95 protein-coding genes and 3 tRNA genes (2 of these 98 running past the window's edge) are annotated in these 115,343 nt (G+C 58.7%); 35 read left to right on the top strand and 63 right to left on the bottom strand.

Annotated elements, in window-relative coordinates; all coding sequences use genetic code 11:
* A protein-coding gene (gene yjgA, locus ACYZTY_RS02955) for a ribosome biogenesis factor YjgA (RefSeq protein ID WP_007901505.1) crosses the window boundary here: on the top strand, nt 1-279 show its 3' portion. Its footprint begins 246 nt before the window's first position; only the last 279 of its 525 coding nucleotides appear in the window; the start codon falls outside the window, past its left edge; its stop codon occupies nt 277-279.
* A 48-nt stretch (nt 280-327) separates the two neighbouring features.
* On the opposite strand, the gene tldD is transcribed toward yjgA, so the two are convergent.
* From tldD to mreB, 8 genes are all read right to left on the bottom strand, one after another.
* Nucleotides 328-1,770 (bottom strand): metalloprotease TldD, encoded by a 1,443-nt coding sequence (gene tldD, locus ACYZTY_RS02950; RefSeq protein ID WP_461957236.1) that lies wholly within the window; start codon nt 1,768-1,770, stop codon nt 328-330.
* A gap of 4 nt (nt 1,771-1,774) precedes the next feature.
* The gene (locus tag ACYZTY_RS02945; RefSeq protein ID WP_461957235.1) at nt 1,775-2,635 is read right to left on the bottom strand and encodes a carbon-nitrogen hydrolase family protein; all 861 of its coding nucleotides are present in this window, start codon (nt 2,633-2,635) and stop codon (nt 1,775-1,777) included.
* A 206-nt stretch (nt 2,636-2,841) separates the two neighbouring features.
* Entirely contained in the window at nt 2,842-6,645 is a 3,804-nt protein-coding gene (locus ACYZTY_RS02940) for a YhdP family protein (protein ID WP_461957234.1), read from the bottom strand.
* 75 nt (nt 6,646-6,720) lie between these two features.
* A complete protein-coding gene (gene rng, locus ACYZTY_RS02935; protein WP_131061223.1) occupies nt 6,721-8,178 on the bottom strand; it encodes a ribonuclease G in 1,458 nt (485 codons plus the stop codon).
* 57 nt (nt 8,179-8,235) lie between these two features.
* Nucleotides 8,236-8,832, bottom strand: a complete 597-nt coding sequence (locus ACYZTY_RS02930) for a Maf family protein (protein ID WP_461957233.1) — start codon at nt 8,830-8,832, stop codon at nt 8,236-8,238.
* 42 nt (nt 8,833-8,874) lie between these two features.
* Nucleotides 8,875-9,366: a rod shape-determining protein MreD gene (gene mreD / locus ACYZTY_RS02925; protein WP_461957232.1), complete on the bottom strand. Its 492-nt coding sequence runs from the start codon at nt 9,364-9,366 to the stop codon at nt 8,875-8,877.
* Nucleotides 9,366-10,475, bottom strand: a complete 1,110-nt coding sequence (gene mreC, locus ACYZTY_RS02920; RefSeq protein ID WP_461959243.1) for a rod shape-determining protein MreC — start codon at nt 10,473-10,475, stop codon at nt 9,366-9,368. Before mreC ends, mreD begins: the two co-directional genes overlap by 1 nt.
* Before the next feature lie 188 nt (nt 10,476-10,663).
* Nucleotides 10,664-11,701 (bottom strand): rod shape-determining protein MreB, encoded by a 1,038-nt coding sequence (gene mreB, locus ACYZTY_RS02915; RefSeq protein WP_002555108.1) that lies wholly within the window; start codon nt 11,699-11,701, stop codon nt 10,664-10,666.
* A 214-nt stretch (nt 11,702-11,915) separates the two neighbouring features.
* Here mreB and gatC point away from each other — a divergent pair, with 214 nt between their 5' ends.
* From gatC to ACYZTY_RS02885, 6 genes are all read left to right on the top strand, one after another.
* Nucleotides 11,916-12,203, top strand: coding sequence for an Asp-tRNA(Asn)/Glu-tRNA(Gln) amidotransferase subunit GatC (gatC, locus tag ACYZTY_RS02910; RefSeq protein ID WP_008026876.1), 288 nt, complete (start codon nt 11,916-11,918; stop codon nt 12,201-12,203).
* 16 nt (nt 12,204-12,219) lie between these two features.
* On the top strand, nt 12,220-13,671 hold the full coding sequence (gene gatA / locus ACYZTY_RS02905; protein WP_461957231.1) for an Asp-tRNA(Asn)/Glu-tRNA(Gln) amidotransferase subunit GatA: 1,452 nt from the start codon (nt 12,220-12,222) through the stop codon (nt 13,669-13,671).
* Nucleotides 13,672-13,681: 10 nt separating this feature from the next.
* Nucleotides 13,682-15,127: an Asp-tRNA(Asn)/Glu-tRNA(Gln) amidotransferase subunit GatB gene (gene gatB, locus ACYZTY_RS02900; protein WP_461957230.1), complete on the top strand. Its 1,446-nt coding sequence runs from the start codon at nt 13,682-13,684 to the stop codon at nt 15,125-15,127.
* 149 nt (nt 15,128-15,276) lie between these two features.
* Nucleotides 15,277-15,651: a septal ring lytic transglycosylase RlpA family protein gene (locus ACYZTY_RS02895; protein WP_461957229.1), complete on the top strand. Its 375-nt coding sequence runs from the start codon at nt 15,277-15,279 to the stop codon at nt 15,649-15,651.
* Between the two features lie 50 nt (nt 15,652-15,701).
* Entirely contained in the window at nt 15,702-16,760 is a 1,059-nt protein-coding gene (locus ACYZTY_RS02890) for a calcium/sodium antiporter (RefSeq protein WP_461957228.1), read from the top strand.
* On the top strand, nt 16,757-17,137 hold the full coding sequence (locus ACYZTY_RS02885; RefSeq protein WP_095129461.1) for a carboxymuconolactone decarboxylase family protein: 381 nt from the start codon (nt 16,757-16,759) through the stop codon (nt 17,135-17,137). The genes ACYZTY_RS02890 and ACYZTY_RS02885 overlap by 4 nt, the downstream gene beginning before the upstream one ends.
* A gap of 131 nt (nt 17,138-17,268) precedes the next feature.
* On the opposite strand, the gene ACYZTY_RS02880 is transcribed toward ACYZTY_RS02885, so the two are convergent.
* From ACYZTY_RS02880 to kdgD, 5 genes are all read right to left on the bottom strand, one after another.
* A complete protein-coding gene (locus tag ACYZTY_RS02880) occupies nt 17,269-18,210 on the bottom strand; it encodes an AEC family transporter (RefSeq protein WP_461957227.1) in 942 nt (313 codons plus the stop codon).
* A 195-nt stretch (nt 18,211-18,405) separates the two neighbouring features.
* Complete coding sequence (gene garD / locus ACYZTY_RS02875; RefSeq protein WP_461957226.1) at nt 18,406-19,959, bottom strand: galactarate dehydratase; 1,554 nt, start codon at nt 19,957-19,959, stop codon at nt 18,406-18,408.
* 11 nt (nt 19,960-19,970) lie between these two features.
* Nucleotides 19,971-21,341 (bottom strand): MFS transporter, encoded by a 1,371-nt coding sequence (locus tag ACYZTY_RS02870; RefSeq protein ID WP_461957225.1) that lies wholly within the window; start codon nt 21,339-21,341, stop codon nt 19,971-19,973.
* 183 nt (nt 21,342-21,524) lie between these two features.
* Nucleotides 21,525-22,970, bottom strand: coding sequence for an aldehyde dehydrogenase family protein (locus tag ACYZTY_RS02865; RefSeq protein ID WP_461957224.1), 1,446 nt, complete (start codon nt 22,968-22,970; stop codon nt 21,525-21,527).
* Nucleotides 22,971-23,027: 57 nt separating this feature from the next.
* Complete coding sequence (gene kdgD, locus ACYZTY_RS02860) at nt 23,028-23,939, bottom strand: 5-dehydro-4-deoxyglucarate dehydratase (RefSeq protein WP_461957223.1); 912 nt, start codon at nt 23,937-23,939, stop codon at nt 23,028-23,030.
* Nucleotides 23,940-24,175: 236 nt separating this feature from the next.
* Between kdgD and ACYZTY_RS02855 the strand changes: the two genes are divergently transcribed.
* From ACYZTY_RS02855 to ACYZTY_RS02845, 3 genes are all read left to right on the top strand, one after another.
* Entirely contained in the window at nt 24,176-25,471 is a 1,296-nt protein-coding gene (locus ACYZTY_RS02855; RefSeq protein ID WP_461957222.1) for a phospholipase, read from the top strand.
* Nucleotides 25,472-25,485: 14 nt separating this feature from the next.
* The gene (locus ACYZTY_RS02850; RefSeq protein ID WP_461957221.1) at nt 25,486-25,677 is read left to right on the top strand and encodes a hypothetical protein; all 192 of its coding nucleotides are present in this window, start codon (nt 25,486-25,488) and stop codon (nt 25,675-25,677) included.
* A gap of 242 nt (nt 25,678-25,919) precedes the next feature.
* Entirely contained in the window at nt 25,920-26,144 is a 225-nt protein-coding gene (locus ACYZTY_RS02845) for a hypothetical protein (protein ID WP_461957220.1), read from the top strand.
* Here the strand turns inward: ACYZTY_RS02845 and ACYZTY_RS02840 are convergent.
* From ACYZTY_RS02840 to ACYZTY_RS02825, 4 genes are all read right to left on the bottom strand, one after another.
* The gene (locus ACYZTY_RS02840) at nt 26,141-26,890 is read right to left on the bottom strand and encodes a FadR/GntR family transcriptional regulator (protein WP_309675998.1); all 750 of its coding nucleotides are present in this window, start codon (nt 26,888-26,890) and stop codon (nt 26,141-26,143) included. The two genes, ACYZTY_RS02845 and ACYZTY_RS02840, sit on opposite strands and share 4 nt — an antisense overlap.
* A gap of 207 nt (nt 26,891-27,097) precedes the next feature.
* A complete protein-coding gene (locus ACYZTY_RS02835) occupies nt 27,098-28,825 on the bottom strand; it encodes an ABC transporter ATP-binding protein/permease (RefSeq protein WP_461957219.1) in 1,728 nt (575 codons plus the stop codon).
* Nucleotides 28,826-28,921: 96 nt separating this feature from the next.
* Nucleotides 28,922-29,482, bottom strand: a complete 561-nt coding sequence (locus ACYZTY_RS02830; RefSeq protein ID WP_461957218.1) for a response regulator transcription factor — start codon at nt 29,480-29,482, stop codon at nt 28,922-28,924.
* Nucleotides 29,475-30,737, bottom strand: coding sequence for an ATP-binding protein (locus ACYZTY_RS02825; protein WP_131063121.1), 1,263 nt, complete (start codon nt 30,735-30,737; stop codon nt 29,475-29,477). Before ACYZTY_RS02825 ends, ACYZTY_RS02830 begins: the two co-directional genes overlap by 8 nt.
* A 345-nt stretch (nt 30,738-31,082) precedes the next feature.
* Here ACYZTY_RS02825 and ACYZTY_RS02820 point away from each other — a divergent pair, with 345 nt between their 5' ends.
* A complete protein-coding gene (locus ACYZTY_RS02820; RefSeq protein WP_461957217.1) occupies nt 31,083-31,799 on the top strand; it encodes an SIMPL domain-containing protein in 717 nt (238 codons plus the stop codon).
* A gap of 221 nt (nt 31,800-32,020) precedes the next feature.
* On the opposite strand, the gene ACYZTY_RS02815 is transcribed toward ACYZTY_RS02820, so the two are convergent.
* Entirely contained in the window at nt 32,021-32,389 is a 369-nt protein-coding gene (locus ACYZTY_RS02815; protein ID WP_461957216.1) for a DUF6124 family protein, read from the bottom strand.
* A gap of 1,479 nt (nt 32,390-33,868) precedes the next feature.
* On the opposite strand from ACYZTY_RS02815, the gene ACYZTY_RS02810 reads away from it, so the two are divergent.
* The 7 genes from ACYZTY_RS02810 (at nt 33,869) to ACYZTY_RS02780 (ending at nt 42,710) form a co-directional block, all read left to right on the top strand.
* Nucleotides 33,869-35,467 (top strand): ABC transporter substrate-binding protein, encoded by a 1,599-nt coding sequence (locus ACYZTY_RS02810; protein WP_461959242.1) that lies wholly within the window; start codon nt 33,869-33,871, stop codon nt 35,465-35,467.
* 171 nt (nt 35,468-35,638) lie between these two features.
* On the top strand, nt 35,639-37,057 hold the full coding sequence (locus ACYZTY_RS02805; protein WP_461957215.1) for an OprD family porin: 1,419 nt from the start codon (nt 35,639-35,641) through the stop codon (nt 37,055-37,057).
* A gap of 78 nt (nt 37,058-37,135) precedes the next feature.
* Nucleotides 37,136-38,731, top strand: a complete 1,596-nt coding sequence (locus ACYZTY_RS02800) for an ABC transporter substrate-binding protein (RefSeq protein WP_461957214.1) — start codon at nt 37,136-37,138, stop codon at nt 38,729-38,731.
* Between the two features lie 72 nt (nt 38,732-38,803).
* Nucleotides 38,804-39,814, top strand: a complete 1,011-nt coding sequence (locus ACYZTY_RS02795; protein WP_131063110.1) for an ABC transporter permease subunit — start codon at nt 38,804-38,806, stop codon at nt 39,812-39,814.
* A 13-nt stretch (nt 39,815-39,827) separates the two neighbouring features.
* Nucleotides 39,828-40,751, top strand: coding sequence for an ABC transporter permease subunit (locus tag ACYZTY_RS02790; protein ID WP_461959241.1), 924 nt, complete (start codon nt 39,828-39,830; stop codon nt 40,749-40,751).
* 10 nt (nt 40,752-40,761) lie between these two features.
* Nucleotides 40,762-41,730 (top strand): ABC transporter ATP-binding protein, encoded by a 969-nt coding sequence (locus ACYZTY_RS02785; protein WP_461957213.1) that lies wholly within the window; start codon nt 40,762-40,764, stop codon nt 41,728-41,730.
* Nucleotides 41,730-42,710 (top strand): peptide ABC transporter ATP-binding protein, encoded by a 981-nt coding sequence (locus ACYZTY_RS02780; protein ID WP_461957212.1) that lies wholly within the window; start codon nt 41,730-41,732, stop codon nt 42,708-42,710. Before ACYZTY_RS02785 ends, ACYZTY_RS02780 begins: the two co-directional genes overlap by 1 nt.
* 189 nt (nt 42,711-42,899) lie before the next feature.
* On the opposite strand, the gene ACYZTY_RS02775 is transcribed toward ACYZTY_RS02780, so the two are convergent.
* The 6 genes from ACYZTY_RS02775 to ACYZTY_RS02750 all read right to left on the bottom strand — a co-directional run bounded on the left by ACYZTY_RS02775 (nt 42,900) and on the right by ACYZTY_RS02750 (nt 50,263).
* Entirely contained in the window at nt 42,900-43,151 is a 252-nt protein-coding gene (locus ACYZTY_RS02775) for a hypothetical protein (protein WP_461957211.1), read from the bottom strand.
* A 156-nt stretch (nt 43,152-43,307) separates the two neighbouring features.
* Nucleotides 43,308-44,543, bottom strand: coding sequence for an MFS transporter (locus ACYZTY_RS02770; protein ID WP_461957210.1), 1,236 nt, complete (start codon nt 44,541-44,543; stop codon nt 43,308-43,310).
* Between the two features lie 233 nt (nt 44,544-44,776).
* Nucleotides 44,777-46,012, bottom strand: a complete 1,236-nt coding sequence (locus ACYZTY_RS02765) for an MFS transporter (protein WP_461957209.1) — start codon at nt 46,010-46,012, stop codon at nt 44,777-44,779.
* Nucleotides 46,005-47,057 (bottom strand): hypothetical protein, encoded by a 1,053-nt coding sequence (locus ACYZTY_RS02760; protein ID WP_461957208.1) that lies wholly within the window; start codon nt 47,055-47,057, stop codon nt 46,005-46,007. The genes ACYZTY_RS02765 and ACYZTY_RS02760 overlap by 8 nt, the downstream gene beginning before the upstream one ends.
* A complete protein-coding gene (locus tag ACYZTY_RS02755) occupies nt 47,054-48,439 on the bottom strand; it encodes a DUF6002 family protein (RefSeq protein ID WP_461957207.1) in 1,386 nt (461 codons plus the stop codon). The genes ACYZTY_RS02760 and ACYZTY_RS02755 overlap by 4 nt, the downstream gene beginning before the upstream one ends.
* A gap of 240 nt (nt 48,440-48,679) precedes the next feature.
* Nucleotides 48,680-50,263, bottom strand: coding sequence for a peptide chain release factor 3 (locus tag ACYZTY_RS02750; RefSeq protein ID WP_461957206.1), 1,584 nt, complete (start codon nt 50,261-50,263; stop codon nt 48,680-48,682).
* Nucleotides 50,264-50,751: 488 nt separating this feature from the next.
* Here ACYZTY_RS02750 and ACYZTY_RS02745 point away from each other — a divergent pair, with 488 nt between their 5' ends.
* The 7 genes from ACYZTY_RS02745 to ACYZTY_RS02715 all read left to right on the top strand — a co-directional run bounded on the left by ACYZTY_RS02745 (nt 50,752) and on the right by ACYZTY_RS02715 (nt 58,161).
* Nucleotides 50,752-51,468, top strand: a complete 717-nt coding sequence (locus ACYZTY_RS02745; protein WP_054049992.1) for an ABC transporter permease — start codon at nt 50,752-50,754, stop codon at nt 51,466-51,468.
* 20 nt (nt 51,469-51,488) lie between these two features.
* Nucleotides 51,489-52,397 (top strand): glycine betaine ABC transporter substrate-binding protein, encoded by a 909-nt coding sequence (locus ACYZTY_RS02740; protein WP_461957205.1) that lies wholly within the window; start codon nt 51,489-51,491, stop codon nt 52,395-52,397.
* Nucleotides 52,398-52,409: 12 nt separating this feature from the next.
* Nucleotides 52,410-53,063 (top strand): ABC transporter permease, encoded by a 654-nt coding sequence (locus ACYZTY_RS02735; protein WP_010463438.1) that lies wholly within the window; start codon nt 52,410-52,412, stop codon nt 53,061-53,063.
* Nucleotides 53,060-54,217, top strand: coding sequence for an osmoprotectant ABC transporter ATP-binding protein OsmV (locus ACYZTY_RS02730; RefSeq protein WP_121733608.1), 1,158 nt, complete (start codon nt 53,060-53,062; stop codon nt 54,215-54,217). Before ACYZTY_RS02735 ends, ACYZTY_RS02730 begins: the two co-directional genes overlap by 4 nt.
* A 471-nt stretch (nt 54,218-54,688) precedes the next feature.
* Complete coding sequence (locus tag ACYZTY_RS02725; protein WP_438658037.1) at nt 54,689-55,852, top strand: type III PLP-dependent enzyme; 1,164 nt, start codon at nt 54,689-54,691, stop codon at nt 55,850-55,852.
* Nucleotides 55,853-56,015: 163 nt separating this feature from the next.
* Nucleotides 56,016-57,125, top strand: coding sequence for an alpha-xenorhabdolysin family binary toxin subunit A (locus ACYZTY_RS02720; RefSeq protein ID WP_461957204.1), 1,110 nt, complete (start codon nt 56,016-56,018; stop codon nt 57,123-57,125).
* Nucleotides 57,126-57,189: 64 nt separating this feature from the next.
* Nucleotides 57,190-58,161, top strand: coding sequence for an alpha-xenorhabdolysin family binary toxin subunit B (locus tag ACYZTY_RS02715; protein WP_461957203.1), 972 nt, complete (start codon nt 57,190-57,192; stop codon nt 58,159-58,161).
* On the opposite strand, the gene ACYZTY_RS02710 is transcribed toward ACYZTY_RS02715, so the two are convergent.
* Together ACYZTY_RS02710 and ACYZTY_RS02705 are read right to left on the bottom strand one after the other, a co-directional pair.
* Nucleotides 58,158-58,919 carry a tetratricopeptide repeat protein gene (locus tag ACYZTY_RS02710; protein WP_461957202.1) on the bottom strand — a complete coding sequence of 254 codons (762 nt, stop codon included), beginning with the start codon at nt 58,917-58,919 and terminating at the stop codon, nt 58,158-58,160. The two genes, ACYZTY_RS02715 and ACYZTY_RS02710, sit on opposite strands and share 4 nt — an antisense overlap.
* Nucleotides 58,916-59,596 carry a Fe2+-dependent dioxygenase gene (locus ACYZTY_RS02705; RefSeq protein ID WP_461957201.1) on the bottom strand — a complete coding sequence of 227 codons (681 nt, stop codon included), beginning with the start codon at nt 59,594-59,596 and terminating at the stop codon, nt 58,916-58,918. The genes ACYZTY_RS02710 and ACYZTY_RS02705 overlap by 4 nt, the downstream gene beginning before the upstream one ends.
* A 206-nt stretch (nt 59,597-59,802) precedes the next feature.
* Between ACYZTY_RS02705 and ACYZTY_RS02700 the strand changes: the two genes are divergently transcribed.
* The 3 genes from ACYZTY_RS02700 (at nt 59,803) to ACYZTY_RS02690 (ending at nt 65,518) form a co-directional block, all read left to right on the top strand.
* Nucleotides 59,803-62,124, top strand: a complete 2,322-nt coding sequence (locus ACYZTY_RS02700) for a TonB-dependent receptor (protein WP_461957200.1) — start codon at nt 59,803-59,805, stop codon at nt 62,122-62,124.
* Between the two features lie 249 nt (nt 62,125-62,373).
* Nucleotides 62,374-64,902: a PepSY domain-containing protein gene (locus ACYZTY_RS02695; RefSeq protein ID WP_461957199.1), complete on the top strand. Its 2,529-nt coding sequence runs from the start codon at nt 62,374-62,376 to the stop codon at nt 64,900-64,902.
* 250 nt (nt 64,903-65,152) lie between these two features.
* Nucleotides 65,153-65,518: an endonuclease domain-containing protein gene (locus ACYZTY_RS02690; RefSeq protein ID WP_461957198.1), complete on the top strand. Its 366-nt coding sequence runs from the start codon at nt 65,153-65,155 to the stop codon at nt 65,516-65,518.
* Nucleotides 65,519-65,699: 181 nt separating this feature from the next.
* Here the strand turns inward: ACYZTY_RS02690 and ACYZTY_RS02685 are convergent, their stop codons facing one another.
* From ACYZTY_RS02685 to ptsP, 4 genes are all read right to left on the bottom strand, one after another.
* The gene (locus tag ACYZTY_RS02685) at nt 65,700-67,241 is read right to left on the bottom strand and encodes an alkaline phosphatase D family protein (RefSeq protein ID WP_461957197.1); all 1,542 of its coding nucleotides are present in this window, start codon (nt 67,239-67,241) and stop codon (nt 65,700-65,702) included.
* A gap of 166 nt (nt 67,242-67,407) precedes the next feature.
* Nucleotides 67,408-69,150, bottom strand: a complete 1,743-nt coding sequence (locus ACYZTY_RS02680; protein WP_461957196.1) for a PTS fructose-like transporter subunit IIB — start codon at nt 69,148-69,150, stop codon at nt 67,408-67,410.
* A gap of 11 nt (nt 69,151-69,161) precedes the next feature.
* Nucleotides 69,162-70,103 carry a 1-phosphofructokinase gene (gene pfkB, locus ACYZTY_RS02675; RefSeq protein WP_461957195.1) on the bottom strand — a complete coding sequence of 314 codons (942 nt, stop codon included), beginning with the start codon at nt 70,101-70,103 and terminating at the stop codon, nt 69,162-69,164.
* On the bottom strand, nt 70,103-72,964 hold the full coding sequence (gene ptsP / locus ACYZTY_RS02670; RefSeq protein WP_461957194.1) for a phosphoenolpyruvate--protein phosphotransferase: 2,862 nt from the start codon (nt 72,962-72,964) through the stop codon (nt 70,103-70,105). The genes pfkB and ptsP overlap by 1 nt, the downstream gene beginning before the upstream one ends.
* A 283-nt stretch (nt 72,965-73,247) precedes the next feature.
* Here ptsP and cra point away from each other — a divergent pair, with 283 nt between their 5' ends.
* On the top strand, nt 73,248-74,243 hold the full coding sequence (gene cra / locus ACYZTY_RS02665; protein WP_461959240.1) for a catabolite repressor/activator: 996 nt from the start codon (nt 73,248-73,250) through the stop codon (nt 74,241-74,243).
* Nucleotides 74,244-74,246: 3 nt separating this feature from the next.
* A complete protein-coding gene (locus ACYZTY_RS02660; protein WP_461957193.1) occupies nt 74,247-75,023 on the top strand; it encodes a TatD family hydrolase in 777 nt (258 codons plus the stop codon).
* Nucleotides 75,024-75,150: 127 nt separating this feature from the next.
* Here ACYZTY_RS02660 and ACYZTY_RS02655 read toward each other — a convergent pair whose 3' ends face one another.
* The 4 genes from ACYZTY_RS02655 to ACYZTY_RS02640 all read right to left on the bottom strand — a co-directional run bounded on the left by ACYZTY_RS02655 (nt 75,151) and on the right by ACYZTY_RS02640 (nt 81,174).
* Complete coding sequence (locus ACYZTY_RS02655) at nt 75,151-75,855, bottom strand: methyl-accepting chemotaxis protein (protein ID WP_403101462.1); 705 nt, start codon at nt 75,853-75,855, stop codon at nt 75,151-75,153.
* Nucleotides 75,856-77,493: 1,638 nt separating this feature from the next.
* A complete protein-coding gene (gene ampE, locus ACYZTY_RS02650; RefSeq protein ID WP_461957192.1) occupies nt 77,494-78,330 on the bottom strand; it encodes a regulatory signaling modulator protein AmpE in 837 nt (278 codons plus the stop codon).
* Nucleotides 78,327-78,902: a 1,6-anhydro-N-acetylmuramyl-L-alanine amidase AmpD gene (gene ampD, locus ACYZTY_RS02645; RefSeq protein WP_461957191.1), complete on the bottom strand. Its 576-nt coding sequence runs from the start codon at nt 78,900-78,902 to the stop codon at nt 78,327-78,329. The genes ampE and ampD overlap by 4 nt, the downstream gene beginning before the upstream one ends.
* Before the next feature lie 64 nt (nt 78,903-78,966).
* Entirely contained in the window at nt 78,967-81,174 is a 2,208-nt protein-coding gene (locus ACYZTY_RS02640) for a DUF1631 domain-containing protein (RefSeq protein WP_461957190.1), read from the bottom strand.
* Nucleotides 81,175-81,459: 285 nt separating this feature from the next.
* On the opposite strand from ACYZTY_RS02640, the gene nadC reads away from it, so the two are divergent.
* Nucleotides 81,460-82,308: a carboxylating nicotinate-nucleotide diphosphorylase gene (gene nadC / locus ACYZTY_RS02635; protein ID WP_461957189.1), complete on the top strand. Its 849-nt coding sequence runs from the start codon at nt 81,460-81,462 to the stop codon at nt 82,306-82,308.
* A gap of 40 nt (nt 82,309-82,348) precedes the next feature.
* Here the strand turns inward: nadC and ACYZTY_RS02630 are convergent, their stop codons facing one another.
* Entirely contained in the window at nt 82,349-82,654 is a 306-nt protein-coding gene (locus ACYZTY_RS02630) for a DUF6388 family protein (RefSeq protein WP_461957188.1), read from the bottom strand.
* A gap of 315 nt (nt 82,655-82,969) precedes the next feature.
* Here ACYZTY_RS02630 and ACYZTY_RS02625 point away from each other — a divergent pair, with 315 nt between their 5' ends.
* Nucleotides 82,970-83,878 carry a hypothetical protein gene (locus ACYZTY_RS02625; protein WP_461957187.1) on the top strand — a complete coding sequence of 303 codons (909 nt, stop codon included), beginning with the start codon at nt 82,970-82,972 and terminating at the stop codon, nt 83,876-83,878.
* A gap of 8 nt (nt 83,879-83,886) precedes the next feature.
* Here the strand turns inward: ACYZTY_RS02625 and ACYZTY_RS02620 are convergent.
* The 16 genes from ACYZTY_RS02620 to rlmE all read right to left on the bottom strand — a co-directional run bounded on the left by ACYZTY_RS02620 (nt 83,887) and on the right by rlmE (nt 99,425).
* Nucleotides 83,887-83,962: transfer RNA gene (locus tag ACYZTY_RS02620), tRNA-Thr, on the bottom strand.
* Between the two features lie 135 nt (nt 83,963-84,097).
* Entirely contained in the window at nt 84,098-86,203 is a 2,106-nt protein-coding gene (gene pnp, locus ACYZTY_RS02615) for a polyribonucleotide nucleotidyltransferase (RefSeq protein WP_461957186.1), read from the bottom strand.
* Nucleotides 86,204-86,398: 195 nt separating this feature from the next.
* Nucleotides 86,399-86,668 carry a 30S ribosomal protein S15 gene (gene rpsO / locus ACYZTY_RS02610; RefSeq protein WP_003176135.1) on the bottom strand — a complete coding sequence of 90 codons (270 nt, stop codon included), beginning with the start codon at nt 86,666-86,668 and terminating at the stop codon, nt 86,399-86,401.
* 142 nt (nt 86,669-86,810) lie between these two features.
* Entirely contained in the window at nt 86,811-87,728 is a 918-nt protein-coding gene (gene truB, locus ACYZTY_RS02605; protein ID WP_461957185.1) for a tRNA pseudouridine(55) synthase TruB, read from the bottom strand.
* 3 nt (nt 87,729-87,731) lie between these two features.
* On the bottom strand, nt 87,732-88,133 hold the full coding sequence (gene rbfA / locus ACYZTY_RS02600) for a 30S ribosome-binding factor RbfA (protein WP_007942872.1): 402 nt from the start codon (nt 88,131-88,133) through the stop codon (nt 87,732-87,734).
* Between the two features lie 159 nt (nt 88,134-88,292).
* Nucleotides 88,293-90,821, bottom strand: a complete 2,529-nt coding sequence (infB, locus tag ACYZTY_RS02595) for a translation initiation factor IF-2 (protein ID WP_461957184.1) — start codon at nt 90,819-90,821, stop codon at nt 88,293-88,295.
* Nucleotides 90,822-90,848: 27 nt separating this feature from the next.
* Nucleotides 90,849-92,330 carry a transcription termination factor NusA gene (nusA, locus tag ACYZTY_RS02590; RefSeq protein ID WP_008024459.1) on the bottom strand — a complete coding sequence of 494 codons (1,482 nt, stop codon included), beginning with the start codon at nt 92,328-92,330 and terminating at the stop codon, nt 90,849-90,851.
* A gap of 47 nt (nt 92,331-92,377) precedes the next feature.
* Entirely contained in the window at nt 92,378-92,836 is a 459-nt protein-coding gene (rimP, locus tag ACYZTY_RS02585) for a ribosome maturation factor RimP (RefSeq protein ID WP_010463487.1), read from the bottom strand.
* Between the two features lie 138 nt (nt 92,837-92,974).
* Nucleotides 92,975-93,051 (bottom strand) — tRNA-Met (locus ACYZTY_RS02580).
* A gap of 96 nt (nt 93,052-93,147) precedes the next feature.
* Nucleotides 93,148-93,233: transfer RNA gene (locus tag ACYZTY_RS02575), tRNA-Leu, on the bottom strand.
* Between the two features lie 22 nt (nt 93,234-93,255).
* A complete protein-coding gene (secG, locus tag ACYZTY_RS02570) occupies nt 93,256-93,639 on the bottom strand; it encodes a preprotein translocase subunit SecG (protein ID WP_017336473.1) in 384 nt (127 codons plus the stop codon).
* Between the two features lie 4 nt (nt 93,640-93,643).
* Complete coding sequence (gene tpiA, locus ACYZTY_RS02565; RefSeq protein ID WP_461957183.1) at nt 93,644-94,399, bottom strand: triose-phosphate isomerase; 756 nt, start codon at nt 94,397-94,399, stop codon at nt 93,644-93,646.
* A 66-nt stretch (nt 94,400-94,465) separates the two neighbouring features.
* Nucleotides 94,466-95,803, bottom strand: coding sequence for a phosphoglucosamine mutase (gene glmM / locus ACYZTY_RS02560; RefSeq protein ID WP_461957182.1), 1,338 nt, complete (start codon nt 95,801-95,803; stop codon nt 94,466-94,468).
* A 16-nt stretch (nt 95,804-95,819) separates the two neighbouring features.
* The gene (folP, locus tag ACYZTY_RS02555) at nt 95,820-96,671 is read right to left on the bottom strand and encodes a dihydropteroate synthase (RefSeq protein ID WP_461957181.1); all 852 of its coding nucleotides are present in this window, start codon (nt 96,669-96,671) and stop codon (nt 95,820-95,822) included.
* A gap of 8 nt (nt 96,672-96,679) precedes the next feature.
* Nucleotides 96,680-98,593, bottom strand: a complete 1,914-nt coding sequence (gene ftsH, locus ACYZTY_RS02550) for an ATP-dependent zinc metalloprotease FtsH (RefSeq protein ID WP_461957180.1) — start codon at nt 98,591-98,593, stop codon at nt 96,680-96,682.
* A 202-nt stretch (nt 98,594-98,795) separates the two neighbouring features.
* The gene (gene rlmE / locus ACYZTY_RS02545; RefSeq protein ID WP_008005470.1) at nt 98,796-99,425 is read right to left on the bottom strand and encodes a 23S rRNA (uridine(2552)-2'-O)-methyltransferase RlmE; all 630 of its coding nucleotides are present in this window, start codon (nt 99,423-99,425) and stop codon (nt 98,796-98,798) included.
* A gap of 105 nt (nt 99,426-99,530) precedes the next feature.
* Here rlmE and ACYZTY_RS02540 point away from each other — a divergent pair, with 105 nt between their 5' ends.
* Complete coding sequence (locus ACYZTY_RS02540) at nt 99,531-99,839, top strand: YhbY family RNA-binding protein (protein WP_008005472.1); 309 nt, start codon at nt 99,531-99,533, stop codon at nt 99,837-99,839.
* 9 nt (nt 99,840-99,848) lie between these two features.
* Here ACYZTY_RS02540 and ACYZTY_RS02535 read toward each other — a convergent pair whose 3' ends face one another.
* The 8 genes from ACYZTY_RS02535 to grpE form a co-directional block, all read right to left on the bottom strand.
* The gene (locus ACYZTY_RS02535; protein WP_461959239.1) at nt 99,849-100,253 is read right to left on the bottom strand and encodes an MFS transporter; all 405 of its coding nucleotides are present in this window, start codon (nt 100,251-100,253) and stop codon (nt 99,849-99,851) included.
* 28 nt (nt 100,254-100,281) lie between these two features.
* Entirely contained in the window at nt 100,282-100,758 is a 477-nt protein-coding gene (gene greA, locus ACYZTY_RS02530) for a transcription elongation factor GreA (RefSeq protein ID WP_461957179.1), read from the bottom strand.
* Entirely contained in the window at nt 100,755-103,976 is a 3,222-nt protein-coding gene (carB, locus tag ACYZTY_RS02525) for a carbamoyl-phosphate synthase large subunit (RefSeq protein ID WP_461957178.1), read from the bottom strand. Before carB ends, greA begins: the two co-directional genes overlap by 4 nt.
* A 120-nt stretch (nt 103,977-104,096) precedes the next feature.
* Nucleotides 104,097-105,233 carry a glutamine-hydrolyzing carbamoyl-phosphate synthase small subunit gene (gene carA, locus ACYZTY_RS02520; RefSeq protein WP_461957177.1) on the bottom strand — a complete coding sequence of 379 codons (1,137 nt, stop codon included), beginning with the start codon at nt 105,231-105,233 and terminating at the stop codon, nt 104,097-104,099.
* 258 nt (nt 105,234-105,491) lie between these two features.
* Nucleotides 105,492-106,295, bottom strand: coding sequence for a 4-hydroxy-tetrahydrodipicolinate reductase (gene dapB / locus ACYZTY_RS02515; protein ID WP_461957176.1), 804 nt, complete (start codon nt 106,293-106,295; stop codon nt 105,492-105,494).
* 10 nt (nt 106,296-106,305) lie between these two features.
* A complete protein-coding gene (gene dnaJ, locus ACYZTY_RS02510; RefSeq protein WP_109627906.1) occupies nt 106,306-107,430 on the bottom strand; it encodes a molecular chaperone DnaJ in 1,125 nt (374 codons plus the stop codon).
* 297 nt (nt 107,431-107,727) lie between these two features.
* Nucleotides 107,728-109,644, bottom strand: coding sequence for a molecular chaperone DnaK (gene dnaK, locus ACYZTY_RS02505; protein ID WP_461957175.1), 1,917 nt, complete (start codon nt 109,642-109,644; stop codon nt 107,728-107,730).
* 102 nt (nt 109,645-109,746) lie between these two features.
* Nucleotides 109,747-110,313: a nucleotide exchange factor GrpE gene (grpE, locus tag ACYZTY_RS02500; RefSeq protein ID WP_461957174.1), complete on the bottom strand. Its 567-nt coding sequence runs from the start codon at nt 110,311-110,313 to the stop codon at nt 109,747-109,749.
* 239 nt (nt 110,314-110,552) lie between these two features.
* Between grpE and recN the strand changes: the two genes are divergently transcribed.
* Nucleotides 110,553-112,226, top strand: a complete 1,674-nt coding sequence (recN, locus tag ACYZTY_RS02495; RefSeq protein ID WP_461957173.1) for a DNA repair protein RecN — start codon at nt 110,553-110,555, stop codon at nt 112,224-112,226.
* Nucleotides 112,227-112,301: 75 nt separating this feature from the next.
* Here the strand turns inward: recN and fur are convergent, their stop codons facing one another.
* Nucleotides 112,302-112,706, bottom strand: a complete 405-nt coding sequence (gene fur / locus ACYZTY_RS02490) for a ferric iron uptake transcriptional regulator (RefSeq protein WP_003197684.1) — start codon at nt 112,704-112,706, stop codon at nt 112,302-112,304.
* A gap of 97 nt (nt 112,707-112,803) precedes the next feature.
* On the opposite strand from fur, the gene ACYZTY_RS02485 reads away from it, so the two are divergent.
* The gene (locus tag ACYZTY_RS02485) at nt 112,804-113,331 is read left to right on the top strand and encodes an outer membrane protein assembly factor BamE (protein ID WP_109627901.1); all 528 of its coding nucleotides are present in this window, start codon (nt 112,804-112,806) and stop codon (nt 113,329-113,331) included.
* Nucleotides 113,332-113,392: 61 nt separating this feature from the next.
* Here ACYZTY_RS02485 and ACYZTY_RS02480 read toward each other — a convergent pair whose 3' ends face one another.
* The 3 genes in view from ACYZTY_RS02480 to ACYZTY_RS02470 are tightly spaced (at most 7 nt apart) and all read right to left on the bottom strand, a layout consistent with a single transcriptional unit that may run on beyond the window.
* A complete protein-coding gene (locus ACYZTY_RS02480; protein ID WP_461957172.1) occupies nt 113,393-113,707 on the bottom strand; it encodes an RnfH family protein in 315 nt (104 codons plus the stop codon).
* Entirely contained in the window at nt 113,700-114,134 is a 435-nt protein-coding gene (locus ACYZTY_RS02475; RefSeq protein WP_461957171.1) for a type II toxin-antitoxin system RatA family toxin, read from the bottom strand. The genes ACYZTY_RS02480 and ACYZTY_RS02475 overlap by 8 nt, the downstream gene beginning before the upstream one ends.
* A gap of 7 nt (nt 114,135-114,141) precedes the next feature.
* Nucleotides 114,142-115,343: the 3' portion of a sodium-dependent transporter gene (locus ACYZTY_RS02470; protein WP_461957170.1), read on the bottom strand. 202 nt of this gene lie beyond the right edge of the window; only the last 1,202 of its 1,404 coding nucleotides appear in the window; its start codon lies beyond the right edge, outside the window; it ends in the stop codon at nt 114,142-114,144.

Genomic DNA, 115,343 nt, shown 5'->3' with positions numbered 1-115,343 from the left:
GACGCCATTCTGACTCTGCTCGATCAACTCGATGCCTCCACCCGGCAGTACAACGAACGTTTCCATGGCCTGGAACGCTGGCGCGATCGCTTGATCGCGGGCGACGATGCAGTCCTGGAGAAGTTCGTGCTCGACTACCCGGAGGCTGATCGTCAGCAGTTGCGCTCCCTGATCCGTCAGGCCCAGCACGAACTGGCGACCAACAAGCCACCGGCATCGAGCCGTAAAATCTTCAAGTACATCCGTGAGCTGGACGAGACTCAACGCGGTCTGCGTTAAGTCCCGAATCGGGTGAATCGCCAAGCGGTTCACCCGAAGCTCCATCCTTTATGATCCTGTGCCACCCACAGTGATCGCATCAATTTTCAGCGTTGGCTGGCCGACACCCACCGGCACCGACTGCCCATCCTTGCCACACGTCCCCACGCCGCTGTCCAGCGCCAGATCGTTACCGACCATCGACACCTTGCTCATAGCTTCCGGGCCGTTGCCGATCAACGTCGCGCCTTTCACCGGGACAGTGATTTTGCCGTCTTCGATCAGGTACGCCTCGCTGGTGGAGAACACGAATTTGCCACTGGTGATGTCCACCTGACCGCCGCCGAGGTTGGCGCAGTAGATACCGCGCTTCACCGAGGCGATGATTTCTGCAGGGTCGCTTTCACCCGCCAGCATGTAGGTGTTGGTCATCCGTGGCATCGGCAGGTGCGCGTAGGATTCACGACGACCGTTGCCGGTGCGGGCCACGCCCATCAGGCGCGCGTTGAGCTTGTCTTGCATGTAGCCCTTGAGTACGCCGTTTTCGATCAGCGTGGTGCACTCGGTCGGGGTGCCTTCGTCGTCGACGCTCAGGGAACCGCGACGACCAGCCAGCGTGCCGTCATCGACGATGGTGCACAGCTTGGAGGCAACCATCTCGCCCATGCGCCCGCTGTAGGCCGAACTGCCCTTGCGGTTGAAGTCGCCTTCCAGACCATGGCCGACCGCTTCGTGCAGCAGCACGCCGGACCAGCCCGAACCCAATACCACCGGCAACGTACCGGCCGGCGCAGGAATGGCTTCAAGGTTGACCAGCGCCTGGCGCAGCGCTTCACGGGCGTAGCCCATGGCGCGGTCATCGCTGAGGAAATAGCGGTAATCGGTACGCCCGCCACCGCCATGACCACCGCGCTCGCGACGGCCGTTTTGCTCGACAATCACGCTGACGTTGAAGCGCACCAGAGGCCGCACATCGGCGGCCAGGCTGCCATCGGTCGAAGCGACAAGAATGCGTTCCCAGACCCCGGCCATGCTCACGGTGACTTGCTGGATACGCGGGTCGAGGGCGCGAGTCGCGACATCGATGCGCTTGAGCAGCTCGACTTTTTCGGCGCGGCTCATCACTTCCAGCGGGTTGTCCGGCCCGTACAACTGGGCGACATCCGCCGTGGTGAAGGCCTGCACCGTGCCGTTCTGCCCGGCGCGGGAGATCGAACGGGCCGCACGAGCCGCTGCGCCAAGGGCTTCGAGGGTGATGGCATTGCTGTAGGCGAAACCGGTTTTTTCACCCGATTGCGCACGCACGCCCACACCTTGGTCGAGGTTGAAGCTGCCTTCCTTGACGATCCCGTCTTCCAGCGCCCAGGACTCGGAAATCTGCCCCTGGAAATACAGATCCGCGGCATCGATGCCCGGGCCGGCCAGATCGCCGAGCACACCTTGCAGGCTCTCGATCGTTACGCCACCGGGCGCCAGGAGGTGTTCACTGACGGAGGACAACAACTCGCTCATATGTTTACGCCTTAAATTCGTCGTTCCGGGCAGGTCGCTGTGCGCCCTGCGAGAAAAAGCGCCGGTGACTGGACACCGGCATCCGCGCCCTGATGGACGCCTGTTCGCTGCTATCGCGTTCGGCCAGCAGCACGGCCTCGCCTTGATTCTGTTGTGCCAGCACCCGTCCCCAAGGGTCGACAATTGCGGCATGGCCCCAGGTTTCCCGAGGTCCCGGATGCGTCCCACCCTGGGCGGCCGCGAGCACATAACACTGAGTCTCGATGGCCCGCGCGCGAATCAGCACATCCCAATGCGCCGCGCCGGTCACCGCGGTAAACGCCGACGGTGCGGTAATCAATTGCGCGCCCGCAGCACGCAGTTCGCTATACAACTCAGGGAAACGCAGGTCGTAACACACCGTCAGGCCAACCCGGCCGACAGGCGTGTCCGCCACCACGACCCCACTGCCATAAGCATAGTCATCGGACTCGCGATAACGCCCGCGATTGTCCGCCACGTCTACGTCGAACAGGTGCAACTTGTCGTAGCGCGCCACCGTTTCGCCCTGATCATTGACCAGCAACGAACAGGCATGCGCCTTGGACGTCGGATGGTCCACCGGCGGCAACGGCAATGTGCCGGCCACTATCCATAACTTGAGGTCGCGGGCGGTCTGTTTCAACCACGGCAGGATCGGACCTTGACCCAACGCCTCGGCGCGGCCGATGTCGGCAATGTCGCGACGGCCCATGGCGGCGAAGTTTTCCGGCAGCACAGCAAGCTGCGCGCCACCGGCGGCGGCCTCTTCGAGCAGACGCCGGGCCTGGGTCAGGTTGGCCAGCACATCGCTCTGGCTGACCATTTGAATCACCGCAAAAGACATGCCCCCTCCTTACTTGAGATGTCCACACCGACCTGTGTAGCAGCTGCCGAAGGCTGCGTCCGGCTGCGCAGCAGTCGTAAATCCGGATTGCACGGTTTGTCTGAATGACCGCGCTGGCTGATTTTACGACTGCTTCGCAGCCGAACGCAGGCTTCGCCAGCTGCTACAGGGAGCCTGCGTACGGCCATGCTACTCCATCGGCGTGGTCAAAAAGGCTTGTCGAAGGTGATTTTCGGCTCTTTCCATGGGCCTTTGACCGTGTATTTGACGCTGGCGAAACGTGCCACGCGGTCACCGATCAGCTTGTCGATCAAGAACAGCGCACCGCCGATGGCCGGTGCGCCGACAATCAACGCGGCAATCGGCAGGTTGTTGGTCACAGGCAACGTCACCAGCAGTTTCGCGTCAATCTGATCGCCCACCAGATTCAGGGTACCGTTCAGTTCAATGTTGCTCGACGGGCCGGTCAGCAGAATCGGCTCCTTCGTCACATAAACCCCGTTGGTCGCGACCAGCAGACCTTTGACCCGGTCATAACTCAAGCCTTTACCGAACAGGTCGGAGAAGTCCAGGCGCAGACGGCGACCGATGGAGTTGAAGTTGAGCAGGCCGAATACTCGCAGGGCCTGGGCGCTGCCCTCGACTTCAACGAACTGGCCTTTATTCAGCGAAGCATCGAGCGTACCGGAGAAACGTTTGGTGGCCAGCCACGCCGGTGAACCGGGCCAGCGACCGTCGACGTCCATATGAAACTCTTCACTGGTAACGCTCGGCGCAAAGCCCCAGCCTTTCAGCACATCAGCAAGATTCTTGCCGCTGATCCGTCCTTTGTACCAACTGCTGGAGCTGCCGGGGATGCCTTCCCAGCCGCCAGTGCCTTGCAACAGAATGCCCTTGAGGCCCAGGTCCAGCGTATTGAGCGCAATACCCTTGGCGGTCGGACGGACTTTCAGGTACCAGGCGCCCACGAGATCCTGTCCCTGGAACAGCTGATTGATGGTGATATCCAGCGCCGGAATCTTGGTCGGGTCCACCGAGGCCAGCGGATCCGGCGAGTTTTCGTCGGCCAAAACCGTAGGATCCGGTGCCGGCAACCGCACGGTTTGCAGATTGATCGCAATCGGCGCGCCTTTCGCATCGGGGATGCTCGCGCTGCCCTTGACCTGCTGACTGTCGAGTTGCAAGGCCCACGCTGCGGCTTTGCGATTCAACTGAACCGACGCCTGATCGAGCGTCGTGCCGATACCGCTGAGCTTGCCGACCTTGAAGTCCGCACTGCTGAGCAACTGCTTGGCATTGCCGCCCGGATCCTGGCCGGCGTACTTGTCCACCAGATCCTTCCACGGGCCGACATCCAGTTCCGACAGCACGCCGCGCACTCGCAGCCCTTTGGCGCCGGGCAGCACGGCACTGCCGCCGCCCAGGAACAACTCGCCACGACCGTCGGCAAAATTGCCGTTCGGCGCCGCAAACGTGAAATCTGCCAGCTCACCATAGTTGACCCAGTAACGGCGCTCCGCCCCTTGCAGGGTCATGCGGAACGTGGTGTCACGGCCGACATCGGCGGCCATGCCGAATGGCGCGGGCAAATCGATTGCCACGCCTTTGAGGCTGGAATTGACCATCAGCTGGCTGTCGGGGCCATCCAGGTTCAGTTGCAACTGATACGGGATTACGCCGGACACCGGCAACGGCTGGGTGACGCTCAACCAATCCGTGAGTTTCTTGACCTCGACCTGACCGGATGCAGTGACGCGGGTCTTGAGGTTGCCCGCACTGCCGTCGGCAAAAATCTGCGCGGTGACCGGTTTGTCGAAGGCGCGTGCGGTGATGTTCTGTCCGCTCAAACCCTTGGCGCTGTCGAAACGGAAATCGCCCTTGAGTTGCGTCAGCTCCAACGAGGGTTCGGCCAGCTTCAAGCGAGCCTTGGCGGTCTTGAAGTCGACGAGAATCTTCGGCTGCTCGCCTTTGACCAGCGGAATATCCAGCTTCAACTTGCCTTGCAGATCGCCATCGCCTTCCCATCCGGCAAAGGTTTCAGCGGTGCCGATCGGCGCTTCCTGAAGAATCTTCAAGCCATCACCCAACCCGCCGGAAAACCCGCCGTCGAGGAACAGGTGAACGCTTTGCCCTTCCGGCGCATGGGGAATATTGACGTAAATGTCGCGAACCTGAGTGTCGAGCAACTGGCCCTTACTGGCCAGGATCCGCACGCCGCTGTCTTCAACAAACACGTCACCGGTGACTTTGCTGACATGCGGCCAACCCGGCTGGAACGCCAGTTCGGCATCGTGAACCTTGAAGAAAAGACTGATGCTGCGGGCAGCGTCGGCGGCGCCGTGGTTCAGCGAACCTTGATACTGGAAGAAGCCCTGGTCTACCGCGCCTTTGAGAATCGCCGTGCGCAGCCATTCGTCCAGTGCCGGGCTGAGCATGGTCGGCAGGTACTTGGCGGTGTAGCGACCATCGCCGTCCACCAGGCCGACCCGCAGGTCCATGTAGTCTTCCTGGGTGTGATCGAAATGCAGGCGGATCAGGAAGTCACCGGCAATCTTGCCCTCCTCGCCCAGCACCTTCAGGTACGGCGCGATCAGGGTGAAGCGTTCTTTGTCGAGCTTCCAGGTCAACCGGGCGTTGGCCTGGATGTATTGCCATGGCTTGGCAAAAATCGGGTCCAGGTGCAGGACAAAGTCCTTGCTGTCCATCCGCAGTTCGCCCTGACCGAGGTCGCCGCTGATGCTGCCGCTGACGTTCCGTGCTGCCGGGGCGCCGTGATAGGCGTCGAAGCCGACCTGATCGAGGTTGGCGGCGAAGCTGAACTTGCTGTCATCGGTGGCATTGGGCCGCAGATCGATCAGCACGTTGCGCAGCCCACCGGTCACCTTGAGTCGCTCGACCGCCGTGGCAACGCCTTCGGGCAGCGGCCCCAAGGCGTTTATCAGCGGAGTAAGCGGGGTGAGATCGAGGCGATCGGCTTGCAAGTGCCAGAGTTCTTCAGTCTTGTCGGTCGCAGCGGTCTGTCGAAGTTGCAGGTGTGATTCCCAGCGGGTCTCGCCAAAGTTCATGGCCAGGGAGTCCAGGGTCACCAGCATGCCTTCGGCGCTGCGCTGGAAATAGCCATTGAGCGCCAGATTGTTGATCTGAATCGGCTTGCGTTCGGCGTACGCACCCTTGAGTTGCGGCGCGTTCAAGCGAATGGCGCCGCTTTGCAGCACACCCTTGCCCCAGTTCACCCAAAGCTCGCCACCGGCCTTGATCTCGGAGAAGTTCCATTGCCGGGTCAGGCGCTCGGGCAACCATTTCGACCAGTCGCTTTGCGGCAGGCTCAGGTAAGCCTCGGCCTCGCCGTCCTTCCACTGGCTGGCGCGCAGACGGGTGCGCAGGGTCATGGCCACTGGCTGGCCGTCAGGCAGGGTCAAACGGGCATCAAGGCGCTGACGGGAGACGCCGGTTTTCAGGTTCAGGCCGACATAGGTCAAGGTCAGCGGCGGATGGTCCTGTGGCTGCAAGGTCACCTGGCTGTCGATCACCGACAGTTGCTGGACCATTTGCATGCGATTGAGCAACTGCTCCGGATCAAGCGGCTGATCCTGTTGCACCGGCAACCCTTCCAGCGCCCAATGTCCGTCCGCGCCTTCCTTTAGGCTGATCTTCAGGCCGTTGAGTTCCAGGTGGGCGATGCGAACATCGCGAGCCAGCAAGCTTTCCCAAAGGTCCGGCACCGCTCGTACCTGATCCAGGTGCAGGGCGTTGGCGCCCTCGCCGACCGTCACATCGTGGGCCAGCAAAATCGGCGCGAAGCCGCTCCAGTTTCCTTCCAGCTTGCCGATTTGCAGCGGCATGCCCAAGGCCGCGCTGGCTTTGGTTTCGACGTCGGCACGGTATTCGGCCACCAGGGGCGTCAGCTCTCGGCCGAGGCTGACGTACAACGCCATCAACACCAAGACCAACGCGCACAGGCCAAGACCCCAGCGGGTCAGTGCGGCCAAAATGCGTGTCAGACGTTCCATGTCAGTTGGCTCCCATGGCAAAAATACTGCAAAAAGCTGAGGCCAGCCGTTCTAGTAGGGTTGAAACACAGCGATTCAGAGCAGCACCACGTCGTATTGTTCCTGGGAATACATGGTTTCCACCTGGAACCGAATGGTGCGTCCGATAAATCCTTCCAGCTCGGCGACATTTCCCGACTCTTCATCGAGCAAACGGTCGACGACTTTCTGGTTCGCCAATACACGATAGCCTTCCGCTTGATAGGCACGCGCCTCGCGGAGGATTTCGCGGAAAATTTCGTAGCAGACCGTTTCCGGCGTCTTCAGCTTGCCGCGGCCCTGACAGCTGCTGCACGGCTCGCACAGCACTTGTTCGAGACTTTCGCGGGTGCGCTTGCGCGTCATCTGCACCAGGCCCAACTCGGTGATGCCGATGATGTTGGTCTTGGCGTGGTCGCGCTCCAGTTGTTTTTCCAGCGTGCGCAGGACCTGGCGCTGATGCTCTTCGTCTTCCATGTCGATGAAGTCGATGATGATGATCCCGCCCAGATTGCGCAGGCGCAGCTGGCGGGCGATGGCGGTCGCGGCTTCGAGGTTGGTCTTGAAGATGGTTTCTTCGAGGTTGCGATGGCCGACGAACGCCCCGGTGTTGACGTCGATGGTGCTCATGGCTTCCGCCGGATCTACCACCAGGTAACCGCCGGACTTGAGCGGCACTTTGCGCTCGAGGGCTTTCTGGATTTCGTCTTCGACGCCGTACAGGTCGAAAATCGGCCGCTCGCCCGGGTAATGCTCAAGACGATCGGCGATTTCCGGCATCAGTTCGGCGACGAACTGCGTGGTTTTCTGGAAGGTTTCCCGGGAGTCGATGCGGATCTTCTCGATCTTCGGGCTCACCAGGTCGCGCAAGGTACGCAGCGCAAGGCCTAGGTCTTCGTAGATCACACTCGGTGCGCCGATGGTTTTGATCTGTTCGTTGATCTGATCCCAGAGACGGCGCAGGTAGCGGATGTCCATGAGGATTTCATCGGCACCGGCCCCTTCGGCAGCGGTACGCAGAATGAAACCGCCCGCCTCTTTGATGCCTTCTTTGGCCACGCAATCGGTGACGACTTGCTTGAGACGTTCGCGCTCGGCTTCGTCTTCAATCTTCAGCGAAATGCCAACGTGGGCCGTGCGCGGCATGTACACCAGATAGCGCGACGGAATCGACAGTTGAGTCGTCAGGCGTGCGCCCTTGGAGCCGATCGGGTCCTTGGTGACCTGGACCACCAGGCTCTGGCCTTCGTGAACCAGCGCGCTGATGCTCTCCACCGTAGGGCCTTCACGCAGGGAAATTTCCGAAGCGTGAATGAACGCGGCGCGGTCCAGACCGATATCGACGAAGGCCGCCTGCATGCCCGGCAATACCCGCACCACCTTGCCCTTGTAGATGTTGCCGACGATCCCGCGTTTTTGCGTGCGCTCGACGTGGACCTCTTGCAGGACACCGTTTTCGACCACCGCCACGCGCGATTCCATCGGCGTGATGTTGATCAGGATCTCTTCACTCATGGCAGGGTCTCGTTCAGGCATGTTCACGATAATGGCCGCATCTTGTCAGTACGACGCTCAGCGCGCGTTAAGGGTTTGCCAACAGGGTATGCCGAAATGGCCGAGCAGCTCAGCGGTTTCGCACAGCGGCAGTCCGACCACCGCCGAGTAGCTGCCATCGAGCCCGGCGACAAACACCGCGCCCAGTCCTTGAATGCCATAGCCACCCGCCTTGTCACGGGGTTCGCCACTGGCCCAGTAAGCCGCCGCTTCATCGCGAGCGATGTTGCGAAAGCGCACCAGACTGCGCACCACCCGGGACTCACAACGCTCGCCATCAAGCACTGCAATGGCGGTCAGCACTTCGTGCTCTTGCCCCGCCAACATCATAAGCATGGCGCACGCGTCAGCTTCGTCCACCGGTTTGCCGAGAATTTTCCCGTTGAGCACTACTGCGGTGTCGGCGCCCAGCACGCAAAAATCGGCGGCGGACACGACCGTGCCGCGCCCGGCCTCGGCTTTGCCGCGCGCCAGGCGCTCGACATAGGCCGACGGGGGTTCTTGAGCTAAAGGGGTTTCATCGATGTCCGCGCTGATGGCGGAGAATGGCACGCCGATCTGCGTGAGCAGTTCACGCCGACGCGGCGAACCTGAGGCGAGGTACAGCTGTGTCATCAAGACATCTCCCTGTCTGGTGCGGGCCAATGCCTGACCGAATTAATTGATCTTGTAGCGTCGACGCAAACCACGCAAACCGTAGCTGACCCAAGGCCAGAGCAATGCGCTGACCAAGGCCGGCAGCACCAGCGCCAGGGTTGGCTGACGGTTACCGGTCAGGGCGCTCAGCCATAGTTGAACAAGCTGCGCGAGGCCGAAGATCACCAGGATCACCAGGCTCTGTTGCCACATTGGGAACATGCGCAGGCGCTGTTGCAGCGACAGCACCAGGAAGGTGATCAGGGTCAGGATCAACGCGTTCTGACCCAGCAACGTGCCGTAAAGAACGTCTTCGGCCAGGCCCAGGCACCATGCGGTGACCATGCCGACCTTCTGCGGCAAGTACAACGCCCAGAAAGCCAGCAGCAAGGCCAGCCAGAGCGGACGGAGGATTTCCATGAATTGCGGCAGCGGCGAAACGCTGAGCAGCAGGCCAATGGCAAATGTCAGCCAGATCATCCAGTCATTTCGGGATGCGGTAGCACCAACCATTATTCTCGTCCCCCAGTGGAAGCCGGCGCGGAGACAGGCGGTTTGGCGGCAGGCTTCACCGCAGCCGGTTGAGTGGCTGGCGGTTTAGTTGCGGCAGGTTGCGATGCGGGCGGCTTGGCGGCGGCGGGATGCGCAGGTTTGGCCGGGGCTGCCGGGGTTGCCGCCGGTACCGGTGCCGGTACCGCCGGAGTTGTAGCAGGCGCAGCGGCTGCGGCAGGAACCATTACGGTGGCAGGCACGGGTTTTGGCACGGTCGCCGGAATGATCGGCCCACCACCGTGCTGGTCCAGCGCTTCTTGCGCCTGGGCCGCTTCGTTGGCGCGCTCTTCAGCGGTTCGGCCGTCGGTGAACACCAGCAGTAGGTAACGGCTGCGGTTCAACGCGGCGGTCGGCACGGCACGCACAATGGCAAACGGCTGGCCGGAATCGTGGATCACTTCCTTGACCGTCGCCACCGGATACCCGGCCGGGAACCGTTGACCGAGGCCGGAACTGACCAGCAGATCGCCTTCTTTAATATCAGCCGTGTCGGCGACGTGACGCAGTTCCAGGCGTTCCGGGTTGCCGGTGCCGCTGGCAATTGCCCGCAGCCCGTTGCGGTTTACCTGCACCGGAATGCTGTGAGTGGTGTCGGTCAGCAGCAATACACGGGAGGTGTAAGGCATCAACTCGACCACCTGGCCCATCAGGCCGCGGGCATCGAGCACCGGCTGACCGAGGACTACACCGTCGCGCTCACCTTTATTGATGATGATGCGATGGGTGAACGGGTTGGGGTCCATGCCGATCAACTCGGCCACTTCGACCTTCTCGTTGACCAGCGCAGAGGAATTGAGCAACTCGCGCAGCCGAACGTTCTGCTCGGTGAGGGCGGCAAGCTTTTGCATGCGACCCTGCAACAGCAGGTTTTCGGTCTTGAGTTTTTCGTTTTCGGCGACAAGCTCGGTACGGCTGCCGAATTGGCTGGCCACACCCTGCCATAGCCGCTGCGGCAGGTCGGTGATCCAGTAAGACTGCATCAGTACCAGCGACATTTGGCTACGCACTGGCTTGAGCAGTGTGAAGCGGGCATCGACCACCATCAGCGCGACCGATAGCACGACCAGCACCAACAAGCGCACGCCCAGTGAAGGCCCTTTGGTGAAAAGCGGTTTAATAAGCCGCTCCTCCCAGGCAAATGTTTTGTTTATTCATACGGCAGACCGGCCTGGATACAGACTGACAGAAGGTAAACGCCAACAGGCAGCACTGCAAAGTGCCGCCTGCGCGCTCAACAGCATAGAGGCGATCCGGCGACTTATTCGCTGGAAAGCAGGTCCATGGTGTGTTTATCCATCATTTCCAAGGCACGGCCACCGCCGCGAGCAACGCAGGTCAGCGGGTCTTCGGCAACGATCACCGGCAGACCTGTTTCCTGGGCCAGCAACTTGTCGAGGTCACGCAGCAAGGCGCCACCACCGGTCAGCACCAGGCCACGCTCGGCGATGTCGGAAGCCAGCTCCGGAGGCGATTGCTCCAGCGCGCTTTTCACTGCCTGAACGATGGTGGCCAGGGACTCTTGCAGAGCTTCCAGCACTTCATTGGAGTTCAGGGTGAAGGCTCGTGGAACGCCTTCGGCCAGGTTACGGCCACGAACGTCGACTTCACGAACTTCGCCGCCCGGGTAGGCCGTACCGATTTCCTGCTTGATGCGCTCAGCGGTGGATTCACCGATCAGGCTGCCGTAGTTGCGACGCACGTAGGTGATGATCGCTTCGTCGAAGCGGTCGCCGCCAACCCGTACGGATTCGGCATAAACCACACCGTTCAGGGAGATCAGCGCGATTTCAGTGGTACCACCACCGATATCGACGACCATCGAACCGCGCGCTTCTTCAACCGGCAGGCCGGCACCGATCGCAGCAGCCATTGGCTCTTCGATCAGGAACACTTCACGAGCACCGGCACCGAGGGCCGACTCACGGATGGCACGACGCTCAACCTGAGTGGATTTGCACGGAACGCAGATCAGCACCCGAGGGCTTGGCTGCAGGAAGCTGTTTTCGTGAACCTTGTTGATAAAGTACTGCAGCATCTTTTCGCAGACGCTGAAGTCGGCAATGACGCCGTCCTTCATCGGACGAATGGCAGCAATGTTGCCCGGCGTACGGCCGAGCATGCGCTTCGCCTCGGTGCCGACAGCAACGACACTTTTCTGGTTACCGTGTGTCCGAATAGCCACAACCGATGGCTCATTCAGGACGATACCGCGCTCGCGCACGTAAATAAGGGTGTTGGCAGTGCCCAGGTCAATGGAGAGATCGCTGGAAAACATGCCACGCAGTTTCTTGAACATGGGAAAGGGACCCTAGGCAACGCGTGGGTAAAAAAGTGCGGCAAACTCTAACAACGACAGGGATTTTGGGCAAGGCGCCAATATGTTAAATTGGCCGCTTTTCTGTGCACCAACCCCCACAATCGCGGCCTTATGACCGTAGAAATGCGGTAGTGTTCCGACAATCTAACACACGGATAGCATCCGTTCTGTTTTCCTTCCACTGGAGAATCCCATGACGCTTGAACGCTCCGACGTGGAAAAAATCGCTCATCTGGCCTGTCTGGGCCTAAATGATGCCGATCTTCCACACATCACTTCGGCCCTGAACAGCATTCTGGGACTGGTCGACGAAATGCAGGCGGTCAATACCGACGGTATCGAACCGCTCGCCCACCCACTGGAAGCCAGCCAGCGCCTGCGTGCAGACGTCGTGACCGAGACCAATCATCGCGAGGCCTATCAGTCCATCGCACCAGCGGTCGAAAACGGCCTGTACCTGGTTCCGAAAGTCATCGACTAAAGGGAAAGAGCCTGCAATGCATCAATTGACTCTGGCCGAGATCGCCCGCGGACTCGCCGATAAAAAGTTTTCTTCCGAAGAGCTGACCAAAACCCTGCTGGCGCGTATTGCCCAGCTCGATCCTCAGCTCAACAGCTTCATCAGCCTCACCGAAGACCTGGCGCTCCAGCAGGCGAAAGCCGCTGACGTACGCCGCGCCAACGGTGAGAGCGGCGCCCTGCTCGGCGCGCCGATCGCCCACAAAGACCTGTTCTGCACCCAGGGTATCCGCACCAGCTGCGGCTCGAAGATGCTCGACAACTTTAAAGCACCATACGACGCCACGGTCGTTGCCAAACTGGCCGCGGCCGGCGCAGTGACCCTGGGCAAGACCAACATGGACGAATTCGCCATGGGTTCGGCCAACGAGTCGAGCTACTACGGCCCGGTTAAAAACCCGTGGAACCTGGAACACGTTCCGGGCGGTTCGTCCGGCGGTTCCGCTGCAGCCGTTGCCGCTCGCCTGTTGCCTGCCGCTACCGGCACCGACACTGGCGGCTCCATTCGTCAGCCCGCCGCATTGACCAACCTCACCGGCCTGAAACCGACGTACGGTCGTGTTTCGCGCTGGGGCATGATCGCCTACGCGTCCAGCCTCGATCAGGGCGGCCCTCTGGCGCGCACGGCCGAAGACTGCGCGATCCTGCTGCAAGGCATGGCCGGTTTCGACCCGCAGGATTCCACCAGCATCGATGAGCCCGTGCCTGACTACAGCGCCAGCCTCAACGGTTCGCTGCAAGGCCTGCGCATCGGCGTGCCGAAGGAGTACTTCAGCGCCGGCCTCGACCCGCGTATCGCCGACCTGGTCATGGCCAGTGTCGAAGAGCTGAAAAAACTCGGCGCCGTGATCAAGGAAATCAGCCTGCCGAACATGCAGCACGCGATCCCTGCGTACTACGTGATCGCCCCGGCAGAAGCCTCTTCCAACCTGTCGCGTTTCGACGGCGTGCGTTTCGGCCACCGCTGCGAAGACCCGAAAAACCTGGAAGACCTGTACAAACGCTCCCGTGGCGAAGGTTTCGGCCCGGAAGTGCAGCGCCGGATCATGGTCGGTGCCTACGCGCTGTCGGCCGGCTACTACGACGCCTACTACCTGAAAGCGCAGAAGATCCGTCGCTTGATCAAGAACGACTTCATGGCGGCCTTCAATGAGGTCGACATCATCCTCGGCCCTACCACGCCTAACCCGGCCTGGAAGCTCGGCGCCAAGAACAGCGACCCGGTGGCTGCGTACCTGGAAGACGTCTACACCATCACCGCCAACCTCGCGGGCCTGCCGGGCTTGTCCATGCCAGCCGGTTTTGTCGATGGTCTGCCGGTCGGCGTGCAACTGCTCGCCCCGTATTTCCAGGAAGGCCGCTTGCTCAATGTTGCGCATCAGTACCAGTTGAACACTGACTGGCACACCCGCACCCCAACCGGCTTCTGAGGAGAAACACATGCAATGGGAAGTCGTGATCGGGCTGGAGATTCACACCCAGCTCACCACCCGGTCGAAAATCTTTTCCGGTAGCTCCACCACTTTCGGTTCCGAGCCGAACACCCAGGCCAGCCTGGTTGACCTCGGCATGCCCGGCGTATTGCCGGTGCTGAACCAGGAAGCGGTGCGCATGGCGGTGATGTTCGGCCTGGCCATCGATGCTGAAATCGGCCAGCACAACGTGTTCGCCCGTAAAAACTATTTCTACCCGGACCTGCCGAAGGGCTACCAGATCAGCCAGATGGAATTGCCGATCGTCGGCAAGGGCCACCTGGACATCGCCATGGAAGACGGCACGATCAAACGTGTCGGCGTCACCCGTGCGCACCTGGAAGAAGACGCCGGCAAAAGCCTGCACGAAGAGTTCAACGGTGCCACCGGCATCGACCTGAACCGTGCCGGCACGCCGCTGCTGGAAATCGTTTCCGAGCCGGACATGCGCAGCGCCAAGGAAGCCGTGGCCTACGTCAAGACCATCCACGCGCTGGTGCGTTACCTGGGCATCTGCGACGGCAACATGGCCGAAGGCTCGCTGCGTTGCGACTGCAACGTGTCGATCCGTCCGAAGGGCCAGGCTGAATATGGCACCCGCTGCGAGATCAAGAACGTCAACTCGTTCCGCTTCATCGAGAAGGCGATCAACAGCGAAGTGCAGCGTCAGATCGAGCTGATCGAAGACGGCGGCAAAGTGATCCAGCAGACCCGTCTGTACGATCCGAACAAAGACGAAACCCGTCCGATGCGCAGCAAAGAGGAAGCCAACGACTACCGTTACTTCCCCGATCCGGACCTGCTGCCAGTGGTCATCGAGGACTCGTTCCTCGACGACGTGCGCGCCACCCTGCCGGAATTGCCACCGCAGAAACGCGAGCGCTTCCAGGAGCAATTCGGCCTGTCGGTGTATGACGCCAGCGTTCTGGCCACCAGCCGCGAGCAAGCCGATTACTTCGAGAAAGTCGTGAGCATCAGCGGCGACGCCAAGCTGGCGGCCAACTGGGTCATGGTTGAATTGGGCAGCCTGCTGAACAAGCAAGGCGTGGAAATCGACCAGTCGCCGGTCTCGGCCGAGCAACTGGGCGGCATGCTGCTGCGCATCAAGGACAACACCATCTCCGGCAAAATCGCCAAGGTCGTGTTTGAAGCCATGGCCAACGGCGAAGGCAGCGCGGACGAGATCATCGACAAGCGCGGCCTGAAGCAAGTGACCGACAGCGGCGCGATCTCCGCGGTGCTGGACGACATGCTGGCGGCCAACGCCGAGCAGGTCGAGCAATACCGCGCGGCAGACGAAGCCAAACGCGGCAAGATGTTCGGCTTCTTCGTCGGCCAGGCCATGAAAGCCTCCAAAGGCAAGGCCAACCCGCAACAGGTCAACGAACTGCTGAAAAGCAAGCTCGAAGGCTGATGAGCATTGAGCCAGATTCCAAGCCTGGCTCAAATCCCTGTGGGAGCGAGCCTGCTCGCGATGACGGCAGCACATCCAACATTGATGTGCCTGATAGCCCGCCATCGCGAGCAGGCTCGCTCCCACATTTGTTTTGTGGAAACCTTTGAATGAAGCGTCTACTGGGCGCCTGCGCCCTGCTCTCTTTGCTGGCTGGTTGCGCCAGCACCGATGCCATCGATCCACACGGCTACGACAAGACCGGCGTTGCCTCGTATTACGGCGCCAAACACCACGGTAAACGCACCGCCAGTGGCGAGCGTTTTAACAAGAATTCCCTGACCGCCGCCCACCGCCAGCTACCCTTTGGCACGCGGGTGAAGGTCACCAATCTGAACAACGACAAGTCCTGCGTGGTCCGTATCAACGACCGCGGGCCGCACACCCGTGGACGCCTGATTGATCTTTCACACGAGGCCGCCGAACAACTGGGTATGCTCCGTAGCGGCACCGCACGGGTTCGCGTGCAAGCCATCGACGATTAACAGACGGAGCCCCGACCATTTTCGGACTTGCCGATTTACCCCTGATCAGCGTGATTGAGTTGCTCGGCGGCCTGCTGTTGCTGATCGCCGGCGCCGAGCTGATGGTCCGTGGCGCCGTGCGCCTCGCTGCGCGGTTGCAGGTGCGACCGTTGATCATCGGCCTGACCATCGTCGCCCTGGGCAGCAGCGCACCGCAAATGGCGGTCAGCCTGCAAGCCACCTTGGCGCAAAACGCTGACATCGCCGTCGGCAGCGTAATCGGCAGCAGCATCTTTAACATCCTCGTCACCCTCGGGCTCTCGGCGCTGATCATTCCGTTGCGGGTTTCGCGGCAACTGGTGCGCCTGGATATTCCGCTGATGATCGGCGCCAGCCTGCTGGTGTTTTTATTGGCGTGGAATGAAGAGCTGAACCGCGTCGACGGCATGATTCTGCTGGCCGCCCTGGCGCTGTATCTGGGCTTGCTGCTGCGTCAGTCGCGGCACTCGGCCCGTCCGCCCACCCATGACGAAACCTCCCGGGCGCCGTGGCTCAGCAGCTTGCTGATGATCGCCGCCGGGCTGGCGATGCTGGTCTACGCCGGTCACTTGTTGCTGGGCGCCGCCGTGGCGGTCGCGACCGATCTGGGGCTGTCGGAGCGGATCATCGGCCTGACCATCGTCGCCATCAGTACGTCCCTGCCGGAATTGGCTACCTCATTGATCGCCGCATTGCGCGGTCAACGGGATATTGCCGTGGGCAACGTGATCGGCAGCAACCTGTTCAACCTTTTGGGCGTGCTCGGCCTGACCGCGCTGGTCGCACCCTCGCCGCTGTCGGTCTCGCCCAATGCCCTGGATTTCGACTTGCCGGTGATGCTTGGTGTCGCGGTGCTTTGTCTGCCGCTGTTCTACACCGGCTACCGGGTGACCCGCGCCGAAGGTCTGCTGTTTCTGGGTTTGTACCTGGCTTATGGTCTGCACGTGGTGTCGTTCACCACCGGCATGCCACTGGCCGGCAAGCTTGAACACCTGATGCTGTTTTTCGTCCTGCCGGCGCTGGTGGCCTATCTGCTGTTCACATCACTGCGCGCCTGGCGTCGCCAACACCACAAGAGGGAAATGCCATGACCGACAATAAGAAGCCTGGCGTTGAAGTCCGCCGCCAAGTGATGGGCGATGCGTTCGTCGACCGCGCGCTGGGCAATGCCACCGAGTTCACCCAGCCGTTGCAGGACTTCGTCAATGAACACGCGTGGGGCGGTGTGTGGAATCGCGAAGGTCTGCCGCTGAAAACCCGCAGCCTGATCACCCTCGCAGCCCTGACTGCGTTGAAGTGCCCGCAGGAATTGAAGGGGCACGTACGCGGTGCGCTGAACAACGGCTGCACCGTGGAAGAGATTCGTGAAGCGCTGCTGCATTGCGCGGTGTATGCCGGCGTGCCGGCGGCGATCGATGCGTTTCGGGCGGCGCAGGAAGTGATCGATACCTATCAGAAGCCTGAGTAAGAAGGTCTATCGCCTTCGCGGGCAAGCCTCGCTCCAGGTCCGAGTCGTAAATATTTCCCCCGCACGACACGGACCTGTAGGAGCGAGGCTTGCCCGCGAAGAGGTCCTGCAAAACACCGCAGAACCTGAAGCTAGATCCACCCACCCCACTGCAACAAAAAAATCCCGATGTTGGTGGTCACCGCCGCCATCAACGTGGTGATGACGATGATCGCCGCCGCCAGTTCATGATTGCCATCAGCCTGACGGGCCATGACAAAACTGGCCGCCGCCGTTGGGCTGCCGAAGTACAGAAACAGAATCCCCAACTCCGCTCCGCGAAAACCCCAGAGCCACGCCCCCAGCGTCGCCAGCACCGGCAGGCCGATCATCTTCACCAGGCTTGAGCTCAACGCCATGGAGCCGCTCTTGCGCATTGCCGCCAGCGACAACGTGCCGCCGATGCAAATCAGCGCCAATGGCAAGGTGGTTTGCGCCAGGTACTGACCGGAGGTTTCCAGCCAACCCGGCAAGCCAATCTTGAAATAGGCAAACGGTGCCGCCGCAAACACGCTAATGATCAGCGGGTTGACCATCACGCTTTTGCAGATGCTCCACGGATCGGACTTGATCACTGGGCTGTACACCGCCAGCACGATGGTCGAGAGCGTGTTGTAAAACAGGATCACCAGCGCCGCGAGAATCGCCCCGAGGGAAATCCCGTAATCGCCGTACATGCTCGCCGCCAACGCGAGGCCGATGACGCCGTTGTTGCCGCGAAACGCGCCCTGAGTGTAGATCCCACGGTCTTCCCGCGGGCACTTCCAGATCGCCCAGCCCCAGGCGATAGCGAAACCCATCAGGGTGGCGAACGAAAAATAGATCAGCAGCGCCGGTTGCAGCGCGGTGTGCAGGTCGGCATGCAGGATGCCCAGAAACAGCAACGCCGGCATGGTGACGTTGAACACCAGGGCCGACGCGGTGTGGATGAAGTTGTCGTTGATCCAGTCGATGCGCTTGAGCACAACCCCCAGAAACAGCATGGCAAACACCGGTGCGGTGATGTTCAGGGTTTCGAGGAAAATTGCCAGCATGCCGGTGGGAACCTTGGGTGAGCGTCGTTAGGGGGCTAATGATAAGCCACCCGGGACGCTGGCGTCTGGTAGACCGCTTCGCGAGCAGGCGACGAGTAACCTGTGGCGAGGGAGCTTGCTCCCGCTGGACTGCGCAGCAGGCCCATTTTGGGGCCGCTTCGCGCCCCAGCGGGAGCAAGCTCCCTCGCCACAGGATCAGGTGATCGGCGCCGGGTTGAACAGGGTGATGTCGTTATGCAGCTTGTGCTGCTCGGCCCACGTCTGCTTCTTGCCGCTGGCCACGTCCAGGTAGTAGTAAAACAACTCCCAACCAAGGTCTTCAATCGAAGCCCGCCCGGTCGCAATCCGCCCGGCATCGATGTCGATCAGGTCCGGCCAACGCTGCGCCAGTTCAGTCCGGGTCGACACCTTGACTACCGGCGCCATCGCCAAACCATACGGCGTACCACGCCCGGTGGTGAACACGTGCAGGTTCATCCCCGCCGCCAACTGCAACGTCCCGCAGACAAAATCACTGGCCGGGGTTGCGCAGAAAATCAGCCCTTTGCGCTTGAAACGCTCGCCAGGACCCAGCACGCCGTTGATCGCGCTGCTGCCGGATTTGACGATCGACCCAAGGGACTTCTCGACAATGTTCGACAACCCGCCCTTCTTGTTGCCCGGCGTGGTATTGGCGCTGCGATCCGCTTCACCCTTGGCCAGGTAACGGTCATACCAGTCCATTTCCCGCACCAGTTCCTGAGCAACTTCCTTGGTTTCCGCACGGGAAGTCAGCAGGTAAATCGCGTCGCGCACTTCGGTGACTTCGGAAAACATCACCGTCGCACCGGCGCGCAATAACAGGTCCGAGGCATAGCCCAGCGCAGGGTTGGCGGTGATGCCGGAAAACGCATCGCTACCCCCGCATTGCATCCCGAGAATCAGCTCGGACGCCGGCACGGTTTCCCGGCGACGTTGATCGAGCTTCTTCAAACGGGTCTCGGCCAGCGCCATGATCTGCTCGATCATCTCGGTGAATCCGTGACTCGAATCCTGCAAGCGATACAGCCACGGCTCGCTCAAATCCACCGAGCTGTCGCCCTCATGCATCACCTGCCCGGCCTGCAATTTCTCGCAGCCCAGGCTGATGACCAAGGCTTCGCCACCCAGGTTCGGGTTGCGCGCCAGGTTGCGCACGGTGCGGATCGGGATGTACGCATCGGTGGCGGTAATCGCCACGCCACAACCGTAACTGTGGGTCAGCGCCACCACGTCATCGACATTCGGATAACGCGGTAGCAACTCATCCTTGATGCGCTTGACCGCATGGTCCAGCACGCCGGTGACGCACTGAACGGTGGTGGTGATCCCGAGAATGTTGCGCGTGCCGACGGTGCCGTCGGCGTTGCGATATCCCTCGAACGTATAGCCTTCCAGCGGTGCCTGCGCCGCCGGCACTTCGGTGGACAGCGGCAGGCTGTCCAGCGGTGGCGCGGTGGGCATGCGCAGTTGATCTTCCTTGACCCAGCTGCCGCGCGGAATCGGCTGCAACGCGTAGCCAATGGTCTGGCCGTAACGAATCACCTGGCCGCCCTCGGGAATGTCTTCCAGGGTGACTTTATGGCTCTGCGGTACGAAGTCCAGGGTCACCAGGCCATCGGGAAACTCGGTGCCGGCCGGTACGCCCTGGTCATTGACCACGATCACGACGTTGTCCCGCTCGTGCAGGCGGATGTAGCGCGGCGAGTCGGAATGTTCAATCAACTGCATGACGCCGCTCCTCAGGAATGCGCTTGTGACAATTTGTTGTTTGCTTCAGGACCGCTGACGGGCGGCTCTTTAAGCACCACACGTTTGATTGGACCGACGATCACCAGGTAGCTGAACACTGCGACCAGTGCGTTGCAACCGACAAACACCAGCGCCCATTTGAACGAACCGGTGGAGCTGATGATGTAGCCGATGACGATCGGAGTGGTGATCGAAGCGATGTTGCCGAAGGTGTTGAACAAGCCACCGCTGAGACCGGCGATCTGTTTTGGCGAAGTGTCGGACACCACGGCCCAACCCAACGCACCCACACCTTTGCCGAAGAAGGCCAGGGCCATGAAGCCGACAACCATCCATTCAACATCGACATAGTTGCACGCCACGATGCTGCTGGAGACCAGCAAGCCAGCGATGATCGGCGCCTTGCGGGCGAAGGTCAGGGAGTGGCCTTTGCGCAGCAGGTAATCGGAAATCACCCCGCCAAGGACACCACCAATGAAGCCGCAGATCGCCGGCAACGAGGCAATGAAACCGGCCTTGAGGATGGTCATGCCGCGCTCTTGCACCAGGTACACCGGGAACCAGGTCAGGAAGAAGTAGGTGATGCCGTTGATGCAGTACTGGCCCAGGTACACGCCGAGCATCATGCGGTTGGTCAGCAGCTGGCGGATGTAGTCCCACTTCGGACCGTCGGACTTGGCGCCTTTGCCTTTGTCCTGGTCCATGTCGACCATGCCGCCGTTGTCGGCGATGTGCTTGAACTCGGCATCATTGATCATCGGGTGCTGGCGCGGGCTGTAAATCACTTTCAGCCAGATGCCGGAGAAGATGATGCCGATCACGCCCATGACGATGAACACGTGCTGCCAGCCGAAGCTGTAAACGATCCAGCCCATCAGCGGTGCAAACAACACGGTGGCAAAGTATTGCGCCGAGTTGAAGATCGCAGACGCCGTACCGCGTTCAGCCGTCGGGAACCAGGCAGCCACAATGCGTGCGTTACCGGGGAAGGATGGCGCTTCGGCCAGGCCCACCAGGAAGCGCAGCATGAACAGCGCAACCACCGCCGTGGACATGCCGAACTCACCGACATAACCCTGCAGCACGGTGAACAGCGACCAGGTGAAGATGCTCATCGCATAGATTTTTTTCGAACCGAAACGGTCCAGCAGCCAGCCACCGGGAATTTGCCCGGCCACGTAGGCCCAACCGAATGCAGAGAAGATGTAACCGAGGGTGACCGCGTCGATGCCGAGGTCTTTTTGCAGGCTGGAGCCGGCGATTGCGATGGTAGCCCGGTCGGCGTAGTTGATCGTGGTCACCAGAAACAGCATGAGCAGGATCAAATAGCGGACGTGAGTCGGCTTCTGGGTCGATTGCATGTAGATGTACTCCCACTGATTATTTTTATGCGCGGGTGAAACAGTTGTTCCCTGTAGCAGCTGTCGAGTGAAACGAGGCTGCGAGCATTTGATCTTTAAAAGCAAAGATCGCAGCCTCGTTTCACTCGACAGCTCCTACAGGGTTGCGGTGTTCGATAGGACCGGACACCGCGATGTTGCGTACTACGAACCTATGTAGGAAGTCTTCACGACTGTGTAGAACTCTTGTGCATAGCGACCTTGCTCACGTGAGCCATAGGATGAACCTTTACGCCCACCGAATGGAACGTGGTAATCCACGCCCGCCGTCGGCAGGTTGACCATCACCATCCCGGCCTGGGAGTGGCGTTTGAAATGGTTGGCGTACTTCAGCGACGTGGTGGCGATGCCCGCCGACAGACCGAATTCGGTGTCGTTGGCCATGGCCAGTGCAGCGTCGTAATCGGCAACGCGAACGATGTTGGCCACCGGGCCGAAAATCTCTTCACGGCTGATGCGCATCGCGGCTTCGCTGTCGGCAAACAGCGTCGGTGCGAGGTAGTAGCCTTCGGTTTCGCAGGTCACCAGACCGCCGCCGCTGACCAGACGAGCACCTTCGGACTGGCCGATGTCGATGTACTTCAAGTCCTGTTCAAGCTGGGCTTGCGAGACCACCGGACCGATATCGGTGCCGGTTTTCAGCGCGTGGCCGACCTTGATCGACTTCATGCGCTCGGCCATGGCTTCGACGAACTTGTCGTGGATACCGGCGGTGACGATGAAGCGGCTCGACGCCGTGCAACGCTGACCGGTGGAGTAGAACGCGCTCTGTACCGACAGCTCGACCGCTTGTTTGAGGTCGGCGTCGTCGAGAATGATCTGCGGGTTCTTGCCACCCATTTCCAGCTGAACCTTGGCCTGGCGCGACACGCAGCTGACCGCGATCTGACGACCGACACCGACGGAACCGGTGAAGCTGATGCCGTCGACTTTCGGGCTCTGCACCAGCGCATCGCCAACCACGCGACCGCTGCCCATCACCAGGTTGAACACGCCGGCCGGGAAGCCTGCGCGGGAGATGATTTCAGCCAGCGCCCAAGCGCAACCCGGCACCAGATCGGCTGGTTTCAGCACGACGCAGTTGCCGTAGGCCAGGGCCGGGGCGATTTTCCACGAAGGGATCGCGATCGGGAAGTTCCACGGTGTGATCAGACCGACCACACCCAGCGCTTCGCGCGTCACTTCGACGTTCACACCCGGACGCACCGACGGCAAGTAATCGCCGGACAAGCGCAGGCATTCACCGGCGAAAAACTTGAAGATGTTACCGGCGCGGGTCACCTCGCCGATGGCTTCGGGCAGGGTCTTGCCCTCTTCCCTGGCCAGCAGGGTGCCGAGTTCTTCGCGACGCGCGAGGATTTCGGTACCGACTTTATCCAGCGAATCGTGGCGAGCCTGAATGCCCGACGTCGACCAGGCCGGGAACGCGGCGCGAGCGGCATCGATGGCAGCGTGGACCTGGGCCAGATCAGCCTTGGCGTAGTCGCCGATGGTATCGGTCAGTTCGGACGGGTTGATGTTGGCGCAGTAATCACTGCCCGCTATCCATTCGCCGTTGATGTAGTTATCAAAACGCTTTGTATCAGCCACAACAATCTCCTCACGCAAAAGGCCGCTGATTGCTCAGCGGCCTTGTTTAGTCGGTTTTTACTGCGCGCCCTGCTTGTCGATCAGCGCGGCCAGAGCTTCGTACTCTTCTGGCAGCAGATCGGTCAGCGGCGCACGCACAGGACCTGCGTCATAGCCCGCAATCTTTGCCCCGGCCTTGACGATGCTCACCGCGTAACCCGCTTTGCGGTTACGGATGTCCAGGTATGGCAGGAAGAAGTCGTCGATGATCTTGCCGACGGTGGCGTGATCTTCGCGGGCGATGGCGTGGTAGAAATCCATCGCGGTTTTCGGGATGAAGTTGAATACCGCCGAGGAGTAAACCGGAACACCCAGTGCCTTGTAAGCAGCGGCATACACTTCGGCGGTCGGCAAACCGCCCAGGTAAGTGAAGCGATCACCGAGGCGGCGACGGATCGACACCATCAACTCGATATCGCCCAGGCCATCCTTGTAGCCGATCAGGTTCGGGCAGCGCTCGGCCAGGCGTTCCAGCAACGGCGCGGTCAGGCGGCAGACGTTGCGGTTGTAAACCACCACGCCGATTTTCACCGATTTGCACACAGCCTCAACGTGGGCGGCAACACCGTCCTGGCTGGCTTCGGTCAGGTAGTGCGGCAGCAGCAACAGGCCTTTGGCGCCCAGACGCTCGGCTTCCTGTGCGTATTCGATGGCTTGGCGAGTCGAACCGCCCACGCCAGCCAGAATCGGCACGCTGGTTTCGCAGGTGTCGACGGCAGTCTTGATGATTTCCGAATATTCGCTGGCCGCCAGAGAGAAGAACTCACCGGTGCCGCCCGCGGCGAACAACGCCGTGGCGCCGTATGGGGCCAGCCATTCGAGACGTTTGATGTAGCCAGCGCGATGGAAGTCGCCCTGAGCATTGAAGTCGGTGACCGGGAAAGACAGCAGGCCAGAAGAGAGGATGGACTTCAGTTCTTGTGGATTCATTATTCGAACACCCTGGATAGCGACGTTTGTGTGAGAAAAGCGTTCAGCCTGTGGCCGAGTTGTAGGTCATCGTACAACTTAAATAATAACCGTCAACTGCATTTCATCGGTGCGCTCGCAATTTGTGTCGGAAAGGGATTTTCTTGACGTAGGAAATTTCTCGCCTAAGCTCCGAATGACTGTATATACGTACAGTTAATTTTGAATCATGCCGACGACATATCAAGGAGCTAGAAATGTCAGGTCTACATACTCAATCGCAGGAAAAACCCGAGCAGATAATCGCGAACCTGGATGATCTGTTTACCGAACACGGAATCGCCATCACCGCTGACAGTTCGCTGATGCTGCAGATCGCGGAACATAAAGACGCACACTCTAACGCTCCGCCCGGTAAAGCCTTGAAAGGCAAGCCGCAGCTGAGGTTCGAGGGCGGCGAGCACACCGCCATCGGTGACAGCACGCTGCTGCGTTTCATCAAGGACGCGCCCGCTGTCCCGGCCTCGCAGGTGGAGCTGCATTTACCGAATGGGCTGGCGCTTACTTACGGTCAGATCGTCGCCCTGGGCGGGGATTTTTATGGCATTCCCGATCAACCGATCAGCGAAGGCGCCACCGCTGCCGATCGCATCCAGCGGTTTATCAACGCCTTCAACTCGCTGGCCGTGCTACCGGCATCCAATGCCGAAGCGAAGCTGATCCTCGGCGTCATGCAGAAGGAAATCGCCGCCGTTAAGCAAGCGATCAAGGACGGCAAACAGCCTCATGAGGCGTATGACGCGCTCGGAGATACGTTGTCCGAACAGTGGAACAAAATCACCGGCGGCGGCAGTTTCGTCTCGGCGCTCTTCCCATTGGGACGCTATCTGAAACTGGCCGCCAACAATGCCGATCACTTTGCCGAGTGGGCGCTTCTGGCTTACATCGCCGGGCATGGCGCGGCGCTGCAACAAGCGGTGAAAGCTCACAACAGCGGCGACGAAAAGCAGCTGGAACTGGCCTACGCGATGAACGCGTTTGCCGATCATTACCTGACCGACCTGTTTTCTGCCGGCCATTTGCGAGTGCCGCGTAAACAACTCGCGGCGGTGGTGACGCCGAGTGATCTGGGCTCGTTGATTACCCGCTTCATGCACGACGAAGACAGCAAATTCGGCCTCAATGTGCGCAACGGCAGCGGCGATCAATGGCGGGCGTATGGCGACAAACGCTACTTCGACGCCATCGACAGCGCCAATCGCGTCCAGGTCAATCAGGCCGTACAAGCGTCGGCGAACGAAGTGTTTGCGACATATCTCAATGGCATCGTTCCACCGGCCCGTGACTACGGAGCCTTGAAAAAGTCGCCGGATCTGCAAGCCGCGCTGAACCTGACGAACAACTTTTCACCGTTGTTCCGGGTTGAAGGCAGCAAAGTGCTGCGGCGCAAGGACGTCAACAACCTGAACGATACCGCCACCGTCGATGACTGGTGGGGCTGGAGCACTTACTTGCTCCTCAAGGACTACAAACCCACTGGCAACGTGGCCTGATAAGGAGATCGATGATGACTATCAAATTGAAACTGGAACTGGCTTCGGGGCAATCGCTGGAGGGGGCGCCGTTGGAGTTGTTGTCCAAGGGCGTACCGATTGCTCGTGGAGTTGTGGATAAAAATGGAAGTGTGACGCTCGATGTTAAATCTGCGAAGGCTGAATTGGCTGTGCGGGTGGATCGTTCGATTCTGAAGACCGGCTAAAGCTGCTGGCCCCATCGCGAGCAGGCTCACTCCTACAAGGGATCTTCAGTGAACTACGTGTTTCGTGGCGCCGACGCCCCCCCCCTGTAGGAGTGAGCCTGCTCGCGATGGCATTTCCCAGGGCACAGTAAACGGTACGGATCGACGCTGACCGTTCATCGAAACTGTTATTTCTTACAGTTTCGAACCCTCTACCTTAGAGGCTTAATCGGATAGTCGATCACTGCACAGGCGAAGGCTCAATGAGCACAATCCACCGGTTTAATTTTCCCGCTCTAACCAAACATGCAGCTCTAGAAGTGCCGTCAGATTTTGACCTAAATGTGAGCGTGGACAATATCGTTGAATTTGAAACACTGCCCGGCCAGTACTGGAAAATCACCCTGAAGATATTCAAGGTACTGCTTAACAACACCGTCGAATATGTAGATTACAAAACAGTCGAGGTGGAAAATCCTTATCCCTAGCCCCGCTGCGCCTCAGCCTCTTCATGCGCATGGCGCAGCCTTTCCCGACTATTCGTCAAATGCAATCGCATCGCCGCCCGCGCCGCATCTGAATCCTGGCGAGCAATCGCGTCGTAAATCTCTTCGTGCTCACGGCTCAGACGATTCATGTAGTGCTGCTGATCATCATGGGCCAGGCGCGCGGAGTTGAGGCGGGTGCGCGGAATGATGCTGGTGCCCAGGTGGGTCATGATGTCGGTGAAGTAGCGGTTGCCGGTCGCCAGGGCGATTTGCAGGTGGAACTGGAAGTCGGATGCCACGGCATCGCTGGCGTGAGAGACGCTTTCATTCAAGGCGTCCAGGGCGGCGCGCATCAAGGCCAACTGCTCGGCGCTGCGGCGTTGTGCGGCGAGGCCGGCGGATTCCACTTCGAGGCTGATGCGCAGTTCCAGGATTGCCAATACATCTCGCAGGGTCACCACGGTCGCCGGGTCGATACGGAAACCGCTCGGGCTCGGGGTGTCGAGCACGAAGGTGCCGATGCCGTGGCGGGTTTCCACCTGGCCAGCCGCTTGCAAACGGGAAATCGCTTCGCGCACCACCGTGCGGCTGACGCCATGGGCATCCATGATCGCCGACTCGGTGGGCAATTTGTCGCCACGCTTGAGGTGACCGTCGCGGATCTGCTCGGACAGCACCGTCACCAATTCCTGTGCGAGGCTGCGGCGCTTGCGAGGGAGGCGTGGTGCGTCGATCGGGTTTTCCATGGTGAACGTCTTTCTCGAAAATTGCGGCTGAAACCGCATCATAGCTCAACGCGGTTGTACGATCACCCCGCCCCTGTAGGAGCGAGCGGTTCGGCGATCCGACTTGCCCGCGAAGGCCACAACGCGGTTCCAGATCAGAACCGCGTAATCGTTCTTCGCGGGCAAGTCGGATCGCCGAACCGCTCGCTCCTACAAGGGCGGTGGTGTTTATGCGGTCACGGTTTGGTCCACCAGATGGCCATTTTCAATCCGCACATGCCGTGGGTGGAAACGTTTAAGACTGCTGCGATGCCCGACGCTGACAATGCTCAGCCCCGGAATCTCATCGATCAACGCCTGATACAGCGACGCTTCATCCTCTTCGTCCATAGCCGACGTCGCTTCATCCATGTACAACCACTGCGGTGCATAGAGCAGCGCGCGGGCGAAGGCCAGTCGTTGCTGTTCACCCGGCGACAGCATGCGCTGCCAGTGATTGGCTTCGTCCAGACGCGCAACGAGGTGCGGCAAACGACAGGTTTCCAGCACTTGAACATAACGCTCGTGCGGATAGGTCTCGCCGGGCTGTGGATAACTCAGCGCTTCGCGCAGTGTGCCAATCGGCAGGTAAGGTTTTTGCGGCAGGAACAAATAGCGCGCCGCCGGCAGACGAATGCTGCCATGGCCAGCAGGCCACAGATGGCCCATCGCTCGCAGCAAGGTGGACTTGCCGCTGCCGGAGCGACCGCTAAGCATGACGCGCTCGCCCTCCTCCACTGTCATGTCGGCGTTGGTCAGCAGATGTCGACCGTCCTCCAGATCGAGGCCAAGGTTGTGCACCTTCAACGCATCACCTTGATTCTGTACATCAATGGCTGGCGCACGCTCTTCGTTGTCGGTCATGGCCTGGCGGAAACTCAGCAGACGATCACAGGTGGCGCGCCACGACGCGAGGCTCTGGTACGCACTGATAAACCAGCTGAAACTCTCCTGTACATTGCCGAACGCCGAACTGATTTGCATCAGCTCACCGAGTTCGATCTTGCCGGACAAGTAACGCGGCGAAGCGACGATGAACGGAAAGATGATGGCGGCCTGTTGGTAACCGGCGGTAAAGAACGTCAGACGCTTGGACACCTTCATGATGTCCCAGAAGTTGTGCCAGACCAGTCCGAAGCGGTTGCTCAAGCGACGGTTTTCATTGGGCTCGCCGTTGTACAGCGCAATGCTCTCGGCATTTTCGCGAACCCGCACCATGGAGAAACGCAGGTCGGCTTCAAAACGTTGTTGTTGGTTGTTCAGGCCGATCAGGCGGCGACCGATCAGGTGGGTCAGCCAGCTACCGATCACGGCATAAACCAGCACACACCAGAACATGTAGCCGGGAATGGTAAAACCGAGCACTTCAATACTGCCCGATACGCCCCACAAAATGATCGAGAACGACACCAGGCTGACAATGTTACGCAGTAAACCAATGCCCAATTCCAGGGTATTGGAGGTGAAATTGTTGAGGTCTTCGGAAATCCGCTGGTCCGGGTTATCGGTGTAACCGCCCTGCTCCAGCTGGTAGTAATTTTTGTTGCCGAGCCAGCGGGCGAAATGCTTTTCCGTTAGCCAGGCACGCCAGCGAATGGTCAGCATCTGGGTCAGATAGAGCCGGTACACGGCACCGATAATCGCCACCGCCGCAATCCCGCAGAAATACAATATCAGCCGCCAGAACGCCGCTTCATCCTTTTGCTGCAGAGCGTTGTAAAAATCCTTGTACCAGGTGTTGAACCACACAGAGATCCCCACGCTGATCAACGATAACGCGATCACCGCGATCAGCAGCGTCCAGGCCTTGACCTTCTCCTCGCTGCGCCAATAAGGCGTGATCATCGCCCAGACCTTGCGAAAAAACTGCCCGCGCACAGCATCGTTGACCGCGGAATACTCAGCGTTCTGATTCATGGAAAAGGCTCGATAAAGAAAAGTACACACACGAACCGATCATAGATGATCGGTTCGGGTTATCGCGAGGGCTGGCGATAATCGTTCAGCGTCCGTTCAGCGACGGACCGGGCGCTTCTGCAGTTTGCGCTGCAGCGTGCGGCGGTGCATGCCCAGGGCGCGGGCAGTGGCGGAGATGTTGCCTTCGTGTTCGGTGAGCACGCGCTGGATGTGCTCCCATTGCAGGCGATCCACGGACATCGGGTTTTCCGGCACCAGGGTGTCGAGGTCGGCGTGTTCAGAGAGCAGCGCGGCCAGTACGTCGTCGGCGTCCGCCGGTTTGCAAAGGTAGTTGCAGGCGCCGCGCTTGATCGCCTCGACCGCGGTGGCAATGCTCGAGTAACCGGTGAGGATCACCACGCGCATTTCCGGGTCGAGTTCGAGCAGTTTAGGCAGCAACACCAGGCCCGAGTCGCCGTCCATTTTCAGGTCCAGGGCGGCGTAATCCGGGATGTCGGCCTGGGCGATGACCAGACCTTCTTCGGCGGAACCGGCGGTGCTGACGCGAAAACCACGGCGGGCCATGGCACGGGCCATCACGCGGGTAAAGGTTGCATCGTCGTCTACCAGCAGTAAATGCGGCAGTTCTTCGCCATCAACTTGGATCTCGTCACTCATGTTCGTCTCCTCGGGCGACACGGGGCAGGCGCAGCTCGGTGAGCGTGCCGCCTTCCTCATGACTGTACAGTTTCACTGAGCCGCCGGCGCGTGTCACGCTGGCCTTGCTCAAAAACAGGCCCAGGCCGAAACCTTTGCCCTTGGTGGTAAAAAACGGTTTGCCGATCTGCTCGGCAATGGCCAGCGGCACACCGGCGCCGTGGTCGCGAATGCTGATCGTCAGGTCCTCGGCATTCCAGTCCAGCGTCACCTGCAACCCTTCGGGACAGGCATCGGCGGCGTTGTTCAGCAAATTTAGCAATGCTTGCGTCAGGTCTGGCGGTGGTGCCATGCGCGGCACGGTGCCCTGGCCCAGGCGCTGGAAGCGGTAACTGGCTTCCGGGCGCATCAAGTGCCAGCGATTGAGGGCTTCGTCGAGCCAGTCGGTGACGTCCTGCATCTCCACCGCCAAGCGGCGATTGGCCTCGGCGGCGCGCACCAGTTGCTGCAAGGTCTCTTTGCAGAGTTTGACCTGATCCTGCAACACGCTCAAATCGTCCTGCAACAGCGGGTCGTGATGATCCTGGCGCATTTCCTTGAGCAGCACGCTCATGGTCGCCAACGGCGTGCCCAGTTCATGGGCCGCGCCCGCCGCCTGGGTCGCAACGGCCAGCAATTGCTGGTCGCGCAGGCCTTCTTCACGCCGGATGGCGCGTAATTCTTCCTGACGGCGCAACTCTTCGGCCATGCGCGCGGCGAAGAACGTGATGACCGCTGCGGCGAGGGCGAAACTCAGCCACATGCCATAGATCTGCAGGTTTTCCCGGGCGATGGGGAAGGTTTCCAGCGGGTAGAACTGCGCCAGCAACAACGTGTAAAGCGCCAGCGCGATGCCGGACAGAATCACCGAATAGCGCCACGGCAACGTCACGGCGGCGATGGTCAGCGGCACCAGGTAATACGAGACAAACGGGTTGGTCGAACCGCCGGAGAAATACAGCAAGGCACTGTGGATAAACAGATCGCAGGCCAGTTGCAGGGCATATTCCAGCTCGGTCACCGGCCACGAGGTGCGCAGACGAACCGCGGTGAACGCGCACAGCAGCGTCGAGCAACCCAGGGTCATTGCCAGTTGCACCCACGGCAACGGCAGCAGATCGAACCAGTAGGCCAGGCCCACAGAACCGGCTTGGGCTGCGAGTACTAAAGTGCGGATGAACGTGAGCCGCCAGAGATTCTGGCGAGTGGCGGAAGTGATTTGAACGGGGGCGAGCATGAGCTCTCCTGATGAGCGCTCCAGGCGGATCGCACGGAGTATAACCAAGCACGGGGGCTGGCAGGCAAAAGTGCGGCAAACAGCCACATGGCAGGAAGTTCTGCTGCGTCTGTAAAGGGCGCCTTCGCGGGCAAGCCTCGCTCCTACAGGAATGTGTCGCTCAAAGAATTAGCCTACGACACATTCCTGTAGGAGCGAGGCTTGCCCGCGAATGGCCTCGACGCGGTCTCCCGCATTCCATCTGTATAGAAGTTGTAACTGTGCGAACCGGATCATTAAAGCTAGAGTCTGATTGTTTCACGCAGGCTCGGACCTTAACCCCTGCGCACCGTCCAAGGAGTTTTCATGCACAGTTTCCGCCGCAGCGCCGCCCTTCTTGCCCTTAGCGTTGGCACCGTCGCCAGCCTCCCGGCCCTGGCCGCCGACGAGCTTCATTACAACCAGATCGCCCTGCGCGCCGAAGTCAGCCAGGAAGTGGCTCGCGACCTGATGATCGTGACCCTCTACACCGAAGAACAAAACACCGACCCGGCCAAACTCGCCGCCGACGTCAGCACCACCATGAACAAAGCGCTGGCCCAGGCCAAACAGGTCAAGGAAGTCACCCTGCGCCAGGGCAGCCGCAACAGCTACCCGATCTACGACACCAAGGGCCAGAAAATCACCGGCTGGCGTGAACGCGCCGAACTGCGCCTGGAAAGCTCGGACTTCGCCGCGCTGTCGAAGTTGACCGGCGAACTGCTGACCGACCTGAAAATGGGCGGCATGGACTTCGCCATCGCCACTCCAACGCGCAAAGCCAGCGAAGACGCGCTGCTTAAAGAAGCCGTGACTGCCTTCAAGGCCCGCGCCCAACTGGCGACCGACGCGTTGGGCGGCAAGGGTTACAAAATCGTTAACCTGAACTTGAACAGCAACGGTTATCCACAACCGTACATGCGCGGGCCGATGATGATGAAAGCGGCCGGTATGGACGGTGCGCCGGTGACGCCGGAAGTTGAGGCGGGCACGAGCCAGGTGAGCATGACGGCGGATGGGGCGATTGAAGTGTTGATGCCTTGATTCGATGACACGTACACAGAAACGGCGATCACTAAGTGGTCGCCGTTTTTTATTGCCTGATGGAAAGCCGGGGTGGGTTTGCCTGATGATTCTGTGGTGATTGATCCGCCGCCATCGCGAGCAGGCTCACTCCTACAGGGGTTCATGGTCGTTCACAGATTCTGTGTCCAACACAAATCACTTGTGGGAGTGAGCCTGCTCGCGATGAACGATGACGCGGTCTACGCCGGATCGACGTTATCCAGTGCCCGATTCACCGCCAGTTCCGCCAGCATGATGATCTGCTGAATCGCCAACACCGCATGGCGCTGTGGGCCGATCAGGTTCGCGGCGAAATCACTGGCCATGACACTCGCCGACGCCAACGACTCGCAAGCTTGTGCCAGGAGACTTTCGCTATCCGCGTCCGGGGTGATCATGAACATGGTGCTGGGACGACGGGGTTTAGGGGCGTATTGGTCGGGTGGATCGAGGTAGTAATCGAGGGCGCGTTTTATGGCTTCGCGGTCCCTGAGGAGCGCTTCGGCTTCGGTGGATTCGGGATTAGGAGTGGTGGTGTTGACGGGTGGATCGGGGACAATTTTGTTCATTTGATTTCCCTGTTCATTTTGGGAGCCATCACTTTTCGTTTCTCACACGAAAAGTGGTGGCAGCTATGTGCAGGGTGAGAAAACCGGGAACAGAGAACCGGCCGGACCGAAGTCCGCCCGCACACAGCTGCCATAGAGCATTGCAGGCAGCGAATAGCTGGCGGCAATTATGGTGATGCTGGCGCTAGATTCATACATATCTGTTACCGGGTTCTCACACCCGATCGCTGAGTTTTTCAGCGACAGCCAGAGGTTAGAGACACTGCTTCCTACCCGGCAACCTGAAAAGTGCGTGGGAAACCGCTGTGTTTTTTACACATCGTTCAACACAAAAATGGAACGCGGAGCGTCCGGGGCGGCATTCCCACGCAGAGCGTAGGGAACGATCAATCGGGGAATGCAGGAAAGAGAATGGTCGGCTGTCAGGCCGCCTTCGCGGGCAAGCCTCGCTCCTACAAGGGATCGGCGAACTCACTTCGCTCCTCACCACTCAATAGGCCGAGCGTTAGCTCGCCTGCAGCTTTTGATTTTGATCTGCCCGCCCCTTCGGGAGGCTGAGTGGAGGTGTTCATCTGGGGGGTAGGCGCGTAGCGCCGTGCGGCGAAGCCGCACACATCGAGAGGAGGTCGAAGCGAAGCCGACCGGAGGCGATGCCCCCAGATGAATACCGGAATGAAGGAACGCCGAGCCTAGGCGAGGGGCCGGACGCTGGGGCGAAGACCTTTGCTTCCTTTGGGGCGTTTGCCAAAGGGAGTCGCTGTAAAAGCGAAACCATAAGTGGCCGTTACCGCAGGAATGGATATGTACACCTGAAAGAGAATGGTCGGCTATCAGGCCGCCTTCGCAGGCAAGCCAGCTCCCACAGGGGAATGATGTACATCTGCACGATTGTTGGTCGGTTACCAGGCCCGCTCCCAACATCTGACCACTGCGCATCCGTCAGAAATTGCTCATTTATCAGACGTTCAACATTGTGAAAAAACCAAAAGCGCCACCGCAAGCAACAAAGGGTTGCACCCCAGGTACTACCAACACGCCAACACAGCCCCCACCAAATCCCAAATCCAAAGACCACCCACAGATGTCCACCGCCAAACAGTAACGAAACAATCTGCCCCACAGACACAACAAACCTTTAAACAACAAACACCTATCCACCGAACTGGAACTCAATCTCATTCACGCCCGCCAGCCCCTCAACGATGGGTATAAATAAGTAACACCGCGCTCCAACCGGGTGCGAAAGCAGCGCCGATCGCCCCGCTACGGTGCGTCGATTGCACCGAAAAAACCCTGCGCAAACGGTCAAATGCGCGCGAATTTATACATATGCGACATTAAGGTACGTTCGTGCCACTGTTTAAGGCCTGTGGTCGCTCAGGATCTTGCAATGGGTATGGCCCCTGCATAAGTATCCGCAGGCACGACTCACGAGGTCGTCCTCTAATTCCAAAAATGACAACAAATCATGAGGCCAACATGCTTAAACACGCGGTCATTCCGTTTTTAGTCGGCGCAGGCTTGTTAGCCTCCGCACCTTTCGCCCAAGCGGCGACTAACCTGGTGTTCTGCTCCGAAGGCAGCCCGGCTGGCTTCGATACTGCGCAGTACACGACATCGACCGACAACGATGCCGCCGAGCCGTTGTACAACCGATTGGCAGAGTTTGAAAAAGGCGCCACCAACGTCGTTCCAGGCCTGGCGACGAGCTGGGATATTTCCGAGGACGGCCTTAAGTACACCTTTCACCTGCGCGAAGGGGTGAAATTTCATACAACCAAATACTTCACGCCAACCCGCGATTTCAACGCCGATGACGTGCTGTTCACGTTCAATCGCATGCTCGATCCGCAGCAACCTTTCCGTAAGGCTTATCCGACCGAATTCCCGTATTTCAACGGGATGAGCCTGAACAAGAACATCGCCAAGGTCGAGAAGACCGGGCCGCTGACCGTGGTCATGACGCTCAACAGCGTCGACGCCGCGTTCATCCAGAACATCGCCATGAGCTTCGCCGCGATTCTGTCCGCCGAATACGCCGACAAACTGCTGGCCGAAGGCAAGCCGAGCGACATCAACCAGAAGCCGATCGGCACTGGCCCGTTCGCGTTCAAGAGCTACCAGAAAGATTCCAACATCCGCTACACCGGCAACAAGCAGTACTGGGACCCGAGCCGGGTCAAGCTCGACAACCTGATCTTCTCGATCAACACCGACGCATCGGTGCGTGTACAGAAGCTCAAGGCCAATGAGTGCCAGATCACCCTGAGCCCGCGCCCCGCCGACGTGCCAGCGCTGAAGAACGACCCGGCACTCAAGCTCATCGAGAAGCCTGGTTTCAACCTTGGCTACATCGCCTACAACGTTCGCCACAAACCATTCGACCAGCTCGAAGTGCGTCAGGCGCTGGACATGGCGGTGAACAAGCAAGGCATTCTCAATGCCGTCTACCAAGGCGCAGGTCAACTGGCCGTCAACGCCATGCCGCCGACCCAGTGGTCCTACGACGACACCATCAAGGACACGGTCTACAACCCGGAAAAAGCCAAGGAGTTGCTCAAGGCTGCCGGCGTTAAAGAAGGCACCGAAATCACCTTGTGGGCGATGCCCGTGCAGCGCCCTTACAACCCGAACGCCAAGTTGATGGCCGAAATGCTCCAGGCAGACTGGGCGAAAATCGGTCTCAAAGTGAAGATCGTCAGCTACGAATGGGGCGAGTACATCAAGCGCACCAAGAATGGCGAGCACGACGTCAGCCTGATTGGCTGGACCGGTGACAATGGGGACCCGGACAACTGGCTCGGCACGCTTTACAGCTGCGACGCCATTGGCGGCAACAACTATTCCATGTGGTGCGATCCGGCTTACGACAAGTTCATCAAGCAGGCCAAGGTCGTCACCGACCGGGACCAGCGCACCGTGCTCTACAAACAGGCGCAGCACTACCTCAAGCAACAAGTGCCGATCACGCCTATCGCCCATTCGACGGTTAACCAGCCGTTGAGCACCAAAATCGAAGGGTTCAAGGTGAGTCCATTCGGTCGCAACGTGTTCTCGGGCGTCAGTATCGACCAATAACCGATTAGCCAGAAACGCTGGGGGCGCTTGCGCCCTCACGCAAGCGTATTGCCGTAATTCGCCATTCCGGCCTGCAGCAAACGTTTGCGAAGCCTTGATTGAGTTCTAAACAAAATAGCCGGATCACCAAAAAAGACCGGCATTAAAAAAAGAAAGTAAGGAGCTTCACCCATGAAACTGAGCAGCACCGCGTTATTGGCCCTGGCCATCAGCAGCGTAACCGCCACGGCTTACGCAGAAACCCAAAGCCAGGCATTCACCCCGGTTACCGTGAAAGAAAAAAGCGCCCAAAGTGAAGCCACCGGCTTCGTTGAAGGCCAATCGATCACCGGTTCCACGCGTAACTGGTATGCGAATGAGTCGTTCAAGCGGGGCGCGACGCTCAACTATCGTAAAAATGGTGAGACTCGCACCACTGACCGTCGTATCAACTGGGTGCAAGGCACGATCATCAAGTACAACTCGGGCTTCACCGAGGGCACTGTAGGTTTCAGCACCGAAGTGGCGGCCTACAACGCCATTGCCCTGGACCGTGATCGCAAAGACCTCGCGTCCGGCAACGGCGGTGCTCCTGAGCCAGGCCGCGGTGGCCGTGGTAACAACCGTACGCTGACCGAAAACGGCGGTGACGCGGTTGATCAGTGGAGCAAACTGGGCCTGGCCAACGTCAAGGCACGCTTCTCCAACACCACACTGACGGCCGGTCGCCAGAACTTCAGCAGCCCGCAAGTGGATGTCATCGGTAACCGTCCACTGCCTTCGAGCTTTGAAGGTGTCAGCCTGCACAGCGAAGAGCTGGAAAACCTGTCCTTCGACCTCGGCACCTTCGACCGTAACTCGCCGCGTACCGAACAGAGCCAGCGCAAGTTCCGTTCCGAATACGGCGACGGTACTGCCGAAGCGGATCACGTCAACACCGCCGGTATCACTTACACACCATTCGCCAGCCTGACCACCAGCCTCTGGGGCACCCAGGCTGAAGACTTGTGGAACCAGTACTACTTCGGCGCCACCCACGTACTGGGTGACAGCTCGGTACTGAGCCTGACCACCGGCCTGAACTACTACAAGACCGTCGACGAAGGCAAAAAACTGCTGGGCGAAATCGACAACGACACCTACTCCCTGTCGTTCGGCCTGACCCACCAGGCCCACAGCCTGACCTTCTCGTACCAGGAAGTGAACGGTAACGAGTACTTCGACTACCTGCACGAAACCAACGGCATCTACCTGGCCAACTCCTTGCTGTCGGACTTCAACGGCCCGAACGAGAAATCCTTCCAGATTGCCTACGGCCTGAACATGGCTGAATACGGCATTCCAGGCCTGAAATTCAACATTTACCAGGCTCGCGGCTGGGGCATCGACGGTACTCACTACAACAGCACCGGCTACGGCGACGTGAAGGGGATGGACGGCGAACACCATTACGAATACGGCATCGGTACTTCCTACGCCGTGCAGAGCGGCCCGCTCAAGGCCACCACTGTTCGCGCGACCTATACCGCTCACCGCGCCAGCGAAAACCAGGCGGATGGCAGCCTCAACGAGTTCCGTCTCGTGACCACCATCCCGTTCAACATTTTGTAATGCACCCGCCGAACGGCTGATTCAGTGACGAATCGGCCGTTCGGCTTTTGTCCTTTAACCGATTGCAGAGGGTTCTTGATGAAAATGCTTCCCCTACGTGCGGCCATTGCAGCCGCGTTGCTGAGTGTCGCTGTTGGCGTCTCGGCCAAACCCCTGGTGGTCTGCACCGAAGCCAGCCCGGAAGGCTTCGATATGGTCCAGTACACGACTGCAGTCACAGCCGATGCGGTGGCCGAAACCATCTTCAATCGTCTGGCGGACTTCAAGCCCGGCACCACTGAAGTGATTCCGGCACTGGCCAACTCCTGGGACATCAGCGAGGACGGCCTGACTTACACGTTCCACCTGCGTAAAGGCGTCAAGTTTCACACCACCGAATACTTCAAGCCGACCCGCGACATGAACGCCGACGATGTGGTCTGGAGCTTCCAGCGCCAGCTGGACCCGAACCACCCATGGCACAAACTGTCGAGCGTGGGCTTCCCGTACTTTGAAAGCATGGGCTTCAAGGAACTGCTGAAAAGCGTCGAGAAAGTTGACGACAACACCGTCAAATTCACCCTGACCCGTCGCGAAGCGCCGTTCCTGGCAGACGTCGCCATGGCCTTCTCCTCGATCTATTCCGCCGAGTACGCTGACCAGTTGCTGAAGGCCAACAAGGCCGGCGACCTGAACAACAAACCGGTCGGCACCGGCCCGTTCGTGTTCCAACGCTACAACAAAGACGCCCAGGTTCGCTTCAAGGCCAACCCGGACTACTTCCGTGGCAAGCCACCGGCTGATGCGCTGATACTTGCCATCGCCACCGATAACAACGTGCGCCTGCAAAAGCTCAAGGCCAACGAGTGTCAGGTCGCGCTATATCCAAAACCGGATGACATCCCGAGCATCAAGAAAGACACCAACCTGAAGGTTGATGAGATGAACGCGATGACCGTTTCCTACATCGCGATGAACACTTCGCACAAATACATGAGCGACGTGCGTGTGCGTAAGGCCATCGACATCGCGTTCGACAAGGCTGCGTACGTGAACGCGCTGTTTGGCAAAGGCAACGCAACGGTCGCGGTCAATCCGTTCCCGGACACGCTGCTAGGCTACAACCACGACCTGAAAAACCCGCCACGTGATCTGGACAAGGCTCGCGCCCTGCTCAAGGAAGCGGGCGTGCCGGAGGGCACTGTTTTCACGCTGTTCACCCGTAACGGCGGCGGTCCGACCAACCCGAACCCGATGCTCGGCGCGCAGATGATGCAGGCTGACCTGGCCAAGGTCGGGATCAAGATCGACATTCGCGTCATGGAATGGGGCGAAATGCTCAAACGCGCCAAAAACGGCGAACACGATATGGTTTCCGCCGGATGGGCGGGCGATAACGGCGACCCGGATAACTTCCTGACGCCTAATCTGAGTTGCGAAGCAGCCAAGAACGGCGAAAACTACGCGCGCTGGTGCAATCAGAAATTCCAGACGCTGATCGACGAAGCACGGGCTAAAGTGAACCCCACGGAACGTGCAGCGCTCTACGAGCAAGCCCAGGAGGTTTTCAATCAGGACCAGCCATGGATCAACATGGCGCACACCCGTATGTTTACCGCAATGCGCAACAACGTAGAGGGCTATCACATTAGCCCCCTCACCACTAATAACTTCGCCACCACCCAGGTGAAGTAGATAAGAAACTACCGGCATTCCTGACCCAGGAATGCCGGGCACGCCTAACCGGCTGATGAGGTACACCACAAGATGTTTAGTTTTATTGCCCGCCGATTGGGGTTATTGATCCCCACGTTCTTCGGCATCACCTTGCTGACTTTCGCGTTGATTCGCATGATTCCTGGCGACCCCGTGGAAGTGATGATGGGCGAACGTCGGGTCGACCCCGAAATGCACGCTCAGGCAATGGAACGCCTTGGCCTGAACAAACCGCTGTATGCCCAGTACCTGGACTACATCGGCAAGTTGGCCCACGGCGACCTTGGCGAGTCCCTGCGTACCCGTGAAAGCGTCTGGAGCGAATTCAGCTCTCTATTCCCCGCGACCCTGGAACTGTCCATGGCCGCGCTGTTGTTCGCCGGCATCCTGGGCCTTCTGGCCGGGGTGATTGCGGCACTCAAGCGAGGATCCCTGTTCGACCATGGGGTGATGGGCATCTCCCTGGCGGGATATTCGATGCCGATCTTCTGGTGGGGCCTGATCCTGATCATGTTCTTCTCGGTGTCACTGGGCTGGACTCCGGTGTCCGGGCGGATTGACCTGCTTTACGACATCGAGCCGCGCACCGGTTTCATGCTGATTGACACGCTGCTGGCCGATGACGTCGGTGCGTTCTTCGATGCCCTGCATCACCTCATCCTGCCGGCCATCGTGCTCGGCACCATCCCGCTGGCCGTTATTGCGCGGATGACCCGTTCTTCGATGCTCGAAGTGCTGCGAGAAGACTACATCCGTACCGCCCGCGCCAAAGGCCTGTCGCCGTCGCGCGTGGTGTTCGTTCACGGCCTGCGCAACGCGCTGATTCCGGTCCTGACCGTGGTCGGCCTGCAAGTCGGCACATTGCTGGCGGGTGCGGTTCTGACCGAAACCATTTTCTCGTGGCCCGGCATCGGCAAATGGCTGATCGAAGCCATTGGCGCACGGGACTATCCCGTGGTGCAGAACGGCATCCTGTTAATCGCCTGCCTGGTGATTCTGGTGAACTTCGTGGTGGACATCCTCTACGGCTTCGCCAACCCACGCATCCGTCACCAGCGCTGAGATCATCATGACCATGACCACTCCAGCTTCAACTCCAAATCAAGCGGTAACAGTCGATCAAAGCCTGCTGTACCCGTCTCCGTACAAAGAATTCTGGCAAGCGTTTTCCAAGAACAAAGGCGCCGTTGCCGGCCTGATGTTCATGCTGCTGGTGATTTTCTGCGCGATCTTCGCGCCGTGGGTTGCCCCGCATGACCCGAGCGAGCAATACCGTGACTTCCTGCTGACCCCGCCATCCTGGCTGGAAGGTGGGCAGATCCAGTTCCTGCTCGGCACCGATGAACTGGGGCGCGACCTGCTGTCGCGGCTGATCAACGGTTCGCGCCTGTCCCTGCTGATCGGCTTGTCGTCGGTGGTGATGTCGCTGATTCCGGGCATCCTTTTGGGTCTGTTCGCCGGGTTCTTCCCGCGCCTGTTGGGCCCGACCATCATGCGTCTGATGGACATCATGCTGGCCCTGCCGTCCCTGCTGCTGGCCGTGGCGATTGTCGCCATCCTCGGCCCTGGCCTGATCAACACCATTATTGCCATCGCCGTGGTTTCGTTGCCGTCCTATGTTCGTCTGACCCGCGCCGCGGTGATGGGCGAATTGAACCGCGACTACGTGACCGCCGCGCGTCTGGCCGGTGCCGGTCTGCCCCGCCTGATGTTCGTCACCGTGCTGCCTAACTGCATGGCGCCGCTGATCGTTCAGGCTACTTTGAGTTTCTCCTCGGCGATTCTCGATGCCGCGGCACTTGGCTTCCTCGGTCTTGGCGTACAACCGCCAACCCCTGAGTGGGGCACCATGCTGGCTTCGGCTCGCGACTACATCGAACGCGCCTGGTGGGTCGTCAGTCTGCCTGGTTTGACCATTTTGCTCAGCGTGCTGGCAATCAACTTGATGGGCGACGGTCTGCGTGATGCGCTGGACCCGAAACTCAAGAACGCCGCCTGAGGAGATTCAAATGTCACTGTTAGAAATCAAGAATCTCAACGTCCGCTTCGGCGACAAGAACGCCGTTCCGGTGGTCGACGGTCTCGACATTACCGTGGACAAGGGCGAAGTTCTGGCCATCGTTGGCGAATCGGGTTCCGGCAAGTCCGTGACCATGATGGCGCTGATGGGCCTGATCGAGCATCCGGGGATCGTCACTGCCGACGCCCTGAATTTCGACGGCAAGAACATGCTCAAACTGAGCAACCGTCAGCGTCGGCAAATCGTCGGCAAAGACCTGGCCATGGTCTTCCAGGACCCGATGACCGCGCTGAACCCGAGCTACACCGTCGGTTTCCAGATCGAAGAAGTGCTGCGCCTGCACCTGAAAATGTCCAGCAAGCAAGCCCGCAAGCGCGCCATCGAACTGCTGGAAAAAGTTGAAATCCCGGGCGCCGCCAGCCGTATGGACGCGTACCCGCATCAACTCTCCGGCGGTATGAGCCAGCGTGTTGCAATCGCCATGGCCATTGCCGGCGAGCCGAAACTGCTGATCGCCGACGAACCGACCACCGCACTGGACGTAACGATTCAGGCGCAGATCATGGACCTGCTGCTGGCGTTGCAAAAAGAGCAGAACATGGGCCTGGTGCTGATCACTCACGACCTCGCGGTCGTGGCTGAAACCGCCCAGCGCGTGTGCGTGATGTACGCAGGTCAAGCGGTGGAAGTCGGTCAGGTGCCACAACTGTTCGACATCCCGGCGCACCCGTACAGCGAAGCATTGCTCAAGGCGATTCCGGAACACAGCCTGGGCGCCACGCGCCTGGCCACGCTGCCGGGCATTGTTCCCGGTCGCTATGACCGTCCGCAGGGTTGCCTGCTGTCGCCACGCTGCCCGTATGTGCAAGAGAGCTGCCGCGCGCAGCGTCCGACCCTCGACCCGAAAAGCAACAGCCTCGCCCGCTGCTTCTACCCGCTGAATCAGGAGGTGGCGTAATGGCCGTCGTACTTACCGCCCGCGACCTGACCCGCCACTACGAAGTGTCCCGTGGCCTGTTCAAGGGCCATGCGACCGTGCGCGCCCTGAACGGTGTGTCGTTCGAACTGGAAGCCGGCAAGACCCTCGCCGTTGTAGGCGAATCGGGCTGCGGCAAATCCACCCTGGCCCGTGCCCTGACGCTGATCGAAGAACCGTCCTCCGGCTCCTTGAAAATCGCCGGGCAGGAAGTCGCCGGCGCCGACAAGGCCCAGCGCAAGCAACTGCGCAAAGACGTGCAGATGGTGTTCCAGAGCCCGTATGCGTCGCTGAACCCACGGCAGAAAGTCGGTGATCAGCTTGCAGAACCTTTATTGATCAACACCAACCTGAGCGCCTCGGAACGTCGCGAGAAAGTCCAGGCGATGATGAAGCAGGTGGGCTTGCGTCCCGAGCACTACCAGCGTTATCCGCACATGTTCTCTGGCGGTCAGCGCCAGCGGATCGCCCTGGCCCGCGCGATGATGCTGCAACCGAAAGTGCTGGTGGCGGACGAACCGACCTCAGCACTGGACGTGTCGATCCAGGCGCAGGTATTGAACCTGTTCATGGATCTGCAGCAAGAGTTCAACACCGCCTACGTGTTCATCTCCCACAACCTGGCGGTGGTGCAACACGTCGCCGATGACGTGATGGTGATGTACCTCGGCCGCCCGGTGGAAATGGGCCCGAAGAACGACATCTACGAGCGTCCTCTGCACCCGTACACCCAGGCGCTGCTGTCGGCCACCCCGACCATTCACCCGGACCCGAACAAGCCGAAAATCAAGATCGTCGGCGAGTTGCCAAACCCGTTGAACCCGCCGTCCGGCTGCGCTTTCCACAAGCGCTGCCCGTACGCGACCGAGCGCTGCAGCACCGAAGAGCCGGCCCTGCGCCTGCTCGACAGCCGCCAAGTGGCTTGCCACTACGCCGAGCAATTCCTCGACGGCGCGGCGTAACAAACTGTGGGAGCGAGCCTGCTCGCGATAGCGATCTCTCAGTCGACATAGATGTTGACTGAAATATCGCCTTCGCGAGCAGGTCGAATCGTCGCACCGTCGCTCCCACAGGGATAGGCCTGTTCAATAACCCCTTCTACCCCGGCTGCGTATCAGTCGGGGGATAAGGGGTTTTCTTTTGCCTGCTACCTAAGCCCCTTCATTTTCGTCGGTATCGGCATCGGGATCGTCAGTGGTCGAGTCGTCATCATCCGCACTGCCGCCCTGCCCCTGATCACCGGGCTCTGATTCGGATTTGGCAAGCATCAGATCACCCTGCACCACCGTTCCGCTCGACGCCTGAGTATCATGATCCTCACATCCGGCCCACACCGCCGAACTGCCGAGGGACAACAACACCACCACCTTCAACAGCAATAAAACCCGTAAAAATCTGTTCATAGCCGATTCCATCCTTTTGCAGGTGAAACACAAGTGCCTGACTGGCGCTGTGTGAAATCTAGTAGCGCTCAGCCGGGTTCTCCAGATAGGACGCTATCGAATGGGCGGAAATGCCGTCAGCGGCCAGATTGGTTTCTGATAACACCCATAACCGAATCAGCTAAGCGAAGTAGCGCGCCGCGTTTGTCGATCAAGCCCCTTCGAGGTGCCCAAACGTGTGGCCTGATAAATCAGTGGGGTGGACAGCAAGGCCAGCGCGGCGCTCACGAACCAGACCATGTGCCCACCGAAATGGCCGTAGAGCTGACCGCCAAGTACCGGTGAAAGCAGCGCGCTCGCACTCCAGCACATGAAGAACAGGCCGAAGTACTGGCCACTTTTTCCGGCTTGCGCGTGCTGCATGACGAGTACATTCAGCGGCGGCATGAACAGGGCTTCCCCCAGCGTCCAGACCACAGTCGACAGACAGGCGTAAAACAACCCGGAACCGAGCGGCAACATGCCGAGTCCGACCGCCAGCAACACACATCCCGCCACCAGTTGCCGGCGTGCGCCCCAGCGTTCACCCCAGTGCGACAGCGGTATTTGCAAGACCACAATCAGCATCGCATTGAGCCCGAACTGCCAGCCGATGGCTTCCGTGCTCAACCGGTAGTAATCGCGCAGGTAATTGCCGAGCATGCTGTAGATCGAGTCGAACGCCATGCCGAGCAGGATCACCGCAGCCAGCAGCCAGAGGAACGGTCGATCTCGATAAGGGACGCCTGTGCCTGCGCCGGTATCGGGGGTTTCCTCAGGAATCAGCACCGGTCGGTGCCATGTCGTGCGGACAAACCAAAGCAATGCCAGCAGCGTCATGGCCGCGCTGACAAAAAATACCCAGCGAAAATCGGTCTGCGCCAGCACCCCGCCCGCGAGGCCGGCGGCAGCCATCCCGAGGTTTCTGGCGACACGGCTCAAAGCCTGCGCGCGAGGACGCTGCGACACCTCGCAGTACTCCATGATCAGGCGCTGATGCAGCGTACGAATCGACCCGTCGAGTATCCCGCTGAGCAAAAGTAGACCCGCCAGCAGCGGCACCTGCGTGGTCAGCCCGAGCAGGACCAGCGTCCACACCGAGGCAAAAAACAGCGCCGCCGTCAGCCGCGCCGTGGACACATGATCGCTCAGCCATCCGCCCAGCATCGAGCCGATCAGCAGTCCGGCGCCATAAGCCGACAGCAGCCAGCCGACGGTTTCAATGGCCAGCCCCAGTTCCTGACGCAGGTACAACGCCATGAACAGCTTGACCATGCTGCTCAAGCGATTGATGAAAAGCAGCGCCGCCAGCACCCAGGCCATGGTGCAGAAATAGCCGTCCAGCCGCAGCAGTTGAGTCAGCCGACTCGTCATTCCATTGATCCTTGAAAAGGCAGCGATTTGTGAATTGCCTTTCGAACGGTAGACGGCTACGGCTTGGTTGTCGCGAGTAGAAACGCCAACAATGCAAAACCAGAGTCAAGCTACGCGACCCAGGGAAAAAACCTACGGAAAAACCGTCGTGCAGCAACCCATTCTTATAGGTCGGCGTCATCATCGTCAGTGTCTGGCTCTGCAGACTTGTTTCGAATAACCCCAAAATCGAATCAGCTAAGCGAAGTGACGCGCGACGTTTGTGAATCCAGCCCTTTCGAGGCGCCCAAACGTGTGGCCTGATAAATCAGCGGCATGGACAACAAGGCCAGCGCGGCGCTGACGAACCAGACAATGTGCCCGCCGAAATGGCCGTAAAGCTGACCGCCAAGTACCGGTGAAAGCAGCACACTCGCGCTCCAGCACATGGAAAAAAGTCCAAAGTAATGCCCACTCCTTCCTGTGTGCGCACGCTGCATAACCAATACGTTCAGAGTGGGCATGAAAAGAATTTCGCCTAGGGTCCAAAGAACAGTCGACAGGCAGACATACAACATCCCTGAGCCCAACGGCAACATCCCCAGCCCGCAGGCCAACAGCAGGCTGCCTACCAGTAGTTGCCGACGCGCCCCCCACTGCTCACTCCAATGAGATAACGGAATTTGCAGCACCACCACCAGTACTGCATTGAGTGCAAATTGCCATCCGATGACTTCGATACCCAACCGATAGTAATCGAGCAGATAGTTGCCCAACATGCTGTAGACCGGTTCGAAGGCAAGGCCGAGCAAGACAGAAGCCGCCAACAACCAGAGGAACGGTTTATCTCGATAAGGTACGCATGCACCCGAAACCGAATCAGGAGTCTGATCCGGTATCAGAACTTCTCGATGAAATGTCGCCCGAACAAACCAGATCAAAGCCAACAGCGTCATGGCCGCACTGACAAAAAACACCCAGCGAAAATCAGTCTGCGCCAGGGCGCCACCCACAACCCCGGCCACAGCCATGCCCAGGTTACTGGCAACACGACTCAATGACTGCGCGCGAGGCCGCTGCGCAACCAGGCAATACTCCATAATCAAGCGCTGATGAAGTGTACGAATCGCGCCATCGAGTACTCCGCTGAAAAGCAACAACCCAGCCAGCAATGGCACCTCAACGACCAGCCCCAACAAGACCAATATCCATGCCGAGACAAAAAACAACGCGGCGGTGAGGCGCGCCGTGGAGAAATACTCACTGAGCAATCCGCCTCCCATTGACCCTATCAGCAAACCGGCTCCGTATCCGGATAACAACCAGCCTACGGTTTCAATCGGCAGCCCCAGTTCCTGACGCAGGTATAACGCCATGAACAGCTTGACCATGGCGCTTAACCGACTGATGAAGATCAACGCAGCAAGCATCCAGGCCATCGGACAGAAATATCCATCAAGCCGAGTCAGGTGGAAGAGCCGACTAGCCATGCCATTGGTCCAGGTTATGGTTCACTTGGCTGGAAATGCCTTTTGAAGCGAAGGGAATGTCCGAGCGGATCTCGTGGTCTGCATCGAAGAAGTACTGTGCTTGCAGCCGGCCCTCTGCATCAAGGCCAACAAGAGGGTTATTGATCAGGAATTGCCTGGCTGAAGCACAAAGCTTGTGCGCTCGAATCAGTAACCTCCATTGACCGAATGCGTTGTCAGGAATAACGGCCTTAGCCCCAAAGCGTTTCTTGTACTGAAACGTTCCTTTGCTCAAAAATGGCTCGCAGCCCTGAAAGTCGACGCAATCGATGTTCGACTGATGGGATGCCCACTCCAGGATCGCGTGGTAAACAAAATTCTGTGCTCCATTAACCCGGTAAATTGATGCGCCATCCTTAACGCCGATCAACCGTGCGTTTAAGGTGCGTGTCGACTCATCAACTTGAGAAACACTTCCCGCCACCCAGTCATCCTTTAAATAAACCCGAAACAACACTCCCTGCTTGAACAATTCCAGATACGCCAATTGCTCGGGCACACTACGGGCAAAGCGCCCGTAACGGGCGCTCATGGTCGGGACATGCATGGAACGATAAAAGGCAAAGAAGTCTTCATCCCTAAGCGACACATCGAAACCAAACCCTTGTCCGACAGATTGAACACGGCGCTTGTTTTCCCGATGGGACAGTTCCCTCTGCACATGCTCCCAATCAGCGGACACATCGACTTTCTGGTGAAGCCTGCTGAGTCCGATAATATCGCCGGGACGCTGGCATTGTTGGATGACCTCCAGTGGCGCCATCAACAGGTTCGTGTCAGGTTGATACTGGTTTAGAAAACCCTCAAGTTGCTTCCATTCCAGAGTGCCTTCTTGCTCTACAGTCGAATGCTCGAAAAAACATTGATCCACAAAAGGGGCGATGTAGATCAGGCCTTCACTCACTCCAACATAAACAAAACGCACCATTTCTCCAGCCTTGGAGTAGCCCCTGTAAACGCGAAAATGGCAGGGTGTTTTCTGAGTGATGGAAAGATCAGCGCTCATGACTTACAACGACCACGCAGGATTTCCATCATCTCTTCAGCACTGTCAATGAATGACAGTCCTTCGATGGGCATGGCTTCATAATCACTCTGACAATAGGAGCCGGATGCATGAATAGTGCAGCCGTCCATGCCCACCAGCAACTGTCGGTCAATTGCATTCAGGCAACCGGTGACGGCCATCACCAATGACCACTCCTTCAGATCCCGAGGATCCGCGGGCAATCTCACAGGTGTATTCGCTAGCAACTGGACACATTCGCTGTAGCGTTGCATGCACTCATAAAGCGACACGACTATTCCCGAGCCACCATTGGCTCTGATCAACCCGGTCATTTCCACGGCGGTAGGCGGAAGGTGCGTGTAAAAAGTGGGTTCAAGGATCTCATCAGGGTTCCAGGTCGCGGAAGGAAAATGCGCAGACTCCGACTGAATCCACAAACCGTTGGATTCCTGTGTATAGCCGGGCGTGGAAGCACCCTCGAAGTTTCCGTCGAGTAAATGCAAAACCATGTCACTGGTAGCCAAGTGCTGAACCAATAAAAATGAAGGGGTGGACACGTGTTGGTGGTGGCGTTTCAACACCTCTACACCCGAGCAGTATCCCAGAAGGCCATAGGCACTAGACACCGCATGCACATGGACGGTTTTTCGATCAGTGTCCCAGGCATCACCCTGCTCGAAGTCAAAAAACGCTCTGGCCTGGTCAGAGAACCGGTAATTCTCTAGCCGAAGGGAATGCCATAACTTCAACTCACCCAATGGACTACGATTGAAAAGCTCCTTGAAGTGCTGCCCGACAACCTTCACTGCCTCCGGCGACTCGGCATCAAGGACGAATAAAGGGTTCAGGGCACGCAGCCGAGGGTCATCGTAAAGTTCGGTTCTACGCAATTTCCCGATCGTCTGCGCAGGCGTCAATGTGACAATGCGTAATTGTTCTGGGTGAACCAGTTTGGCTTTCAATGCACGCAAAACTGCATCACGTAATGCAATGGCTTTGTTGCCGGAAGAAGGGGAAAACAACAGGATGCTGTCGCCGGTGTCCTGAATATGGCGAATGGCACGAGCGACGATCAGCGTCGAAGCAAATGTCTTGGTCGTTTGAGTATTCGCGTTTTGCCTCAAATCGAACAACCGCAGTGGCATCCCACAGTAACGGCCTAACTCAAAAAACTGCGCAGTTGCGACGGAAAGAAAGGCCTGCATTCGAGCATCCAGTGCAGGCAATTTCATGGATGGCTCAAATGCGTCACCACCGCTACTGACTTCAAAATCAGCTGCACTGCTGACGATCAGATCGTAGTACCGCTCGATAACAGAAACGGGATTTTGAGCTCCTTGTGTTGCCTGTACCGCCGTGTCGGTATTCATCACATCCATTTGTCTCGCGCTCCTGCTCGTGGAAAGTCGCTGCTTGCGAAATGTCCTCTGAACGCTAGACGTCAACGATTGCGTTGTCGCGGTAAACAGCCCCGGTAATGCAAAACCAGAGTCAAGCTACGAAATCAGGAAAAAAGACCTACAGGAAAGTCTTACCTGGACGTCGATTCGAACCCGTTTACTGGTCAAAAAAAAGCCCACTGTGTTCACAGTGGGCTTTGGGGTGTTATCGCTCAGCGCTTAATGATGCTCACGCGTCGCACGGAATTTCACGTCCGGCCAGCGCTCTTCCATCAATGCCAGGTTGACCCGCGTCGGGGCCAGGTAGGTCAGGTGACCACCGCCGTCGACTGCAAGGTTTTCCACAGCCTTGTTGGAGAATTCCTCAAGCTTCTTCTTGTCGTCGCAATCAATCCAGCGCGCGGAATAGACGGTGATCGGCTCGTAAGAGCACTCAACCTTGTATTCCTCTTTCAAGCGGCTGGCGACCACATCGAACTGCAGCACACCGACGGCACCGAGGATGATGTCGTTGCTGCGCTCGGGGAAGAACACCTGGGTGGCGCCCTCTTCCGCCAGTTGCTGCAAGCCCTGACGCAGTTGCTTGGATTTCAGCGGGTCACGCAGGCGCACGCGCCGGAACAGTTCCGGGGCGAAGTGCGGGATGCCGGTGAAGCCCAGGACTTCGCCTTCGGTGAAGGTGTCACCGATCTGGATGGTGCCGTGGTTGTGCAGGCCGATGATGTCGCCGGCAAACGCTTCTTCCAGTTGCTCACGCTCGGAGGAGAAGAAGGTCAGGGCGTCGCCGATCCGCACGTCCTTGCCGGTGCGCACGTGGCGCATCTTCATGCCTTTTTCGTATTTGCCGGAGCAGATACGCATGAAGGCGATACGGTCGCGGTGTTTCGGGTCCATGTTCGCCTGGATCTTGAACACGAAGCCGGCGAATTTCTCTTCAACCGGTTCCACGGTGCGCTCGTTGGCGACACGGGCCAGCGGTTTCGGCGCCCAGTTGACCACGGCGTCGAGCACGTGATCGACACCGAAGTTGCCCAGTGCAGTACCGAAGAACACCGGAGTCAGTTGGCCGTCGAGGAATTCCTGTTGATTGAATTCGTGACAGGCGCCCTGCACCAGCTCCAGCTGATCGACGAAGCGATCGTACTCGTCGCCCAGGTGCGCGCGAGCTTCATCGGAGTCGAGCTTCTCGATGATTTTCACATCGGTACGTTCGTGGCCGTGGCCCGCGGTGTACACGATGATGTAATCGTCGGCGAGGTGGTAAACGCCCTTGAAATCGCGGTAGCAGCCGATCGGCCAGGTGATTGGCGCCGCCTTGATCTTCAGGACCGCTTCGATTTCGTCGAGCAGTTCGATCGGGTCGCGGATGTCACGGTCGAGTTTGTTGATGAAGCTGACAATCGGCGTGTCCCGCAGACGGCAGACATCCATCAGCGCGATGGTCCGTGGCTCTACACCCTTACCGCCGTCGAGGACCATCAATGCCGAGTCCACCGCCGTCAGGGTGCGGTAGGTATCTTCGGAGAAGTCTTCGTGACCCGGGGTGTCGAGCAGGTTGATCATGTGATCGCGATACGGGAACTGCATGACCGACGTGGTAATCGAGATACCACGCTGCTTTTCCATTTCCATCCAGTCGGAGGTGGCATGGCGGTCGGATTTACGGGATTTCACCGTGCCCGCAATCGCAATCGCCTTGCCCATCAGCAAGAGCTTCTCGGTGATGGTGGTTTTACCGGCATCGGGGTGGGAAATAATGGCGAAAGTGCGGCGTTTCGCGACTTCGGCGGCCTGTTTGGTCATGGGAAATCGCCTGGCAGGTGATTCAAAAAAGGGCGGCGAGTATAGCGCAAACACTGCCTTACGGACCACCGTTCGCCCGTAGCAGCTGTCGAGCTTGCGAGGCTGCGTTCGGCGGCGAAGCCGTCGTAGAGTCGACACTCGCGGTCGGTCAGATACACCGTATTGCCTGGTTTTACGACGGCTCCGCCGCCGAACGCAGCCTCGCGCTGCTCGGCAGCTGCTACACGGGTAAACGAGATGCGTGGTAGCTAAATGCTGCTAAATATGGAACCTTTTAAAAGGTGGAGGCGTCCACTCCCCTGTTACAGCTCTCGTAGCAGGGTTTGAAAAACCTGCAAGTTAGCCTGACGAGGCTGCGCTTATGGCTCGATCTCATGCGGTTGCATCAGCATGAAGAGCTGCTTCTCGCGAACGCTTCTATCCCGGCAGCCAGGAATGGCCTGCCACACGGGACTGCGTTTGCCGACAAAGAAAAAAGGAGTCCGCCTGTGGCTATTCGCTATGGCAAGGGGCTGATAGGAGGTGCGGTTGTCGTCGCGCTCCTGGCCCTGCTGGTCCACTGGATTGGCATCAACACGATCGAACATTACCGCGACGATTTGTTGTTTTACCTGCAAGCTCATCTGATTCTCGTCCTTGTCTCCATGCTGGCCGCCCTTGTTGTGGGCATCCCCGCCGGTATCTTCCTCAGCCGCCCGACCATGGTTGGCCGCGCTGAACGCTTCATGCAGATCTTCAACATCGGCAACACCGTGCCGCCTCTTGCCGTACTGGCCATCGCCCTGGGGATCCTCGGCATCGGCAGCGGCCCCGCGATCTTCGCCCTGTTCCTCGCCTCGCTGTTGCCGATCGTGCGCAACACCTATGAAGGCCTGAAAAACGTCCAGGGTTCGCTCAAGGAAGCAGCCGTCGGCATTGGCATGACGCCCACTCAGGTGCTGTGGCGGGTCGAATTGCCGAACGCGGTGCCGATCATCATCGGTGGCGTGCGCGTGGCCCTGGCGATCAACGTCGGGACGGCACCGTTGGCGTTCCTGATTGGCGCCAACAGCCTGGGTAGCCTGATTTTCCCGGGGATCGCCCTGAACAATCAGCCGCAACTGCTGCTCGGCGCGGCCTGTACCGCCCTGCTGGCCTTGCTGCTCGACGGTCTGGTGACACTCGCCAGCCGCCTCTGGCTCGAACGCGGTTTGCGCCCGTCTTAAGCCTCGGCAAAGGAATATTTATGAAAGCTTTCCACCTAAAAGGCATGACCTTATTGATGGGCTGCGTCCTGCTGTTCGCAGGATTGGCCCAAGCCGCTGAAAAACCCGTGATCCGCATCGGCGCCCGGGTGTTCACCGAACAAACCCTACTGGCGGAAATCACCTCCCAATACCTGCGCACCAAGGGTTACGACACCCAGGTGACCGGCGGTCTGGGCAGCAACCTGGCCCGTAGCGCCCACGAAAGTGGTCAACTGGACCTGATGTGGGAATACACCGGCGTGTCGCTGGTGGCTTACAACCATGTCACCGAAAAACTCGATAGCGCACAGTCCTACGCCAAGGTGAAAGAACTCGACGCGAAAAAAGGCCTGATCTGGCTGACCCCGTCGAAGTTCAGCAACACCTACGCCCTGGCCCTGCCGGAAAGTACCGCAAAGGCTTACCCGCAGATCAACACCATCAGCGAGCTGAACACGGTGATGCAGGCTGAGGCGAAGACCAATCACCTTGTCGCCCTGGACACCGAGTTCGCCAATCGTTCCGACGGTCTGGACGGCATGGTCGATCTCTACGGCATGAACCTGACCCGCAAGAACATCCGGCAGATGGATGCCGGGCTGGTCTACACCGCCCTGCGTAATGGCCAGGTGTTTGCCGGTCTGGTCTACACCACCGATGGTCGACTGAACGCCTTCAAGCTCAAACTGCTCGAAGACGACAAGCACTACTTCCCGGACTACACCGCCGCGCCGGTGGTGCGTCAGGACTACCTCGACGCCCATCCAAAACTGGCGGACGAAATCAAGCCGCTGGCCGAATTGTTCGACGACGCCACCATGCGCCAGCTCAACGCGCGGGTCGATGTCGATCACGAAAGCCCTTCATCCGTTGCCGCAGATTTCCTGCGCCAGCATCCCCTGAACTGAGGAGGAGAAGACATGGAATTTCTGAACGCCTTTTCCCATCTCGACTGGCCGCTGGTGCTGCACCTGACTTGGCAGCACATCACTCTGGTCGGTATCGCAGTGACATTGGCGATCCTCGTTGGCGTGCCGCTGGGCGTGCTGATGACCCGCTTCCCGACGCTCGCCGGTCCGTTGCAAGCCAGCGCAACCGTGCTGCTCACCGTGCCGTCGATTGCATTGTTCGGCCTGCTGTTGCCGTTCTACTCCAAATTCGGCCAGGGCCTGGGCCCGATGCCGGCGATCACGGCGGTGTTTCTGTACTCGCTGCTGCCGATCATGCGTAACACCTACCTCGCCCTGACCGGCGTCGAACCCGGCATTCGCGAAGCCGCCCGTGGCATCGGCATGACCTTCGGCCAGCGCCTGCGCATGGTCGAACTGCCGATTGCGGTGCCAGTGATCCTCGCCGGCGTGCGCACCGCCGTGGTCATGAACATTGGTGTCATGACCATCGCCGCGACCATCGGCGCCGGTGGCCTCGGTGTACTTATTCTCGCTTCAATCAGCCGCAGCGACATGTCGATGCTGATCGTCGGCGCCGTGCTGGTCAGTCTCCTGGCCATCTTCGCCGACCTGCTTCTGCAATGGCTGCAACGCACGCTGACTCCAAAAGGACTGCTCAAATGATCGAACTTCAAAACCTCAGCAAGACCTTCCAAAGCAACGGCAAAGATGTGAAAGCCGTGGACTCCGTCAGCCTGACCGTCAATGAAGGCGAAATCTGCGTATTCCTCGGACCATCGGGCTGTGGCAAAAGCACCACGCTGAAAATGATCAACCGCCTGATCAAGCCGACCTCCGGCAAGATCCTGATCAACGGCGAAGACACCACCGACCTCGACGCCGTGACCCTGCGCCGCAACATCGGTTATGTGATCCAGCAGATCGGTCTGTTCCCGAACATGACCATCGAGGAAAACATCACCATCGTTCCGCGCCTGCTCGGCTGGGACAAGCAGAAATGCCACGACCGCGCCCGCGAGTTGATGAGCATGATCAAGCTCGAACCCAAGCAGTATCTGAATCGCTATCCACGTGAATTGTCCGGTGGCCAGCAGCAGCGGATCGGCGTGATTCGTGCGCTGGCAGCGGATGCACCGTTATTGCTGATGGATGAGCCGTTCGGCGCGGTCGACCCGATCAACCGCGAAATGATCCAGAACGAGTTCTTCGAGATGCAGCGCGCGCTGAACAAGACCGTGATCATGGTCAGCCACGACATCGACGAAGCCATCAAGCTGGGCGACAAGATCGCAATCTTCCGCGCCGGCAAGCTATTGCAGATCGATCACCCGGACACGCTGCTGGCGCATCCGGCGGATGACTTTGTCAGCAACTTCGTTGGCCAGGACAGTACGCTCAAGCGTCTGTTGCTGGTGAAAGCCGAAGACGCGGCAGACAACGCCCCGTCGGTGAGCCCGGAAACCCCGGTGGCTGAAGCCTTGGAGTTGATGGACGAACTGGACCGTCGATATGTGGTGGTCACTGACGGTGAGAACAAGGCGCTGGGTTATGTACGACGTCGCGACCTGCACCGTCAGACCGGTACTTGCGCGCAGTATCTGCGCGAGTTCAACGCCACGGCGGCGTTTGACGAGCATCTGCGCATCCTGTTGTCGCGGATGTACGAGTTCAACCGTTCGTGGTTGCCGGTGATGGATGCGGAGCGGGTGTTCCTCGGTGAAGTGACCCAGGAATCGATTGCCGAGTACCTGAGCTCCGGCAAGTCTCGTGGGGGCAAGACCAGCATTGTTTCGCCTGCCGAGACTGCTGTCGCCTGATCTGACGCTATCGCTAGCAGGCTAGCTCCCACATTGGATCTGTGGTGTGCATGCAATCTGTGCAACAACATAAATCCCCTGTGGGAGCTAGCCTGCTAGCGATTGGGGCAAACAAAATTCCCGCCTGAAACACCTCAAATATCCCTGCCAGGGGAACATCACACTGTCATGCAGGTCGGTTACATCAGTAACTGTCGAGGACCGCACGACGGAAGCGTGCAAAAACGCGACATTTTTTGTTGATCTCGAGCCCCTCACGCCCTAAAGTTCGCGCCGAACGTCCATGCTGGAAACGATCCATCCGGCTCAAGTACTGACGACGAGACAGCAAGGCCAAGGGAAGCACCGCCTCCCATGGCCTTTTTGCTTTCGGCGACATGCCTTGGGAAGTAGGCGAACCAAAGTGGGGATACGGAGGACGTTCATTTGCACCCATTGATTACTAACGTTTGCCAGTAGGAGCTCCCAAGTATGTCGATCAACGTCGAAGACTATTACGCGCGCGATACCTTCAATAAATTGAAGGCGTTCGCCGACACGCAAGAAACCCCGTTTGTGGTGATCGACACCGCGATGATCAGCCAGGCCTATGACGACCTGCGCGCCGGTTTCGAATTCGCCAAGGTCTACTACGCGGTCAAGGCCAACCCGGCCGTGGAAATCATCGACCTGCTCAAAGAGAAAGGCTCGAGCTTCGACATCGCCTCGATCTACGAGCTGGACAAAGTGATGGACCGCGGCGTCAGCGCCGACCGTATCAGCTACGGCAACACCATCAAGAAATCCAAGGACATCCGCTACTTCTACGAGAAGGGCGTGCGTCTGTTCTCCACCGACTCCGAAGCCGACCTGCGCAACATCGCCAAGGCTGCACCGGGTTCGAAAGTCTACGTGCGCATCCTCACCGAAGGCTCGACCACCGCTGACTGGCCTTTGTCGCGCAAATTCGGCTGCCAGACCGACATGGCCATGGACCTGCTGATCCTCGCTCGCGACCTGGGCCTGGTGCCTTACGGCATCTCGTTCCACGTCGGCTCGCAACAGCGCGACATCAGCGTCTGGGACGCGGCGATCGCCAAGGTCAAAGTGATCTTCGAACGCCTGAAAGAAGAAGACGGCATTCACCTGAAGCTGATCAACATGGGCGGTGGCTTCCCGGCCAACTACATCACCCGCACCAACAGTCTGGAAACCTACGCTGAAGAAATCATCCGTTTCCTCAAGGAAGACTTCGGCGACGAGTTGCCGGAAATCATTCTGGAACCAGGCCGTTCGTTGATCGCCAACGCCGGCATCCTGGTCAGCGAAGTCGTATTGGTCGCGCGTAAATCCCGTACCGCTGTAGAGCGCTGGGTGTACACGGATGTGGGCAAGTTCTCCGGCCTGATCGAAACCATGGACGAAGCGATCAAGTTCCCGATCTGGACCGAGAAGAAAGGCGAGATGGAAGAAGTGGTCATCGCCGGCCCGACCTGCGACAGCGCCGACATCATGTATGAAAACTACAAGTACGGTTTGCCGCTCAACCTGGCCATTGGTGATCGTCTGTACTGGCTGTCGACCGGTGCGTACACCACCAGTTACAGCGCGGTTGAGTTCAATGGCTTTCCGCCGTTGAAATCGTTTTACGTTTAATCAGCAATCGCTTAATAAAAAACCCGTGAATTTCACGGGTTTTTTCTGCCCGCAGTTAAAACAACTTAACGATCAACCCCATATATCGTTACACACCCATTGCCCACCCGCATCCAAAGTAAAGTTATGCTGCGCGCCCACTAACTTGAAAAGGATTTCACTGATGCAACTTAATCAAGCTCCGTTCAATACCACCGAGTCAACTACCAAAGCTTTCGCCTTTAGCGTATCTCCGCCCGTCATTGACAAAGCAGCCATCAAAAAAATCAAAGAATATATTACTGCAGCCAAGTCACTCCCAGTCAACATCGATGACGTTAAAATTCTGTTAGAAACCGAAACCACTGGTATCGCGGGGCTGGAGCCTTATGACATTGCAGATACCTGTGCCAAAGTCGTCACAAACGCCAATAGCTGGAACGATATCGAACTGTCGATGAAGAGAGTCGCCGGTAGCCTCCAGACATTTTCTGAAGACCTGCGGTATTTCGGAGACGACATTATCGCAGCCATTGAGACAATGCCGGGCTACCAAAATTACATTGGCACAATTGAAGGTCTGACTGAAGAGGAGGTTGCAAAACTTCCTGAACTTAAAATTGGGCGAGACGAGAAAAACAGATTTCCGTCCATCAAGGATTCCATTCAGTTCATTGCCAGCTCCATCGAACAAAAGAAAACCAGTAGCACTGACATCGAGCTTCGCCTGAAACACTTTAAAACCGAGCTGACCAATGAGGTCGCGGTGTCGATTGGCACGAAGCTCAAGCTGGCCGGCAACCACGAATTGAATGCCGAGATCACTAGACTCAATGCTGAAATTGATGAAGCTCAACGCCTGGTCGATGAAAAAACCAGGGAAACCGAGCCTAACTTCTTCGATTACTTTATGGCGTTCGGCAGCCCGCTGGGATCCCAACTTCTAAGACTCAAAGCAACGCTGCAGGATGCACATGTAGCACCCTTGGTTCGGATTCGGGATGACCTAACCGAACAAGTACGCAAAAAAAACATCTTGACCGGTACCTTGTTGATTCTTCACAACCGTTTGTACAGCGTCGACTCTTACATCACCGGAGCAACCGAAAGTATCGCAATGCTGGAAACCTTATGGATCACTATTTCGGAATACATCGATTCGTCAAAAAACAAAATTGATGGCATCCACGAATTCCTTACGCTCAGGTCGTTTGTTTCGAGCTTGAAAGTTGTACTCAACAACTGGAAAAAAATCGAATCCAACTCCAACGCACTTGCCAAAGCATTCGATTGAAAACCGCTCTAACCCACTACAAATAAGGATATTTATGACAACACCATCGTATACCGCACCCGACATGTCGATTATTCGCGACAGCCGAGAGACCATTCGCTATCAAGCCATTATTGGCTCGGCGGACTTATACATTGAAGCGCTGCGAAATGAACTGCTGAAGCTTAATGCCGAAATTACTGCGACGGACCTGGTCGCGTCCAAGACGTTAACTTCTGCGATCATCAGTCTGGAAACCTCGGCACTGAACGAGACGCTGGAAGCGCTAACCACTTTGTCAACTGCAGAAGTGAATGCGCAAACCAAAAACGCCATTGAGTCCTATACCAAAATAGCCACGCAATTGATCTCGATGTGCACTGACAAACTGGATGAAGCTCAAACAGAACTCAGCCACGCTATCTACAGCGTCAGGTACTCCTCCATCAGCAATAATCGGTTCAAGATTGCCGAACTGGCGGAAGCTCGTGAGGTATTGGCCATTGAGCTGGGTAAAGAACAGCCCCCCGTGGATAAGCTGCTAGAAGATGAAAAGGTATTGAACGATGCGATCAGCCTGTTTGAAAGCCTCAGCTTCATTGATCGCCTGAAACCTCTGCTGGAACAACTGGTCGGGATGATCGGCAATCAACCTGAAACACCTCAAACCGCCGCGCTGAAGGCAGGCCTGGCGGTCGCGAACAAATTTCTTGATGAGGCAAACGCACTGATCAAATACCAGGACCTGATCAAAGCGCGTACCACGCTACGGGTACGTCTTAAAGATCGACAAGGTCGCGTGGACTCTCTCGTCACCCAGATGAGCGACAACGACAAGAAAGTCAAACAGCTGAACGACACGAAAAAGGTGATCGCACCGCGCGATTCGTATGCGGATGAAACGAGCAACATTGTAGAAGCCGTGTCGCTGTTTCTCGAGACCATCACAGAGGGTGCTGGAAACGATGTCGTCAAAAAGGGCCAAAAGCTGATAGCGCAGGCCAAACCTTTCACGCGCTACCTGGAAAACCTTAAAGGTCAGTGGCTGCGCGGTTAACTCAACGGTTGTGCGAGTTCGGACGCACGCTGGTGATATTCCCGAGCCATCGCTCGAACCCTGGGGTGGGGGGCGTTTTTCAGCGCCGCCCCACTCACCCGCAAAAAGTTCTGGTTACCTGCGGCCAAGGCGCGGCGCAACCAGGACATCGCTTCGTCAACGTGCCCCTCATCTGCCAACAACGCCGCATAACTAAACTGGCCCCGAAAATCCCCGCCTTCGGCAGATCGTCGATACCAACGTCGTGCCGCCAATGGATCCGCAGGACAATCCCGCCCTTCTTCCAGATATCGCCCAATCAGGTTCATCGACTTCGCGTGGCCCAATTCGGCGGCCTGTTTATACAAACTCAGTGCTTGCCGCTGGTTCTCAGCAACGCCGCGCCCAGTCGCCAGCAAATTGGCGTAGTTGTACATCGCCCAATCCAGCCCGGCGTCTGCCGCAACTCGATAATGCCCCGCGGCAATCGATGCATCGGCAACGCAACCCCAGCCATGCTCATGACAACGACCGAGCATGTTGCGCGCCATCAAATGCCCATGCCGGGCAGCGATCTCGAACCATCGCACCGCCAGCGGCTGGTCCTGCTCGATGCCCTGCCCGTCCAGCAATATTTGCCCGAGCAAGGCTTGAGCGTCGAGTACGCCTTCGCGGGCAGCGATCAGAATCGCCTGGGCTGCACGAGCAGGGCTTTCCTCCAGCATGGCCTTGAGTGAATCACCGTCGAGGATTTCCTCGCGGCGTAATTGATAGCTCATACCTCGACCCAGCGACGCAACAGGTTGTGATAAGTGCCCGTAAGACGGATCAGCGACGGGTGATCGGGCATGTCCTGAGTCAACTGCTGGATCGCCCCGTCCATTTCAAACAGCAAGGCACGCTGACTGTCCTCGCGCACCAGGCTTTGGGTCCAGAAGAACGAGGCATAGCGGGTGCCGCGCGTGACGGCGTTGACCTTGTGCAGGCTGGTGCCGGGGTACAGGACCATGTCACCGGCCGGCAACTTCACGCGCTGGGTGCCGAAGGTGTCCTGGATTTCCAGTTCGCCGCCGTCGTAGTCGTCCGGTTCGCTGAAGAACAGCGTCGCTGAAAGATCGGTGCGAACCCGCTCGATACCACCTTTGGGCTGACGCACGGCGTTGTCGATGTGGAAGTCGAAACTGCCACCGGCCGTGTAACAGTTCAGCAACGGAGGGAAAACTTTGTGTGGTAACGCCGCGGACATGAACAGCGGATTTTTCCATAGCCGTTCAAGCATCGCCGCGCCCACTTCCTTGGCCAGCGGGTGGCCTTCAGGCAACTGCAGATTGTGCTTGGCCTTGGCCGACTGGTAACCGGCGGTGATTTTGCCGTCGGCCCAATCGGCCTGCTCCAGAGCCTCGCGGATGCGCTGCACTTCTTCTTTCGCGAACACGCCGGGAATGTGCAGCAGCATGGGATGACACCTGAAGGCAAAGAAGCGGCAATGGTATTGATTCTTATTGACTGTGTAAAACCCTCGTGACGAATGAATCATCAAAAACCGTAAGGTTAAATTGTAAAGAATGTAAATTCTTCGCGAATAGTAACGTTTCGCAATTGATACAAATACGCGTCTACCCTATATTCCGCGGCCTCAAATCCTTGGGGAGGGGAATTCACATGTCACGCCAACAATTACAATTACCAGTCAGTTCACCGCGTTTGCTCGCGTCTGCAATTGGCGTGGCGCTCACTGCCAGCTCTGCCGGCCACATGGTTTTCGCGGCTGAAAAGGCCGACGAAAAAGCGCCGAGCAATGCGATTTCCCTGGGGGCTACCGCGATCACCGGCGAAGCCCAGGATGCGACTTCCTACAACGTCGAAAAAGCCTCCTCGCCCAAGTACACCGCACCGTTGGTGGACACACCGCGCTCGATCACCGTTATCCCGCAGCAGGTGCTCAAGGATACCGGCGCCCTCAATATGCAGGACGCGCTACGCACCGTTCCGGGCATCACCTTTGGTGCCGGTGAAGGTGGCAACCCACAAGGCGATCGTCCGTTCATTCGTGGTTTCGACGCTCAGGGCGATACCTATCTGGACGGCGTGCGCGACACCGGTTCGCAGAGCCGCGAGATCTTTGCCGTCGAGTCGATCGAAGTCAGCAAAGGCCCGAACTCAGCCATTGGCGGCCGGGGCGCTGCGGGCGGCAGCATTAACCTAGTGAGTAAAAAGGCCCACCTGGGCGACTCGTTTGACGGTGGTTTTACCTGGGGTTCGGACCAGACCCAGCGTTACACCCTGGACGGCAACTACCAGTTCACCGACACCGCCGCTGGCCGTCTGAACCTGATGAGCCACGAAAGCAACGTCGCCGGCCGTGACAGCGTCGAATACGACCGCTGGGGCATCGCACCGTCGCTGGCGTTCGGTCTGGGCACCGACACCCGGGTCAACCTCGATTACTACCATCTGGAAAGCAACGACACGCCAGACTCGGGCATTCCGTACACCATCCCTGCCGCAGGTTCGGCCGCCCGCACCAAATCGAACCCGGACAAGCCGTTCGCCGGGGGTGATCACAGCAATTTCTACGGGCTGGATCGCGACTTCCGCAAGGGCCGCACCGACACGGCAACCTTCGCCATCGAGCACGACCTGAACGATGCGCTGACCGTCAAAAACACCCTGCGCCACGGCAACAGCATGCAGGATTACATCCTGACCCAGCCGGACGACAGCAAGGGCAACGTCAATAACGGCAGCGTCTGGCGTCGGGCGAACACCCGGGTCAGCAACACCGAGACCACCACCAACCAGACCGATCTGTTTGGTGACGTCTACATCGCCGGGTTCAAGAACAGCTTCGCCACCGGTATCGAGTTGAGCCGTGAGGAAAGCCAGAAATCCTCGTACAACGTCAACGTCGACACCACCCCGAGAACAGCAGCCTCGACCACCAACTGCTCACCGGCATTGATCGGCGCACCAAGTGGCTACAACTGCACCTCGCTGGCCAACCCGAACCCGAACGATCCGTGGAACGGTGCGATCTCGCGTAACTACGCTGGCACCGACACCCAGTCCGATACCTACGCGTTGTATGTGTTCGACACCCTGGAATTGTCCGAGCAATGGCTGGTGAACATGGGCCTGCGTTACGACCATTTCGACACCCAGTACAAAACCTACAACGCCTCCAGCGTGACCACGTCCAAAGGGGATGACGTCAGCGAGTTCGTGACCGGCCAGTTCGGCGTGGTCTACAAACCTGCTGAAAACGGCAGTATCTACGCGTCCTACGCCACCTCCGCCACGCCTCCGGGCAACACCTTGGGCGAAGGCCAGGAAGGCAACCCGTTGGGCGGCACTCCGGATCGCAACGGCAACTTGCTGAGCAGCGACATGGAGCCGGAAACCACCAAGAACTACGAAATCGGTACCAAGTGGGATTTGCTGAATGATCGCCTGTCGCTGACCGCCGATATCTTCCGCACCGAGAAAGAAAACGCCCGCGTTCAAGTCGATACCACGTCTTATGAAAACGCCGGCAAAACCCGCGTTCAAGGGATCGAATTGTCGGCCACCGGCAAGATCACCGAAAAATGGCAGGTCTTCGCCGGTTACGCCTACATGGATAGCGAGCAAGTCGATGGTGGTGATCTGCCGGCCAACAAAGCCAACAACGGCAACGAACTGCCAAACACCCCGAAAAACAGCGCCAGCCTGTGGACGACTTATCAGGTCACGCCGAAGCTGACCATCGGTGGCGGTGCGTTCTATGTCGACGATGTATTCGGTAGCGTGGCCAACACCACCATGGTTGATTCCTACGTTCGTTACGACGCAATGGCCGCCTACAAGCTGAGCAAAAACGTCGACCTGCAACTGAACGTGCAGAACCTGACCGACGAAACCTACTACGACAAAGCCTTCTCGACCCACTTCGCCAACCAGGCGGCGGGCCGTACGGCATTGCTGAGCACCAACTTCCACTTCTGATTGCCAGTCACACCGCAATCCCCTGTAGGAGCGAGCCTGCTCGCGATGACGGCGCTACATTCAACATTTATGTTGGCTGACCCACCGCTATCGCGAGCAGGCTCGCTCCCACACGGAGTGGTCGGCAATAAGGCCCGGCCCCGTTCATCCACATGAACGGGGCTTTTGTGCGTAAAAAAGAATGTTTCTCAGCAACCCACGGCATAATGCGCGCCGTGATGATTATTTCGAACGAACAAGGCGAGCGACGTGTTGAAGAAAACCCTGTTCCAGTTGCACTGGTTTTTCGGCATCAGTGCCGGGCTGGTCCTGGCCCTGATGGGCATCACCGGAGCGATGGTATCGTTTGAGGACGAAATCCTCAGCGTGCTCAATCCTTCCGTGCTGCAAGTCGAGAAGCAGGTTGCCGGCGTCCTGCCGCCCGCCGAACTGGTGGAAAAGATCGAGGGTGCCTCCGGCAAAAAAGTCGCGATGCTCTGGGTCGAGACCGACAGCGGCAACGCCGCGCGCGTGAGCTTCACGCCGCCACCAGGCGAACGCCGTGGCGAGATGCGCTACTTCGACCCGTACACCGGCGAGTTCATGGGTGAGGCCACCGGCGAGGATTTCTTCGGCCTGATGCTGCAACTGCACCGTTTCCTCGCCATGGGCGACACCGGTCGGCAAATCACCGGCGCCTGTACGCTAATCCTGGTGTTCTTCTGCCTGTCCGGCCTGTACCTGCGCTGGCCGCGCCAATGGAAAAACTGGCGCGCCTGGCTGACCCTCGACTGGAAGAAAAAGGGTCGCAGCTTCAACTGGGACCTGCACTCGGTGGCCGGCACCTGGTGCCTGGTGTTTTACCTCCTGTCAGCGTTGACCGGGTTGTCATGGTCCTATGAGTGGTACAACAAAGGCCTGACCCAACTGCTTTCCGACTCGCCGCAAAACGAGCGCGTGCGCGGCGGTCGTGGCCCTGCACCGAGCGGCCCGGCGCCTACCGCCGATTACGCCGTCATGTGGAGCAGCATTTATAGCGCCGCAGGTCCGGCACTCAGTGCCTACAACATCCGCATGCCGCCAGTGGCTGGCCAGCCGGCGACAGTTTTCTACCTGTTGAACACTTCGCCCCATGACCGCGCGTTGAACCAGATCAGCCTCGATCCGGCCACCGGCGTCGTCAAACGGCATGACCGTTACAGCGACAAGAGCCTCAAGGCGCAACTGCTGACGAGCATCTACGCGCTGCACGTGGGCAGTTACTTCGGCATCGTCGGACGCATCATCCTGACCATTACCGCGCTGACCATGCCGCTGTTCTTCGTCACCGGCTGGTTGTTGTACCTGGATCGTCGCCGCAAGAAAAAGCAGATCAAGGACGCTCGCAAAGACTTCGCGCAAACGGGCAGCAATACACCCGCCTGGTTGATCGGCTTCGCCAGCCAAAGCGGGTTTGCCGAGCAACTGGCGTGGCAGACTGCCGGGCAATTGCAGGCGGCCGGCCTGCCGGTGAAGGTTCAGCCGCTGGCGAATGTCAGCGAACAGGATTTGCGTGAATCCAGCAACGCGTTGTTCGTGGTCAGCACCTTCGGCGATGGCGAAGCGCCGGACAGCGCCCGTGGTTTTGAACGCAAAGTGCTGGGCCGGGCGTCGAGCCTGGAGAGCCTGAACTACGCGGTACTGGGTCTCGGTGATCGCCAGTATCAACACTTCTGCGGCTTCGCCCGACGCTTGCACACCTGGCTCGGCGAGCATGGCGGCAAGACCTTGTTCGCGCCGGTGGAAGTCGACAGCGGCGACCCTTACGCCTTGCGCCACTGGCAGCAGCAACTCGGCCTGTTGACCGGGCAGGCGCCGATCGACACCTGGCAAGCGCCAAGCTACGACAACTGGACCCTGACCCGCCGCGAGTTGATGAACCCGGACAGCAGCGGGTCCCCGGTGTACTTGCTGGGCCTCACCGCCCCGTCGACCAGCAGTTGGCTGGCGGGTGATCTGGTGGAAGTCCTGCCCCGCAATTGCCCGTGGGCGATCGAGCATTTCCTTGATGGCCTGGGTATTGAAGGCCGGGCCATGGTGACCTTCGATGGCCTGTCGCAAGCGCTGGAGCAAGCCCTCGCCAGCCGCCAGCTGCCCGAGAACAGAGCTCACCTGGTCGGCCTGCACGCGCAAGCGCTGGTAGACGCCTTGGTGCCCTTGGCCATGCGCGAATACTCCATCGCCTCGATCGCCGCCGACGGAGTACTGGAGCTGATCGTGCGTCAGGAAATGCATGCTGATGGCAGCCTGGGCATCGGCTCCGGCTGGCTGACCGAACACGCGCCGGTGGGGGGCACCATCAGTCTGCGGGTACGGCGCAATAGTGGCTTCCACCTGCCGACCGAGCCGGTACCGATGATCCTGCTGGGCAACGGCACCGGGCTGGCCGGGCTGCGCAGTCTGCTCAAGGCGCGCATTGCCGATGGGCAGCAACGGCATTGGCTGCTGTTCGGCGAGCGTAATCGGGAACACGACTACCTGTGCCGCGATGAGCTTGAGGAATGGTTGATTTCAGGCGATCTGGAGCGACTGGACCTGGCGTTCTCGCGGGATCAGGCCGAGAAGATCTACGTGCAGGATCGACTGCGTGAGTCGGCTGATCTACTGAAGCAATGGTTGGCCGACGGTGCCGTGATTTACATCTGCGGCAGCTTGCAGGGAATGGCATCAGGTGTGGATCACGTGCTCAACGAAGTGCTCGGGATTGAAGAAGTCGACCGCCTGATCGAGCAGGGCCGCTACCGCCGCGACGTCTACTGAAAGAGCCCCCTCACCCTAGCCCTCCCGAAACGTCGGACCGCCCAAAGGGAGAGGGAACTGACCGAGGGGGCTCACGTTATACATCGACCTAAAAAATCGAGTCGAACTCAGGCATCGAGAACGATGAATATCCGCTCCCTTTCCCCCTCTCCCCACTGGGGAGAGGGCTGGGGTGAGGGGTCGATTTCAATTCATCCGCAAAATCCAGACTACAGTTAAACCTCCATCCCCCTTCACACGGACGTGAAGCATGCCCACCCGCACCTCCTCCAACCTACGCCAATTCGCTCGTCACCTGCGCGCCAATCAGACCGACTGCGAGCTCCTGCTCTGGCAAAAACTCCGATCCCGGCAACTCGCCAATCTGAAGTTTCGACGGCAGTTTCCATGTCCACCTTATGTCCTGGATTTTTATTGCATTGAGCTGAAGTTGGCCGTCGAGCTGGATGGTGGTCAGCATTATGAGACGGCGGGAAAAATCCATGACCAGCGTCGAACGCTTTACCTTCAGCAGCAAGGTATTGAGGTTGTGCGGTTTAGCAATCTGGAAGTAATCGAGCGGATGAGTGAAGTGCTTGAGCAGATCATAAGAATTGCTGTGAATCGAACGTCGTGATTCTGATCTTAAATCCACCCTCACCCTAACCCTCTCCCGGAGGGAGAGGGGACTGACCGAGTTGTTCTTAGAGTTACATCGACCTGAAAAATCGAGTCGAACTCAGGTTTGGATACGATGAAGATCGGCTCCCTTTCCCCCCTCTCCCCTCTGGGGAGAGGGCTGGGGTGAGGGGTCGATTTCAAACCGGCTGCAACTTTTGTTGAAACACACTGACCCCATCCAGATCCCGCAACACCACACTCATCTCCCCCGTCTGCCCCTCAATACTCACCTCGCCAAAAAACTGAAACCCGGCAAACGGCGAGGTGTTCTGTGCAGGTGGTGCCTTCTCGAAAACCACCTCTGGGCCGAACGTCTTATCCAGCGGATTAGGCCCGTAGCTCCCCGCATTCAACGGCCCGGCGACAAACTCCCAGAACGGTTCGAAATCCTGAAACGCCGCGCGATCCGGGTGGTAATGATGCGCTGCGCAATAATGCACATCCGCCGTCAGGAAAACAAAATTGCGCACTTGCTGCGCCCGCAAAAAGCCCAACAGTTCAGCGATTTCCAGTTCACGTCCCTGGGCCGGACCGGGATCACCGTTGGCCACCGCTTCCCAACGCGCCACACCCGGGCTGACTTCTCCGTCGGGGACGCCTAGGCCGATCGGCATGTCGGCGGCGATGACTTTCCATTGTGCACTGGAGGCTTTCAACGAAGCCTTGAGCCAGTCGAGTTGCTCACGACCGAGAAAGGGTTTGGCGGCGCCGAGGTTGTCGTCATTGGCTTCGCGATAGCTGCGCATGTCCAGCACGAACACATCGAGCATCGGCCCATAACCGAGCTGGCGATAAATTCGCCCGCCACCATCGGCGCTCTGCAAACGCATGGGCGCGTATTCGAGCCAGGCCTGCCGGGCGCGGCCCACCAGGCTGGGGATATCTTTGCTTTTATAGCGCTCGTCCAGCTGTTTGCCCGGCGACCAGTTATTCACCACTTCGTGGTCATCCCACTGCCAGATCTGCGGGACTTCGGCGTTGAAGCGACGGACGTTTTCGTCCATCAGGTTGTAGCGGTAGTTGCCGCGGTAATCGTCGAGGGTCTCGGCGACTTTGCTCTTGGCTTCGCTGGTGATATTGCGCCATACACGGCCGCTTTCGGTGGTCAGTTGCGCCGGCACCGGGCCGTCGGCGTAGATGGTGTCGCCGCTGTGGATAAAGAAGTCCGGCAGGCGCAAACGCATGGCTTCATAAATGCGCATGCCGCCAATGTCCGGGTTGATGCCGAAGCCCTGGCCGACGGTGTCACCACTCCAGACGAAACGGATGTCGCGCCGGGTTTGCGGCACGCTGCGCAAGTGGCCGAACCAGGGTTCGCTGGCGACGCCACTCTGGGCGTCTTCGAAATACACGCGATAGAAAATCGCCTGATCGGCCGGCAGACCGGTGAGTTCGACCCGCGCGGTGAAATCGCTGCGCGCATCGGCCACTGGCGAGACGAATCGACGAGGGTTGCCGAACAGGCTGCGGGTGTCCCATTCCACCACCATCCGCGCCGGCCGGTCGCTGCGACTCCAGATCATCGCCCGGTCACCCAGCACATCGCCGGACTGCACGCCATCGGTGAGCAGCGGACGATCCTTGACCGAAGCGATGACTGCCGGCGCCAGGCCTGGAAGCAAAAGCCCTGCACCGACGGCTTGCATGACACGACGGCGGCCAAGGTCGAATTCGCTCATGGTGTTCTCCCTGAAAAGGAAAACTAAAGCACGTGTGCATGAAACCGGTGTGACACCGCGCACCCATGTAGGAGCGAGGCTTGCCCGCGAAGACGGTTTAACATCCAACAAATATGTGTCTGTCAGATCGCCTTCGCGGGCAAGCCTCGCTCCTACAGGGATGGTGTCAGGCTTTGGCGGGTTCCAGTGCCATCTCAACAACTTCAGGCCGCTTGAGCAACGCATACGCCACGGCCGTCAACAGACTCCCCGCCACAATTGCCAACAGATACAACAACGCATGATTGATCGCATTCGGGATCGCCAGCACAAACAGCCCGCCGTGCGGCGACATCAGCTTGCAGCTGAAGTACATCGACAACGCGCCAGCCAGTGCACCTCCGGCGATACTCGCTGGAATCACCCGCAACGGATCTTTGGCGGCAAACGGAATGGCCCCTTCAGAGATGAAGCACATACCCAGCACCAAGGCTGCTTTACCCGCCTCACGCTCGGTCTGCGCGAACTTGCGGCGAGCAATGAACGTGGCAATACCCAAACCAATCGGCGGCACCATGCCGGCAGCCATGACTGCCGCAATAGGCCCATAACTGGCATTCGCCGACGTCATCAACCCGACAGAAAACGCATAAGCAGCCTTGTTGATCGGTCCGCCGAGGTCGACGCACATCATGGCGCCAAGCACCACGCCTAGCAGAACTGCATTGGCAGTGCCCATGGTTCCCAGAAATCTGGTCATGCTACTGAGCAATCCTGCTACCGGCTGCCCCACCACATAAATCATGATCAAACCAACAAACAGGCTGGCCAGCAACGGGATGATCAGGATCGGTTTCAGAGCCTCAAACGTTTGTGGAAGACGCAGTTGACGACCGATAACGGCCGCACTGTAACCCGCGAGAAAGCCAGCGATGATGCCGCCAATGAAGCCCGCACCCAACAGGCTCGCGAGCAGCCCGCCAATCATTCCGGGAGCAATGCCCGGCCGATCTGCAATTGAATAAGCAATGTATCCGGCCAGCAATGGCACCATCAATGTGAACGCTGCATCACCGATCTGTTTGAGCGCAGCCGGCAGCGTCCCAGGCTCTTTGAATGCGTTGATGCCGAATGCAAACGACAACGCAATCATCAACCCACCCGCCACCACCATCGGCAACATGAACGACACGCCCGTCAGCAGGTGTTTATAGACGCCAGTCTTCTCCTGCTTGGTCGGGCCTTTGGCGCCGGCCGAAGCGGTTTCCTGCTTGCCTTCGGCCAGCGCCTTGTTCAGCGTCGCTTCGGCATGCTTCAGGGCAATGCCAGTGCCGCAACGGTAAATCTTCTTGCCGGCGAAACGTTCGGTGGCGACTTCGATATCGCAGGCCAGCAGCACCACATCGGCATCGGCAATCGCTGCGGCGCTGAGTGGATTGCGCGCACCGACCGAGCCCTGGGTTTCCACTTGCAGGTCGTAGCCCAGACGCTTGGCCGCTTGCTGCAAGGCTTCGGCGGCCATGAACGTGTGAGCGACACCGGTCGGGCACGCCGTGATCGCCACCAGACGTGGTGCGCTTTGAACAGTGACGGCAGGTTGCGCGACAGCTTCGGGCGCAACATACACCTGAGCTTCTTCGGCGCCTCGGCGCAGCACCGCTTCGACATCCTGCAGCGCCTGGGCCGGCGTACTCTGAAACACGCGTTTGCCAACAAACCGAGACATATCCACTGGCGCACTGGTGACCAGCAACACCCACTCCGCGGCCTCAATCGTGGCCGCCGACAGCTGACGTTCCGGATGCGCGGCATCAACCACTTCGACGCTGGTGCTCCAGCCCTGACGCTGGGCCGCTGCGTCGAGCAAACGGGCGCACAGCACACTGGTGACCATGCCGTTCGGGCAGGCCGTAACAATGGCTAACTTCATGACAAACCCTCTTATTGTTCTGTCAGGCGGCGCACGCGCACACCCTGTTCGAGCTGCGCCAACTGCGCGGCATTGCCTATACCGAAACCGATCTGTGTGACCGCCATCGCGGCAATCGCCGTGGAGGTGCGCAGGGTCTGTTCAGGCGTATCGGCGCTGAGCAAACCGTGGAGCATGCCGGCCAGCAACGAATCGCCCGCCCCCACCGTGCTGACGACGCTGACCTTGGGCGGCGTGGCGTGCATCGCCGAGCCGACACTGAACCAGTTCACGCCGTCGGCACCGTGGGAGATCACCACATGCTCGATGCCTTGAGCGTGCAAGCGACTCGCCGCTTCGGCCTGTGCCGTCACCGAGATCACTTCGCAGCCCAGCGCGTCGGCCAGCTCTTCGGTGTTCGGCTTGATCAGCCACGGGCCAGCCTTGAGCGCAGCACGCAAGGCTTCGCCGCTGGTGTCGAGAGCGACGTTTAAGCCAAGGTCTTTCAAACGCACAATCAACGCCTGCAACCACTGAGGACTGACCCCTTGCGGCAGGCTACCGGCCACGACGACCGCGTCATGACCGGGTGCAATCTGATCGAGTCGATCCAATAAGGCCTGTTGCGCAACCTCACTCACCATCGGCCCCGGACCGTTGATGTCGGTGATGCGCCCGTCGGTTTCCGCCAGTTTGATGTTGCTGCGCGTCTCACCGGGAACCCGAATGAACGCATCGACAAAACCGCGCTTGGCGAACAGGGTTTCGAACGCTTGAAGGTTGTCCTCACCGAGAAAACCGCTGACCGTCAGCTGATGCCCTAGGTCGTCCAGCACCTGCGCCACGTTCACGCCTTTACCGGCGGCGTGGGTGTGCATTTCGTCGCTGCGATTGACTTGGCCGGGCTCAAGGCGCGGCAGTTGCACCGTCAGGTCCAGTGCCGGGTTGAGCGTCAGGGTCAGTATCCTGGCCATTACAGGGCCTCCACTAATGCGCGCACTTCATTGGCGCTGCCCACGGCCAGGGCCTGCTGGGCGAGAATTTTAGTTTGGCTCAGGCTGAGTTCGCGGATGCGCGCCTTGACCTCGGCAATGCTGCGGCCCGACACGCTCAACTCATCCACGCCGAGGCCGACCAGCACCGGCACCGCCAGCGGATCGGCCGCCAGCTCGCCGCACACGCCGACCCACTTGCCGTTGGCATGGGCCGCGCGCACAGTGATGTCGATCAGTTGCAGCACCGCCGGGTGCAAGCCGTCAGCCTGGGCCGACAACGTTGGGTGACCGCGGTCGATGGCCAGGGTGTATTGGGTCAGGTCATTGGTGCCGACGCTGAAGAAGTCGACTTCCTTGGCCAGCACCGGAGCAAGCAGCGCCGCCGATGGCACCTCGATCATGATCCCCAGTTGCAGGTCGGCGACCGGGATTTCCAAGCGCAGACGTTCGGTCATGTCCCGCGCCTGGCGCCACTCATCGACGCTGCCAACCATCGGAAACATGATCCGCAGCGGGCGGTTGTCGGCAGCACGCAGCAAGGCACGCAATTGCGCCTCCATGATCTGCGGACGTTGCAAGGTCAGGCGAATGCCACGCACACCGAGGAACGGGTTTTCTTCTTTCGCAATCGGCCAGTACGGCAGCGGTTTGTCGCCGCCGACGTCGAGGGTGCGGACGACCAAGGGACGACCGGCCAGGCCATCGAGGACGCGACGGTATTCGACTTCCTGGGTCGCCTCGTCCGGCGCCTGGGAATGGGCCATGAAAATCAGTTCGGTGCGCAGCAAACCGATGCCTTCGGCGCCCTGTTCCACCGCGCTGGTCACGCCAGCGCTTTCGCCGATGTTGGCGAACACTTCGACCGCATGACCGTCGGTGGTCAATGCCGGTTGATGGCGTTGCTCGGCCGCCGCTTTGAGGCGCTGTTCGCGGGTGTCACGTTCTTCGGTGGCGCGCTGCAAGGTCGCCGCGTCGGCGTCCACGTGCAGGCGACCGCGCTGACCATCAATCAACAGCGGCGTGCCCGGCGCCAGCAGCAACACCGCCGCACCGGCGCCGACCAAGGCCGGAATGCCAAGCGCCCGAGCGACAATCGCGCTGTGAGCGGTCGCGCCGCCACGGGCCGTGAGAATACCGGCCACGCGGGTCGGATCGAGACGGGCTACGTCGGACGGACCGACTTCGTCCATCACCAGAATGTACGGTTGATCGGGTTCACTCGGGGTTTCGACGCCACAGAGCTGCGCCAGCACCCGACGGCCGATGTCGCGCAAGTCGGCAGCACGCTCGGCGAGTAACGCATCCTGCAGCGATTCCTGTTGCTTGGCCGCCGCTTCGATCACCGCCATCCACGCCGCTTCGGCGCTTTCGCCTTGCTTGAGGCGGGTGTCGACTTCATCGGTCAGTTCCGGGTCGTCGAGCATTTCCTGGTGGGTGATGAAAATCTCGCGAATGGCCTTGGATTTGCTGCGTTCGATCAGGCCTTCGATGTCGCCGCGCACGTGCGCCAACGCCTGCTTGAGACGCTCGCGCTCGATCGCGGCAGACTCACCACGCAGCGGGTAATCGATGGTTTGCAGCACTTGAATGTGCGCCGGGCCGATGGCGATGCCCGGTGCAGCGGCAATGGCCTGGACCAGGCTGCCGGACGCTGGCGCGAGGAGCACTTCGGCCACATCGGCAAACACTTCGCGCTGCTGGCTCACGGCTGGCAACGGCTCGACTTCTTCGCCCAGGCCTTCTTCGATGGCGGCGAGCAAGGCTGGCAAGGCATCGGCGGCGATGCTCGGTTCGGCGACGAATTCCAGCACCTGACCGCGACGGGCGCCGAGGCTGAGCAATTTGCTCAAGCTTTTTACCGACACGGCACTGTCCTGGCCATCAACGATGCGCACGCGGATTTCCCCTTCAAAACTCTTCGCCAATTGCGCGAGGATCTTCGCCGGGCGAGCGTGCAAGCCGTGGGCGTTGGCCAACGCAATACGAGCGCTCGGCCAATCCGCTGGCAGTTCACCGCCCAGCACTTCAAGGACTTTACGGCTGCTGGTGGCGCGGCCCAATTCGTGGCCACGGCCTTCGATCAGCAACGCACAAAGACGTTCGAGCAGGGCCTGATGCGCCTCACCGAGGCTGGCCAGGCAGAACAGGCCGCTTAGCGGCTGGCCGAGGTAGCGCATGGGTTTGTCCGGTGTGACGAAGGCCAGGCCCGGACGCTTGACCGTTTGCTCGCTGTGCAACCACCAAAGGCCATCGCCCAGCGGCAGCGCTTCGACTTGCTGCAACACGGCGGAGAAACCGTTGCTCACGCAATCCGCCTGGCGCAGCAAACGCGCACCGCGCCACACCAGTTCTTCGAAGTCATCGGCGGAGACACCAAGGCCGATCATCTGCGCATCCAGCGCCAGTTCTTGTGGTGCGCCTTGTAGCAGTTTCAATAAAGCTTCGGCGGAACTGGCGCGACGCAGAGCCTGGCCCAGGTCGGTTTCACCGAGAGCGCGAGTCAGCAGTTGCAGCAGTCGCAAGTGTTCATCGGATTTGGCGGCGATGCCGATCGCCAGGTAGACGATCTGACCGTCGCCCCAGTCCACGCCTTCGGGAAACTGCATCAGTCGCACACCGGTGGAAAACACCTGATCGCGGGTTTCCGGCGTACCGTGGGGGATGGCAATACCTTGACCGAGAAAGGTCGAGCCCTGGGCTTCGCGTGCTTGCAAGCCGGCAAGGTAACCCTCGGCCACCAGGCCATCGGTGACCAGATGCCGGGCCAGCAGTTGCAAGGCTTCGGACTTATCCACAGCCGACTGGCCCATGGATATCTGCTCTATGGTGAGCTCGAGCATGCTTTCTCCTTTTTGGCGTCTGTTGGCGCCAGGTATTGTTTTGAATGATTCCAGCTTAGGCGCTTAGTCTTCACTTTTGGCGGTTTCGCGGCAGAACCGGCCAAATGCGCTTATAACGTAGAAAATACGCTTGCTGAAACGTTTAATCTAGAATCATTGGCACGTTACTCGATTATGTCCCATCCTTGAAGTCCAACTTGTCGGAAGCGTTGCGACAATGGTCGTCTACCGTAATCGGGTAGGATTGGCGAAAATGTCGGCCGAAAAACAAGGAAAGCCCGCGTTGAAACTCAGTGATATCGCACAATTGGCCGGTGTGTCCGTTACCACCGCCAGTTATGTCATTAATGGCAAGGCCGAACAGCAACGTATCAGCAGTGCCACCGTCGAGCGCGTTCGTGCGGTCGTCGAACAACATGGCTTCACACCCAACCCCCAGGCCGCCGGGCTGCGCAGTCGGCACACGCGCACCTTGGGCTTCATTCTGCCGGACCTGGAAAACCCCAGTTACGCACGAATTGCCAAACTACTCGAGCAAGGCGCCCGGGCTCGCGGCTATCAATTGCTGATCGCCAGCTCCGACGATGCGCCGGACAGCGAACGGCAATTGCTGCAACTGTTCCGCGCCCGTCGCTGTGATGCGTTGATTGTCGCCAGTTGCCTGCCGGCCGGTGACGACAGCTATCGTCAGTTGCAAGCCAAGGGCATGCCGATCATCGCTATCGACCGGGTGATGGAGCCGGAGCATTTCTGCTCCGTGATCAGCGATGATCGCGAGGCCAGCCTGCAACTGACCCGCAGCCTGCTCGATCCGCTGCCCAAGCAAATCGCCCTGATCGGTGCACGGCCCGAGCTGAGCATCAGTCAGGAACGTGCCGCCGGGTTCAAGGAAGCCCTGACCGGGTTCAAAGGCGAAGTGCTGATCGAGCACGGCGAGTCGTTCAGTCGTGAGTGCGGCAAGCAGTTGATGGAAGACCTGCTTCAGCGCCTGGGGCATTTGCCGGATGCGCTGGTGACCACATCCTACGTGCTGCTTCAAGGTGTGTTCGATGCCTTGCACGACTTTCCGCTGAAAACCCGCCCGCTGCGCCTCGGCACCTTCGGCGACACGCAGTTGCTGGACTTCCTGCCGCTGCCGGTCAACGCCATGGCCCAGCAGCATCAGTTGATTGCCGACAAGGCCCTGGCACTGGCACTGGCCGCCATCGAGCAGTCCGATTATCAACCCGGCGTGCAGGCCATCGCGCGGACCTTCAAGCAGCGTATTCGCCAGGACTGAACCGTGGAGCTGATCGACAGCCACACTCATCTGGATTTTCCGGACTTCGACGAGGACCGCGCGGCGTTGCTCGCCGAGAGCCGCGCCCTCGGGGTGCGGCGGATGGTGGTGCTGGGGGTTTATCAGGGCAATTGGCAGCGAGTCTGGGACTTGGTGCAAAGCGATCCCGATCTGCATGCAGCGTTCGGGTTGCACCCGGTGTATCTGGATCAACATCGCCCTGAAGACTTACCCGAACTCGGTGATTGGCTGACCCGCCTGGCGGGTCATCGGCAATTGTGTGCGGTGGGCGAGATCGGTCTGGATTACTTCATCGAAACCCTCGACCGCGAACGCCAACAGACGTTGTTCGACGCGCAACTGCAACTGGCGGTAGATTTCAATCTTCCGGCACTGATTCATGTACGGCGCAGCCATGCGGCGGTGATTGCCACGCTCAAACGTTTCCGACTGAAACGCGCGGGCATCATTCATGCCTTCGCTGGCAGCAAGGAAGAGGCTCGCGAGTACATCAAGCTCGGTTTCAAACTGGGCCTGGGCGGTGCCGCGACCTGGCCGCAGGCGTTGCGCATGCACCGCGTCCTCGCCGAACTACCGCTTGATTCGGTGGTACTGGAAACCGACTCGCCGGACATGGCGCCGGTCATGTTTCCCGGTCAACGCAACAGCCCGGTGCATCTGCCGGCGATCTGCTCGGCACTGGCCGGGATCATGGGGATCACTTCGGAGCAATTGGCTGCGGCCAGCACCGCCAATGCCTGCGAGTTGTTCAGCTGGTAATCAGCCCTGCACAAAAACCTGTGGGAGCGAGCCTGCTCGCGATAGCGGTATGACAGCCGACACTGATGTCGACTGAAAGACCGCTATCGCGAGCAGGCTCGCTCCCACTTTTGGTCCCTGTGTGCTGTCAGACCCGGAATGCGCTGATCAGCTGTTTGAGTTCCAACACCTGGGCCGACAACGCGCGACTGGCATCTTCGGTCTGGTGCGCACCTTCGGCGGTGCGCTCGCCGGCGCGGTTGATCTCGACGATGTTCTGGTCGATGTCGTGGGCCACCGCGGTCTGCTGCTCCACCGCCGCGGCGATCTGTTGGTTCTGGTCGACGATCATGCCGACGGCGCCGAGGATGTTTTCCAGCGCCTGCTGGACCTTTTCCGACTGCCCGACGGTGCCATCGGCCACTTGATGGCTGACGCCCATGGCCTTCACCGCCGCGCCGACACCATTTTGCAGCTTGGTAATCATCTGCTCGATTTCTTCGGTCGATTGCTGGGTGCGCTTGGCCAGGGTCCTGACCTCATCGGCCACCACCGCAAAACCACGCCCCTGCTCACCGGCCCGAGCGGCTTCAATCGCGGCGTTGAGCGCCAGAAGGTTGGTCTGCTCGGCGATGCTTTTGATCACTTCCAGCACGCGGCTGATGGATTGGCTGTCGCTGGCCAATTGATTGATCACCCGTACCGACTGATCGATCTCACTGGCGAGTTGCGCGATGCTGCCCTGTTGGGACGCCACCAGGCCACGACCGCTGATGGTCTCGTCGTTGACGCTGTGAGCGCTGCTGACCGCTGCGGCGGCACTGCGCGCCACTTCAAGTGAAGTGGCCGACATCTGGTTCATGGCCGTGGCGACCTGCTCGATCTGCGAGCGCTGCCCCGCCACCGCCTGGTTGCTTTGGGCAGAAACACTCTCGACCTGCCCGGCCTGACGCTCAACCTCATTGACGGTCTGGCCTACGCGTTCGATCAGGTCATGGATTTTCTTCACGGTGCCATTGAACACCTCGCCCAACTCGCCCAATTCATCGCGGCTTTCGGCGCGGAAGGTCACTGTCATGTCACCCGCCGCGACTTTGTCCAGCGTCGCGCCAAGGCGCTTGAGGGTGGTGCGGGTCGAGGCGTAGAAGCCGCCGTAGAGGTAAAAAATCAACACAAACACCACCGACAGCGCCACGGCCTGCAAGACCATGTGGGTGCGGTTCTGCTCCAGTCGCTGTTGCAACTGGGTGCCAAGGAACGTCAGGGTAGCTTCGTTGAGTTGGTAGGTCTGGTCCATCAGGCCGGTGACCTGATCGTAAAAGGCCTGCCACGGCGCATCGAGGGTGTCGGCCATCACCACCTGTTCTTCGAACAGTTCACTGGCCTTTTTCAGGGAGGCCTTGCTGCTGTCGGCCTGGGCCGTCAGGGTGTCACGCGCCGCTTTGCTGGAGCCCAATGCGTCATTCAGCTTCAGACCGTATTCACCCTGGAGCTTTTCGATCTGCGCCAGCAACTCATCGAACCGGGTGCTCGACGACGAATTGAGAAAACCCTGCCCCAGCGAATAGGAACCCATCGCCCGACCGTCGCCCAGGATCTGGGTCACCGGTGGCGTGACATTGGTAATGAGTTCGCTGAGCTGACGCATGTCGCTTTGACTGTCACGGCTCAGGCCTGCTTGAGTGGCGATGATCTGGCTGAAAATCTGTGCATTACCGAGCAGTTTGCCGATCAGCGCACTTTTACTTTGCAGGGAGGTTTCCGCTTGCTGGGCCTTGAACCCGGCAATCATTTCATCGCGTTTGCCGTCGAAAACGGAGATCTGCTCCGGGTCAGTGGTCATCGCCGTCAGCCCTTGCAGGCGGGCCAGAACACCTTGTTCCAACGTACTGATCTTCGTCTCGACATTGCCGGCCTTGCCGGACTGGCCGAGGGTGACGTTGATTTGCACCAGATTGTTCAGGGTTTCCAGATCACGCCGCAGGGTCAGGCTGCTGCCGAGCAGGTCGAGGCTTTGCAGTTCGACCTGGGTGCCCTGGAACTCACGATAGGAATCGCGCACCAGATAGAAGTTGGTCACCAGCATCGGCACGAGGAACAGCACACTGATCAGGCTGAACTTCATACCGAAGCTCAAGCGATTCATCAGCGCGACGGCGGGATAGAGCAAGCTCTTCACTGGAAGTCTCCCTTTTGATTCTTATTTTTATTGGCAGGCGCGGATCGACGGCAGATAGCCACTATTTAGCGCTGACTCTGTATAGCTTAAATCGGCAGGGGGTTTTGTAACTTAAGGTTAACGGCAGATCGCCGGTCTTGAATCAGATGAACATCTTGTGGCGAGGGAGCTTGCTCCCGCTCGTCTGCGAAGCAGACGCAATGCCGGCGAGCGGGGTTTCCTGACATATCGCGTGGCCGTTTGAGGGCGCTGCGCGCCCAGCGGGAGCAAGCTCCCTCGCCACAATGTCATTCACTTCAGACAGCTATTGGGTTACGGGAGGACCGTCCACAGCGCAAAACCTGCATACCAGAGCACCGCCGCACGCAGCAGTAACTCCCAGATCCGGTCCAGGCTGTTGATGCCATCCGGTCCGACGACCGGCGCAGGAATTTCACCGGCCACCAGCCCGACTTTCTCGATCAGTTGGGCGGCGCTGATGTTCCAGTTCAGCAGTTCATGCAACATCACCCGGCTGACCGCCACAAAGTTTCCGACCAGCGCAAAACTGGCCGCCAACAGACGCACCGGCACCCAATCAAACGCGTGACGCAACTGTGCAGCGCGTTCAACCACGGCCGGGTTCTGCCCGTGCTCTTCGGCCAACGCCAACAGCCGGTAGCTCAGGGCGGCGACCGGCCCCAGCACGAAGTACCAGAAAATCACCGCGAAAAAGCTCTGGTAAGCCTCCCACAGCAAATGGCCTTCGACCCGCTCAAGCAGTTGCTCGCCGTTATCGGCGCAGATGTCCAGGTCGCGCTTCGCCACATGGGCAGCCGCTTGCAGGTCTTCCCGGCGCCAGGCATCGCGAAACGGACCGAGGCCGGCCAGCAAATCGCCGCGACCCAGGCTGTAAATCACCACCAGCAGGTGCACGGGCAACGCCAGCAATCCGTAAGCCACCGGCTCAAGCACCACCAACAGCAAACCCAGCAGCGCTACTGGCAGCAACACCAGCACCACCAAAATCAGCCATGGCCGATTGATCAGGCGCGGACTGACTTCAAGCTTGTTCAGTTCAAGTACCCAACCACCATCACGTTGGACCCGATGGCGCAGGGCCGAGAATTTCTCGATCCAGACAGCCAACAGCAACACCAGAAAACTCATTGTTGTTCCTCTTGTTCCAGAGCGGCTTTTGCCAGGGCGGCGCGATAGCGTGCCCAGTCGAACGCGGGTCCGGGATCCGTCTTGCGCCCCGGTGCGATGTCGCTATGCCCACAGATGCGCTGTGCGGTGATCGCCGTAAACGTGCTTTGCAGCTGTCGGGTCAGCGTCGTCAACGCTTGATACTGGGCGTCCTCGAACGGCAGATCATCCGTGCCTTCGAGTTCGATGCCCACGGAAAAATCGTTACAGGTTTCACGCCCCTCGAAACTCGAGACACCGGCGTGCCAGGCGCGCTCAAGACAAGAGACAAACTGAGTGACGGTGCCGTCACGCTCAATCAGAAAGTGCGCAGACACCCGCAGGTCAGCAATCCCCTCAAAGTAGGGATGCTCCGTGACATCCAGACGGTTCTGGAAAAATTCCTGCACCTTGCCGGTGGCGAACTGCGCTGGCGGCAGGCTGATGTTGTGGATCACCAGCAGGGAAATTTCGCCCGTGGGGCGCGCATTGAAGTTGGGCGAGGGGCATAAATGCACGCCCTGACACCAACCGCTCGCGGGGTCCAACTGCATACAGGTTCCTTCAACGACGACTGTGTTGGCGCCCAGTATGCCGCGATAGGCCCTCAGGGCGCGATCACTTGCCGCGATTGAGACGCCGCAGATTACCAAGGACTGATTCCAGGGCCCGGTCGAACAGTAAGGTGTCGTCCAGCGCCCGCACCGCGCCACGGCGAAATTCCAGGGCCAGGCCGGTGCGGTTGCGCTCCAGCACTTTCATCCCGGTGCGGTTGACGAAGATGTATTTCCCGGTCGCTTCGATGATCGCTGCCAGCTTGCACCGAAGGGTGTTTTCGTCGTCTTCCTGAAACTCGACCCAACAGCCGGGGCGCAATTGATCGACCTGAAACAAACCGGCATCGTCCGCCGGCAACCGTACTGACACCGTATCGGCCGGTCCCTCGTCAGTGGTTCGCAGCACGATTTGCTGCAGCACTTCGACCAACTCCGGCGGCTCGACAGACTGATCAACCGCATGGTCCGGGCGCTCGAACAGTTGCACGTGCAAGGTTTCCAGCTCACTAAAAAACTCACTGGTGGCGAACGGATCGAAGGCCGAGCTGCTCAGCCCGTCGCGCAAGGACTTCAGCAACCCGGGCACCAGCGCCAACAGACGCAGGCCGGCATCCGGCTCGTCATGGCGCTGCACACTCCAGATCAATTGCTCCATGGCTTGCACGTCGGCATGCCATTCCGCGGATGCATCACCGTGCTTGAGGCAGGTCAACAACAGCACTTTGCTCCAGGCTTCCTGGACGAAGACCGCCACACCTTGGGGCAGCACTTTGCCCAACAGCGCCTGATTCAGCGCCTGCTCGACACGCTGGCGAGCCAGTTCGGTCCTGGCGCGGCCTTCTTCGGCGTCACGGGTGCGTTGCTCCAGCAGTTCGCTGCGACGGCGCTCGTCACTGGTGAAAGCGAGAAAATCCGCGAGCAACTCGGAAAAGATCGCCGGATCGTCAACAAAGTCGTTCAACAGACGCTGCACCACTTGCTCGATGCGCAGGTACAGGCTGTCACGCTCGTGGTCATCGCACTCGCCCCAGCCCATGGCGGCAGCGGCGATTTCGTTGAGCAGACGCCGGGCCGGGTGGCTAGCGCGGCTGAAGAAGCTCTTGTCGAGCACCGCCACTTTGAGCATCGGGATCTGCAAACGGCCAATCAGCGCCTTGAGGGAGTCCGGAAGGTTGCGGTCATCAAGGATGCATTCGAAGAGCATCGCGATCAGGTTGATCACGTCTTCGTCAGCCACGCCGACCACGCGCGACTTGCCACTTTTGACGCTGACCCGGGTCAGCAGTTGTTCGAGCTGGTTACGCAGATCGAAGTCGTCCTGTGTCGCCAGCGCCGGCACGTATTGCTGCAAGTGCGAGAGCAGGCGCAACAAGTCGCGAGTGGAAATGGGTTGGGTCTGGGCACTGGCTTCGAGGGTGGGTGCGACACTGCCGCGCACGTGCAACAGCAGTTCCTGCAACGCTGCGAAGACTTCCTGCACGCCGTCGTCGATTGGCGTATCACCGGAATGGACGCCGCCCTCGACGGGTTCGGCATGGGCGCTGGCGGTCGCATGATCGGTGGCTCGCCGCGTGGGCGCGGGCTTGAGGTCAGGCAACACGCCGGTCGCAATGAGCAATTGATTGGCCTCGGCGTACAGCTGATCAGCGCTGCTGAGCACGTAGCGGTCGAACAGCTTGAGAATGATCAGCTTGACCTTGATCTCCACCCCCAGGTTGCGCCAGGCCTGCAAGAAATACTCACAGAGCCTCTCCGGCCCCAACGGGTTGTGCTGATCGTCTAATGGCTTGCCCAGCAGAGCACTGAGTCGGGCTGTCAGTTGGTCAATGGCGAAACCGTCGCGGTTCAGCACTTTGCTGACCATGGCCTCCACTGCAACTCGACGCTCCACGTCGTCATTGGACAATGCATCGGCATCGAACGCCGATGCCTGAGGCAGGGCCGCCTGGGTGTTGTCGTACTGCGAGAGGCTGACGAATGCTTCAAAGAATTGTTCGAGAAAACCGCGCTCGATGCTTTTTCGCTTGAGTCGCAAGTCGCGCATGGCTTCGAAGAATCGGTTCTGCTCGACGTCGTTGCGGGCCCGATCAGCCATTTCGAACAGCGTGTCGTCGGCGTTATCAAACAGCTCCTGCAGGCCATGCCGGAGCTGTTGGGTGGCCTTGTCGCGAACCTGAAGCAGAATCACAGGCAGGCGGGCGAGCGGCGATTGAATCGCCTGATCCGTAGCCGCCTTGTGCAAAGGCACTACATTCCCGTCGTTGTGCATCCTAGCCTCCTGAAACGGTGATTCTGCGAATAATCGTGAACCCAAAAACACGTCAAACCCATGACGTCAAAAGCAAGGCGGATTATCTTGCAAAAGAGCCCCCGTGTGCCAGCAGACTCTGCGCTTCGTATTGAAATAGACGCGCAGGGAAGACGTTGACTTAGTGCCGATGATTCAAGGGAATCGACCAAATGCAGGTTTGCATGCGACTGGAACGGCTCTGATGCCTTGGGTTGCCTCGCGCCATGGCCCTATAATCGGGCCACATAGTTTGTGGAGCCCGTTATGCCGAATCTACGTCTCGCCGATTTGACCGCCGAAATCGAAGCCAACGTGCGCCGTGCGTTGCTCGAAGACATCGGCAGCGGCGACATCACCGCGCAGCTGATCCCGGCCGAACGCCTGGCCAAAGCCACCATCATCACCCGCGACGCTGCGATCATTGCCGGCACCGCATGGGTCGATGCCGTTTTCCGGCAACTCGATCCACGGGTTGCGGTGCACTGGCAGGTGCGCGACGGCGAAAGGGTGAAACCCAATCAGGCGCTGTTCCACCTCGAAGGCCCGGCACGCTCGCTGCTGACCGGCGAACGCTCTGCGCTGAACTTCCTGCAATTGCTCTCGGGCGTGGCCACGCGCGCGCAATACCTCGCGGATTTTGTCGCCGAGACGCAGGTGAAGTTGCTCGACACCCGGAAAACCCTTCCGGGGCTGCGTCTGGCGCAGAAGTACGCCGTGACCTGCGGCGGTTGTCACAATCACCGCATCGGCCTGTACGACGCCTTCCTGATCAAGGAAAACCACATCGCCGCCTGCGGGGGCATTCCTGAAGCCATTAACGCTGCGCACAAGATCGCCCCGGGCAAGCCGGTCGAGATTGAAGTGGAGAACCTGGCGGAATTGAAAGAGGCCCTGGCAGCGGGTGCGGACATCATCATGCTTGATGAGCTGAGCCTGGATGACATGCGTGAAGCCGTACGCCTGAACGCAGGCAAAGCCAAACTGGAGGCCAGCGGCGGTATCAACGAAAACACGCTGCTGCCGATTGCCGAAACCGGGGTGGATTACATTTCGATTGGGGCGATGACCAAGGATGTGAAGGCTGTCGACCTGTCGATGCGTTTAAGCCTCTGAGAATGAAAAAACGCCAGCCTTATTGAGGCTGGCGTTTTTGTCAGACCACCAGATTGTTCATCTCGCAGTACTCTTCCCACTCGACGCCCAATACTTCGGCCGCCTCCTTGTGCAGCGCCAGGCGCGCAGCCTCGAACTCTTCAGGGCTCGAGGTGTACTTGAGCGTCAGCTCCCACGGCTGCAAGCCCTGGGCTTCCGCCTCATCTTCGAACGCCCACTGGATCTGGTCTTTTTGATCGTCGGCTGGCAAGTCCTTGATCTCGTCGGCTAGCTGGGGCGTATCCAGCAAGTACTTTTTCAGTGCTTCTTCGTGTCTGGCTTCTTGAGTCAATTCTTTAACGGTCATGTCGTTCTCGCTGATCTGGGGAATGGAAGATGGATCTGGATCATCAAGGATCTCTCTGACGCAAAAAACCGTTTGAAGCCCGGTTTGTCTGGCCTTCAGAACCATTCGGGGATCATCTGAAAACTGCAAAGTGGTGCGTGTTCAACGTCCGAATATAGGACGTTTGGTCGACGATTTATATGGACTTTTACATCAAATCTACAAAAAAACCGTCGGTCGGGCTTTCTGCAAATTTTCCTTCGCTACCCAGGAACATCGCTCAAAAGGTAAAGTCATAGCGATGTGCCATCTAGGCACTTCACAAGGAACCCGGTGATGCGCAATTTTTCCAAGCTTCCGTCTACTCTGTTGGCAACCGGCATGGCTGCCCTTCTTCTTGGTGGCCTAGCATTGTCCAATACCGCTCAAGCCGGTCTTGAGTACAAATCCGACGGCGCTAACTCTTCCGATAAACTCCTCGCCTACCACAATTATTACGGCACATACGTGATGGCCAGATCCAACGTCAGTGCTGATGACGTGGAACAACTGCAACGCCTTGTCAAGGCCAATACGGCTGATATCGAAACGCTGAAAAAAACCGTCAGCGAGCAGGCGCGACTGATCGAAGAGTTCAAAAAGAACACAGGCTCCAGTTCAAGCTCGAATGCCAGCGAAGTGGACAAACTCAAGCGCACCGTCAGCGAACAGGACACTGGCCTGAAAAACCTCGCCAAGGCCATGGACGAGCTCAAACGCAACAGCGGCTCGAGTTCCAGTTCCAACACCAGCGAAGTGAACGACCTCAAACGCACGGTTAGCGATCAGAACACCGGTTTGATAAACCTCGCCAAGGCAGTGGACGAACTCAAACGTAATAGCAGCTCGAATTCCAGCTCCAGTTCCAGCGAAGTCAGCGACCTCAAGCGCACGATCAGCGAACAGGAAAACGGTCTCAAGAAGCTCGCCAGTCAGATGGACGATCTGAAACGCAGCAGCGGCTCGAACTCCGGTTCAAGCTCCAGCTCGAGCGAAGTGAATGAACTCAAGCGCACTGTCAACGAACAGGAAAACGACCTGAAACGGCTTGCCAGCCAGGTGGAAGACCTCAAGCGCAGTGCAGGATCGAGTTCCAGCTCCAGTTCCAGCGACCTGTCCAGCCTTAAACGGGAAGTCAGCGATCAGGACAATCAACTCGATCAGCTCAAACGCACCGTGGACGATTTGAGCAGAAAGGTGAAATAACAGGGGAATGGTGCCCGAGACAGGAATCGAACCTGCGACCTTCGCGTTACGAGTGCGCTGCTCTACCAACTGAGCTACACGGGCGGTGAGCTAAACCTAGCACAGCTTTCGCGAGGCGCAACCGCAAGTCCGTCTCGGTTTATTGCAGCCAAAAAAATGCCCCGCAGCTTTCACTGCGGGGCATTTTTTACAACGTTGAAACGGTCAGGCGTGGGGTGATTAAACGCCCGAAGCCTTGGCCGCTGCTACGTCTTTGATGGACAGCTTGATACGGCCGCGGTTGTCCACGTCCAGTACCAATACTTCCACTTCCTGGCCTTCTTTCAGGATGTCGGTCACTTTCTCTACGCGAGCGTCGCTCAACATGGAGATGTGAACCAGACCGTCCTTGCCAGGCAGGATGTTGACGAATGCGCCGAAGTCGACGATGCGCTCAACCTTACCGACGTAGATCTTGCCGATTTCAGCTTCTGCGGTGATGCCCAGAACGCGCTGACGAGCAGCTTCTGCAGCTTCCTTGGTTTCGCCGAAGATCTTGATCGTGCCGTCGTCTTCGATATCGATCGAAGCCTTGGTCTCTTCACAGATCGCACGGATGGTCGCGCCGCCTTTACCGATGACATCACGGATTTTGTCGGTGTCGATTTTCATCGCGATCATGGTCGGAGCGTTTTCCGACAGTTCGGTGCGGGACTGACCAATGATCTGGTTCATCTGACCGAGGATATTCAGGCGCGCTTCCAGGGCTTGGCCCAGAGCGATTTCCATGATCTCTTCGGTGATGCCCTTGATCTTAATGTCCATCTGCAGCGCGGTCACACCTTTGGCGGTACCGGCTACTTTGAAGTCCATGTCGCCCAGGTGGTCTTCGTCGCCCAGGATGTCGGTCAGGATGGCGAACTTCTCGCCTTCTTTAACCAGACCCATGGCGATGCCGGCAACCGGTGCCTTCATCGGCACGCCGGCGTCCATCAGGGCCAGGGAAGCGCCGCAGACCGAAGCCATGGAGCTCGAACCGTTGGACTCGGTGATTTCCGATACAACACGGATGGTGTACGGGAACACGTCAGCGGCAGGCAACATGGCTGCAATCGAACGACGGGCCAGACGGCCGTGACCGATTTCGCGACGACCAGCGCCACCCATGCGGCCACACTCACCTACCGAGAACGGAGGGAAGTTGTAGTGCAGCATGAACGGGTCTTTTTTCTCGCCTTCCAGGGTGTCCAGCAGCTGTGCATCACGGGCAGTGCCCAGTGTTGCAACGACCAGAGCCTGGGTTTCACCACGAGTGAACAACGCCGAACCGTGGGTCTTTGGCAGAACACCGACTTCGATGTTCAAAGGACGTACAGTCTTGGTGTCGCGGCCGTCGATACGTGGCTTGCCGTTTACGATGTTTTCGCGAACGGTGCGGTATTCGATTTCGCCGAAAGCGGCTTTGACTTCGCTGGAGGAAGGCTGGCCTTCTTCACCGGACAACTTGGCAACCACCTGGTCTTTCAGTTCGCCCAGACGAGCGTAACGGTCGGCCTTGATGGTGATGGTGTAAGCCTGGGAGATCGCGTCGCCGAACTCGGCACGGATAGCGCCCAGCAGAGCGGTGGCTTCTGGCTGAGGAGCCCAGGTCCAGGTCGGTTTGGCAGCTTCGGCAGCCAGTTCTTTAACGGCGTTGATCACAACCTGGAACTCGTCGTGAGCAAACAGTACTGCGCCCAGCATCTGGTCTTCGGTCAGCTCTTTGGCTTCCGATTCAACCATCAGAACGGCTTCCGAAGTACCGGCAACGACCATGTCCAGGCTCGATGCTTTCTGTTGTTCGTAAGTCGGGTTCAGCAGGTAGCCGGTGCTTTCGTGGAACGCAACGCGTGCAGCGCCGATCGGGCCATCGAAAGGAATGCCGGAGATGGCCAGCGCAGCCGAGGTACCGATCATCGCAGCGATGTCCGGATCGGTCTTCTTGCTGGTAGAAACGACGGTGCAGACAACCTGCACTTCGTTCATGAAGCCTTCCGGGAACAGCGGACGGATCGGACGGTCGATCAGTCGGGAAGTCAGGGTTTCTTTCTCGGAAGGACGGCCTTCACGCTTGAAGAATCCGCCAGGGATCTTACCGGCAGCGTAAGTCTTTTCCTGGTAGTGAACGGACAGAGGGAAGAAGCCCTTGCCTGGATCGGCTTGCTTGGCACCGACTACGGTCACCAATACGCTGACGTCGTCGTCAACGGTGACCAATACTGCGCCGGAGGCCTGACGGGCGATACGGCCAGTCTCGAGGGTAACGGTCGACTGACCGAACTGGAATTTTTTGATTACCGGGTTCACGGTGTCCTACCTTCTTTTGTGGCTCTTGGGGAACTTGTCTTCTTGCGAAATTCTTGGGCAATGTCGGGAATCGGCCCAACAGCTGTCCAGGGTAAAACGACTATCCAGATAAAACTTGAGGCTGGGAGCCTGCCATGTGCCTGCGGGAAACCCGCTGACACACAGCAAACAACCAACCTCTAGCGCAATCGCTTATTAGCGACGCAGACCCAGGCGACCGATCAGAGCCTGGTAACGGCCCAGATCCTTGCCTTTCAGGTAGTCCAGCAGCTTACGGCGCTGGTTTACCATGCGGATCAGACCACGACGGGAGTGGTGATCTTTACCGTTGGCCTTGAAGTGACCTTGCAGCTTGTTGATGTTGTGGGTCAGCAGTGCAACTTGCACTTCTGGCGAACCAGTGTCACCAACAGCTTGCTGGTAGTCAGCAACGATTTGAGCTTTTTCTTGAACGTCGAGAGCCATGAGGCAATCCTTTTATCAGGAAACTGTTTCAAAGAAACAGCTTCAACAGGCCAGGGACAAATCCCTGTATCTATAAATGAGTAGTGACCGTGCCTGTTAACAGCCACCCTCGCCAGCCTGCTGTTACGCAGACCGGTTTCGGTCATTCCGACCGAATCAGTCGACGCGGCGCGATGCGCCCGTCTTCGCTCACTTCACCGATGCCGATGAAGCGACCGTTGTGATCCTGTACTCGCACCATGCCAAATTTCGGGGCATCCGGGGCACGTACCGGCTGGCCGTTAAGCCAGTAGAACGCGCTCGCTTCCGAGAAGTGCAGCAACGGCCAATCCAGCAGGCCGCTGTCCGAAGGCATCAGGAAGCGGTCGACCGCTTCGTTGCCGCCTTCGGCATGTACCGCTTCCAACTCTTCAAGCGTGACCGTCTGCGCCAGCGTGAAAGGCCCGGCCTGGGTACGTCGCAATTCAGCCACGTAAGCGCCACAACCAAGTTGCTCACCGATATCCTCCACCAGGGTGCGAATATAGGTGCCTTTGCTGCAATCCACCGCAAGCCGCGCAGTATCACCCTCAAAGGCGAGCAATTCCAAGCGCGCAATAGTAACAGAACGCGGTTCGCGCTCCACTACTTCGCCTGCACGGGCCAGCTTGTACAGCGGTTGGCCATCACGCTTGAGTGCCGAGTACATCGGCGGTATCTGACTGATTTGCCCACGAAAACCCGGCAATACAGCTTCGACATCGGCGCGACCAACGGTCACCGGGCGTTCCTGCAAAACGTCACCCTCGGCATCGGCCGTGGTGGTGGTCTTGCCCAGTTGCGCCAGGGTTTCATAAGCCTTGTCGGAATCGAGCAGGTATTGCGAAAACTTGGTGGCCTCACCGAAGCACAACGGCAACACGCCGGTGGCCAGCGGATCGAGACTGCCGGTGTGACCGGCCTTCTCGGCGTTCAGCAACCAGCGAACCTTCTGCAACGCGGCGTTGGAGGTAAACCCCAACGGCTTGTCGAGCAGAATGATACCGCTGACGTTACGACGGATACGTTTGACCTGAGCCACCGATTACTCCTTGGCGTCTTCGGGTTCAGCCGCTACCGGGTGCTGATTGTCTTCAGCCACCGCACGCTCGATCAGGGCCGACAGGTGCGCGCCACGCACGACGCTTTCGTCGTAGTGGAAGTGCAGCTGAGGAACGCTGCGCAACTTCATTTCGCGAGCCAACTGCATACGCAGGAAACCGGCGGCGGAGTTGAGCACCTTGATGCTTTGTGCGATGTCTTCGGCGTTGTCCTGCCCCATCACGGTGATGAAGATCTTGGCGTGACCGACGTCACGGCTGACTTCAACAGCGGTAATGGTGACCAGGCCGACGCGCGGGTCTTTGACTTCACGACGGATCAGCTGTGCCAGCTCACGCTGCATCTGATCGCCGATACGTTGGGTACGGCTGTATTCTTTTGCCATGTCTTGTTACCTGTTACTGCCCCACGGTGAAACCCGAGGGGTCTGAAAGCGGCAAACGCCCGGCCTGACAAAAGCCAGACCGGGCGTTGCGTTTAGAGTCCTGACGCTGTGCCGCGCACTTGCATGCGGCGGCTTGGCGTGGCCCTTGAAGTGCGCGAGTTAGAGGCTGCGAGCAACCTGAACCTTCTCGTAGACTTCGATCTTGTCGCCAGCTTTGACGTCGTTGTAGCTCTTGACGCCAATACCGCATTCCATGCCGGCACGTACTTCGGAAGCGTCATCCTTGAAGCGGCGCAGGGATTCCAGCTCGCCTTCGAAGATAACGATGTCTTCACGCAGTACACGGATTGGACGGTTACGGTGAACAACACCTTCGATAACCATGCAACCGGCGATCGCGCCAAACTTCGGCGAACGGAACACGTCACGCACTTCAGCGGTACCCAGGATGTTCTCGCGAACATCGCTGCCCAGCATACCGGTGAGGGCTTTCTTGACGTCTTCGATGATGTCGTAGATCACGTTGTAGTAACGCATATCCAGACCTTCCTGCTCGACGATCTTGCGAGCGCCAGCATCGGCACGCACGTTGAAGCCGAACAGTACAGCGTTGGAAGCCAGTGCCAGGTTAGCGTCGGACTCGGTGATACCACCGACGCCGCCACCGACAACACGCACTTGCACTTCGTCGTTACCCAAGCCATTCAAGGCGCCGTTCAACGCTTCAAGGGAACCACGGACGTCAGATTTGAGGACGATGTTGAGCGTCTTCTTCTCTGCCTGACCCATGTTTTCGAAGATGTTTTCCAGCTTGCCAGCGTGAGCGCGAGCCAGTTTGACTTCGCGGAACTTGCCTTGACGGAACAGAGCCACTTCACGGGCTTTCTTCTCGTCTGACAGCACGCTCATCTCGTCGCCAGCGTCCGGGGTACCGTCCAGGCCGAGAATCTCGACAGGGATGGATGGACCGGCTTCCTTGATTGGCTTGCCGTTCTCGTCGAGCATGGCACGTACACGGCCATAGTTCGAACCGACCAGCACCATGTCGCCTTGGCGCAGGGTACCGTCTTGAACCAGAACGGTTGCAACCGGGCCACGACCTTTGTCGAGACGCGATTCAACTACAACACCACGGCCTGGAGCCGACGGAGTTGCTTTCAGTTCCAGAACTTCAGCTTGCAGCAGAACAGCTTCGAGCAACTCGTCCACGCCGGTACCGACTTTCGCCGAAACCGATACGAACGGGGTGTCGCCGCCCCACTCTTCCGAGGTCACGCCGTGAACCGACAGTTCGCTACGGATGCGATCGAGATCGGCGCCCGGCTTGTCGATTTTGTTCACAGCAACGACCAGTGGAACACCGGCAGCCTTGGCGTGCTGGACAGCTTCAATGGTCTGCGGCATTACGCCGTCGTCCGCTGCAACGACCAGGATCACGATGTCAGTCGCCTTGGCACCACGGGCACGCATTGCGGTAAACGCAGCGTGACCCGGGGTATCGAGGAAAGTCACCATGCCGCGATCAGTTTCAACGTGGTACGCACCGATGTGCTGGGTGATACCGCCGGCTTCGCCAGCAGCTACCTTGGCACGACGGATGTAGTCGAGCAGCGAGGTCTTACCGTGGTCAACGTGACCCATTACGGTCACAACCGGTGCACGGGAGAACGATTCACCTTCAAACTTCAGGGACTCGGCCAGGGAATCTTCCAGGGCGGTGTCGCTGACCAGGGTCACTTTGTGGCCCAGCTCTTCAGCAACCAGTTGGGCAGTTTCCTGATCCAGTACCTGGTTGATGGTCGCTGGAGTACCCAGTTTGAACATGAACTTGATGATTTCAGCTGCCTTGACCGACATCTGCTGGGCGAGATCGCCAACAGTGATGGTCTCGCCGATCTGCACATCACGCACGACAGGACCGGTTGGGTTCTGGAAACCGTGAGCGTTGCGTTTCTTCAGCTTGGCCTTGCCGCGACCACCACGACGGAAGCCATCGCTTTCTTCGTCGGTAGTACGTGGCGCAACACGTGGAGCAGGCGCTTTTTCCTTGACCGAAGCACGATGTGGAGCGTTTTTGCGCTCACCATCGCCACTGCCACGACGATTGTTATCGTCGGCACGTGGTTTGTCCGGACGGCGCTGTTCGTTCTGCTTGTTGCGAACGTCAGCAGACGGTGCTGGAGCAGCGGCTACAACCGGCGCGCTTTCGCGTACTGGTTCGGCAACTGCAGCAGGCGCTGCAACGGCGTCGTTAGTAGCGGTTTGCGCAGCAGCAGGCTGGCGACGCGCTTCTTCTTCGGCGCGACGCTTGGCTTCTTCTTCAGCCTTCTGACGAGCAGCATTTTCTACTGCGCGACGTTCTTCCAGTTCGCGTTTGCGCTCGGCTTCGATTTCTTCCGGGCTGCGCTGTACGAAGACTTTCTTCTTGCGTACTTCAACGCTGATGCTTTTGCTGCCAGCAACACGCAGGGTGCTGGTGGTTTTGCGCTGCAATGTAATCTTGCGCGGTTCTTCCACTTTCGCCTTGTGGCTGCTCTTCAAGTGAGTCAGCAAAGACTGCTTCTCACTATCGCTCACACCTTCATCGGCGGCGGTGTGCGGCAGACCTGCCTCACGCATCTGCTGCAACAGGCGCTCTACCGGTGTTTTGACCTCATCGGCCAGTTGTTTCACCGTGACTTGCGTCATGCACTTCTCTCCTCAGGCCGCGCCTAATTACTCGAACCAGTGGGCTCGGGCGGCCATGATCAACTTGCCGGCACGATCATCGTCAATGCCGTCGATGTCGAGCAGATCGTCAATAGACTGCTCGGCCAGGTCTTCGCGGGTAATTACGCCGCGCACCGCCAGTTCCATCGCCAAATCCTTGTCCATACCCTCAAGCGAGAGCAGGTCTTCGGCCGGATGGGCGTCTGCCAGCTTTTCCTCAGTAGCGATGGCTTTGGTCAACAAACGATCCTTGGCGCGAGCACGAAGCTCGTTGACGGTTTCTTCGTCAAAGCCGTCGATGTTGAGCATTTCTTCCAACGGTACGTAGGCAATCTCTTCCAGGCTGGTGAAGCCTTCATCTACCAGCACCTGCGCCAGGTCTTCGTCGACTTCCAGCTCGTCGATGAAGTTGCGCAGGATGTCGCCGGTTTCTGCTTGCTGCTTAGCCTGGATGTCCGATTCGGTCATCACGTTCAGGGTCCAGCCAGTCAACTGGCTAGCCAGACGCACGTTCTGACCACCGCGACCGATGGCCTGAGCCAGATTGTCTGCGCCAACGGCGATGTCCATTGCATGGGCATCTTCGTCAACGATAATTGCCGCAACCTCAGCCGGGGACATGGCGTTGATTACGAACTGAGCCGGGTTGTCGTCCCACAGGACGATATCCACACGCTCACCGCCCAACTCACCCGACACTGCCTGGACGCGCGAACCGCGCATACCGATGCAAGCGCCTTGCGGGTCGATGCGTTTGTCTTTCGAACGGACCGCGATCTTGGCGCGCGAACCCGGGTCACGGGACGCAGCCATTACTTCGATCAGGCCTTCAGCGATTTCCGGCACTTCGATGCGGAACAACTCGATCAGCATTTCCGGCGCGGTACGCGACAGGATCAGCTGCGGACCGCGGTTCTCGGTGCGGATTTCCTTGAGCAGCGCACGCAGGCGCACGCCAACCCGGAAGGTTTCGCGAGAGATGATGTCTTCACGAGCCAGCAACGCTTCAGCGTTGTTGCCCAGGTCGACGATCACGTTGTCGCGGGTGACTTTCTTCACGGTGCCGGAGATGATTTCCCCCAGGCGCTCGCGATAGGCGTCAACGACTTGAGCGCGCTCGGCTTCGCGAACTTTCTGCACAATGACTTGCTTGGCAGTCTGTGCAGCGATGCGGCCGAACTCGATGGATTCAATTTTTTCTTCGACTACATCACCAACCTGGGCGCCAGGGTGCGTTTCGGCAACCTTGCTCGGCCAGGTTTCAATGGCCGGATCATCCAGGTCTGCTTCTTCGACGACCGTCCAGCGACGGAATGTCTCGTAAGCACCGGTGTGGCGATTGATTTCCACACGCAGATCGACTTCGTCCTCGAAACGCTTTTTGGTAGCAGTGGCCAGAGCCAGCTCCAGCGCTTCAAAAATTACGTTTGCCGGTACGCCCTTTTCATTGGATACCGACTCAACAACCAGCAGTACTTCTTTGCTCATCGTACGCCTCGCCTTTCGCAAGCCATTGGATCCGCGGGATCCGCGTCTCAGTCAAAACTGGGAATAATGTTGGCCTTGTCGATCATATCGATCGGCAACAGGAACTCGTGGTCTTCTACCTGCACCACGACGTCCTGCTCTTCTACACCGCGCAGAAGGCCCTGAAAGTTGCGTCGTCCTTCAAAAGGCGAGCGCAGCTTGATCTTCACTTGTTCACCGGCAAATTTTGCAAACTGCTCAATAGTGAACAGTGGGCGTTCCATGCCAGGCGAGGAAACTTCAAGGGTGTATTCAACGGCGATTGGATCTTCAACATCCAGGACACCGCTGATCTGACGGCTGACGATGGCACAATCGTCCACCAGCACACCGCCCTCTTTATCAATATAAACGCGCAACATTGAGTGGCGACCTTGAGCCGAAAACTCAATACCCCAGCATTCATAGCCCAGGGCCACGACCACCGGGGCCAACAAGGCCTGCAACTCTTCTAGCTTGCTCGACACCTGAACCCCCTCGTGCATGTATGTGCATGCTATGCAAAATAAAAAAATGGGCGAAACGCCCATCCTTGAAACGCCGTCGAACAGCGGCGTAGAAAGTGTCCAGCTAACAAAAAGCCCCTTAAAAGGGGCTCCTTAAACTGGTTGCGGGGGCCGGATTTGAACCGACGACCTTCGGGTTATGAGCCCGACGAGCTACCAGACTGCTCCACCCCGCGACAAAGCTGGGGCGGAAGTATACGACCGATCCCTGACAGGGTCAATGTAACCTTCCACCTACAAGAAAGCCCGCAACAGCGGGCTCTCCTGATAATTGGTACCGAGAAGGGGACTCGAACCCCTACACCCTATGGGCACAACCACCTCAAGGTTGCGTGTCTACCAATTCCACCACCTCGGCAATACTACGTTTGAAACCCTTCTTACTTTTGCTCTTGAGCTGGAGGCACGTCAGTCGCTGGAGTAGCCGACTTTTGCTCTTGAAGCACCGGGACATCATCAGAAGCCGGTTGTTGCTTTGGAACTTCCAACACTGCCGGGTTTGGCAAACCTACTTGAGTCAGCTGGTGAGCTTTCTCTTTAGCAAAGTAACCTAACCCTAAGCTGGTTATGAAGAAACCGGCGGCAAGTATAGCAGTAAACTTACTAAGAAAGGTAGAGGAACCTTGGCTTCCGAACACAGTATTTGAAGCACCTGCTCCGAAAGACGCGCCAGCATCCGCACCTTTACCCTGCTGCAGCAATACCAGAGCAACTACGCCCAATGCACCCAGCAGATGAAAAACGACTACGACTGTTTCCAGCATTTTTTCAGTTTCCCGCGGCGCGACAAATCGCACCGAACTCATCTGCATTCAGGGAAGCTCCACCAATGAGCCCCCCATCGATATCCGGCATGCCGAACAGTTCGACCGCATTGGCCGCCTTCACGCTGCCGCCGTATAGAAGCCGCACACCTTGTGCGACCTCAGAATTCTCTGCCGCCAACTGCGCGCGAATGGCTGCATGCACATCCTGCGCTTGTTGCGGCGAAGCAGTCAGCCCGGTGCCAATGGCCCAGACCGGCTCGTAAGCAATTACTGCATTTGCAAAGGCACCGACACCCAGCTCCTCTATGATACTGCCTAGCTGACGCCCGACAACCTCAAGAGTTTTACCGGCTTCGCGCTGCTCAAGGGTTTCCCCTATGCACAACACCGGAATCAAGCCACATGCCTGTGCCGCTGCGAACTTGCGAATCAGCGTACCGTCCTGCTCGCCCATAATCTGGCGGCGTTCGGAGTGCCCGACAAGTACCAGGGAACACCCTGCATCCACCAATTGACTCGGCGCGATTTCACCGGTCAGTGCACCTTGCATGGATTCCACCGCAGAATTCTGCGCGCCGACCAAAATCGACTTGCCTTCCAAGCCATCAATCACTTGATTGATATGCAAGCAAGGCGGGAATACCGCTACATCAACACCGCTCGGCAAGGCCAGATGACGAAGGCCATTGATCAGCTCAGCGACGCTGGCGCGGGTACCGTGCATCTTCCAGTTACCAGCTACCATAGGGCGACGCATGCTGTACCTCGTCGGTCAAAGTGGGCGCAGATGTTACCCAACACAATCATGGCTGGCAAGCCGAATTCAGGCAGAAACTTCACTAACCAGTTTTGCCAGCTCTTCGGCGTAACCACGAACCTGCGTTTCGTCCTCGCCTTCGACCATGACCCGCACCAGCGGCTCCGTCCCGGACTTGCGCAACAATACGCGCCCGCGGCCAGCCATAGCCTCGGTGACACGGGCGCTGGCTTCCTTGACCGACGGATGATCGAGCGGACTTGCCCCTCCGCCGAACCGGACATTGATCAGCACCTGAGGGCACTTGCGCAGCGCCTGACGGGCTTGAGCCAGACCTTCCGAGCGAGTTTTGAGCGCCATCAGCACCTGCAACGCAGCGATGATCGCATCACCCGTGGTGGTGTGATTGAAGCAGACGATATGACCGGAATTCTCACCGCCTACCAGCCAGTTGCGCTCCAGCAAGTCAGCGATCACATAACGGTCGCCAACGTTGGCACGCACGAAAGGAATCGACAAATCCGCCAGGGCCAATTCCAGCCCAAGGTTACTCATCAATGTACCGACCACGCCGCCTTGCAGCTTGTCGCGCTCGTGCAGATCGCGGGCGATGATGTACAGCAGCTCGTCGCCATCAACAATGGCGCCAGTGTGGTCGACCATCAAGACACGATCGCCATCACCGTCGAAGGCAATACCCAGATCGGCGTGCTCGGCCAATACGGCAGCCTGCAACTGCCCCATATGGGTCGAACCGCAATTCTCATTGATGTTCAGGCCGTTAGGCTGAGCGGAAAGCACAACGACTTCTGCACCCAGCTCACGGAACACGCTGGGCGCAACCTTGTAGGTCGCGCCGTGCGCGCAGTCGATGACGATCTTCAGGCCGGCGAAGCTGGTACCGGTCGGCACGCTGCTCTTGCAGAACTCGATATAGCGGCCAGAGGCATCATTGATTCGCGACACTTTGCCGATTTTGCTCGACTCAACCACGGTCATCGGGGTATCGAGCAACTCTTCGATCATCAGCTCGACTTCATCCGGCAGCTTGGTGCCCTTTCCGGAGAAGAACTTGATGCCGTTGTCATCGTGAGGATTGTGCGAGGCACTGATCACAATACCGGCTTCAGCATGAAAGGTACGGGTCAGGTAAGCGATCGCCGGAGTCGGCATCGGGCCCAACAGCATCACGTCAGCACCTGCCGACGTCAGCCCAGCCTCGAGCGCGGACTCGAACATGTAGCCGGAGATCCGGGTGTCCTTGCCAACCAGCACCTTGCAGGCGCCCATTTTGCGGAACGCCATGCCCGCAGCCCAACCAAGCTTGAGCATGAAATCAGGAGTAATCGGGTATTCGCCGACCCGACCACGAATACCGTCGGTGCCAAAGTATTTTTTGCTCATAAGCGCTCCATCATTCTTATTCGGCTGATTCCACTGCGGCGATCATCCGCACCACGTCCACTGTTTCGGCTACATCATGGACGCGCAATATACGCGCACCCTTGGTCGAAGCCAGCGCTGCGAGCGCCAGACCGCCAAACAGGCGCTCTCCAACCGGGCGATTCAAGGCCTGACCGATCATGCTCTTCCGCGAAACCCCGACCAACAGGGGCCGCCCCAATGCATGGAGGTCTTCCATATGTTTGAACAAGATTAGATTGTGCTGCAAGGTTTTCGCGAATCCAAAGCCCGGATCAAGAATAATCCGCTCAGACGGGATTCCCACCAACGCACATTGAGCCATGCGCTCGGCGAGAAACTCGCCGACTTCTTTGGTCACGTCCTGATAATGCGGATTGTCCTGCATGTCGCCCGGCTCACCGAGCATGTGCATCAGACATACCGGCAATCCGGTGGCAGCCGCCGCATCCAGGGCGCCGTCTCGACGTAGCGAGCGCACATCATTGATCAAACCTGCTCCCAGCCGTGCGGTTTCGCGCATGACCGCCGGAGTGGAAGTATCGACTGAAATGATCACATCCAATTCGCGATTGATGCGCTCAACGATAGGCGCTACGCGCTCCAGCTCTTCAAGTGGAGAAACCGCCCTCGCACCGGGCCGGGTCGATTCGCCACCGACATCGATCAGCGTTGCGCCCGCCGCCACCATCGACTCGGCATGGCGCAGGGCCGCATCGAGCTGGCTGTATCGGCCGCCATCAGAAAAGGAATCGGGAGTGACATTGAGAATGCCCATGACATGCGTCTGGGCCAAATCAAGAACCCGGTTGCCGCAAGGCAACCGGGTCGAGGACTGAGCAGAAGTCATTTCAAGCCTTATACGTCAGCAGCCGGACCGCCGATCGGTGTTTCAGGACGCTCATCCTGTACTGCCGGAGGTGTCCCGGAAGTACCGGTACCGCCGCCTGACCAGTCGCGTGGTTCGCGAGGCGTACGACCCGCCATGATGTCATCAATCTGATCGGCATCGATCGTTTCGTACTTCATCAAGGCATCGGCCATGGCGTCGAGCTTGTCGCGGTTATCCGTGAGGATCTGCTTGGCCGTGCCATAGCACTGGTCAATGATGCTGCGCACCTCGGAGTCGATCAGCTTGGCTGTCTCGCCGGAGAAGCTTGCGCCCTGACCACCGCCGCCGCGACCGAGGAACACTTCGCCCTCTTCTTCGGCATACATCAACGGCCCGAGTTTTTCCGACAAGCCCCACTTGGTCACCATGTTCCGCGCAATCTGGCTGGCACGCATGATGTCGTTGGAGGCGCCGGTGGTAACACCGTCGAAGCCCAGGGTCATTTCTTCAGCGATACGGCCACCGTACAGCGAGCAGATCTGGCTGATCAGTGCTCGCTTGGACAGGCTGTAGCGATCTTCTTCCGGCAGGAACATGGTCACACCCAGCGCACGACCGCGCGGGATGATCGACACCTTGTAGACCGGATCATGCTCTGGCACGACACGGCCGACGATGGCGTGACCTGCTTCGTGATAAGCGGTGTTCTGCTTCTCTTTCTCGGACATGACCATGGATTTGCGCTCAGCGCCCATCATGATCTTGTCTTTGGCCAGCTCGAATTCTTTCATTTCAACGATGCGCTTGCCGGTACGGGCAGCGAACAACGAAGCCTCGTTCACCAGGTTAGCCAAATCGGCACCGGAGAAGCCAGGCGTACCACGCGCGATCACCGCCGGAGCGACGTCGTCACCCATTGGCACTTTGCGCATGTGAACCTTGAGAATCTGTTCACGACCACGAATATCCGGCAGACCCACCACGACCTGACGGTCGAAACGACCCGGACGCAGCAACGCAGGGTCCAGTACGTCCGGACGGTTGGTTGCAGCGATGACGATGATGCCGTCATTCATTTCAAAGCCGTCCATCTCAACCAGCAATTGGTTGAGTGTCTGCTCGCGCTCATCGTGACCGCCACCCATGCCGGCACCACGGTGGCGACCGACGGCGTCGATTTCATCGATGAAGATGATGCATGGCGCGTGTTTCTTGGCCTGCTCGAACATGTCACGAACACGGCTGGCACCGACACCGACGAACATCTCGACGAAATCGGAACCGGAAATGGTGAAGAATGGCACTTTGGCTTCGCCGGCAATCGCCTTGGCCAGCAAGGTTTTACCGGTACCTGGAGGACCCACCATCAACACGCCGCGTGGAATGCGGCCGCCCAGGCGCTGGAACTTGCCCGGATCACGCAGGAACTCGACCAACTCACCGACTTCTTCCTTGGCTTCGTCGCAACCGGCAACGTCACCCAAGGTGGTTTTCACCTGATCTTCGGAGAGCAGGCGCGCCTTGCTCTTGCCGAAGCTCATCGGTCCGCCCTTGCCACCAGCACCGCCCTGCATCTGCCGCATGAAAAACATGAACACGGCGATGATCACCAGGATCGGGAAGCTTGCAACCAGGAGTTGAGTCCAGATGCTTTGCTGCTCAGGCTGCTTGCCTTCGACCACAACGTGGTTATCCACGAGGTCGCCGATCAGACCGTTGTCCTGGATTGCAGGACGAATGGTCTTGAAGCTGTCGCCATCGTTGCGTTTACCGGTAATCACATAGCCGTCAACTGCTACGCGCTCGACCTTGCCATCCTTGACCTGCTGGATGAAGTCGGAATAGTTGAGGGTCTGCGGCTCGTTAGGGCTGGAGAAGTTGTTCATCACCGTCACCAGGACAGCCGCGATGATCAACCACAGGATCAGATTCTTTGCCATATCGTTCAATTAACTACCCTCTGAAGCAAGCTCCGCTAATGGCGCGCGCTTCGCATGATATTCACCGGCCTAACTTACTACATTACCTACGGCTCTGGCAGGCGCCGTCTGTAACCCTTTGTGAAACACTTTCTACACAATATTCGCTATTTCCCACAGGGCGAAATACGAAAATCCTATCGACCCGCAAAAAAACCTCGATTTACTCACTACGGCCGCGGTAGCCCCAAGCCAGCATGTATTGCTCGCGGGAACTGCCACGGGAAGAGTCCGGCTTGATCATCTGGACCTTGTCGAATTTCTGACGGGCGTCCTTCACGTAAGCATCAAAACCTTCGCCCTGAAACACCTTGATCACGAAATTACCACCCGGCTTGAGTATCCGAGCCGCCAGATCAAGAGCCAGCTCACATAGAAACATGGCTTTTGGCATGTCCACCTCAGGCGTACCACTCATATTGGGGGCCATATCGGAAATCACAAGGTCCACCTGCGAATTACCCACGGCTTCAAGGATCTGAGCGAGCACTTCGTCCTGAGTGAAGTCACCCTGGATGAAAGTCACGTCCGGAATGCTGTCCATTTCCAGGATGTCCGAGGCAATCAGACGCCCCTGACCACCGATCAGCCGACTAGTGACCTGCGACCAGCCGCCGGGCGCCGCTCCCAGGTCGACAACACTCATACCTGGACGGATCAGTTTGTATTTCTCCTGAACCTCCAGAAGTTTATAACTCGCACGCGAGCGGTAACCATCCTTCTGCGCCTGCTTCACATAGGGATCATTGACATGTCTTTGCAGCCACTTAAGGCTTGTCTTGGAACGGGCCACGGGCCACCTCGAAAATAAAACGGGTCGTGATTAACTGGGCGGTCCCGGACTCGCTCGGGTAAACTGGCCGCCGCTTTTTACAAGATCAGACGCAGGGGTCAGATTATGCCGCTCACTCAAGAGCAGAAGAAACAGTACAAATCCATTGGCCACCATCTGAAACCAGTTTTGACTGTGGCTGATAACGGTTTGACTGAAGGTGTGTTAGCCGAACTTGAACGCGCGTTGGCGGATCACGAGCTGATTAAAATCAAGCTCAACATCCTCGATCGCGAGTCACGCCTGGCGAACATTGCAGAACTGTGCAAGGTCGGTAAAGCGGACCTGGTTCAGGTCATCGGCAAGATGGCACTGATTTACCGCAAGAACTTCAGCGTCAACAAGCAGCTGTCGAACGTCCATCGCTTCAAGTGATGGCAAGGGTCAAGGGTGTGCTTCGCGCACCCTGCTACTCCATCCCGGCACCGGTTGCAACACCAGCACCAGCCCGGAAAAGCCCAGAACAAGATAGCTGAACACCTGCCAGCGCACTGCATCCGGCCAACCGACGCGCACCGCGAAAAACATCGCACACGCATACAGCGCCATCAGCAGCAGTTGCCCACGAATATCGCGCCATAGACTGGCAAGGCCCTCGGCCTGAATCAGCACCAAAGCCTGAAAAATCACACACGCTGCGGCGAAACCCGCCATCAGCGCATTCAGCATGCCTGCAATTTCGTCGATCAGCAGCGGCGCCAGACCTATCTGGCCCAGCACCGGCACCAGACCGATGTGTAACAGCCACAGGCCGCCAACCCATAACATCTGAGTCAACTGCCAAAGCATGGCGCCCGCACGAAGCGGGCGCCTTCTTTCAGAGGTGGCGGACTTCGACAATCTCGTACTCGATAACGCCACTCGGCGTTTTCACGGCAACCACGTCTCCCTCTTCCTTGGCGATCAAGGCGCGGGCCAGTGGCGAACCGACCGAAATCTTGCCGAGTTTGAAGTCAGCTTCATCCTCACCCACGATGTGGTAAGTGACGCGCTCATCCGTCTCGACGTTGGCGATTTCAACGGTGGTGCCGAAAATCACTTTGCCGGTGTGAGGAATGGACGTGACGTCGATGATGACCTGATTCTGAATCCGGCCTTCGATGTCACGAATCCGCGCCTCGACCATCCCTTGCTGCTCGCGGGCAGCGTGGTATTCGGCGTTTTCCTTCAAGTCACCCAACTCGCGGGCCGTCCCGATGTCCTGGCTGAGCTTTGGACGGACGACCTTGGTCAGGTGAGCGTGTTCTTCTTCCAGGGCTTTCGCGCCCTGGACGGTCATTGGGTACTTGATCATGCCTTCAATCCTGCGTGTAGATCCTGCAAGCGGCGCACGGTCTTTTCGGGACCGAACTTCAGCGCTTCGCAGATGGCTTCGCCAGCAGCAATGGTGGTGGTGCAGTAGATCTTGTGCTGCAAGGCATTACGACGAATGGAGTACGAGTCAGCGATCGACTGACGACCTTCCGTGGTGTTGATGATCAGGGTGACTTCGTCGTTCTTGATCATGTCGACCACGTGCGGACGACCCTCGGTCACCTTGTTCACGCGACGCACTTTCAGGCCTGCGGCTTCGATCAGCTTGGCAGTACCCGCGGTGGCGACCACTTCGAAACCCAAGTTGATCAGATCACGGGCCACCCCTGCAACCAGTGGCTTGTCGTCGTCACGCACGCTGATGAACGCGGTACCGCCGGTCGGCAGCACTTCGCTGGCGCCCATCTGGGCCTTGGCAAAAGCTTCGCCGAAAGTGTCGCCCACGCCCATCACTTCACCGGTGGACTTCATCTCTGGGCCCAGGATCGGGTCCACGCCAGGGAATTTGGCGAATGGGAACACCGCCTCTTTCACGCTGTAGAAGTTCGGAATGATTTCTTTGGTGAAGCCAATTTCTTTCAGGGTTTTGCCAGCCATGACGCGAGCCGCGATCATTGCCAGAGAAACACCGATGCACTTGGACACGAACGGTACGGTACGGGAAGCGCGCGGGTTGACTTCGATGACGTAGATGTCTTCACCTTGCAGCGCCAACTGAACGTTCATCAGGCCGACAACGCCCAGCTCCAAGGCCATTTTCTTGACCTGTTCGCGCATCTCGTCCTGGATGTGAGCCGGCAGCGAGTATGGCGGCAGGGAGCACGCGGAGTCACCGGAGTGAACGCCAGCCTGCTCGATGTGCTGCATGATCGCGCCGATCACCACGTCGGTGCCGTCGCAGACCGCATCCACGTCCATTTCGATGGCGCAGTTGAGGAAGTGATCGAGCAGCACCGGGCTGTCGTTGGACACTTTCACTGCGTCACGCAGGTAGCGCTTGAGCTCTTCTTCTTCGTAGACGATTTCCATCGCGCGGCCGCCCAGTACGTAGGACGGACGAACCACCAGCGGGTAACCGATCTTGGCGGCGGCACGAATCGCTTCGTCTTCGCTGCGCACGGTGGCGTTTGGCGGCTGACGCAGGTTCAGGCGCTCAACCATTTGCTGGAAGCGCTCACGGTCTTCGGCACGGTCGATGGCGTCAGGGCTGGTGCCGATGATCGGCACGCCGGCTTCTTCCAGGGCGCGAGCCAGCTTCAGCGGGGTCTGGCCGCCGTACTGGACGATCACGCCTTTCGGTTTCTCGACACGGACGATTTCCAGCACGTCTTCCAGGGTCACTGGCTCGAAGTACAGGCGATCGGAGGTGTCGTAGTCGGTGGAAACGGTTTCCGGGTTGCAGTTGACCATGATGGTCTCGTAACCGTCTTCGCGCAGCGCCAGTGCCGCGTGTACGCAGCAGTAGTCGAACTCGATGCCCTGGCCGATACGGTTTGGACCGCCGCCGAGGATCATGATCTTGTCGCGACCCGACGGCGCGGCTTCGCACTCTTCCTCGTAAGTCGAGTACATGTAGGCGGTGTCGGTGGCGAACTCGGCCGCGCAGGTGTCAACGCGCTTGTAGACCGGGAATACTTCGAGCTTGTGACGGTGGCGACGCAGAGCCTTCTCGGTCACGCCCAGCAACTTGGCCAGACGCATGTCGGAGAAGCCTTTGCGCTTGAGCTTGTACATCAAGTCTCGGTCGATACTGGCCAGACCCAGGGTCTTGACCTTCTCTTCGTCCTTGACCAGGTCTTCGATCTGCACCAGGAACCACGGGTCGATCATGTTCATGCCGAAGATGTCTTCGACCGACAGGCCGGCGCGGAAGGCATCAGCCACGTACCAGATACGCTCGGCGCCCGGCACGGTCAGTTCGCGCTTGAGCACGCTCATGCTTTCCGGATTGCTCAGGTCGAGCTTCTCGTCCAGGCCGCAAACACCTACTTCCAGGCCGCGCAAAGCTTTCTGCAGGGATTCCTGGAAGGTCCGGCCGATGGCCATGACTTCACCGACCGACTTCATCTGAGTGGTCAGACGTGCGTCGGCTTTCGGGAATTTCTCGAAGGCGAAGCGTGGCAGCTTGGTGACGACGTAGTCGATCGACGGCTCGAAGGATGCTGGAGTAGCGCCGCCGGTGATTTCGTTCTGCAGCTCGTCCAGGGTGTAGCCGATCGCCAGCTTGGCAGCGATACGCGCAATCGGGAAACCAGTGGCTTTCGAGGCCAGTGCCGAGGAGCGGGATACACGCGGGTTCATCTCGATCACGACCATACGGCCAGTGTCCGGGCAGATGCCGAACTGAACGTTGGAGCCGCCGGTTTCCACGCCGATCTCACGCAGTACCGCCAACGAGGCGTTACGCATGATCTGGTATTCCTTGTCCGTCAGGGTTTGTGCCGGAGCAACAGTGATCGAGTCACCGGTGTGCACGCCCATCGGGTCAAAGTTTTCGATGGAGCAGACGATGATGCAGTTGTCCTTCTTATCGCGGACAACCTCCATCTCGTATTCTTTCCAGCCGATCAGGGATTCGTCGATCAGCAGCTCTTTGGTCGGCGACAGGTCCAGACCGCGAGCACAGATTTCTTCGAACTCTTCACGGTTGTAAGCGATACCGCCGCCGGTGCCGCCCATGGTGAAGGACGGACGGATGATGCACGGGAAGCCAAGCTTCTCGAGGACCACGTTGGCCTCTTCCATGCTGTGGGCGATACCCGAACGCGGGCAATCCAGGCCGATGGATTTCATCGCCTTGTCGAAGCGCGAACGGTCTTCAGCCTTGTCGATGGTGTCAGCGTTGGCGCCGATCATCTCTACGCCGAACTTCTCCAGAACGCCTTCGCGCTCCAGGTCCAGGGCGCAGTTAAGAGCGGTCTGGCCACCCATGGTCGGCAGCAGCGCGTCCGGACGCTCTTTCTCGATGATCTTGGCAACGGTCTGCCACTTGATCGGCTCGATATACGTGGCGTCAGCCATGTCCGGGTCGGTCATGATGGTCGCCGGGTTGGAGTTCACCAGGATGACGCGGTAACCCTCCTCGCGCAGGGCTTTGCAGGCCTGGGCGCCGGAGTAGTCGAATTCGCAGGCCTGGCCGATCACGATCGGGCCAGCGCCGAGAATCAGGATGCTTTTAATGTCTGTACGTTTTGGCATGGGTTTGTCACTCAAATCCGCAGGTCAGTCGGCAAGCCGTCTCGTTCAATCTTTGACGCTTGAGGGGGGCCGCCGGTGTTCGGGACCGCCCCTCAAGCTTTGCAACATCAAGGCGAGCGATTAGCGTCGCTTGGCCATTTCGTTGATGAAGCGATCGAACAATGGCGCTACGTCGTTCGGGCCAGGGCTGGCTTCAGGGTGACCCTGGAAGCTGAAGGCGCTCTTGTCGGTACGCTCGATGCCTTGCAGGGTGCCGTCGAACAGCGATTTGTGGATCGCGCGAACGTTGGCTGGCAGGGTCGCTTCGTCTACCGCAAAACCGTGGTTCTGGCTGGTGATCATCACAACGCCGGTGTCCAGATCCTGGACCGGGTGGTTGGCACCGTGGTGGCCGTGACCCATTTTCAGGGTCTTGGCGCCGGATGCCAGGGCCAGCAGTTGGTGACCGAGGCAGATACCGAATACCGGAATCTCGGTTTCCAGCACGTCTTTGATCGCCTGGATCGCGTAGTCGCAAGGCTCCGGATCACCAGGGCCGTTGGACAGGAATACACCATCCGGCTTCATCGCCAGAACATCGGCGGCTGGCGTTTGAGCCGGCACCACGGTCACGCGGCAACCGCGCTCGACCAGCATGCGCAGGATGTTCAGCTTGACGCCGTAGTCGTAAGCCACCACGTGATATGGCAGCTCGGAGGCTTCGATGGTCGCGTGGCTGTCGGTTTTCAGGTCCCAGACAGTCGAGCGCCACTCGTACTTCTCTTTGGTGCTGACGACTTTCGCCAGGTCCATGCCTTTGAGGCCTGGGAAACCCTGGGCAGCAGCGATGGCGGCTTCTTCGGAGATGTTGTCACCGGCCATGATGCAGCCGTTCTGCGCGCCTTTCTCACGCAGGATGCGCGTCAGGCGGCGAGTGTCGATACCGGCGATTGCCACAACGTTGTTGGCTTTCAGGTAGTCGGACAGGGACATCGTGTTACGCCAGTTGCTCGCAACCAGTGGCAGGTCACGGATGACCAGGCCAGCGGACCATACGCGGTCGGACTCGGCGTCTTCCGGCGTGGTGCCGGTGTTGCCGATGTGCGGGTAAGTCAGGGTAACGATCTGTTGGGCGTAGGAAGGATCGGTAAGGATTTCCTGATAGCCGGTCATGGCGGTGTTGAACACCACCTCACCAACGGTCTGACCGTCGGTTCCAATTGCTTCGCCGCGAAAAATGCTGCCGTCAGCAAGGGCGAGTATGGCTGGCTTAGTCAAGAAGACCTCCCGTAAATAAAGCCTGAAAGGGCGATCGCAGGTGTAAAAAAGCGGAGTGACGTATGGACACGTCACCCCGCTCATTCACTGAATTATTCTGCGCGCTTTTAGTGAACACACTAAAGCTGTAGCTTACAGAAAAAGGCATTTTTGGTCTACCGCCAATGAGCCTTAAAGGCCGGAGAATGCGACAGGACGTCGCTTGGCGGAGTAAAACCGGGCTCAAACCCTGGGTTTGAACCCGATTTCGGGCACTTCTTAACGCAGGTCGAGCACGTCTTGCATGTCGTATAGACCAGGCTCACGACCGTCCAGCCACAAAGCGGCACGTACGGCACCCTTGGCGAAGGTCATGCGACTGGACGCTTTGTGCGTGATTTCGACACGCTCACCATCGGCGGCGAACAGCACGGTGTGATCACCCACGATGTCACCGGCACGCACAGTGGCGAAGCCGATGGTTTCGCGAGCACGGGCACCAGTCTGGCCTTCACGACCGTAAACCGCCACTTTCTTCAGATCACGCCCCAGCGCATCGGCAATCACTTCACCCATGCGAACGGCAGTACCGGACGGCGCATCAACCTTGTGTCGATGGTGGGCTTCAGTGATTTCGATATCGACATCATCACCCAACACGCGAGCAGCGGTGTCGAGCAGTTTCAGGCACAGGTTGACGCCAACACTGAAGTTAGCCGCGAAGACAATCGGAATGTCCTTGCCCGCTTCCACCAGCAACTGCTTCTCTTCAACGCTGAAACCGGTGGTACCGATGATCATCGCCTTGTGATGCTTGCGACAGAACGCGAGGTTTTTCAGGGTCACCGTCGGGTGCGTGAAGTCGATCAGCACGTCGAACTCGTCGACCACGCGATCCAGATCACCCGACAACGGCACACCGATACGACCCAGCGCAGCCAACTCACCGGCATCCGCACCGACCAGCGAGCTGTCCGGACGATCAATGGCAGCCGTCAGGCCCGCGCCCGACTGCTGCTGCACGGCCTCGATCAGGGTTTTGCCCATGCGCCCGGCGGCGCCCATCACTGCAATACGTCGCATGCCTGTCTCCTTACAAATCGCCGAAGAAGCGCTTTACGCCTTCGAACCAACCGGTGGTTTTCGGCGAATGGCTGTTGTCGTCCGCCAGCGAACTGCGGAACTCTTCCAGCAGTTCGCGCTGACGACGACCCAGATTGACCGGAGTTTCGACCGCCACACGGCACATCAAGTCACCGGCACCACCGCCACGCACGGGCGCAACGCCCTTGCCGCGAACACGGAACTGCTTGCCGGTCTGAGTCCCTTCAGGGATTTTCAGTTTGACTCGACCATCAAGGGTCGGAATCTCCAGCTCGCCGCCCAGCGCCGCATCAACAAAGCTGATTGGCACTTCGCAGAACAGGTGCTTGCCGTCACGCTGGAAGATCGCGTGCTCGCGCACATTGATTACCACATACAGGTCGCCCGTCGGACCACCCTGCGCACCCGCCTCGCCTTCGCCGGACAGACGAATGCGATCACCGGTATCAACACCGGCCGGCACTTTCACCGAGAGGGTTTTGTACTCTTCTACGCGACCTTCGCCGTTGCAGGAGTTGCACGGGTCAGAAATGATCTTGCCTTGGCCATGGCAGCGCGGGCAGGTCTGCTGCACCGAGAAGAAACCTTGCTGCATGCGCACCTGGCCGATACCGCCGCACGTCGGGCAGGTTACCGGCGAGGAGCCTTTCTTGGCACCCGAGCCGTCGCACGGCTTGCAGTTGACCAGTGTCGGAACGCGGATATTCACGGTCGTGCCGCGCACCGCTTCTTCCAGATTCAGTTCCAGGGTGTAACGCAAATCGCTGCCGCGCTGAGCGCCGCCACGAGAGCCGCCGCGACCGCCACCGAAGAAGTCACTGAAGACATCACCAAAGATGTCGGAGAAGTTCTGACCACCAAAACCGGCACCGCCGCCACCCATGCTCGGGTCGACGCCGGCATGACCGTACTGGTCGTACGCCGCGCGCTTGCTGGAATCGGACAACACTTCGTAGGCCTCGTTGGCCTCCTTGAACATCTCTTCCGACGCTTTGTCATCGGGATTACGGTCCGGGTGGTGCTTCATCGCCAGGCGGCGGTAGGCCTTTTTCAGGTCAGCTTCGCTTGAGCCGCGCTCAACACCCAATACTTCGTAATAGTCACGCTTTGCCATAAGTCTTTGCACTCTTAAGGACGTTCGGCAAACCTCTCCTGAGCCTCGCCAAACTCGTTGAGCCCCAATACAGGCCCGGACCCAACTCACGTCAATTCAACGATCCTGGTCTTTGATTCAATGCGGTACTTTCGGCTCGAGAAGCAGGAGCATTCCCAGCCATACCAGCAGCATCCGAGCGTTGTCGCATGCTGTAAAAATTCGCTAACTCCAGACACGCCAACGCGGGAGCAAGCTCCCGCGCGGCGACATCCTACCAGTCACCGCCTGAAGGCAGTCAACCGGGCGACCAACAACTTACTTGTGGTCTTTGACTTCTTCGAACTCGGCATCGACAACGTCATCAGCCTTTTCAGCCTTGTCGTCCTGCGGTGCCGCGCCTTCAGCAGGCTGGGCCTGTTCGGCGTACATCTTCTGCGCCACTGGAGCGGAGACTTTCGACAGCTCTTCAACTTTGGCTTCGATTGCAGCCTTGTCGTCGCCTTTGACAGCGGCTTCCAGAGCAACAACAGCCGCTTCGATTGCAGTCTTCTCTTCAGCAGTCACTTTGTCGCCAGCGTCAGCGACCATTTTGCGTGTCGAGTGAACCAGAGCATCACCCTGGTTGCGGGCCGCTGCCAGCGCTTCGAACTTGCTGTCTTCCTCGGCGTTGGCTTCAGCATCGCGAATCATCTGCTGAATTTCTTCCTCGGACAGACCGGAGTTGGCCTTGATCACGATCGACTGAGTCTTGCCGGTGGCCTTGTCTTTGGCGCCTACGTGCAAGATGCCGTTGGCGTCGATGTCGAAAGTCACTTCAATTTGTGGCACGCCACGTGGTGCTGGTGGAATCTCGGCCAGGTCGAACTTGCCCAGGGACTTGTTCTGAGCCGCTTGCTTACGCTCACCTTGCAGTACGTGAATGGTCACGGCGCCCTGGTTGTCGTCGGCAGTCGAGAACACTTGCGATTTCTTGGTAGGAATCGTGGTGTTTTTCTCGATCAGCGCGGTCATCACGCCACCCATGGTTTCGATACCCAGAGTCAGCGGGCTGACGTCGAGCAGCAGAACGTCTTTCACGTCACCCGCCAATACGGCGCCCTGGATAGCAGCACCCATGGCAACGGCTTCGTCCGGGTTCACGTCTTTACGTGCTTCTTTACCGAAGAACTCGGTCACCAGCTTCTGAACCAGTGGCATACGGGTCTGACCGCCAACCAGGATCACGTCGTTGATGGCGCCAACGTCAATGCCGGAGTCTTTCAGCGCGATGCGGCAAGGTTCGATGGTGCGTTGAACCAGGTCTTCTACCAGCGCTTCGAGCTTGGCGCGGGAGATTTTCACGTTCAAGTGCTTAGGACCGGTTGCATCTGCAGTGATGTACGGCAGGTTCACGTCGGTCGACATGCTCGAGGACAGTTCGATCTTGGCTTTTTCAGCGGCTTCTTTCAGGCGCTGCATGGCCAGCGGGTCACCCTTGAGGTTCATGCCGCTTTCTTTCTTGAATTCGTCGACGAGGTAGTCGATCAGACGAATGTCAAAGTCTTCACCGCCCAGGAACGTGTCGCCGTTGGTGGCCAATACTTCGAACTGGTGCTCGCCATCGACTTCAGCGATTTCGATCACGGAAACGTCGAAAGTACCGCCGCCCAAGTCGTAAACGATCACGGTGTGATCGCCCTTCGCCTTGTCCATACCGTAAGCCAGAGCGGCTGCGGTTGGTTCGTTGATGATGCGTTTTACGTCCAGACCCGCAATACGGCCGGCGTCTTTGGTGGCTTGACGCTGGCTGTCGTTGAAGTAGGCCGGAACGGTGATCACCGCTTCAGTCACTGGCTCGCCGAGGTAGTCTTCGGCGGTCTTCTTCATTTTCTTCAGAATTTCAGCCGAGATCTGTGGCGGCGACATTTTCTGGCCGTTCACTTCTACCCACGCGTCGCCGTTGTCAGCCTTGGCGATTTTGTAAGGCACCATCTTGATGTCTTTCTGTACGACTTCTTCGTCGAACTTACGACCGATCAGACGCTTCACCGCGTACAGGGTGTTATGCGGATTGGTCACAGCCTGACGCTTGGCCGATTGGCCTACGAGGATTTCGCCATCGTTGGCGTAAGCGATGATCGACGGCGTGGTGCGCGCGCCTTCAGCGTTTTCAATAACTTTGGCTTTGCCGTTTTCCATCACGGAGACGCAGGAGTTGGTAGTCCCCAGGTCGATACCGATAATTTTGCCCATGTTCACTCTCCCGAAACTTTGGATTTGGTTGCCGCAGCAGTGGTGGCTAACTGCGGTAGCACTTAAACGCTTGACTTATAAATGGGGGCCTTGCGGCCAATTTCAAGCCTGCTCGTCAATCGAAGGCGAAACTGGCGACACAGCCTTGCTGACCACGACCATGGCCGGGCGCAGCAGGCGTCCATTGAGCTGGTAGCCCTTCTGGAACACCTTAAGCACGCTGTTCGGCTCAACGTCGGCGCTTTCCTGCATGGCCATCGCCTGATGCAGAACGGCGTTGAACGGTTCGCCATGCGGATCGATTGCTTCCAGCTGATAACGCTTCAGGGTGTCCTGGAACATTTTCAGGGTCAGCTCGATGCCTTCACGCATTGGGCGGATGCTTTCGTCATCCGGGTTGGACAACTCCAGACCACGCTCCAGGCTGTCGATGATCGGCAACAAATCGCCAGCAAATTTTTCCAGGGCGAATTTGTGAGCTTTTTCTACATCCTGCTCGGCGCGACGGCGGACGTTCTGCAGATCAGCTGCTACACGCAAAGCCTGATCATGAGCGCCAGCCAATTGCTCTTCGAGCACTTGTACACGAGCCGCCAGTTCATCACCCGAATTCTGGGCAGCCTGATCGGCGTCTAGATTTTGCGTATCCACTGTCTGTTCGTCAGCCATAGAATTCTCCTTTCAATAACGTCCGCGAGCTCAACTCGCGCTTCTGTCCCGGTATATGGGGCCGCAAAAATCAGCTTCAAGGGGTGGGTTACGATTACCCCTACAAAAAACGCTGCATTACGATACTCGACGGACCAGGCATTTCGTCAGATCGAGCAAATCGAGCTAAGCGAGGGCATTGTCAGCCACAAATAAAACACTGTATAAATAACCAGACCTAAAGCCTGGGAGCGGCCTTTATGCTGGTGCACCTGTCCGTACATAACTACGCCATCGTTGAACATCTCGATCTCGAGCTCGATCGCGGGATGAGCGTGATAACCGGGGAAACCGGCGCCGGCAAATCGATCATGCTCGACGCCCTCGGCCTGACCCTGGGCGATCGCGCCGACAGCGGCGTGGTTCGCCCCGGCGCCGACAAGGCCGATATCCTGGCGACTTTCGATCTGATCGACATACCCGAAGCCAGCGCCTGGCTGGCAGAGCGCGACCTGGAGAGCGATGGCCCGTGCATCCTGCGTCGGGTGATCACCGCGGAAGGACGCTCGCGCGGCTATATCAACGGCACACCCTGCCCGCTCGGCGATCTCAAAGCCCTCGGTGAGTTGCTGATCGATATCCACAGCCAGCACGAACACCAATCCCTGCTGAAGACCGACACTCACCGCCGCCTGCTCGACGAATACGCCGGCGCCACCGACCTTGCCCGCCAAGTGCAACTGGCCGCGCAACGCTGGCGCCAGACTCGTCAGGAGCTGGAGCGCCTCTCCAACTCCGGCGACGAACAACGTGCTCGCCATCAATTGCTCAGCTATCAACTCGAAGAGCTGGAAAACCTCGGCCTCGGCGAAAACGAGCTGGAGCAACTGGAACAGGAACACAAGAACCTCACCAACGCCGAAACCCTGCTGGGCATTTGCCGGCAAGTGGTCGAGCAATGCAGCGAAAGTGATTCCGGGAATGTCCTGAACGCCCTGACCGCCAGCCTCAACCGTCTTTCGAGCGTCAACAATTCGATCGGCGCGCTGGGTGAAGCCAGCAGCCTGTTGACCAGCGCACAGATACAGGTTGAAGAAGCCGTGGGCGAACTGAACCGCTTCCTCGACAATTTCGACGCTGATCCGGCGCGACTTCAGTACCTGGAAGAACGCCTGGATGCGATCTACACCATGGCGCGCAAGCACCGCATCCAGCCGACCGAGGTCGCAGAGATGCAGCAGCGTTTGCTAGATGAAATCGAGACCCTGAACGCCAACGACGAGTCCATCGAGCGACTGAGCGATGAGCTGGCTTCGTATGCCCGTCATTATCAGGAGAAGGCTCGCGAACTGAGCGACCTGCGTCATCAAGCCTCGAACAGCCTGGCCAGTGCCGTGGAGCAGGAAATCCAGCGACTGGGCATGCCCGGTGGGCGCTTCACTATCGAATTACGCCCCAACAGCTGTGATGAACTGCTGCCCAATGGACTTGAACAGGTGGAACTGCTCGTCAGCGCCAACCCTGGACAACCATTGAAAGCCTTGGCCAAAGTGGCCTCGGGCGGCGAGCTGTCACGGATCAGCCTGGCTATTCAGGTGATCACCGCACAGACTTCGCGCGTCCCGACGTTGGTATTCGATGAAGTGGACGTGGGCATTGGCGGCCCGACTGCGGAGATCGTTGGCCAGTTGCTGCGTCGACTCGGCGAACGCGGACAAGTACTGACCGTGACGCACTTGCCGCAAGTGGCCGCGCAGGGTCATCAACATCTATTTGTGCACAAGGTGCGCGGCGAAGAGGCGACCCACACCGCTGTTTCCAAGCTGAGCAAGAATGATCGCGTCGAAGAAGTGGCGCGAATGCTCGGCGGCATCGACCTGACCAAGGAATCACTGGCTCACGCGAAAAAAATGGTCGTCACCGCAAAAATTTAAGAACGGCAGACAGCACGAAGGCGACCCTGGGGTCGCCTTCGCTCGTTTCGCGAATGTGAAATTCGCGCGACATGCTTACTTTTTCTTGCGTACGTACAGCACCAGATTGTGATCCACCATCTCGAAACCGTACTTGTCGACGATGGCTTTCTGCAGGCGCTCGATTTCTTCGTCGAAGAATTCGATCACTTCGCTGGTTTCGACGTTGACCATATGGTCGTGATGCTTGCCGTCATCCAGCTCGAAGACCGCATGGCCTCCGTCGAAGTTGTGCCGCACCACAAGGCCAGCTGCCTCGAACTGAGTCAGTACACGGTAAACCGTGGCCAGACCGACGTCCTCACCAGCTTCCATCAGTGCCTTGTAAACATCCTCGGCACTCATGTGGCGTTGCTCGGCGGAATCGAGCATTTGCAGAATTTTGACCCGTGGCAGGGTCACTTTGAGACCGGCTTTGCGTAGTTCGCTATTTTCAACCATGGTCAGCTTTCTCGCGATGCTGCTTCGCAGCTTCTCTTAATGCGGGTATGATCGGCGTTTACGTTGTCCCAGCCAAGATAGTGGAAGTCGCCCACCGATGCAAAACACCAAGCTCTTGCTAACCAGTTTCACCTTTGTGGGACTGCTCGCACTCGCCGGTTGTTCATTCCCCGGGGTTTACAAAATCGACATCCAGCAGGGCAATGTCGTCACGCAGGACATGATAAACCAGTTACGCCCGGGAATGACCCGTAAGCAAGTACGGTTTATCATGGGCAATCCCCTGTTGACCGACACGTTCCATGCCGATCGCTGGGATTATCTGTACAGCCTGCAACCGGGTGGCGGTGAACGCCAACAGGAACGCATTAGCGTTATCTTCAACCCAAATGATCAGCTTGTCAGCCTCTCTGGTGATTTCATGCCAGGCGTGAGCCGCGACGAAGCCATTCTCGGCAAGGACAGTGGCACAACAGTCACTGCACCGGCAGAAAACGCCGAGAAGCCGAAACCGGAAAAACCGGTCAAGCCAGGTTCGTTGCTGGACCAGATCCAGAAGGACGTAGACGGTGTAGAAACCGTTCCGGTCCCGACGCCAGAACCGCTGGACACCTCGCCGCAATAATTTGCGACGCAATAAAAAACCCGGCATGTCCGGGTTTTTTATTATCTGGCGTTTGGACGACTTACTGATTCCGGGCTTTAGCCTCGGCAGCCTTGGCGGCACGCAGCCGACGAACTTCTTTCGGATCCGCCAACAATGGCCGGTAAATCTCAAGGCGATCACCTGCCTGAACAGGACGACTGACCGGGTCAGCGATCACTTTACCGAAGATCCCCACCGGGCAATCGGCCAGATCCAGTTCCGCAAAGGCCTCGCCGACGCCCGACTTCAGCAAAGCCGCCCGCACAGTCGTTCCTGCCGGCACCGTCACCGAGAGAAGCACCTGACGATCGACAGCGGCGTACACCACCTCGACATCAATCATCGACTCAACCATGCATTTGCTTGGCGCGCTGGCAAAACGCGTCCACCAGCGTATTCGCAGCCTGATTGAACAACGGCCCCAAGGTCGCGCGAATAATCGGCCCGGCATAATCGAACGACAGGTCCAGACTGATCTTGCAGGCCTTTTCGCCCAACGACTTGAACGTCCAGACGCCATGCAACTGATTGAACGGGCCCTCTTCAAGGTTCATCTCGATCGATTGCCCGGGCACCAGCGTGTTGCGCGTTACGAAATGCTGGCTGAGACCGCCCTTGGCCACGCCTACGCTAGCGCGCATATGCTCAGGCGTGCTTTCCAGCACTTCGGCGGTCGAACACCACGGCAGAAATTCCGGGTAACGCGCCACGTCGTTGACCAGGTCATAAAGCGCTTGCGCCGGGTATGGCAGCAGAGCCGAACGTTGAATGTGTGTCGTCATGTCAGCGTCACTTCCACAGCTGTGCGGCAAACACTACGAGAATGCCGAGGGGCGCCACATAGCGCATCAAGAACAAGGAGAGAGCGAACCACGCAGGGTTGCGGATCGACAACTCGTCGCGTACCGCTTCACGCCCCATCACCCAACCCGCAAACACCACGAAACACAAACCACCGAGTGGCAACATGATCCGCGAAGTGAAGAAATCGATCACGCCAAAGAAGTCCAGGCCACCGGCCGCCCCCCATTGATAGAGATGGAACAGCCCGCCTTCGTTCACGAAAAACTTGGCTTCCTTCCAGATATTGAAGGAAAACACCGTGCCCAGACCGACAAACCAGCAGATAAACGCCAGCCAGAAAGTCACCCAGGCGCGGCTGACTTTCGTGCGCTCAACCAGGTAAGCCACCATCGGCTCAAGCAGGGAAATCGCCGAACTCCAGGCAGCCACCGCGACCAGCACGAAGAACACTACGCCCATCAACTGGCCGAACGCTACGTTACCAAAGGCAAATGGCAGGCTGACGAACATCAGGCCCGGGCCTTCGCTCGGGTTCAGGCCCGCGGCAAACACAATCGGAAACAATGCCAGACCGGCCACCAGCGAAACGAAGGTATCGAGCAGCGCCACGCCGACCACGGTGCCCGAGATCGAGGAATGCTTGGGCATGTAAGCGCCGTAAATCATGATCGACCCAACGCCCACGCTCAGGGAGAAAAAGGCGTGCCCCATGGCTGGCAACAAGCCGTCGAGGACTTTTTCCGGGTGAAAGTCGAACATGAAATGCACGCCTTCCATGAAATGCCCGGTGGTCATGCTGTAGCCGAGCAGCACCAGAATCATCACGAAGAGCAGTGGCATCATGATCCGCAAGCTGCGTTCAAGCCCGGCGACCACGCCCTTGGCGATGACCACGGCAGACAGCAGCATGAAAATCGTGTGCCAAAGTGTCAGGCGCCATGGATCGGCGATCACATTGCCAAAGTACGCACCAACCTGATCAGGCGTTGCCCCCTGGAAGTCGCCACGGCCCATGTCGATGATGTAATCCAGCGACCAGCCGCCGACCACGCTATAGAAAGACAGGATCAGCAACGCCGTGATCATCCCGGCGAATGCGCCCCAGGACCACTTGCCCGAATGCCCCGCCTCCACCGCCAGCACCTTCAAGGCGTTGGCCGGGCTCTGCCGCGCGCGGCGGCCGATCA

This window comes from Pseudomonas sp. LB1P83 (assembly GCF_054897885.1).
This window is presented reverse-complemented; position numbering and strand designations above follow the sequence as displayed.

Coding starts and splice junctions, on each gene's coding strand:
- tldD (WP_461957236.1), bottom strand. CDS start 1,770: ATGAGCGAGTTGTTGTCCTCCGTCAGTGAACACCTCCTGGCGCCCGGT.
- ACYZTY_RS02945 (WP_461957235.1), bottom strand. CDS start 2,635: ATGTCTTTTGCGGTGATTCAAATGGTCAGCCAGAGCGATGTGCTGGCC.
- ACYZTY_RS02940 (WP_461957234.1), bottom strand. CDS start 6,645: ATGGAACGTCTGACACGCATTTTGGCCGCACTGACCCGCTGGGGTCTT.
- rng (WP_131061223.1), bottom strand. CDS start 8,178: ATGAGTGAAGAGATCCTGATCAACATCACGCCGATGGAATCGCGCGTG.
- ACYZTY_RS02930 (WP_461957233.1), bottom strand. CDS start 8,832: ATGACACAGCTGTACCTCGCCTCAGGTTCGCCGCGTCGGCGTGAACTG.
- mreD (WP_461957232.1), bottom strand. CDS start 9,366: ATGGTTGGTGCTACCGCATCCCGAAATGACTGGATGATCTGGCTGACA.
- mreB (WP_002555108.1), bottom strand. CDS start 11,701: ATGTTCAAGAAACTGCGTGGCATGTTTTCCAGCGATCTCTCCATTGAC.
- gatC (WP_008026876.1), top strand. CDS start 11,916: ATGACGCTTGAACGCTCCGACGTGGAAAAAATCGCTCATCTGGCCTGT.
- gatA (WP_461957231.1), top strand. CDS start 12,220: ATGCATCAATTGACTCTGGCCGAGATCGCCCGCGGACTCGCCGATAAA.
- gatB (WP_461957230.1), top strand. CDS start 13,682: ATGCAATGGGAAGTCGTGATCGGGCTGGAGATTCACACCCAGCTCACC.
- ACYZTY_RS02895 (WP_461957229.1), top strand. CDS start 15,277: ATGAAGCGTCTACTGGGCGCCTGCGCCCTGCTCTCTTTGCTGGCTGGT.
- ACYZTY_RS02885 (WP_095129461.1), top strand. CDS start 16,757: ATGACCGACAATAAGAAGCCTGGCGTTGAAGTCCGCCGCCAAGTGATG.
- ACYZTY_RS02880 (WP_461957227.1), bottom strand. CDS start 18,210: ATGCTGGCAATTTTCCTCGAAACCCTGAACATCACCGCACCGGTGTTT.
- garD (WP_461957226.1), bottom strand. CDS start 19,959: ATGCAGTTGATTGAACATTCCGACTCGCCGCGCTACATCCGCCTGCAC.
- ACYZTY_RS02870 (WP_461957225.1), bottom strand. CDS start 21,341: ATGCAATCGACCCAGAAGCCGACTCACGTCCGCTATTTGATCCTGCTC.
- kdgD (WP_461957223.1), bottom strand. CDS start 23,939: ATGAATCCACAAGAACTGAAGTCCATCCTCTCTTCTGGCCTGCTGTCT.
- ACYZTY_RS02855 (WP_461957222.1), top strand. CDS start 24,176: ATGTCAGGTCTACATACTCAATCGCAGGAAAAACCCGAGCAGATAATC.
- ACYZTY_RS02850 (WP_461957221.1), top strand. CDS start 25,486: ATGACTATCAAATTGAAACTGGAACTGGCTTCGGGGCAATCGCTGGAG.
- ACYZTY_RS02845 (WP_461957220.1), top strand. CDS start 25,920: ATGAGCACAATCCACCGGTTTAATTTTCCCGCTCTAACCAAACATGCA.
- ACYZTY_RS02840 (WP_309675998.1), bottom strand. CDS start 26,890: ATGGAAAACCCGATCGACGCACCACGCCTCCCTCGCAAGCGCCGCAGC.
- ACYZTY_RS02835 (WP_461957219.1), bottom strand. CDS start 28,825: ATGAATCAGAACGCTGAGTATTCCGCGGTCAACGATGCTGTGCGCGGG.
- ACYZTY_RS02830 (WP_461957218.1), bottom strand. CDS start 29,482: ATGAGTGACGAGATCCAAGTTGATGGCGAAGAACTGCCGCATTTACTG.
- ACYZTY_RS02825 (WP_131063121.1), bottom strand. CDS start 30,737: ATGCTCGCCCCCGTTCAAATCACTTCCGCCACTCGCCAGAATCTCTGG.
- ACYZTY_RS02820 (WP_461957217.1), top strand. CDS start 31,083: ATGCACAGTTTCCGCCGCAGCGCCGCCCTTCTTGCCCTTAGCGTTGGC.
- ACYZTY_RS02815 (WP_461957216.1), bottom strand. CDS start 32,389: ATGAACAAAATTGTCCCCGATCCACCCGTCAACACCACCACTCCTAAT.
- ACYZTY_RS02810 (WP_461959242.1), top strand. CDS start 33,869: ATGCTTAAACACGCGGTCATTCCGTTTTTAGTCGGCGCAGGCTTGTTA.
- ACYZTY_RS02805 (WP_461957215.1), top strand. CDS start 35,639: ATGAAACTGAGCAGCACCGCGTTATTGGCCCTGGCCATCAGCAGCGTA.
- ACYZTY_RS02800 (WP_461957214.1), top strand. CDS start 37,136: ATGAAAATGCTTCCCCTACGTGCGGCCATTGCAGCCGCGTTGCTGAGT.
- ACYZTY_RS02795 (WP_131063110.1), top strand. CDS start 38,804: ATGTTTAGTTTTATTGCCCGCCGATTGGGGTTATTGATCCCCACGTTC.
- ACYZTY_RS02790 (WP_461959241.1), top strand. CDS start 39,828: ATGACCACTCCAGCTTCAACTCCAAATCAAGCGGTAACAGTCGATCAA.
- ACYZTY_RS02785 (WP_461957213.1), top strand. CDS start 40,762: ATGTCACTGTTAGAAATCAAGAATCTCAACGTCCGCTTCGGCGACAAG.
- ACYZTY_RS02780 (WP_461957212.1), top strand. CDS start 41,730: ATGGCCGTCGTACTTACCGCCCGCGACCTGACCCGCCACTACGAAGTG.
- ACYZTY_RS02775 (WP_461957211.1), bottom strand. CDS start 43,151: ATGAACAGATTTTTACGGGTTTTATTGCTGTTGAAGGTGGTGGTGTTG.
- ACYZTY_RS02770 (WP_461957210.1), bottom strand. CDS start 44,543: ATGACGAGTCGGCTGACTCAACTGCTGCGGCTGGACGGCTATTTCTGC.
- ACYZTY_RS02765 (WP_461957209.1), bottom strand. CDS start 46,012: ATGGCTAGTCGGCTCTTCCACCTGACTCGGCTTGATGGATATTTCTGT.
- ACYZTY_RS02760 (WP_461957208.1), bottom strand. CDS start 47,057: ATGAGCGCTGATCTTTCCATCACTCAGAAAACACCCTGCCATTTTCGC.
- ACYZTY_RS02755 (WP_461957207.1), bottom strand. CDS start 48,439: ATGGATGTGATGAATACCGACACGGCGGTACAGGCAACACAAGGAGCT.
- ACYZTY_RS02750 (WP_461957206.1), bottom strand. CDS start 50,263: ATGACCAAACAGGCCGCCGAAGTCGCGAAACGCCGCACTTTCGCCATT.
- ACYZTY_RS02740 (WP_461957205.1), top strand. CDS start 51,489: ATGAAAGCTTTCCACCTAAAAGGCATGACCTTATTGATGGGCTGCGTC.
- ACYZTY_RS02735 (WP_010463438.1), top strand. CDS start 52,410: ATGGAATTTCTGAACGCCTTTTCCCATCTCGACTGGCCGCTGGTGCTG.
- ACYZTY_RS02730 (WP_121733608.1), top strand. CDS start 53,060: ATGATCGAACTTCAAAACCTCAGCAAGACCTTCCAAAGCAACGGCAAA.
- ACYZTY_RS02725 (WP_438658037.1), top strand. CDS start 54,689: ATGTCGATCAACGTCGAAGACTATTACGCGCGCGATACCTTCAATAAA.
- ACYZTY_RS02720 (WP_461957204.1), top strand. CDS start 56,016: ATGCAACTTAATCAAGCTCCGTTCAATACCACCGAGTCAACTACCAAA.
- ACYZTY_RS02715 (WP_461957203.1), top strand. CDS start 57,190: ATGTCGATTATTCGCGACAGCCGAGAGACCATTCGCTATCAAGCCATT.
- ACYZTY_RS02710 (WP_461957202.1), bottom strand. CDS start 58,919: ATGAGCTATCAATTACGCCGCGAGGAAATCCTCGACGGTGATTCACTC.
- ACYZTY_RS02705 (WP_461957201.1), bottom strand. CDS start 59,596: ATGCTGCTGCACATTCCCGGCGTGTTCGCGAAAGAAGAAGTGCAGCGC.
- ACYZTY_RS02700 (WP_461957200.1), top strand. CDS start 59,803: ATGTCACGCCAACAATTACAATTACCAGTCAGTTCACCGCGTTTGCTC.
- ACYZTY_RS02690 (WP_461957198.1), top strand. CDS start 65,153: ATGCCCACCCGCACCTCCTCCAACCTACGCCAATTCGCTCGTCACCTG.
- ACYZTY_RS02685 (WP_461957197.1), bottom strand. CDS start 67,241: ATGAGCGAATTCGACCTTGGCCGCCGTCGTGTCATGCAAGCCGTCGGT.
- ACYZTY_RS02680 (WP_461957196.1), bottom strand. CDS start 69,150: ATGAAGTTAGCCATTGTTACGGCCTGCCCGAACGGCATGGTCACCAGT.
- pfkB (WP_461957195.1), bottom strand. CDS start 70,103: ATGGCCAGGATACTGACCCTGACGCTCAACCCGGCACTGGACCTGACG.
- ptsP (WP_461957194.1), bottom strand. CDS start 72,964: ATGCTCGAGCTCACCATAGAGCAGATATCCATGGGCCAGTCGGCTGTG.
- ACYZTY_RS02655 (WP_403101462.1), bottom strand. CDS start 75,855: ATGTCGGCCACTTCACTTGAAGTGGCGCGCAGTGCCGCCGCAGCGGTC.
- ampE (WP_461957192.1), bottom strand. CDS start 78,330: ATGAGTTTTCTGGTGTTGCTGTTGGCTGTCTGGATCGAGAAATTCTCG.
- ampD (WP_461957191.1), bottom strand. CDS start 78,902: ATGCAGTTGGACCCCGCGAGCGGTTGGTGTCAGGGCGTGCATTTATGC.
- ACYZTY_RS02640 (WP_461957190.1), bottom strand. CDS start 81,174: ATGCACAACGACGGGAATGTAGTGCCTTTGCACAAGGCGGCTACGGAT.
- nadC (WP_461957189.1), top strand. CDS start 81,460: ATGCCGAATCTACGTCTCGCCGATTTGACCGCCGAAATCGAAGCCAAC.
- ACYZTY_RS02630 (WP_461957188.1), bottom strand. CDS start 82,654: ATGACCGTTAAAGAATTGACTCAAGAAGCCAGACACGAAGAAGCACTG.
- ACYZTY_RS02625 (WP_461957187.1), top strand. CDS start 82,970: ATGCGCAATTTTTCCAAGCTTCCGTCTACTCTGTTGGCAACCGGCATG.
- rpsO (WP_003176135.1), bottom strand. CDS start 86,668: ATGGCTCTCGACGTTCAAGAAAAAGCTCAAATCGTTGCTGACTACCAG.
- rbfA (WP_007942872.1), bottom strand. CDS start 88,133: ATGGCAAAAGAATACAGCCGTACCCAACGTATCGGCGATCAGATGCAG.
- infB (WP_461957184.1), bottom strand. CDS start 90,821: ATGACGCAAGTCACGGTGAAACAACTGGCCGATGAGGTCAAAACACCG.
- nusA (WP_008024459.1), bottom strand. CDS start 92,330: ATGAGCAAAGAAGTACTGCTGGTTGTTGAGTCGGTATCCAATGAAAAG.
- secG (WP_017336473.1), bottom strand. CDS start 93,639: ATGCTGGAAACAGTCGTAGTCGTTTTTCATCTGCTGGGTGCATTGGGC.
- tpiA (WP_461957183.1), bottom strand. CDS start 94,399: ATGCGTCGCCCTATGGTAGCTGGTAACTGGAAGATGCACGGTACCCGC.
- glmM (WP_461957182.1), bottom strand. CDS start 95,803: ATGAGCAAAAAATACTTTGGCACCGACGGTATTCGTGGTCGGGTCGGC.
- folP (WP_461957181.1), bottom strand. CDS start 96,671: ATGACTTCTGCTCAGTCCTCGACCCGGTTGCCTTGCGGCAACCGGGTT.
- ftsH (WP_461957180.1), bottom strand. CDS start 98,593: ATGGCAAAGAATCTGATCCTGTGGTTGATCATCGCGGCTGTCCTGGTG.
- ACYZTY_RS02540 (WP_008005472.1), top strand. CDS start 99,531: ATGCCGCTCACTCAAGAGCAGAAGAAACAGTACAAATCCATTGGCCAC.
- ACYZTY_RS02535 (WP_461959239.1), bottom strand. CDS start 100,253: ATGCTTTGGCAGTTGACTCAGATGTTATGGGTTGGCGGCCTGTGGCTG.
- greA (WP_461957179.1), bottom strand. CDS start 100,758: ATGATCAAGTACCCAATGACCGTCCAGGGCGCGAAAGCCCTGGAAGAA.
- carB (WP_461957178.1), bottom strand. CDS start 103,976: ATGCCAAAACGTACAGACATTAAAAGCATCCTGATTCTCGGCGCTGGC.
- dapB (WP_461957176.1), bottom strand. CDS start 106,295: ATGCGACGTATTGCAGTGATGGGCGCCGCCGGGCGCATGGGCAAAACC.
- dnaJ (WP_109627906.1), bottom strand. CDS start 107,430: ATGGCAAAGCGTGACTATTACGAAGTATTGGGTGTTGAGCGCGGCTCA.
- dnaK (WP_461957175.1), bottom strand. CDS start 109,644: ATGGGCAAAATTATCGGTATCGACCTGGGGACTACCAACTCCTGCGTC.
- grpE (WP_461957174.1), bottom strand. CDS start 110,313: ATGGCTGACGAACAGACAGTGGATACGCAAAATCTAGACGCCGATCAG.
- recN (WP_461957173.1), top strand. CDS start 110,553: ATGCTGGTGCACCTGTCCGTACATAACTACGCCATCGTTGAACATCTC.
- fur (WP_003197684.1), bottom strand. CDS start 112,706: ATGGTTGAAAATAGCGAACTACGCAAAGCCGGTCTCAAAGTGACCCTG.
- ACYZTY_RS02485 (WP_109627901.1), top strand. CDS start 112,804: ATGCAAAACACCAAGCTCTTGCTAACCAGTTTCACCTTTGTGGGACTG.
- ACYZTY_RS02480 (WP_461957172.1), bottom strand. CDS start 113,707: ATGGTTGAGTCGATGATTGATGTCGAGGTGGTGTACGCCGCTGTCGAT.
- ACYZTY_RS02475 (WP_461957171.1), bottom strand. CDS start 114,134: ATGACGACACACATTCAACGTTCGGCTCTGCTGCCATACCCGGCGCAA.